At 75.3% G+C, this 112,774-nt stretch carries 115 protein-coding genes, 2 tRNA genes and 1 pseudogene (1 of these 118 running past the window's edge); 67 read left to right on the top strand and 51 right to left on the bottom strand.

The window, feature by feature from the left end; genetic code table 11:
- On the top strand, positions 1-37 hold the end of the coding sequence (locus ACI79H_RS02865) for a monovalent cation/H+ antiporter complex subunit F (protein WP_456552857.1). 305 nt of this gene lie to the left of the window's left edge; the window shows 37 of its 342 coding nt (coding positions 306-342); the start codon falls outside the window, past its left edge; it ends in the stop codon at positions 35-37.
- Positions 34-474, top strand: coding sequence for a monovalent cation/H(+) antiporter subunit G (gene mnhG / locus ACI79H_RS02860; RefSeq protein ID WP_456552856.1), 441 nt, complete (start codon positions 34-36; stop codon positions 472-474). The genes ACI79H_RS02865 and mnhG overlap by 4 nt, the downstream gene beginning before the upstream one ends.
- A 25-nt stretch (positions 475-499) precedes the next feature.
- Here mnhG and leuA read toward each other — a convergent pair whose 3' ends face one another.
- On the bottom strand, positions 500-2,233 hold the full coding sequence (gene leuA / locus ACI79H_RS02855; RefSeq protein ID WP_456552855.1) for a 2-isopropylmalate synthase: 1,734 nt from the start codon (positions 2,231-2,233) through the stop codon (positions 500-502).
- Between the two features lie 217 nt (positions 2,234-2,450).
- Complete coding sequence (locus ACI79H_RS02850) at positions 2,451-4,256, bottom strand: glycoside hydrolase family 15 protein (RefSeq protein WP_456553105.1); 1,806 nt, start codon at positions 4,254-4,256, stop codon at positions 2,451-2,453.
- A gap of 142 nt (positions 4,257-4,398) precedes the next feature.
- Here ACI79H_RS02850 and ACI79H_RS02845 point away from each other — a divergent pair, with 142 nt between their 5' ends.
- Both ACI79H_RS02845 and ACI79H_RS02840 read left to right on the top strand, forming a co-directional pair.
- Complete coding sequence (locus tag ACI79H_RS02845) at positions 4,399-5,628, top strand: PucR family transcriptional regulator (protein WP_456552854.1); 1,230 nt, start codon at positions 4,399-4,401, stop codon at positions 5,626-5,628.
- 156 nt (positions 5,629-5,784) lie between these two features.
- Positions 5,785-6,429 carry a universal stress protein gene (locus ACI79H_RS02840; protein ID WP_456552853.1) on the top strand — a complete coding sequence of 215 codons (645 nt, stop codon included), beginning with the start codon at positions 5,785-5,787 and terminating at the stop codon, positions 6,427-6,429.
- 18 nt (positions 6,430-6,447) lie between these two features.
- Here ACI79H_RS02840 and ACI79H_RS02835 read toward each other — a convergent pair whose 3' ends face one another.
- From ACI79H_RS02835 to ACI79H_RS02805, 7 genes are all read right to left on the bottom strand, one after another.
- Positions 6,448-6,795 carry a cation:proton antiporter gene (locus ACI79H_RS02835; RefSeq protein WP_456552852.1) on the bottom strand — a complete coding sequence of 116 codons (348 nt, stop codon included), beginning with the start codon at positions 6,793-6,795 and terminating at the stop codon, positions 6,448-6,450.
- The gene (locus tag ACI79H_RS02830; RefSeq protein WP_456552851.1) at positions 6,792-7,061 is read right to left on the bottom strand and encodes a monovalent cation/H+ antiporter complex subunit F; all 270 of its coding nucleotides are present in this window, start codon (positions 7,059-7,061) and stop codon (positions 6,792-6,794) included. The genes ACI79H_RS02835 and ACI79H_RS02830 overlap by 4 nt, the downstream gene beginning before the upstream one ends.
- On the bottom strand, positions 7,058-7,441 hold the full coding sequence (locus ACI79H_RS02825; RefSeq protein WP_456552850.1) for a Na+/H+ antiporter subunit E: 384 nt from the start codon (positions 7,439-7,441) through the stop codon (positions 7,058-7,060). Before ACI79H_RS02825 ends, ACI79H_RS02830 begins: the two co-directional genes overlap by 4 nt.
- Positions 7,438-8,916: a proton-conducting transporter transmembrane domain-containing protein gene (locus tag ACI79H_RS02820; protein ID WP_456552849.1), complete on the bottom strand. Its 1,479-nt coding sequence runs from the start codon at positions 8,914-8,916 to the stop codon at positions 7,438-7,440. The genes ACI79H_RS02825 and ACI79H_RS02820 overlap by 4 nt, the downstream gene beginning before the upstream one ends.
- Positions 8,913-9,263 (bottom strand): sodium:proton antiporter, encoded by a 351-nt coding sequence (locus ACI79H_RS02815; RefSeq protein ID WP_456552848.1) that lies wholly within the window; start codon positions 9,261-9,263, stop codon positions 8,913-8,915. The genes ACI79H_RS02820 and ACI79H_RS02815 overlap by 4 nt, the downstream gene beginning before the upstream one ends.
- Positions 9,260-12,001: a hydrogen gas-evolving membrane-bound hydrogenase subunit E gene (mbhE, locus tag ACI79H_RS02810; RefSeq protein ID WP_456552847.1), complete on the bottom strand. Its 2,742-nt coding sequence runs from the start codon at positions 11,999-12,001 to the stop codon at positions 9,260-9,262. The genes ACI79H_RS02815 and mbhE overlap by 4 nt, the downstream gene beginning before the upstream one ends.
- A 163-nt stretch (positions 12,002-12,164) precedes the next feature.
- Positions 12,165-13,760: a phospholipase D family protein gene (locus tag ACI79H_RS02805; RefSeq protein WP_456552846.1), complete on the bottom strand. Its 1,596-nt coding sequence runs from the start codon at positions 13,758-13,760 to the stop codon at positions 12,165-12,167.
- Between the two features lie 74 nt (positions 13,761-13,834).
- On the opposite strand from ACI79H_RS02805, the gene ACI79H_RS02800 reads away from it, so the two are divergent.
- Positions 13,835-15,100, top strand: coding sequence for an aspartate kinase (locus tag ACI79H_RS02800; RefSeq protein WP_456552845.1), 1,266 nt, complete (start codon positions 13,835-13,837; stop codon positions 15,098-15,100).
- Complete coding sequence (locus ACI79H_RS02795) at positions 15,097-16,149, top strand: aspartate-semialdehyde dehydrogenase (protein WP_456552844.1); 1,053 nt, start codon at positions 15,097-15,099, stop codon at positions 16,147-16,149. Before ACI79H_RS02800 ends, ACI79H_RS02795 begins: the two co-directional genes overlap by 4 nt.
- A 48-nt stretch (positions 16,150-16,197) precedes the next feature.
- Here ACI79H_RS02795 and ACI79H_RS02790 read toward each other — a convergent pair whose 3' ends face one another.
- The 5 genes from ACI79H_RS02790 to ACI79H_RS02770 form a co-directional block, all read right to left on the bottom strand.
- Entirely contained in the window at positions 16,198-18,009 is a 1,812-nt protein-coding gene (locus ACI79H_RS02790) for a prolyl oligopeptidase family serine peptidase (RefSeq protein ID WP_456552843.1), read from the bottom strand.
- Positions 18,010-18,013: 4 nt separating this feature from the next.
- On the bottom strand, positions 18,014-19,114 hold the full coding sequence (locus ACI79H_RS02785) for a hemolysin family protein (RefSeq protein WP_456552842.1): 1,101 nt from the start codon (positions 19,112-19,114) through the stop codon (positions 18,014-18,016).
- Positions 19,111-20,448: a hemolysin family protein gene (locus ACI79H_RS02780; RefSeq protein ID WP_456552841.1), complete on the bottom strand. Its 1,338-nt coding sequence runs from the start codon at positions 20,446-20,448 to the stop codon at positions 19,111-19,113. The genes ACI79H_RS02785 and ACI79H_RS02780 overlap by 4 nt, the downstream gene beginning before the upstream one ends.
- A gap of 87 nt (positions 20,449-20,535) precedes the next feature.
- Positions 20,536-20,612, bottom strand: a tRNA-Pro gene (locus tag ACI79H_RS02775).
- A 59-nt stretch (positions 20,613-20,671) separates the two neighbouring features.
- Positions 20,672-21,586 (bottom strand): metallophosphoesterase, encoded by a 915-nt coding sequence (locus ACI79H_RS02770; protein ID WP_456552840.1) that lies wholly within the window; start codon positions 21,584-21,586, stop codon positions 20,672-20,674.
- Between the two features lie 52 nt (positions 21,587-21,638).
- On the opposite strand from ACI79H_RS02770, the gene ACI79H_RS02765 reads away from it, so the two are divergent.
- Positions 21,639-22,091: a GatB/YqeY domain-containing protein gene (locus tag ACI79H_RS02765; RefSeq protein ID WP_456552839.1), complete on the top strand. Its 453-nt coding sequence runs from the start codon at positions 21,639-21,641 to the stop codon at positions 22,089-22,091.
- Positions 22,092-22,105: 14 nt separating this feature from the next.
- Positions 22,106-22,612, top strand: coding sequence for a GNAT family N-acetyltransferase (locus tag ACI79H_RS02760; protein ID WP_456552838.1), 507 nt, complete (start codon positions 22,106-22,108; stop codon positions 22,610-22,612).
- A gap of 16 nt (positions 22,613-22,628) precedes the next feature.
- On the opposite strand, the gene ACI79H_RS02755 is transcribed toward ACI79H_RS02760, so the two are convergent.
- From ACI79H_RS02755 to ACI79H_RS02745, 3 genes are read right to left on the bottom strand one after another with little or no spacing between them, the layout of a single operon-like run.
- Complete coding sequence (locus tag ACI79H_RS02755) at positions 22,629-25,007, bottom strand: transglycosylase domain-containing protein (protein WP_456552837.1); 2,379 nt, start codon at positions 25,005-25,007, stop codon at positions 22,629-22,631.
- A gap of 40 nt (positions 25,008-25,047) precedes the next feature.
- Positions 25,048-26,265: an ArsA family ATPase gene (locus tag ACI79H_RS02750; RefSeq protein WP_456552836.1), complete on the bottom strand. Its 1,218-nt coding sequence runs from the start codon at positions 26,263-26,265 to the stop codon at positions 25,048-25,050.
- On the bottom strand, positions 26,262-27,257 hold the full coding sequence (locus ACI79H_RS02745) for an ArsA-related P-loop ATPase (RefSeq protein ID WP_456552835.1): 996 nt from the start codon (positions 27,255-27,257) through the stop codon (positions 26,262-26,264). The genes ACI79H_RS02750 and ACI79H_RS02745 overlap by 4 nt, the downstream gene beginning before the upstream one ends.
- 82 nt (positions 27,258-27,339) lie before the next feature.
- On the opposite strand from ACI79H_RS02745, the gene ACI79H_RS02740 reads away from it, so the two are divergent.
- Genes ACI79H_RS02740 through ACI79H_RS02730 form a run of 3 tightly spaced genes read left to right on the top strand, consistent with a single transcriptional unit; the run spans position 27,340 to position 28,774 of the window.
- Positions 27,340-27,510 (top strand): hypothetical protein, encoded by a 171-nt coding sequence (locus tag ACI79H_RS02740; protein WP_091767663.1) that lies wholly within the window; start codon positions 27,340-27,342, stop codon positions 27,508-27,510.
- Entirely contained in the window at positions 27,507-27,977 is a 471-nt protein-coding gene (locus tag ACI79H_RS02735; RefSeq protein ID WP_456552834.1) for a RidA family protein, read from the top strand. The genes ACI79H_RS02740 and ACI79H_RS02735 overlap by 4 nt, the downstream gene beginning before the upstream one ends.
- On the top strand, positions 27,974-28,774 hold the full coding sequence (locus tag ACI79H_RS02730; RefSeq protein ID WP_456552833.1) for an NUDIX hydrolase: 801 nt from the start codon (positions 27,974-27,976) through the stop codon (positions 28,772-28,774). Before ACI79H_RS02735 ends, ACI79H_RS02730 begins: the two co-directional genes overlap by 4 nt.
- A 51-nt stretch (positions 28,775-28,825) precedes the next feature.
- On the opposite strand, the gene ACI79H_RS02725 is transcribed toward ACI79H_RS02730, so the two are convergent.
- Together ACI79H_RS02725 and ACI79H_RS02720 are read right to left on the bottom strand one after the other, a co-directional pair.
- On the bottom strand, positions 28,826-29,500 hold the full coding sequence (locus ACI79H_RS02725; protein ID WP_456552832.1) for a Crp/Fnr family transcriptional regulator: 675 nt from the start codon (positions 29,498-29,500) through the stop codon (positions 28,826-28,828).
- A gap of 183 nt (positions 29,501-29,683) precedes the next feature.
- Positions 29,684-29,923 carry a hypothetical protein gene (locus ACI79H_RS02720; protein WP_456552831.1) on the bottom strand — a complete coding sequence of 80 codons (240 nt, stop codon included), beginning with the start codon at positions 29,921-29,923 and terminating at the stop codon, positions 29,684-29,686.
- A 105-nt stretch (positions 29,924-30,028) separates the two neighbouring features.
- On the opposite strand from ACI79H_RS02720, the gene nth reads away from it, so the two are divergent.
- Genes nth through ACI79H_RS02695 form a run of 5 tightly spaced genes read left to right on the top strand, consistent with a single transcriptional unit; the run spans position 30,029 to position 33,768 of the window.
- Positions 30,029-30,829, top strand: a complete 801-nt coding sequence (gene nth / locus ACI79H_RS02715; protein WP_456552830.1) for an endonuclease III — start codon at positions 30,029-30,031, stop codon at positions 30,827-30,829.
- Positions 30,826-31,395, top strand: coding sequence for a TlpA family protein disulfide reductase (locus ACI79H_RS02710; RefSeq protein ID WP_456552829.1), 570 nt, complete (start codon positions 30,826-30,828; stop codon positions 31,393-31,395). The genes nth and ACI79H_RS02710 overlap by 4 nt, the downstream gene beginning before the upstream one ends.
- Positions 31,392-32,150: an NUDIX hydrolase gene (locus tag ACI79H_RS02705; RefSeq protein WP_456552828.1), complete on the top strand. Its 759-nt coding sequence runs from the start codon at positions 31,392-31,394 to the stop codon at positions 32,148-32,150. The genes ACI79H_RS02710 and ACI79H_RS02705 overlap by 4 nt, the downstream gene beginning before the upstream one ends.
- Positions 32,147-32,584 carry a cupredoxin domain-containing protein gene (locus ACI79H_RS02700; RefSeq protein ID WP_456552827.1) on the top strand — a complete coding sequence of 146 codons (438 nt, stop codon included), beginning with the start codon at positions 32,147-32,149 and terminating at the stop codon, positions 32,582-32,584. Before ACI79H_RS02705 ends, ACI79H_RS02700 begins: the two co-directional genes overlap by 4 nt.
- Before the next feature lie 2 nt (positions 32,585-32,586).
- Positions 32,587-33,768 carry a MarP family serine protease gene (locus ACI79H_RS02695; protein WP_456552826.1) on the top strand — a complete coding sequence of 394 codons (1,182 nt, stop codon included), beginning with the start codon at positions 32,587-32,589 and terminating at the stop codon, positions 33,766-33,768.
- Positions 33,769-33,784: 16 nt separating this feature from the next.
- Here the strand turns inward: ACI79H_RS02695 and ACI79H_RS02690 are convergent, their stop codons facing one another.
- The 7 genes from ACI79H_RS02690 to ACI79H_RS02660 all read right to left on the bottom strand — a co-directional run bounded on the left by ACI79H_RS02690 (position 33,785) and on the right by ACI79H_RS02660 (position 40,598).
- A complete protein-coding gene (locus ACI79H_RS02690; protein ID WP_456552825.1) occupies positions 33,785-34,711 on the bottom strand; it encodes an alpha/beta fold hydrolase in 927 nt (308 codons plus the stop codon).
- A 7-nt stretch (positions 34,712-34,718) separates the two neighbouring features.
- Positions 34,719-35,219 carry a phage holin family protein gene (locus ACI79H_RS02685; RefSeq protein WP_456552824.1) on the bottom strand — a complete coding sequence of 167 codons (501 nt, stop codon included), beginning with the start codon at positions 35,217-35,219 and terminating at the stop codon, positions 34,719-34,721.
- A 103-nt stretch (positions 35,220-35,322) separates the two neighbouring features.
- A complete protein-coding gene (gene acs / locus ACI79H_RS02680; RefSeq protein WP_456552823.1) occupies positions 35,323-37,275 on the bottom strand; it encodes an acetate--CoA ligase in 1,953 nt (650 codons plus the stop codon).
- Positions 37,276-37,403: 128 nt separating this feature from the next.
- Complete coding sequence (locus tag ACI79H_RS02675; RefSeq protein ID WP_456552822.1) at positions 37,404-38,567, bottom strand: acyl-CoA dehydrogenase family protein; 1,164 nt, start codon at positions 38,565-38,567, stop codon at positions 37,404-37,406.
- A gap of 32 nt (positions 38,568-38,599) precedes the next feature.
- The gene (locus ACI79H_RS02670) at positions 38,600-38,938 is read right to left on the bottom strand and encodes a DUF202 domain-containing protein (protein WP_456552821.1); all 339 of its coding nucleotides are present in this window, start codon (positions 38,936-38,938) and stop codon (positions 38,600-38,602) included.
- Positions 38,938-39,297 (bottom strand): YidH family protein, encoded by a 360-nt coding sequence (locus tag ACI79H_RS02665; RefSeq protein ID WP_456552820.1) that lies wholly within the window; start codon positions 39,295-39,297, stop codon positions 38,938-38,940. The genes ACI79H_RS02670 and ACI79H_RS02665 overlap by 1 nt, the downstream gene beginning before the upstream one ends.
- Positions 39,297-40,598, bottom strand: coding sequence for an alkyl sulfatase dimerization domain-containing protein (locus tag ACI79H_RS02660; protein ID WP_456552819.1), 1,302 nt, complete (start codon positions 40,596-40,598; stop codon positions 39,297-39,299). The genes ACI79H_RS02665 and ACI79H_RS02660 overlap by 1 nt, the downstream gene beginning before the upstream one ends.
- Positions 40,599-40,672: 74 nt before the next feature.
- Between ACI79H_RS02660 and ACI79H_RS02655 the strand changes: the two genes are divergently transcribed.
- From ACI79H_RS02655 to ACI79H_RS02645, 3 genes are all read left to right on the top strand, one after another.
- Positions 40,673-41,812, top strand: coding sequence for a PucR family transcriptional regulator (locus ACI79H_RS02655; RefSeq protein ID WP_456552818.1), 1,140 nt, complete (start codon positions 40,673-40,675; stop codon positions 41,810-41,812).
- A gap of 146 nt (positions 41,813-41,958) precedes the next feature.
- Positions 41,959-42,906, top strand: a complete 948-nt coding sequence (locus ACI79H_RS02650) for a hypothetical protein (protein ID WP_456552817.1) — start codon at positions 41,959-41,961, stop codon at positions 42,904-42,906.
- On the top strand, positions 42,893-43,519 hold the full coding sequence (locus ACI79H_RS02645; protein WP_456552816.1) for a class F sortase: 627 nt from the start codon (positions 42,893-42,895) through the stop codon (positions 43,517-43,519). Before ACI79H_RS02650 ends, ACI79H_RS02645 begins: the two co-directional genes overlap by 14 nt.
- Position 43,520: 1 nt before the next feature.
- Here the strand turns inward: ACI79H_RS02645 and cobA are convergent, their stop codons facing one another.
- Positions 43,521-44,777, bottom strand: a complete 1,257-nt coding sequence (cobA, locus tag ACI79H_RS02640) for a uroporphyrinogen-III C-methyltransferase (RefSeq protein WP_456552815.1) — start codon at positions 44,775-44,777, stop codon at positions 43,521-43,523.
- Positions 44,777-45,820, bottom strand: coding sequence for a nicotinate-nucleotide--dimethylbenzimidazole phosphoribosyltransferase (cobT, locus tag ACI79H_RS02635; RefSeq protein ID WP_456553104.1), 1,044 nt, complete (start codon positions 45,818-45,820; stop codon positions 44,777-44,779). The genes cobA and cobT overlap by 1 nt, the downstream gene beginning before the upstream one ends.
- A 250-nt stretch (positions 45,821-46,070) precedes the next feature.
- Between cobT and ACI79H_RS02630 the strand changes: the two genes are divergently transcribed.
- Complete coding sequence (locus tag ACI79H_RS02630) at positions 46,071-46,286, top strand: hypothetical protein (RefSeq protein ID WP_456552814.1); 216 nt, start codon at positions 46,071-46,073, stop codon at positions 46,284-46,286.
- Positions 46,287-46,304: 18 nt separating this feature from the next.
- On the opposite strand, the gene ACI79H_RS02625 is transcribed toward ACI79H_RS02630, so the two are convergent.
- Positions 46,305-46,811 carry a type II toxin-antitoxin system PemK/MazF family toxin gene (locus ACI79H_RS02625; RefSeq protein ID WP_456552813.1) on the bottom strand — a complete coding sequence of 169 codons (507 nt, stop codon included), beginning with the start codon at positions 46,809-46,811 and terminating at the stop codon, positions 46,305-46,307.
- A 163-nt stretch (positions 46,812-46,974) separates the two neighbouring features.
- Here ACI79H_RS02625 and ACI79H_RS02620 point away from each other — a divergent pair, with 163 nt between their 5' ends.
- On the top strand, positions 46,975-47,172 hold the full coding sequence (locus ACI79H_RS02620) for a hypothetical protein (protein WP_456552812.1): 198 nt from the start codon (positions 46,975-46,977) through the stop codon (positions 47,170-47,172).
- Between the two features lie 5 nt (positions 47,173-47,177).
- Here the strand turns inward: ACI79H_RS02620 and ACI79H_RS02615 are convergent, their stop codons facing one another.
- Positions 47,178-47,603, bottom strand: coding sequence for a VOC family protein (locus ACI79H_RS02615; RefSeq protein ID WP_456552811.1), 426 nt, complete (start codon positions 47,601-47,603; stop codon positions 47,178-47,180).
- 39 nt (positions 47,604-47,642) lie between these two features.
- Positions 47,643-48,278 (bottom strand): MSMEG_1061 family FMN-dependent PPOX-type flavoprotein, encoded by a 636-nt coding sequence (locus ACI79H_RS02610; protein WP_456552810.1) that lies wholly within the window; start codon positions 48,276-48,278, stop codon positions 47,643-47,645.
- Positions 48,279-48,318: 40 nt separating this feature from the next.
- On the opposite strand from ACI79H_RS02610, the gene ACI79H_RS02605 reads away from it, so the two are divergent.
- Positions 48,319-48,699 (top strand): acyl-CoA thioesterase, encoded by a 381-nt coding sequence (locus ACI79H_RS02605; RefSeq protein WP_456552809.1) that lies wholly within the window; start codon positions 48,319-48,321, stop codon positions 48,697-48,699.
- Between the two features lie 7 nt (positions 48,700-48,706).
- Here ACI79H_RS02605 and ACI79H_RS02600 read toward each other — a convergent pair whose 3' ends face one another.
- Positions 48,707-49,363: a lysophospholipid acyltransferase family protein gene (locus ACI79H_RS02600; protein WP_456552808.1), complete on the bottom strand. Its 657-nt coding sequence runs from the start codon at positions 49,361-49,363 to the stop codon at positions 48,707-48,709.
- A 114-nt stretch (positions 49,364-49,477) separates the two neighbouring features.
- Positions 49,478-49,867 carry an ANTAR domain-containing protein gene (locus ACI79H_RS02595; protein ID WP_456552807.1) on the bottom strand — a complete coding sequence of 130 codons (390 nt, stop codon included), beginning with the start codon at positions 49,865-49,867 and terminating at the stop codon, positions 49,478-49,480.
- A 180-nt stretch (positions 49,868-50,047) separates the two neighbouring features.
- Between ACI79H_RS02595 and def the strand changes: the two genes are divergently transcribed.
- The 4 genes from def (at position 50,048) to ACI79H_RS02575 (ending at position 53,067) form a co-directional block, all read left to right on the top strand.
- Positions 50,048-50,605 carry a peptide deformylase gene (def, locus tag ACI79H_RS02590; protein ID WP_456552806.1) on the top strand — a complete coding sequence of 186 codons (558 nt, stop codon included), beginning with the start codon at positions 50,048-50,050 and terminating at the stop codon, positions 50,603-50,605.
- An 82-nt stretch (positions 50,606-50,687) separates the two neighbouring features.
- On the top strand, positions 50,688-51,188 hold the full coding sequence (locus ACI79H_RS02585; protein WP_456552805.1) for an FBP domain-containing protein: 501 nt from the start codon (positions 50,688-50,690) through the stop codon (positions 51,186-51,188).
- A 38-nt stretch (positions 51,189-51,226) separates the two neighbouring features.
- Positions 51,227-51,844: a flavodoxin family protein gene (locus ACI79H_RS02580; protein ID WP_456552804.1), complete on the top strand. Its 618-nt coding sequence runs from the start codon at positions 51,227-51,229 to the stop codon at positions 51,842-51,844.
- 44 nt (positions 51,845-51,888) lie between these two features.
- Positions 51,889-53,067: a glucose-1-phosphate adenylyltransferase family protein gene (locus ACI79H_RS02575; RefSeq protein WP_456552803.1), complete on the top strand. Its 1,179-nt coding sequence runs from the start codon at positions 51,889-51,891 to the stop codon at positions 53,065-53,067.
- A 9-nt stretch (positions 53,068-53,076) separates the two neighbouring features.
- Here ACI79H_RS02575 and ACI79H_RS02570 read toward each other — a convergent pair whose 3' ends face one another.
- Positions 53,077-53,775, bottom strand: coding sequence for a DUF4383 domain-containing protein (locus ACI79H_RS02570; protein ID WP_456552802.1), 699 nt, complete (start codon positions 53,773-53,775; stop codon positions 53,077-53,079).
- A gap of 123 nt (positions 53,776-53,898) precedes the next feature.
- Here ACI79H_RS02570 and ACI79H_RS02565 point away from each other — a divergent pair, with 123 nt between their 5' ends.
- Positions 53,899-54,228 carry a tetratricopeptide repeat protein gene (locus tag ACI79H_RS02565; RefSeq protein WP_456552801.1) on the top strand — a complete coding sequence of 110 codons (330 nt, stop codon included), beginning with the start codon at positions 53,899-53,901 and terminating at the stop codon, positions 54,226-54,228.
- A gap of 340 nt (positions 54,229-54,568) precedes the next feature.
- Here the strand turns inward: ACI79H_RS02565 and ACI79H_RS02560 are convergent, their stop codons facing one another.
- The gene (locus ACI79H_RS02560; RefSeq protein WP_456552800.1) at positions 54,569-55,330 is read right to left on the bottom strand and encodes an adenosylcobinamide-GDP ribazoletransferase; all 762 of its coding nucleotides are present in this window, start codon (positions 55,328-55,330) and stop codon (positions 54,569-54,571) included.
- A 52-nt stretch (positions 55,331-55,382) separates the two neighbouring features.
- Positions 55,383-55,934 carry a histidine phosphatase family protein gene (locus tag ACI79H_RS02555; RefSeq protein ID WP_456552799.1) on the bottom strand — a complete coding sequence of 184 codons (552 nt, stop codon included), beginning with the start codon at positions 55,932-55,934 and terminating at the stop codon, positions 55,383-55,385.
- Positions 55,935-56,054: 120 nt separating this feature from the next.
- Between ACI79H_RS02555 and ACI79H_RS02550 the strand changes: the two genes are divergently transcribed.
- On the top strand, positions 56,055-56,843 hold the full coding sequence (locus ACI79H_RS02550) for an oxidoreductase (RefSeq protein WP_456552798.1): 789 nt from the start codon (positions 56,055-56,057) through the stop codon (positions 56,841-56,843).
- 29 nt (positions 56,844-56,872) lie between these two features.
- Here ACI79H_RS02550 and ACI79H_RS02545 read toward each other — a convergent pair whose 3' ends face one another.
- Positions 56,873-57,145, bottom strand: coding sequence for a hypothetical protein (locus tag ACI79H_RS02545; protein ID WP_456552797.1), 273 nt, complete (start codon positions 57,143-57,145; stop codon positions 56,873-56,875).
- A 90-nt stretch (positions 57,146-57,235) separates the two neighbouring features.
- Entirely contained in the window at positions 57,236-58,081 is an 846-nt protein-coding gene (locus ACI79H_RS02540) for an HAD family hydrolase (protein ID WP_456552796.1), read from the bottom strand.
- 127 nt (positions 58,082-58,208) lie between these two features.
- Between ACI79H_RS02540 and ssd the strand changes: the two genes are divergently transcribed.
- The 4 genes from ssd (at position 58,209) to ACI79H_RS02520 (ending at position 61,969) form a co-directional block, all read left to right on the top strand.
- Positions 58,209-59,294: a septum site-determining protein Ssd gene (ssd, locus tag ACI79H_RS02535; RefSeq protein WP_456552795.1), complete on the top strand. Its 1,086-nt coding sequence runs from the start codon at positions 58,209-58,211 to the stop codon at positions 59,292-59,294.
- On the top strand, positions 59,291-60,430 hold the full coding sequence (locus ACI79H_RS02530) for a TadA family conjugal transfer-associated ATPase (RefSeq protein WP_456552794.1): 1,140 nt from the start codon (positions 59,291-59,293) through the stop codon (positions 60,428-60,430). Before ssd ends, ACI79H_RS02530 begins: the two co-directional genes overlap by 4 nt.
- On the top strand, positions 60,427-61,209 hold the full coding sequence (locus tag ACI79H_RS02525) for a type II secretion system F family protein (RefSeq protein WP_456552793.1): 783 nt from the start codon (positions 60,427-60,429) through the stop codon (positions 61,207-61,209). Before ACI79H_RS02530 ends, ACI79H_RS02525 begins: the two co-directional genes overlap by 4 nt.
- A 175-nt stretch (positions 61,210-61,384) precedes the next feature.
- Complete coding sequence (locus tag ACI79H_RS02520) at positions 61,385-61,969, top strand: type II secretion system F family protein (RefSeq protein WP_456552792.1); 585 nt, start codon at positions 61,385-61,387, stop codon at positions 61,967-61,969.
- 15 nt (positions 61,970-61,984) lie between these two features.
- Here the strand turns inward: ACI79H_RS02520 and ACI79H_RS02515 are convergent, their stop codons facing one another.
- Positions 61,985-62,413, bottom strand: coding sequence for a cupin domain-containing protein (locus tag ACI79H_RS02515; protein WP_456552791.1), 429 nt, complete (start codon positions 62,411-62,413; stop codon positions 61,985-61,987).
- A gap of 220 nt (positions 62,414-62,633) precedes the next feature.
- Between ACI79H_RS02515 and ACI79H_RS02510 the strand changes: the two genes are divergently transcribed.
- The 3 genes and pseudogenes from ACI79H_RS02510 to ACI79H_RS02500 form a co-directional block, all read left to right on the top strand.
- On the top strand, positions 62,634-62,900 hold the full coding sequence (locus tag ACI79H_RS02510; RefSeq protein WP_456552790.1) for a DUF4244 domain-containing protein: 267 nt from the start codon (positions 62,634-62,636) through the stop codon (positions 62,898-62,900).
- A gap of 61 nt (positions 62,901-62,961) precedes the next feature.
- Positions 62,962-63,294, top strand: coding sequence for a TadE family type IV pilus minor pilin (locus ACI79H_RS02505; RefSeq protein WP_456552789.1), 333 nt, complete (start codon positions 62,962-62,964; stop codon positions 63,292-63,294).
- Positions 63,291-63,623, top strand: a pseudogene (locus ACI79H_RS02500) (Rv3654c family TadE-like protein); the annotation flags it as partial. The gene ACI79H_RS02505 and the pseudogene ACI79H_RS02500, both read left to right, overlap by 4 nt.
- Positions 63,624-63,656: 33 nt before the next feature.
- Here the strand turns inward: ACI79H_RS02500 and ACI79H_RS02495 are convergent.
- Entirely contained in the window at positions 63,657-66,110 is a 2,454-nt protein-coding gene (locus ACI79H_RS02495) for a DEAD/DEAH box helicase (RefSeq protein WP_456552788.1), read from the bottom strand.
- A 298-nt stretch (positions 66,111-66,408) separates the two neighbouring features.
- Between ACI79H_RS02495 and ACI79H_RS02490 the strand changes: the two genes are divergently transcribed.
- The 5 genes from ACI79H_RS02490 to ACI79H_RS02470 all read left to right on the top strand — a co-directional run bounded on the left by ACI79H_RS02490 (position 66,409) and on the right by ACI79H_RS02470 (position 74,495).
- Positions 66,409-68,673 carry a sodium-translocating pyrophosphatase gene (locus tag ACI79H_RS02490; protein WP_456552787.1) on the top strand — a complete coding sequence of 755 codons (2,265 nt, stop codon included), beginning with the start codon at positions 66,409-66,411 and terminating at the stop codon, positions 68,671-68,673.
- A 174-nt stretch (positions 68,674-68,847) separates the two neighbouring features.
- Positions 68,848-69,144, top strand: a complete 297-nt coding sequence (locus tag ACI79H_RS02485) for a hypothetical protein (protein WP_456552786.1) — start codon at positions 68,848-68,850, stop codon at positions 69,142-69,144.
- Positions 69,141-70,643 (top strand): alpha/beta hydrolase, encoded by a 1,503-nt coding sequence (locus ACI79H_RS02480; RefSeq protein ID WP_456552785.1) that lies wholly within the window; start codon positions 69,141-69,143, stop codon positions 70,641-70,643. Before ACI79H_RS02485 ends, ACI79H_RS02480 begins: the two co-directional genes overlap by 4 nt.
- A 241-nt stretch (positions 70,644-70,884) precedes the next feature.
- Positions 70,885-73,725, top strand: a complete 2,841-nt coding sequence (gene topA, locus ACI79H_RS02475) for a type I DNA topoisomerase (RefSeq protein WP_456552784.1) — start codon at positions 70,885-70,887, stop codon at positions 73,723-73,725.
- Between the two features lie 5 nt (positions 73,726-73,730).
- Positions 73,731-74,495 carry a class I SAM-dependent methyltransferase gene (locus ACI79H_RS02470; RefSeq protein WP_456552783.1) on the top strand — a complete coding sequence of 255 codons (765 nt, stop codon included), beginning with the start codon at positions 73,731-73,733 and terminating at the stop codon, positions 74,493-74,495.
- Here ACI79H_RS02470 and ACI79H_RS02465 read toward each other — a convergent pair.
- The gene (locus ACI79H_RS02465) at positions 74,482-75,285 is read right to left on the bottom strand and encodes a trans-aconitate 2-methyltransferase (RefSeq protein WP_456552782.1); all 804 of its coding nucleotides are present in this window, start codon (positions 75,283-75,285) and stop codon (positions 74,482-74,484) included. The two genes, ACI79H_RS02470 and ACI79H_RS02465, sit on opposite strands and share 14 nt — an antisense overlap.
- A 134-nt stretch (positions 75,286-75,419) precedes the next feature.
- Between ACI79H_RS02465 and tmk the strand changes: the two genes are divergently transcribed.
- The 3 genes from tmk to ACI79H_RS02450 all read left to right on the top strand — a co-directional run bounded on the left by tmk (position 75,420) and on the right by ACI79H_RS02450 (position 78,980).
- Positions 75,420-77,672: a dTMP kinase gene (tmk, locus tag ACI79H_RS02460; RefSeq protein WP_456552781.1), complete on the top strand. Its 2,253-nt coding sequence runs from the start codon at positions 75,420-75,422 to the stop codon at positions 77,670-77,672.
- Entirely contained in the window at positions 77,669-78,850 is a 1,182-nt protein-coding gene (locus ACI79H_RS02455; protein WP_456552780.1) for a DNA polymerase III subunit delta', read from the top strand. The genes tmk and ACI79H_RS02455 overlap by 4 nt, the downstream gene beginning before the upstream one ends.
- Positions 78,851-78,907: 57 nt before the next feature.
- Positions 78,908-78,980 (top strand) — tRNA-Thr (locus tag ACI79H_RS02450).
- Between the two features lie 152 nt (positions 78,981-79,132).
- On the opposite strand, the gene ACI79H_RS02445 is transcribed toward ACI79H_RS02450, so the two are convergent.
- Positions 79,133-79,645 carry an inorganic diphosphatase gene (locus ACI79H_RS02445; RefSeq protein ID WP_456552779.1) on the bottom strand — a complete coding sequence of 171 codons (513 nt, stop codon included), beginning with the start codon at positions 79,643-79,645 and terminating at the stop codon, positions 79,133-79,135.
- Positions 79,646-79,683: 38 nt separating this feature from the next.
- On the opposite strand from ACI79H_RS02445, the gene dacB reads away from it, so the two are divergent.
- The 10 genes from dacB to ACI79H_RS02395 all read left to right on the top strand — a co-directional run bounded on the left by dacB (position 79,684) and on the right by ACI79H_RS02395 (position 89,089).
- Entirely contained in the window at positions 79,684-81,108 is a 1,425-nt protein-coding gene (gene dacB / locus ACI79H_RS02440; protein ID WP_456552778.1) for a D-alanyl-D-alanine carboxypeptidase/D-alanyl-D-alanine endopeptidase, read from the top strand.
- Positions 81,109-81,151: 43 nt separating this feature from the next.
- On the top strand, positions 81,152-82,234 hold the full coding sequence (locus tag ACI79H_RS02435; RefSeq protein WP_456552777.1) for a zinc-dependent metalloprotease: 1,083 nt from the start codon (positions 81,152-81,154) through the stop codon (positions 82,232-82,234).
- Positions 82,235-82,236: 2 nt separating this feature from the next.
- Positions 82,237-83,265 (top strand): tRNA lysidine(34) synthetase TilS, encoded by a 1,029-nt coding sequence (gene tilS / locus ACI79H_RS02430; RefSeq protein ID WP_456552776.1) that lies wholly within the window; start codon positions 82,237-82,239, stop codon positions 83,263-83,265.
- A gap of 69 nt (positions 83,266-83,334) precedes the next feature.
- Positions 83,335-83,919 carry a hypoxanthine phosphoribosyltransferase gene (gene hpt, locus ACI79H_RS02425; protein ID WP_456552775.1) on the top strand — a complete coding sequence of 195 codons (585 nt, stop codon included), beginning with the start codon at positions 83,335-83,337 and terminating at the stop codon, positions 83,917-83,919.
- A gap of 377 nt (positions 83,920-84,296) precedes the next feature.
- Positions 84,297-86,273, top strand: a complete 1,977-nt coding sequence (gene ftsH, locus ACI79H_RS02420) for an ATP-dependent zinc metalloprotease FtsH (protein ID WP_456552774.1) — start codon at positions 84,297-84,299, stop codon at positions 86,271-86,273.
- On the top strand, positions 86,270-86,845 hold the full coding sequence (folE, locus tag ACI79H_RS02415) for a GTP cyclohydrolase I FolE (protein ID WP_456552773.1): 576 nt from the start codon (positions 86,270-86,272) through the stop codon (positions 86,843-86,845). Before ftsH ends, folE begins: the two co-directional genes overlap by 4 nt.
- A gap of 7 nt (positions 86,846-86,852) precedes the next feature.
- Positions 86,853-87,704: a dihydropteroate synthase gene (folP, locus tag ACI79H_RS02410; RefSeq protein ID WP_456552772.1), complete on the top strand. Its 852-nt coding sequence runs from the start codon at positions 86,853-86,855 to the stop codon at positions 87,702-87,704.
- Positions 87,697-88,077: a dihydroneopterin aldolase gene (folB, locus tag ACI79H_RS02405; RefSeq protein WP_456552771.1), complete on the top strand. Its 381-nt coding sequence runs from the start codon at positions 87,697-87,699 to the stop codon at positions 88,075-88,077. Before folP ends, folB begins: the two co-directional genes overlap by 8 nt.
- Positions 88,074-88,583: a 2-amino-4-hydroxy-6-hydroxymethyldihydropteridine diphosphokinase gene (folK, locus tag ACI79H_RS02400; protein WP_456552770.1), complete on the top strand. Its 510-nt coding sequence runs from the start codon at positions 88,074-88,076 to the stop codon at positions 88,581-88,583. Before folB ends, folK begins: the two co-directional genes overlap by 4 nt.
- Positions 88,580-89,089, top strand: a complete 510-nt coding sequence (locus ACI79H_RS02395; protein ID WP_456552769.1) for a DUF3180 domain-containing protein — start codon at positions 88,580-88,582, stop codon at positions 89,087-89,089. Before folK ends, ACI79H_RS02395 begins: the two co-directional genes overlap by 4 nt.
- Here the strand turns inward: ACI79H_RS02395 and ACI79H_RS02390 are convergent.
- Positions 89,079-89,621 (bottom strand): TetR/AcrR family transcriptional regulator, encoded by a 543-nt coding sequence (locus tag ACI79H_RS02390; protein WP_456552768.1) that lies wholly within the window; start codon positions 89,619-89,621, stop codon positions 89,079-89,081. The two genes, ACI79H_RS02395 and ACI79H_RS02390, sit on opposite strands and share 11 nt — an antisense overlap.
- Before the next feature lie 66 nt (positions 89,622-89,687).
- Between ACI79H_RS02390 and ACI79H_RS02385 the strand changes: the two genes are divergently transcribed.
- Complete coding sequence (locus tag ACI79H_RS02385) at positions 89,688-90,353, top strand: GAP family protein (protein ID WP_456552767.1); 666 nt, start codon at positions 89,688-89,690, stop codon at positions 90,351-90,353.
- Here the strand turns inward: ACI79H_RS02385 and ACI79H_RS02380 are convergent.
- On the bottom strand, positions 90,343-91,548 hold the full coding sequence (locus tag ACI79H_RS02380; protein WP_456552766.1) for an ABC transporter ATP-binding protein: 1,206 nt from the start codon (positions 91,546-91,548) through the stop codon (positions 90,343-90,345). The two genes, ACI79H_RS02385 and ACI79H_RS02380, sit on opposite strands and share 11 nt — an antisense overlap.
- 26 nt (positions 91,549-91,574) lie before the next feature.
- Here ACI79H_RS02380 and ACI79H_RS02375 point away from each other — a divergent pair, with 26 nt between their 5' ends.
- The 3 genes from ACI79H_RS02375 (at position 91,575) to ACI79H_RS02365 (ending at position 94,124) form a co-directional block, all read left to right on the top strand.
- Positions 91,575-92,273, top strand: coding sequence for an ABC transporter permease (locus ACI79H_RS02375; protein WP_456552765.1), 699 nt, complete (start codon positions 91,575-91,577; stop codon positions 92,271-92,273).
- Positions 92,270-92,998, top strand: coding sequence for an ABC transporter permease (locus ACI79H_RS02370; protein ID WP_456552764.1), 729 nt, complete (start codon positions 92,270-92,272; stop codon positions 92,996-92,998). The genes ACI79H_RS02375 and ACI79H_RS02370 overlap by 4 nt, the downstream gene beginning before the upstream one ends.
- A gap of 127 nt (positions 92,999-93,125) precedes the next feature.
- Positions 93,126-94,124, top strand: coding sequence for a glycine betaine ABC transporter substrate-binding protein (locus tag ACI79H_RS02365; RefSeq protein ID WP_456552763.1), 999 nt, complete (start codon positions 93,126-93,128; stop codon positions 94,122-94,124).
- 13 nt (positions 94,125-94,137) lie between these two features.
- On the opposite strand, the gene ACI79H_RS02360 is transcribed toward ACI79H_RS02365, so the two are convergent.
- A complete protein-coding gene (locus ACI79H_RS02360) occupies positions 94,138-94,746 on the bottom strand; it encodes a DUF1684 domain-containing protein (protein WP_456552762.1) in 609 nt (202 codons plus the stop codon).
- An 89-nt stretch (positions 94,747-94,835) separates the two neighbouring features.
- Between ACI79H_RS02360 and ACI79H_RS02355 the strand changes: the two genes are divergently transcribed.
- A complete protein-coding gene (locus tag ACI79H_RS02355) occupies positions 94,836-96,248 on the top strand; it encodes a DUF6779 domain-containing protein (RefSeq protein WP_456552761.1) in 1,413 nt (470 codons plus the stop codon).
- Positions 96,249-96,264: 16 nt separating this feature from the next.
- Here the strand turns inward: ACI79H_RS02355 and ACI79H_RS02350 are convergent, their stop codons facing one another.
- Positions 96,265-97,014, bottom strand: coding sequence for an SDR family oxidoreductase (locus ACI79H_RS02350; protein ID WP_456552760.1), 750 nt, complete (start codon positions 97,012-97,014; stop codon positions 96,265-96,267).
- Between the two features lie 275 nt (positions 97,015-97,289).
- Here ACI79H_RS02350 and ACI79H_RS02345 point away from each other — a divergent pair, with 275 nt between their 5' ends.
- The 7 genes from ACI79H_RS02345 (at position 97,290) to ACI79H_RS02315 (ending at position 105,234) form a co-directional block, all read left to right on the top strand.
- Positions 97,290-98,234 (top strand): Rossmann-like and DUF2520 domain-containing protein, encoded by a 945-nt coding sequence (locus tag ACI79H_RS02345; RefSeq protein WP_456552759.1) that lies wholly within the window; start codon positions 97,290-97,292, stop codon positions 98,232-98,234.
- Positions 98,231-99,088, top strand: coding sequence for a pantoate--beta-alanine ligase (gene panC / locus ACI79H_RS02340; RefSeq protein WP_456552758.1), 858 nt, complete (start codon positions 98,231-98,233; stop codon positions 99,086-99,088). Before ACI79H_RS02345 ends, panC begins: the two co-directional genes overlap by 4 nt.
- Positions 99,085-99,513 (top strand): aspartate 1-decarboxylase, encoded by a 429-nt coding sequence (gene panD / locus ACI79H_RS02335; RefSeq protein ID WP_456552757.1) that lies wholly within the window; start codon positions 99,085-99,087, stop codon positions 99,511-99,513. Before panC ends, panD begins: the two co-directional genes overlap by 4 nt.
- 4 nt (positions 99,514-99,517) lie before the next feature.
- Positions 99,518-100,303, top strand: coding sequence for a type III pantothenate kinase (locus ACI79H_RS02330; RefSeq protein ID WP_456552756.1), 786 nt, complete (start codon positions 99,518-99,520; stop codon positions 100,301-100,303).
- Between the two features lie 44 nt (positions 100,304-100,347).
- Positions 100,348-101,874: a bifunctional lysylphosphatidylglycerol synthetase/lysine--tRNA ligase LysX gene (gene lysX / locus ACI79H_RS02325; protein ID WP_456552755.1), complete on the top strand. Its 1,527-nt coding sequence runs from the start codon at positions 100,348-100,350 to the stop codon at positions 101,872-101,874.
- 163 nt (positions 101,875-102,037) lie between these two features.
- A complete protein-coding gene (locus ACI79H_RS02320; RefSeq protein WP_456552754.1) occupies positions 102,038-102,388 on the top strand; it encodes a histone-like nucleoid-structuring protein Lsr2 in 351 nt (116 codons plus the stop codon).
- Between the two features lie 308 nt (positions 102,389-102,696).
- Positions 102,697-105,234 carry an ATP-dependent Clp protease ATP-binding subunit gene (locus ACI79H_RS02315; RefSeq protein WP_456552753.1) on the top strand — a complete coding sequence of 846 codons (2,538 nt, stop codon included), beginning with the start codon at positions 102,697-102,699 and terminating at the stop codon, positions 105,232-105,234.
- 75 nt (positions 105,235-105,309) lie between these two features.
- On the opposite strand, the gene ACI79H_RS02310 is transcribed toward ACI79H_RS02315, so the two are convergent.
- On the bottom strand, positions 105,310-106,212 hold the full coding sequence (locus ACI79H_RS02310; protein ID WP_456552752.1) for an A/G-specific adenine glycosylase: 903 nt from the start codon (positions 106,210-106,212) through the stop codon (positions 105,310-105,312).
- A 76-nt stretch (positions 106,213-106,288) separates the two neighbouring features.
- Here ACI79H_RS02310 and ACI79H_RS02305 point away from each other — a divergent pair, with 76 nt between their 5' ends.
- Entirely contained in the window at positions 106,289-106,981 is a 693-nt protein-coding gene (locus tag ACI79H_RS02305) for a MucR family transcriptional regulator (protein ID WP_456552751.1), read from the top strand.
- Positions 106,982-107,003: 22 nt separating this feature from the next.
- Here the strand turns inward: ACI79H_RS02305 and disA are convergent, their stop codons facing one another.
- The 3 genes from disA to ACI79H_RS02290 form a co-directional block, all read right to left on the bottom strand.
- A complete protein-coding gene (gene disA / locus ACI79H_RS02300; RefSeq protein ID WP_456552750.1) occupies positions 107,004-108,089 on the bottom strand; it encodes a DNA integrity scanning diadenylate cyclase DisA in 1,086 nt (361 codons plus the stop codon).
- A 111-nt stretch (positions 108,090-108,200) separates the two neighbouring features.
- Positions 108,201-109,565, bottom strand: coding sequence for a DNA repair protein RadA (gene radA, locus ACI79H_RS02295; protein ID WP_456552749.1), 1,365 nt, complete (start codon positions 109,563-109,565; stop codon positions 108,201-108,203).
- Positions 109,566-109,623: 58 nt separating this feature from the next.
- The gene (locus ACI79H_RS02290) at positions 109,624-110,271 is read right to left on the bottom strand and encodes a copper chaperone PCu(A)C (RefSeq protein WP_456552748.1); all 648 of its coding nucleotides are present in this window, start codon (positions 110,269-110,271) and stop codon (positions 109,624-109,626) included.
- 107 nt (positions 110,272-110,378) lie between these two features.
- Here ACI79H_RS02290 and ACI79H_RS02285 point away from each other — a divergent pair, with 107 nt between their 5' ends.
- A complete protein-coding gene (locus tag ACI79H_RS02285) occupies positions 110,379-111,947 on the top strand; it encodes a cryptochrome/photolyase family protein (protein ID WP_456552747.1) in 1,569 nt (522 codons plus the stop codon).
- On the opposite strand, the gene ACI79H_RS02280 is transcribed toward ACI79H_RS02285, so the two are convergent.
- Positions 111,948-112,709: a UbiA family prenyltransferase gene (locus ACI79H_RS02280; RefSeq protein WP_456552746.1), complete on the bottom strand. Its 762-nt coding sequence runs from the start codon at positions 112,707-112,709 to the stop codon at positions 111,948-111,950.
- Positions 112,710-112,774 lie beyond the last annotated feature (65 nt).

The following is a 112,774-nucleotide window of genomic DNA, read 5'->3' as shown; positions in this document are numbered from 1 at the left end:
GGAGCGGGCCGCCCGCGAACGGGAGGAGAGCCGGTGACCGGCGTGGAGGGCGTCGCGGACGTCGTGGCGGTGGCGCTGCTGCTGCTGGGTGCGTTCCTGTGCCTGACGGCGGGGCTGGGCCTGGTGCGCTTCCCCGACGTGCTGACCCGGATGCACGCAGGGACCAAGCCGCAGGTGCTCGGTGTCCTGCTCATCATGGTCGGCGCGGCGATCCGGCTGCAGGGCTGGTCGGCGACCTGGATGCTGCTCCTCGTCGCGGCCTTCCAGATGCTCACCGCCCCGGTCAGCGCCCACATGATCAGCCGGGTCGCCTACCGGCGACGGCACGTGCGCCGCGACCGGCTGCTGGTCGACGAGCTGCGCTCGGGGCAGCGCCAGGACCACGTGTACCGGGGGGACGAGCCGGCCGACGCGCCGCCGGAGGAGCCCGGGCGGGCACTGGCCGAGAGCCGCCGGGAGGACGGGACGCGCTGATCCGGCGCGCCCCGTCCCCGGGCGCTCAGCGCTGGGCGCGGTTGACCGCGGACACCACCGCGCGCAGCGACGCGGTGACGATGTTGGCGTCGATGCCGACGCCCCACAGGATGCGGTCGCCGACGGCGCACTCGACGTAGGCGGCGGCGCGGGCGTCGCCACCGGCGGAGAGCGCGTGCTCGGCGTAGTCCAGCACCCGGACGTCGACGTCGACGGCGTGCAGGGCGTCGACGAAGGCCGCGATCGGGCCGTTGCCGCGCCCCTCGAGCGTGACGGGGACCCCGGCGTCGACCAGGTCCACGACCATCTCGTCGTGCTGGTCGGCGTTGGCCGTGTGCCGGTGGCCGGCCAGGCCGAAACGGCCCCACGGGGCGTCGGCGTCGGGCAGGTACTCGTCGGAGAACGCGGCCCACATCTGCGCCGCCGTCACCTCGCCGCCCTCGTCGTCGGTGTGCTGCTGGATGACGGCGCTGAACTCGATCTGCAGCCGGCGCGGCAGGTCCAGGTGGTTCTCGGTCTTCATGATGTAGGCGACGCCGCCCTTGCCGGACTGGCTGTTCACCCGGATGACGGCCTCGTAGCTGCGGCCGACGTCCTTCGGGTCGATGGGCAGGTACGGCACGGCCCACGGGATCCGGTCCACGGTGGTACCGGCCGCCGCGGCGTCGGCCTCGAGCGCCTTGAAGCCCTTGTTGATGGCGTCCTGGTGCGAGCCGGAGAAGGCGGTGTAGACCAGGTCGCCGCCGTAGGGGTGCCGCTCGTGCACGCCCAGCTGGTTGCAGTACTCGACGGTGCGGCGGATCTCGTCGATGTCGGAGAAGTCGATCTGCGGGTCGATGCCCTGGCTGAACAGGTTCAGCCCCAGCGTGACCAGGTCGACGTTGCCGGTGCGCTCGCCGTTGCCGAACAGGCAGCCCTCGATGCGGTCGGCGCCCGCGCGGTAGCCCAGCTCGGCGGCGGCGACGGCGGTGCCCCGGTCGTTGTGCGGGTGGAGCGAGAGGACGACGGAGTCGCGCCGGCCCAGGTTGCGGTGCATCCACTCGATCTGGTCGGCGTAGACGGTCGGCTCGGCCATCTCGACGGTCGCCGGCAGGTTGAGGATCGTCGGCCGGTCGGGCGTGGGCTCCCAGACGTCGGTGACGGCGTCGCAGATCTCGACGGCGATGTCGAGCTCGGTGCCGGTGAAGGACTCGGGGGAGTACTCGTAGCGGATGTCGGTGTCGCCCATCTGCTCGGCGAACTTCCGCACCACCCGCGCGCCGTGGACGGCGATGTCGACGATGCCGGCGCGGTCGGAGTCGAACACGACCCGGCGCTGCAGGGTGCTGGTCGAGTTGTACAGGTGGACGATCGCCTGCTTCGCGCCGCGCAGGGACTCGAAGGTCCGCTCGATCAGCTCGTCACGTGCCTGGGTCAGCACCTGGATGGTGACGTCGTCGGGGACCAGGTCGTCCTCGATGAGCTGCCGGACGAAGTCGAAGTCGGTCTGGCTCGCCGCGGGGAAGCCGACCTCGATCTCCTTGTAGCCCATGCCGACCAGCAGCTGGAACATCCGCCGCTTGCGGTCGGGGGTCATCGGGTCGATCAGCGCCTGGTTGCCGTCGCGCAGGTCCACAGCGCACCAGCGGGGGGCCTCGGTGGTGACCCGGTCGGGCCAGGTGCGGTCGGGCAGGACGACCGGGGTGAAGGGCGCGTAGCGGTGGATCGGCATCCGCGAGGGCTGCTGCGGATGGCGTGCGTGCGGGTGCTGCTCGTTCACGGAAGGGCTCCTCTGGCGCGGGCTGGACTCAGCTCCGGTGGGGCGGTCAGCTGGCGCCGGCAACGCGCTCCGTCACAGAGGCAGCGTCACGGCAGGACACCGCGGCGAGGGGGCCGACCTAGGAGAGGGCCTCGCCGCGGCGGGTAAGCAGGAGGCTGCCGCGCACGGGCCCACGGTAGCAGCGCGCGGCCGGTCGACGACGTCCGCGGTGCTGCTGTCAGCGTGCGTCGTCCTCCTCGGCCCGCGCCAGGGACACCCCGCTGGCGATCAGCCCGAGGTGGCTGAACGCCTGCGGGAAGTTGCCGAGGAAGGCCCCGGTACCCGGGTCGACCTCCTCGGAGAGCAGGCCCACCTCGTTCGTGCGCCCGCACAGCGAGGCGTAGAGCTCGTGGGCCTCGTCCAGCCGGCCCTGCCCGGTGAGGTTGTCGACGAGCCAGAAGCTGCACAGCAGGAAGGCGCCTTCCGCACCCGGCAGGCCGTCGTCGGTCTCGTCGTGGCGGTACCGGTAGAGGAGGCCGTCCCCGGCGTCCAGGTGCCGCCGCACCGCGTCCGTGGTCGCCACCATGCGCTCGTCGTCGGCGTCGAGGAGACCCCGCAGCGGCAGCGTGAGGAGGGAGGCGTCCAGCCCACCGCGCCCCTCACCGCGGTCGTCGGCCAGGTGCTCTGTGAAGGACCGGCGCTCGGGGTCCCAGGCGCGGTCCAGCAGCGCCGACCGGATCGCGTCCAGCTCCGCCTCCCACCGCTCCCGGGGGTGGTCGAGGTCGCGGGCCGCGGCGATGCGCAGGGCCCGGTCGACGGCGACGGCGCACATGGCGACGGAGTAGGTGAACGGGCGGCCCTCGGACCGGATCTCCCAGATGCCGTGGTCGGGCGTCCGCCACGCCGAGACAGCCTCGTCTGCCAGGTCGCGCAGGACGGCCCACAGGTGGTCGTCGACCGCTCCGCCGCTGGAGACCCAGCCGTGCGCGACGTCGAGGATCTCCCCGTACACGTCGTGCTGCGTCTGACCGGCCGCGGCGTTGCCCCAGCGCACCGGCCCGGACCCGCGGTAGCCCGACAGGCCGGGGTCCTCGCTCTCCCCGGGGGGCTGGCCGCCGTCGAGGGCGTACATCAACTGCGCGCGACCGTCCCGTTCGACGTTCGTGATGGTCCAGGCGAGGAAGGCGTCCGCCTCACTGGTCATCCCCACGCGGCGCAGCGCGTAGGTGGAGAACGCTGCGTCACGCACCCACGTGTACCGGTAGTCCCAGTTGCGGACACCACCGATCTCCTCGGGGAGCGAGGAGGTGGCGGCGGCCATCAGCGCCCCGCTGGGCACGTGGTCGAGGAGCTTCAGGGTCATCGCGGAACGGCGCACCAGCCCCCGCTGCGGGCCCTCGTAGCGGAGGTGGGACGCCCAGCGGTGCCACGCCTGGGTGGTCCGGTGCACCAGCTGGTCGGGATCGGTGCGGTCGGCAAGCCGTGCCGAGCGGGACCAGCCGAGGCTCGCCGTGAGACGTTGCCCCGCCCGCAGGTCCACGACGGCCTCGATCGAGCCGTCCGGGCCGGGCGCGAGGTCGTGCGAGCAGGCGAGTGACAGAGGCAGCTCCGGGCGTGGTGGCCAGAGCAGGCGCCACGCCCCGCCCTCACGGGTCAGCCGTACCGCGTCGCGGGGTCGCAGCCGCACCTCCAGCTGCACGGTGCCGGTGACGACCCGCGCGACGCGCAGGAGCTCGCTGCGGCCCGCGGGGACCAGTTCGCGCAGGTCGGCGCCGGACCGCAGCGGCATGCAGTCGGTCAGCTCCACCACGCCGTCAGGGCCCTCGAGGATCGTGACCAGCACGGCGGTGTCGTCGAGGTACCGCTGGGAGGAGGCGACCAGGCCCACCGGCCGGATGTCGAAGGACCCGCCGCGTCCGGCGTCGAGCAGCCCCGCGAGGAACGGGGGGTCGTCGAAGTGCGGGAGGCAGAGCCACGGGATGGAGCCGTCCCGGCCGACGAGGGCGCAGGTGCCTCCGTCGCCGATGAGGCCGTGGTCCTCGATGGGCAGGTGTCCGTCGACCAGCTCGAGGCGCCGCAGGGCCCTCGCCTCCTCCGTCCAGCCGTGCAGGGTGCCTGCTGGCGTGCCCCCGGAACGGGTGACGCAATCCCGCCGTCCGCGTCACCGACCGGGCAGAGTGGGCGGGGTGGAGCGTCACGGGGAACCGGCAGGGGGACCCGCCGGCGCGGCGGCGGTGGGGGCCGAGCTCGCCGGGCTGGCGGCGACCGCGGCCGCCCGGGCCGGGGTCCCCCACGCGCTGCTGGAGGGCTTCCTGCCCGCGCTGCTCGCCGTCGCCCGCACCGGCCGCCGGATCAGCGCGGAGGAGGAGGCGGCGAGCCGCCGCACGGGCGCGCGAGCGGTGGCGATGGGCGTGGGACTGCCCGACCTGGTCGACGTGCACATGGGCGCCGCCCGCCGCCTCTGGCCGCGCATCCCCGACCTGGTCGGCGCCCTCCGCGGCCGGCCGGTCCGCTCCTCGGAGCTGATCGGGATCGGCGAGGCCGTCTGGCGGGCCGCCGACACCGCCCTGGCCGCGCTCACCGGCGGGTACCAGGAGGAGCAGCAGCTGGTGGTGCGCCGGGAGGAGGCGGCCCGGCAGGAGTTCGTCGAGGACCTGCTCACCGGGCGGTCCGACGTGGCCACGCTCCTCGACCGCGCCGAGCCCTACGGGTTGCGGCTGGCAGCCGGGCACGTGGTCGTCGTCGTGGAGGCCGAGGGCGACATCGACTCCGTCGTCCGGGTCGCGGGAGCCGTCGAGGACGCGGCGCGGCTCCGCTTCCCCGGGACGGGGCTGCTCGTGGCGGCCAAGGACGGAGGGCTGGTGTGCGTGCTCGGCTGCTCGCCCTCGACCCGCGACGACCGCGGCCACGACCTGGCCGATCTGGCCGGGGCCGTGGTGGCGCGCTCGACACCGGATCGCCATTGGCGCGCCGGCGTGGGCCGCGCACACGCCGGACCGAGGGCCGTGCAGCGGTCCTTCGGCGAGGCGCGGGAGGCGCTGGACCTCGCCCGCCGGCTGGACCTGCCGCAGCAGGTGGTGGAGGCCTCGGAGCTGCTCGTCTACCGGGTGCTGGCCCGTGACGAGACGGCGATCGCCGATCTGGTGCGCGCGGTGCTCGAGCCGTTGACCGTTGCGCGCGGGGGAGCGGAGCCCTTCGTCCGCACGCTGGAGGCCTACTTCGCGGCCGGCGGGAACGCGGCGGCGACCGCGCGGGAGCTGCACCTGAGCGTGCGGGCGGTCACCTACCGGCTGGCCCGGATCGCGGAGCTCTGCGGCTACGACCCGGCGAACCCCGGCCACCACCTGGTGCTGCACGTCGCGGTCACCGGGGCCCGCCTGCTCGACTGGCCGAGACGGGCGCTGGTGCGCGAGTAGCCACCGGCGGTTGCCCGATCCCGGCAACGGCCGGCGGCCGGTTCGTGCAGGGCCGGGCCGGTGGTGCCGGTCGGCGTCCGCGCATGGTCGGGGCATGCGCCGATCCGCTCCGCTCCTGCCCCGCCGTCCGCTGCTCCCGCGCCCCGGAGGTGCCCGGTGACCTGGCGCCTCTGGCTCCCCCTGGTCGTCCTCTGGATCGTGGTGGGTCTCGCCGCGGTCTTCTTCCTGCTGCACCGGCGGGGATTCCGGGAGCCGCTGTGGTACCTCATCGGCGGGGTGCTGGGGCCGCTCTTCGTCCCGATGGCCGTGGAGCGGTCACGGCGCCGCACCGGCGTCGTCGAGCGGCGACCGGCAGCCGACGCCTCGGGGGCCGGTCCCGGCGAGGGCATCACCCTGGTCGTGGGGGTCGACGGATCGCCGGAGGCCGATCGAGCACTCGCCGATGCCGCGCTGCTCGCCGCACCGGTGGCCGCCGCCCGGATCGTCCTCGTCACCGTGATCGGCGTGGACGAGGCGGAGGGGACGGACGGCGAGGCGCGCGAGCGGGCGCGGCGCCTGTTGGCGGACGCCGAGGCCCGGCTGCCCGCCGGCGGGGGTCCGGTCGAGATGCGGGTGCTCAGCGGCCGCCCGGCCTCGGCGCTGGCCGACGCGGCAGCCGGGGAGGCCGCGGCCGTCCTCGTCGTGGGCCGCCGCGGCACGGGGCTGTCCCGGGCGCTGCTCGGGAGCGTCGCCGAGCAGCTGGGCCACGAGTGCTCGGTACCGGTGCTGCTCGCCGGACCGGTGACGGCGCCCCCTCGGTAGCGACCGCGGGGGCCACCGTCAGACCTCCTCGGGTGGCGGCCTCCGCGTGAGCAGGTCCGCGCCGCGGGTGCCCTCCACCACCGGCGCGCGGGACCGCCAGGCCGCCTGGGCGATCTCGTAGCCGGCGATGGGCACGGTGAACAGCTGCAGCGCGATGGCGATCAGCAGGATGGCGACCGCGGTGCCGCTCGGTGCCAGGACGACGACTCCGAGCAGCACCGACACCAGGCCGGCACCGGCCGCCTTGGCCACGGCGTTGGCCCGGTTGTAGACGTCCGGCAGCCGCAGCAGGCCCACGGCGGCCACCGCCATGAGCACCGCACCGAGGACCACGAACACGTCGCCGACGACCTCCTGCACCGTCATGACGACCGCCCCCGTCCCGCGAGGCGGGCGAAGGCGACGGTCGCGAGGAAGCCCACCAGTGTGGCGACCAGCACGAGGTCGAGCATCGCCGGCGCCTCGAGCCGGACGGCGAGCAGCGCGATGCCGGCGATGACGACGGCGAAGCCGAAGTCCACGCCGAGCGCCCGGTCGACGTCGTCGGGACCGGCCGCGACGCGGAAGGCCGCCACGACCAGGCAGATCGCGAGCACGACGAGCGCCGCGTCGAGCAGGAACACGGCGGTCACCTCCCAGGGCTGTCGGGGGCGGGGGACGGTGGGGTGCGGTGCGGCCGGGTGATGGCGAGCAGCCGGCGGTCCAGGTCGAGGAGCTCGTCGCTCAGGACGTCGGGGTCGGCGGCGTGCATCCCGTGCACCAGCAGGCCCTGACCGTCGTCGCTGAGGCCCAGGGCCATGGTGCCCGGGGTGAGGGTGATCAGGCTCATGAGCGAGGCGAGCTCGGCCCGGCCGTGGTCGGCCACCGGGATCTGCACCACCGCGGGGGCGAGCCCGCTGCCCGGGGTGAGGATCTCCCGCGCGACGGTGACATTGGCCCGGGCGAACCGCACGGCGTACCAGCCGGCGAAGCGCACCGCGAGCACCGCGCGCCGCCCCGGTGCCCGGCTCACGGGGACACCGCCCGGACGTAGGCGCCGGTGTCGACCAGCCCGTCCGCCGCCGCGGCGGACGCCGACAGGAGGGGCTCGGCCCAGATGCCGAGCACGAGGGCCGGGACCGCGAGCAGCAGGGCGGGCGCCACCAGCGCCGGTCGCACGCGGGACCGCACCGCCACGTCACCGCCGGCGGGGTCCTCCTCGGCCGGCTGCCAGAACGAGGTGTTCCAGATCTTCAGCATGGACGTCAGCGTCAGGAGGCTGACCGCGACGACCGCCGCGAGGGCGACGTAGCTGCCCTCCTCCGCGGCGGCCGAGGCCAGCCCCAGCTTGGCGACGAAGCCTGACAGCGGCGGGATGCCCACCAGGGCCAGCGCCGAGACGGCGAACGCGACGGCCAGCACGGGTTCCCGCTGCATCAGGCCACGCACGCGGTCCAGGGAGCCGGTCCCGTACCCGACCTCCACGGCCCCGGCGCACATGAGGAGCGCGGCCTTGACGAAGACGTACTGGACCAGGAAGAACACGGCGGCGGCGAGCCCCGCGGCGGTGGACAGGGCCAGGCCCACGAGCACGTACCCCACCTGGCTGACCATGTGGAAGGTCAGCACCGGCCGCATCGCCTTCTCGCCGACCGCCCCCAGGACGCCCACCACCATCGTCGTGACCGCCACGGTCATCAGCACCCAGGCGAACCGCGGGTCCCCGTCGAAGACCACCGACCACAGCCGGACCAGCGCGTAGACGCCGACCTTGGTGAGCAGGCCGGAGAACAGCACGGTCACCGCCGGCCCGGTGGCCGAGTAGCTCGTGGGCAACCAGCTGTGCACGGGGACCACGGCCGCCTTGGCGCCGAGGGCGACCAGCACGACGGCGCCGGCCGCGGCGGCGGCCGGCGAATCGGCCGCCGACCCCGCGAGCTCGCCGAGGTTGACGGTGCCCGTCACGCCGTAGAGCAGACCGACCCCGGCGAGGAAGACGGTGGAGGCCAGCAGGTTCACCGTCACGTAGACGCGGCCGGCGCCCAGCCGCCGCCCGCGGCCGGAGGCCACGAGCAGCACGTAGCTGGGCAGCAGCATGACCTCGACGAAGACGAAGAGGTTGAACAGGTCCGCGGTGAGCACGGCACCGTAGACACCGGCGGACAGCACCAGCGCCAGGGGCAGGAACCAGGGGTCCTCGTCCTCGCCGGTGGCCGCGGCGTAGGCGGTCCCGGCCAGCACGAGCAGCGCCGTCACCAGCAGCATGAGCGCCCCGAGGACGTCGGCGACGAGGGTGACCGCGATGCCGGCCGGCCAACCGCCCAGCCGGAGGACCGGGAGCCCCCCGTCGAGGGCGCCGGCCAGCAGGACGGCGCCCACGACGGCGACGCCCGCGCTCACGCCCCAGGTCAGCGCGCGCGCGAACGGCCGGGCCAGGTCGCGGACGAGCAGCAGCACGGCGGCGGCGGCGAGGGGCGCGACCACGGCCGTCCCGAGCAGGGCGCTCACCGCGCCACCTCCTCGCCGGCGGGCGCCTCGGCGTCGGGGTCGGGCGTCCCGTCCTCGGTCGCGTCGGAACCCGCGCGCACCAAGGCCAGCAGGTAGACCGTCACCGCGAAGGCGATGACGATCGCGGTCAGCACGAAGGCCTGCGGGAGGGGATCGGCCGTGCGCGCCGGCTCGGACCGGCCCACGAGCGGTACCTCCCGGCGGTCCATGCCGCCCGCGGCGAGCATCAGCACGTTGACGGCGTGACCGAGCAGCACGAAGCCGAGCACGACGCGGACCAGGCCGCGCTGCAGCACGAGGTAGGCGCCACCCGCCACGAGGACGCCGACGGCGAGCGCCGCGGTCACCGGGCGACCCCGGTGCCGGAGGGCGCATCCGCGACCGGCGCGCCGAGCCGGTCGAAGGCGGCGACGAGCAGCCCCAGCACCAGCAGCAGCACGCCGAGGTCGAAGACGACCGCGGACCCGATCCCCACCGCCGAGAGCACCGGCACGGAGTACGGGGTGAGGAAGGCGTCGCCCCACAGCACCGGCACGAGCCCGCTGCCCAGCGCGACGACCAGCCCGGATCCCACGAGCGTCACCGGCTGGAGCAGCCGGGGGAGACCCGGGAAGCCGTGCGCCACCTGGTGCACGCCCACGGCGATGCCCGCGACCAGCGCCGCGATGAAGCCCCCGCCCGGCTCGTCGTGGCCGCGCCACAGCAGCCACGCCGACAGCACCGCCATGCCCGGCACCAGCACCCGGGCGGCGACCTGCAGCACCAGGCCGGGATCGGGGCTCCCGGTGCGGACCGACGGGGCGCGCCCGCCGCCCGGGGTGCCCGCACCCAGGAGGGCGAGCAGCCCCAGGGCGGCGGCTCCGAGGACGACCGCCTCGCCGAAGGTGTCGATGGCGCGGAAGTCCACGAGGATCGTGTTGACCACGTTGCTGCCTCCGGTCTCGGGCACGGCGGCCCGGAGGTGGTAGGCGCCGGCGTCGGAGATCTCCCGCCGTCCGGTCAGCGCGTACGTGCCGGCCGCGGCCAGCGCACCCAGCGCCAGGGCCAGCGCGCCGGTGCCCAGCACGCGGGGCCGCGAGCCGCGGGGCAGGTGCAGGGGGACGCGGCGCAGCACGAGGACGGCGACCACCGTCGTCAAGATCTCGACGAGCACGAGGGTGAGGGCCACGTCGGGCGCGCCGGTGAGCAGGAACCACACGGCGACGACCAGGCCGACGAGCCCGATCAACCCCAGGGCGCCCAGCACGGACCGGACGAGCACGGCCGCGAGCACGGTGCCCGCGAGCAGGGCGAGGACCGGCCAGTCCAGCGGCCCCACCGTCGCGCGGGGCGCCGGCAGGCCGTCCACGGTCGCCACCGCCGCGACGCCGAGGACCAGGAGCACGAGCAGCGGCCGGACCAGGTGCGGCGCGGGAGCGCTCGCGCGGTCGGGGCGGCCGATCGCCGACCCGAGGGCGAGCAGGCCGTCGTGGGCCCGGTCGAACCACCGGCCACCGTCGGGCAGCCGGAGCCGCTGCAGGGACCGGTCCACCGGTGCCCGCGCCAGGAACAGCGTCGTCCCCACCGCGATGGTGATCGCCGACATGAGCAGCTCGGGGCTCAGCCCGTGCCAGAAGTAGAAGCGGACGTCGACGACCGGGACGACGTCGGCGGCCGCCCGGGTGACGAGCGGGTCCAGCCAGCGGATGCCGGGCCCGAGCGCCAGGCCGGCGACGGCGCTCACGGCAGCCGGTGCGAGGAAGGCCGGCGACGGCTCGTAGAGGTCCGGCTGGCGGGTCGGGCCCCCGAAGGCGCCGTGGAAGATCCGCAGGCCGTAGGCGAAGGTGAGCGCCGAGGCGACGACTGCGAGCCCGCCGGTCACGGGTCCCGCCCACGGCGCGAAGTCGGCCTGCAGCGCGCCCTGGAAGAGGTACTCCTTGCTGACGAAGCCCAGCAGCGGGGGCACCCCGGCCATCGAGAGCGCGGCCAGACCGGTCACGGCCGCCGTCACGGGCATGACCCGGCGGAGCCCGGAGAGGTCCCGGATGTCCCGGCTTCCGGTCTCCTTGTCGATGATCCCGACCAGCATGAACAGCGTCGCCTTGAACAGCGCGTGCGCGAAGGTGTGCAGCATGGCGGCGGCCAGGGCGGTGGACGTGCCCACGCCGGTGACGGCGATGAGCAGGCCGAGCTGGCTGACCGTCGAGTGGGCGAGGATCGCCTTGAGGTCGTGCTCGCGGAGGGCCATGAACGCCCCGATCACGGCGCTGGCCAGGCCGACGGTGACCAGCAGCGCCGACCACGCGGCCTCCCCGGCGAACAGCGGGGAGGTGCGCATGAGCAGGTAGACGCCCGCCTTGACCATGGTCGCGGCGTGCAGGTAGGCGCTGACGGGGGTCATGGCGACCATCGCCCCGGGCAGCCAGAACTGCAGGGGGAACTGCGCGGACTTGGTGAACGCGGCGGTGGCGACCAGCAGCCCGATGACGGGGGCCAGGGGGGAGGCCAGCACCGCGTCCCGCTCGGCGAGGATCGTGCCCAGGTCGGTGCTGCCGACGATCCCCACCAGCAGCACGACGGCCACCAGCAGCGCCAGCCCCCCGGCGGCCGTGATCAGCAGCGCTCGGCGGGCGGGTCGGATGGCGACCGGTCCGGCGGTGGCGACGAGGAAGAACGAGCAGACGGTGGTGAGCTCCCAGAAGACGTAGAGGACCACGACGTCGTCGGCCAGGACCAGGCCGAGCATGGCTCCCGCGAAGACGGTCAGCAGCCCGTAGACGGTGCCGTTGGCGCTGTCCCGGCCCAGGTACCGGGGGCAGTACGCCATGATCAGCGCGCCCACGCCCAGCACGATGATGCAGAAGAGCCCCGCGAGGCCGTCCAGGCGCAGGGAGAACGCGGCGTCGCCGAGGGAGGGCAGCCAGGGGCGGGAGAAGGTGACGGCGCCTCCGTCGCCCACGGTGGGAGCCGCCGTCGCCAGCAGACCGCCGACGGCGAGGAAGCCCGCGGTGAGGACGTACCCGGTGGCGGGGCCCAGCCGGCGGGCGAGCAGCGGTGCCAGGACGGCCAGCGCGGCCATCGCCCCCAGGGCGACGACGAGGATCACGCGGGCAGGCCGACGGCGACGGTCAGGCGGTCCACGGGCTCCTCGATGCGACGGCGGGCGGTCGTTCGGCCAGGAAGATCTCCCGGCCGGGCCGTCGCGCAACCTGCAGGACCGGGACACGTCGGCGGGTCGGTGCCTGCCGGTGTCCGGCAGCGGCGCGTCATCAGAAACCGCCGCGCAGGCGCAGCCGGAGCGGCCGGCCGTCGGGGTCGACCAGCACCCGGTAGACCGGCGTCGCCCACAGCCGGGTGAGGCGGCCGAGCTTCTCGGGCCGGTGGGGTCGCAGCCGGCCCGGCGGGCGGGGCCCGCGCCTGCCGCCGTCGTGCCAGGCGGCCAGGGCCGCCGCGCGCGCCTCCAGCTCGGCCACGAAGCGGTCGGGGTCGATCACCAGCTCGTCGTCGGTCCCGTCGGCGGCCAGGTCCAGGTGCTCGCGGGCCAGGGCCAGCCGCAGGTCGCGGGCGAAGGTGCGCGCCCCGTCGCCGGCACCTCCCGGGTCGCGGGGCTCCCGGTCGTCGCGCGTCGTGTCGAGGACGGCGGTGGACAGCTCGCTGTCGTGGGTCCACGAGCGGCGGTTGAAGTTGTCGCTCCCGATGCTGGCCCACACGTCGTCGACGACGCACACCTTGGCGTGCACGTAGACCGGCGTGCCCGCGTGGTTCTCGACGTCGAAGACGTGCACCCGCTCCTCGCCCCCGGCCCGCACGCACAGGTCGATCGCCTGCCGGCGGCCGACGTACTGCGGCGTCGCGTTGAACGACCCGCTCTGGTCGGGCAGCCGGGGCACCACGACCACCAGGTGCAGCTCGGGGTTGGCCTCCAGGGCGTCGGCGAACAGCTGCGCGACCTCGGAGGACCAGAGGTACTGGTCCTCGAGGTAGATCACCCGCCGCGCCCGCTTCACGGCCTTCGAGTAGCCGCGGGCGATCGAGCGCTCGCCGTCGGGGGCGAAGTCGTACGGCGGCCGGATCTTCGGGTAGCTGCGCAGCGTCTGCACCAGGTGCGGGCCGCACGGGGGCGGCGGGGGCAGCTCCGGCGGCAGGGGTTCGGCCTCCAGCCGCGCCCGCCGGAACCGGTCGATCAGGTAGGAGATCGGGTTCCCGCTGTCCGGGTTGGTCGGGTCGGCCCAGCGCTGGCGGAACACCGTGTCGAGCACGCCCACGGCCGGTCCGCGGATCTCCGCCTGCACGTCGTGCCAGGGAGGGGTCGGGCCGTAGGCGTCGGACATGGCCACCGCCTGCGGGTCCCCGCCGTGCTCGCCGTCGTCGCGGCGGCTGTGGCACAGGTCGATGCCCCCCGCGAACGCGACGTCGCGGGAGGGGTCGGCCGGGCAGCGGATGACCACGATCTTCTGGTGGTGGCTGCCCGCGCGGCGCACCCGCTGGTCGAGTATGACCTTGCCGCCGTCCTCCTCGATCTCGACGTCCAGCGCCCGGTTCTCCTCCGCGCTGAAGGACATCGCGTCGGTGTGCGAGCGCCAGACGAGGCCGCGCACGTCTACCCCGCGGTGGGAGGCGGCGCTGAACAGCTCGTCCACCGTCGGGCCGTCGAGGCGCAACCGCTCGTCCGGGTCGCCCCGCCAGTCGGTGAACCACACGCGGTCGCCCTCGCCGAGGGCCTCCACCTCCTCGACCAGCCGGTCGAAGTAGGCGACGCCGTGCACCAGCGGCCGGACGAGGTTCCCCTCCGTCCACGCCGGGAGCCCACCTGCGGGGTTGCCGCGCTCCTCCGAGGTCAGCAGCCACTCGCCGGGGTCGTCCACCGGGTGATCCCATCCTGCGGGAAAGCCGGACGCAACCGCCGGGGTCTTGGCCCGCGCCGGTAACCTCATGCCCCGTGGCCCTCGTCGTCCAGAAGTACGGCGGCTCCTCCGTCGCCTCCGCAGAGCACATGAAGCGTGTCGCCGAGCGGATCGTCGCCGCGAAGAAGAACGGCGACGACGTCGTCGTCGTGGTCTCGGCGATGGGCGACAGCACCGACGAGCTGCTCGACCTGGCCGGCCAGATCACCGACGAGCCGCCCGGCCGCGAGCTCGACATGCTGCTCACCGCCGGCGAGCGCATCTCCATGGCCCTGCTGGCGATCGCCATCTCCACGCACGGCTACGAGGCGCGGTCGTTCACCGGCTCGCAGGCCGGCGTCATCACCACCGGCAGCCACGGCAAGGCCCGCATCATCGACGTCACCCCGGGGCGGCTGCGGTCGGCGCTGGACGAGGGCTCGATCGTCATCGTCGCGGGCTTCCAGGGCGTCAGCCAGGACACCAAGGACATCACCACGCTGGGCCGGGGCGGTTCGGACACCACCGCCGTCGCCGTCGCCGCCGCGCTGGACGCCGACGTGTGCGAGATCTACACCGACGTCGACGGCGTCTTCACCGCCGACCCCCGCATCGTCCCGAACGCCAAGCGGCTCGACACCATCACCTACGAGGAGATGCTCGAGCTGGCCGCGTCCGGGGCCAAGGTGCTCATGCTCCGCTGCGTCGAGTACGCCCGCCGCTACGGCATCCCCGTGCACGTCCGCAGCTCCTACTCACAGCTCCCCGGCACGACCGTGGCCGGCTCGATGGAGGACCTCCCGGTGGAACAGGCGATCATCACGGGCGTCGCGCACGACCGCTCCGAGGGCAAGATCACCGTCTTCGGGGTGCCCGACCGGCCGGGCGAGGCCGCCCAGCTGTTCCGCGTCCTGGCCGACGCCGAGATCAACATCGACATGATCGTGCAGAACGTGTCGGCCGAGGCCAGCAAGCTCGCCGACATCTCCTTCACGCTGCCCAAGAGCGACGGCCCGACCGCCCTGGCCGCCCTGGAACGCGTGAAGCACACCGTGGGTTACACCGGCGTGAGCTTCGACCAGCACATCGGCAAGGTGTCGCTGGTCGGCGCCGGCATGCGGTCGCACCCGGGCGTCTCGGCCAAGTTCTTCGGCGCCCTGGCCGATGCCGGCGTGAACCTCGAGCTCATCAGCACCTCGGAGATCCGCATCTCCGTGGTCTGCCGCGACACCGACGTGGACATCGCCGTCCGCGCGGTGCACGACGCGTTCGACCTCGGCTCCGACGTCGAGGCCGTCGTCTACGGAGGGACCGGGCGATGAGCTCGTTCAGCGACAGCGGCCTGCGGGTCGGCATCGTCGGCGCGACCGGCCAGGTGGGCCGGGTCGTGCGCGACATCCTCGCCGAGCGGGAGTTCCCGCTCGCCGAGCTCCGCTTCTTCGCCTCCGCGCGCTCGGCGGGCACCACCCTGCCGTGGGCCGGTGGCGAGATCACCGTCGAGGACGCCGCGACGGCCGACCCGACCGGCCTGGACATCGCCATCTTCTCCGCGGGCGCGACGACCTCCCGCGCCCAGGCGCCGCGGTTCGCCGCCGCCGGCGTGACGGTGATCGACAACAGCTCGGCCTTCCGGCGCGACCCGGAGATCCCGCTGGTCGTCAGCGAGGTCAACCCCGGCGACATCGCCAAGGCCCACGGCCGGATCATCGCCAACCCGAACTGCACCACCATGGCCGCGATGCCGGTGCTCAAGCCGCTGCACGAGGAGGCCGGCCTGGTCCGGATCGTCGCCAGCACCTACCAGGCGGTCTCCGGCAGCGGCGTGGCCGGCGTCGAGGAGCTGCACGGGCAGGCGAAGGCCGTCGTCGACAAGGCCGACGAGCTCACCCACGACGGCTCGGCCGTCCCGTTCCCGGAGCCGCAGAAGTACGTGCGGCCGATCGCCTTCAACGTCGTCCCGCTCGCCGGGTCGATCGTGGACGACGGCACGTTCGAGACCGACGAGGAGCAGAAGCTCCGCAACGAGAGCCGCAAGATCCTCGGCCTGCCCGACCTCAAGGTCTCGGGCACCTGCGTGCGCGTGCCGGTGTTCAGCGGCCACTCGCTGTCGCTGAACGTCGAGTTCGAGCGGCCGATCTCGGTCGAGCGGGCCACCGAGCTGCTGTCGACCGCGCCCGGCGTGGAGCTCTCCGACGTCCCGAACCCGCTCCAGGCCGCCGGCGCCGACCCGAGCTACGTGGGCCGCATCCGGCAGGACCAGAGCGTCGACGGCGGCCGCGGGCTGGTGCTCTTCGTCAGCAACGACAACCTGCGCAAGGGTGCCGCCCTCAACACCGTCCAGATCGCCGAGCTGATCGCCGCCCAGCGCTGATCTGCTTTTCCGCGGTAAGGCGGGACGCCTTACCGCGGAAAAGCAGGGTCAGGGCTCGACGTGGCGGAGGGCAAAGGCGAGGGCGGCCTCGACCTGGCGGATGGTCTCCTCGATGACCAGCGAGCCGTGGCCGGCGTCGAAGCGGTACACCTCGTGCTCCTTGCCGAGCTCCTCGAGCCGGGCCAGGTAGTTGTCGATCTGACGGATCGGGCAGCGCGGGTCGTTCGCGCCGGCCACCACCAGCACGGGTGCGGCCACGGCGTCGACGTAGGTGATCGGCGAGGAGCGCACGTAGACGTCGCGCACCTCGTCCGGTGAGCCGCCGAACAGCGCGCGGTCGTAGGCGCGCAGGCCCTCCATCTCGTCCTCGTAGGCGGCCAGGTAGTCGGCCACCGGCACCTCGGCGATGCCGGCCGCCCAGCGCTCGGGCTGGGTGCCCAGGCCGAGCAGGGTGAGGAAGCCGCCCCACGAGCCGCCGGACAGCAGCGCGCGCTGCGGGTCGACGACGCCCTCGGCGACCAGTGCGTCGTACACCGCGCCGACGTCCTCGAGCTCGGTGAGCCCGGGGCGGCCGGTGAGCGCGTCCCGCCAGGCCGAGCCGTAGCCGGTGGAGCCGCGGTAGTTCACGTGCACGACGGCGTAGCCGGCGTCCACGTAGGCCGCCCGCCGGGCGCGGTAGGAGTCGTCGTCGGCCGCCTCCGGGCCGCCGTGCACCAGGAACGCCGTCGCGTACGGCGCCGAACCGGCGGGGCGGACGAGCAGCGCGTGCACGTCGCCGCCGGGGCCGGGCACCCAGCGGTCCTCGACCGGGTAGGCCGCCGGCGGCTCCTCCTCCGACACCTGCAGGACGACGGGGCCGTCCGCGCGGCGGATCACCGGTGGCTTCTCCGCGTTGGACCAGGCCAGCTCCACGGTGCCGTCGGGGCGGGCGGTGGCCCCGCGGACGACGCCGGTCGGGGTGTCCAGCTTCTCCAGCGCGCCGCTGGCCAGGTCGTAGCGGTACAGCTCGGTGCGGGCGGCGTGGTCGTGCCCGACGAGCAGCGCCGTCCCGTCGGGGTACCAGCCGGCCGAGACGTCGCCGGGCAGGTCCAGCACGATCTCGGTCTCGGTGTCGGCCGCGACGTCCCAGATGAGCAGCTCCTCGCGGCCGCGGCGCTCGTGACCGACGAGCAACCGGGTGTCGCCGGGCAGCGGGGCGAACTCCGAGGCGTGCAGGCCGCGGCCCTCGCCGTCCCACTTCTCCGCGACCACGGCCGGTACCTCTTCGGTGGTGTCGGAGGTGCGCAGCACGCGCAGCGCCGGGTAGCGCGGGTCGCCGTGCTCGGAGTGCGAGACGACCAGCAGGTCGCCGTCGTGCGTGAGGGCGTCGACGGACGCCGGGTCGGCGTGCCGGTAGACCACCCGCGGCGTCCCGCCGCGGGGCGCCAGCCAGAGCTCGCTGCCGTCGTCGGTCGAGCGGCCGATCGCGACGACGTCGTCACCGATCTCGAGCCCGGCGGGGTAGGCGGGACCGACCTCGGGGACGGCGACGGTGTCCCCGCCGCCGCCGAAGGGCTGGGTCATCCAGACGCCGAACTCGTCGCCGTCGGAGTCGGCGAACCACCACACGGTCTCGCCGTCGGGGCTCAGCGTGCCGATGAGCGTGCCGTTGGGGCGGTCGGTGACCTGCCGGTGCGTGCCCGCCTCGCGGTCCCAGGCGTACTGCTCGATGACGCCGCTGACGTCGGAGGCGTAAAGGTTGCGGTGCGGGGCGTCGAACGCCCAGTCCGGCAGCGAGACCCGCGGCGCGCGGAACCGGGCCTGCCAGCGGGCGGTGACCTCGGGGGGAAGGGCGGGGGACGGGGTCTGCTCGGCGGTCACCCCGTCATCTTCCACCGGCGCCGGCTCCCGTCGCCGCGGCACCCTGCTCCGCGCCGTCGACCACGTCGTCGCCGCGCCGGTGCTCGGCGGCGGCGTCCCGGACGTCGCCGATCAGCCGCTCCAGCACGTCCTCGAGCGCCACGAGGCCGGTGGTCCGGCCCTCCTCCACCACCCGGCCCAGGTGGGTGCCGGCGCGCCGCATCGTGGCCAGCACCTCGGGCAGGGCGGCACCGGCACCGAGCTCGACGAACGGGGTGAGGTGCTCGTCGGCGATCGGCCGGTCGCGCGCCCCGGCGTCGAGGACGTCCTTCACGTGCACGAACCCGAGCAGGTGGGCACCCTCCCCGCGCACCGGGTAGCGGCTGTACCCGTGCTCGGCCACCACTGCCTCCAACTGGCGGGGCGTGGTGCTGCGCGGGACGGTGACGACGTCCTCGATCGGCAGCAGGACGGCGTCGATCTCGTGCTGCTCGAAGGTCAGCGCTCCGGCGGCCAGCTCCCCGACCTCGGCGCCCAGCCGCCCCTCACGCCGGGACTGCGTCACCATCGAGGCGATCTGCCCCTGGTCGAAGCTCGCCGCCACCTCGTCGGTCGGCTGCACGCCGAAGAGCCGGACGAAGGCGTTGGCCAGGGTGTTGAAGAACCGGATGAACGGCCGCAGCACCCGGACCAGCGCAGCCAGCGGCGGGCCGAGCACGAGCGCGGCGCGGTCCGGGCCCGCGAGGGTGATGTTCTTGGGCACCATCTCGCCCAGCACCATGTGCAGGACGGTCACCAGGGCCAGGGCGATCGCCAGCGAGACGGGGTGCAGCAGGCCCGCGGGCACGTGCGCGGCCTCCAGCGGCACCTCGATCAGGTGCGCGATCGCCGGTTCCCCGACCGCACCCAGCCCCAGCGAGCACAGGGTGATGCCCAGCTGCGCGCCGGCCATCATCTCGCTGACGTTCCGCATGGCCGCCAGCGTCCTCACCGCCCGCTGCGAGCCGGCCTCGGCGCGGGGCTCGATCTGGTCGGCGCGGGTGGATACCAGCGCGAACTCCGCCGCGACGAAGAACGCGTTGCCCAGCAGCAGGGCGACGAGCACCAGCAGGCTGACGACGGTCATGCCCGGACCTCCTCGCGCAGCAGGTCACCGGCGACGTCGTCGGCCGGCCGCAGGTGCACCCGGACGCGGGCCACCCGGCGGCCCTCGACGGTCTCGACGGTGAGCTCGGCGTCGTCGAGGCCCACCGTGTCGCCGGGCTCGGGCAGCCGCTGCAGGTGCTCGGCCAGGAACCCGGCCACGGTCTCGTAGCGGCCCTCCGGCACCCGCACGCCCGTGCGCTCCTGCACCTCGTCGGGCCGCAGCAGGCCCGACACCACCCAGGTGTCGCCGTCGACCCGGCGCAGCGTCCGCAGCGGTCGGTCGGTCTCGTCGGCGATCTCGCCGACCAGCTCCTCGACGATGTCCTCGAGCGTGACCACGCCGTGGGTGGCGCCCCACTCGTCGACGACGAGCGCGAGCTGGAGGCCCTGGTCGCGCAGCAGGTCCAGCAGCCGTTCCAGGTGCAGCGACGAGGGGACGGCGAGCACGGGGACGGCCAGCTCGCCGGCGGTGCGCGTTCCGCGCTCCTCCTCCGGGACCGAGACGGCGTGCTTGACGTGCACGACGCCGGTCACCTCGTCGAGGTCGGCGCCGTAGACGGGGAAGCGGGAGTTGCCCGACTCGACCGCGGCGGCGATGACCTCGGACGCGGTGGCGCTGGACCGCAGCGTCCACAGCCGGGTGCGGGGGGTCATGACGTCGCTGGCGAGCTTGCCGCCGAGGCCGAGCGAGCGCTGCAGCAGCCGGGCGGCGACGGGGGAGAGGTCGCCCTCCTCGGCGGACCGCCGGGCGACGGACACGAGCTCCTCGGCGCCGCGGGCGGTGTCCAGCTCCTCGCGCGGCTCGAAGCCCAGCCGACGGACGATCCAGTTGGCCAGCCGCTGCAGCGCCCCGACGACCGGGCCCGTGACCCGGGTGAAGGCGCGCATGCCGGGCGCGACGAACCCCGCCACCGCGAGCGGGTCAGCGATCGCCAGGTTCTTGGGGCCGAGCTCGCCGAGCAGCATCTGCAGCGTGGTCGCCACCGCGATGGCCAGGGCCAGCGCGACCCCGGTGGCCGTGGCCTGCGGCAGCCCGAGCGCTTCGAGCGGGTCGTGCAGCAGCTGACCGATCGCGGGCTCGGCCAGGTAGCCGACCACCAGCGTGGTGATCGTGATGCCGAACTGCGCCGCGGACAGCTGGGTGGACAGCGTGCGCAGCGCCCGCACGACCGACCGGCCCCGTGCGTCGCCGTCGGCCGCCGCCTCCTCGGCGCGGCCGCGGTCGACGGTGGTGAGGGAGAACTCGGCTGCGACGAAGAAGCCGGTGAAGGCGGTGAGCACCACCGCCGCGAGGAGGAGCAGCCATTCGGTCATCGGGCACCCCCGTGCCCCCGCGGGAGTGCGCCCAACCGGACGGGCCGGGAAACGACCCAGGGGCCGCCATCGGCGGCCCCTGGGTGCTGGTCGGGGTGACAGGATTTGAACCTGCGGCCTCGTCGTCCCGAACGACGCGCGCTACCAAGCTGCGCCACACCCCGAGGTGCGCTGGACGAGTCTAGCGCTCCCTCCCGCCGGCCCGTCCGCCGGGTCGGCCCGGCTAGGAGGCGTCCCGCGCCGTCAGCGTGAGCAGCGTGGCCTCCGGCGGGCAGGCGAAGCGGACCGGCGCGTACGGGCTGGTGCCCAGGCCCGCGGAGACGTGCAGCCAGGTCCCGTTCGGCCGGCCGTCGGCCGCCCCGGCCCACCGGTGCAGCCAGCGGACCCGCTCCCGGTCGATGCCGCAGTTGGTGACCAGCGCGCCGTAGAACGGCACCCGCAGCTGGCCCCCGTGGGTGTGCCCGCACAGCAGCAGGTCGTAGCCGTCGTGGGCGAAGCGGTCGAGCACCCGCGGCTCGGGGGAGTGGGCCAGGCCCAGGCGCAGGTCGGCCGCGGGGTCGGCCGGCCCGGCCACCACGTCGTACCGGTCGCGCTGCAGGTGCGAGTCGTCGACACCGGCGAGGACGATCCGCCGGCCGGCCACCTCGAGCTCGCCGGCGGCGTTGGTCAGGTCCAGCCAGCCGCGGTCGAGCATCCCGTCGCGCAGGTCCCGCCAGGGCAGCTCGGTGCCGTGCACCCGCTTGTGGCCGGGGAAGAAGTACTTGAGCGGGTTCTTCGGCCGCGGCGCGTAGTAGTCGTTGCTGGCCAGCACGAAGGCTCCGGGCCGGTCCATCAGGGGGGCGAGGGCCTCCAGCGTCCCCGGCACCGCGTCGAAGCCGGCCAGGTTGTCGCCGGTGTTGATGACCAGGTCGGGCTCGAGCGCGGCGAGCGAGGCGACCCACTCCCGCTTCGAGCGCTGGCCGGCCGTCATGTGCAGGTCGGACAGGTGCAGCACGGTCAGCGGGGCCGACCCCGGGGCCAGCACCGGCACGTCGAAGCGGCGCAGCGTCCAGCGGGTGCGCTCGTAGAGGCTCGCGTAGGCGAGCACGCCCGCCCCGGAGGCGACGGCGGCGGTCGGGACGGCGGTGTACCAGCGCACGTCCTGGAGCCTACGGGCGCACGCCCCGGGGACGTCGTGCCAGGCTGGATGCGTGAGCGACCTGAAGAAGCAGCTGCGCGACGACCTGACCACCGCCATGAAGGCCCGGGACGAGCTGCGCACCGCGACGCTGCGCATGGTGCTGACCGCCGTGAGCGCCGAGGAGGTCTCCGGCAAGGAGGCCCGCGAGCTCGGCGACGACGAGGTCCAGGCGGTGCTGCGCCGCGAGGCGAAGAAGCGCAAGGAGGCCGCCGAGGCGTTCGCCGGGGCCGGTCGCGCCGAGCAGGCCGAGCGCGAGCGGGCGGAGGGCGCGGTGCTCGCCGACTACCTGCCGGCCCAGCTCGAGGACGCCGACCTGGCCGCGATCGTCGCCGACGTCATCACCCGCACCGGCGCGAGCGGCATGAAGGACATGGGCAAGGTCATGGGCGCCGCGAACGGCGTCGTCGCCGGGCGGGCGGACGGGGGGCGCGTCGCCGCCGAGGTCCGCCGCCAGCTCGGCTGAGCCGGGCCCGACCGGTGGACCCGGCCCCGGTCACCGTCCGGCGCTTCGAGGCCGGCGACCTGCCGTGGTTGATGGCCGGTGCCGCCCCGGGGGACCGCCGGCACCACGAGGAGAGGTCCGGGATGCAGGAGCGCGGCGAGGCGACCTACCTCGTCGCCTGGCGGGACGGCGTGCCGTGCGGCCGGGTCACCCTGCTCCACCGCTCGAAGTACCCGTCGGTGCGCGCGGTGCTGGGCGACGTGCCGGAGCTGAACGCGCTGAAGGCCACCCCAGTGAGGCTCGGCACCGGTGCGCGGCTCGTCGCGGCGGCCGAGACCCGCGCACGGACGATGGGCGCGGCGCGGGTCGGGCTCGCCGTGGCGCACGCGAACACGGGTGCCCGGCGGCTCTACGTCCGGCTGGGGTACGCCGAGTGGGCGCACGGCGACGTCGTCGACCGGTGGCCCGAGCGGGATGTCGACGGCACGGTCGTCCGTGAGCACGCCGATCCGTGCGGCTACCTGGTCAAGGACCTGACCTAGCGACCGCGGCCCGCGCTCAGTCGTCGTCGTCGTCGAACGGGAAACCCGGCCCGAAGGCGGGTGCGCCCTCCTGCGGTTCCGGCGGCGCCGGGACGCCGGCTGCGGGACCGGGCGCCGGGGCCGGCGCGGGAGCCGGGGCGGGCGCGGGAGCCGGGGCCGGCTGGGGCACGGGCTCGGGCTGCGGGGCGGGCCGGGGACCGCTGCTGACCAGGATGGACACCGGCTCGCTGACGTAGGCCGAGGCGCCGGCGGCCGGGCTGGTGCCCACGAAGCTCCCGCGGGCGGCGCTGCTCTCGACCTGCACCGTGCGGGCCTGCAGGCCGGCCGCCTGGAGCGCCTGCTCGCACTCGGTGACCGATCCGCACGCGGGCACCGGCAGCTGCCGGCCGTTGGCGACCTGCGGGTCGGCGGGCGGGAACGGCACGGCCGGCTGGTTGGTGAGGATCGGCGCCATGGCGTCGTGCCAGATGGTCGCCGGCTTGTTGCCGCCGAAGCCGCCGACGTCCTGGTTCTCCTTGGGGTTGAGCACCATCACGCTGGCCGTGTACTGCGGCGTGTAGCCGACGAAGGCGACCGAGAAGTTGTTCTGCGACGTCCCGGTCTTGCCCGCGATCTCGTGGCCGGGGACGGCCGCCCGCGTGCCGGTGCCCTCGGGGCTGGCGACGTCACCGATGAGGATCTGGTTCAGCGTGGTCGCGACACCGGGCGGGATGGCCTCCGGGGTGCAGGTGGTGCCCTTCCAGACCGGGGCGCCGTCCTTCTCCAACGGTTTGCCGTCGCGGCCCAGCACGCCGCTGATGGGCGTGGGAGCGCACGAGGTGCCGTTCGCCGCCATGGTCCCGTAGGCGCTGGCGAGGTCCAGCGGGCTGGTCGCGTTCGGCCCGAGGACGAACGAGCCCTGGCGGCCCTCGATGATGTCGTCGGCGACCGCGTCGATGGACCGCAGACCCATGGCCTGCGCCATCCGCACCGGCTTCTCGACGCTGCCCAGCTGGTCCAGCAGGGCGAGGAAGTAGGTGTTGGACGACCGCACCAGGGCCCCGCGCATGTCCAGCGTGTTCGGGTAGTTGCCGACGTTCGAGACGTCGTAGGGCGCCCCGCGGGTGCCGCCGTTCTCCTTGAACACCCGGGACACGTAGGTGTTGGGCGTCGTGATGGTGTGGTTGGCGGCGAAGCCCTCCGCCAGCGCGGCGGCGGCGACGAAGGTCTTGTAGGTCGAACCGGCGCCCTGGCTGGCCCGGGCGTTGAGGATGACCGACTCGCACTCGGGGCCCTCGCAGCCGAAGCGGCGGTTCACGCTCATCGCCAGCAGGTTGCCCGTGGTCGGCTCCAGCGCGGTGTACATGCCGGCGAGGGGGTCGCCCATCGGCACCGTGTTGAGCACCGCCTGGTCGCCGGCGACCTGCATGTCGGGCCGCAGCGTGGTCTGGATCGTGAGGCCGCCGTTGCGCAGCTCCGCGTCGGTCAGCCCGAGCTCCCGGACCAGGTACTCGACGGCGTAGGCGCAGAAGAAGCCACCGACGGTCGCGTCGATGCAGCCGTTGGGCGGCGCGATGCCCGGGGCGACCGCCACCGGCGTCGGCGCGATCTCGGTGAGCTGGGCCTCGGTGATGTAGCCCAGGTCGAACATCCGCTGCAGCACCTGGTTGCGCCGCGTCTGGGCGTTCTCCGGGTTGTCGATCGGGTCGTCGTAGAACGGGCTCTGCACCAGGCCGGCGAGCATCGCCGCCTGCGGCAGCGTCAGCTCGGCGGCGTTGACGCTGAAGTACTGCTGGGCGGCGGCCTGGATGCCGTAGGCGCCCTTCCCGAAGTACACGATGTTGAGGTAGCGGGTGAGGATCTCGTCCTTGGAGTAGGTCTCCTCCAGGGCCAGCGCCAGCCGGGCCTCGCGCAGCTTGCGGGCCGGCGTCTGCTCGGTGGCGGCGTCCCGCTCCTCGGGCGAGTTCGCCGTCTGCAGCAGGGTCTGCTTCACCAGCTGCTGGGTGAGGGTGGAGCCGCCCTCCTGCACGGAGCCGGCAGCCAGGTTCTTCACGAGCGCGCGCAGGGTGCCCTGCACGTCGAGGCCGTTGTGCTCGTAGAAGCGCGAGTCCTCGATGGCGACCAGCGCGTCCTTCATGACCTGGGCGATCTGGTCGGACTCCACGGGCGTGCGGTTCTTGTCGTAGAGGTTGGTGATGAGCGATCCGTCGGCGGCCAGCACCTTCGTCATCCCGGCCGGCGTCGCGTCCGTGAGCTCGACCGGCAGCGCGTCCAGCAGGTTGGCGGAGTTGCGGGCCACCAGCCCACCGCCCCCGACCCACGGCAGCAGGAGGCCGGCCAGCAGGACCCCGGCGACGGCGATCGTCAGGGCCAGCTTGGCGAGCACGCGGGAGCGGAGGCGGGCGGTCTCGGACATCGCAGCCAATGTACGGTGCCCGGCCCGGCCGGGGCCGGGGTCAGCCGCGGCGCGCGGGCAGGATGCGGGTGCGCGGGATGCCGGTCGGCGTGTCCGCGTCCGCGCCGGTCAGCTCGGCGGCCATGGTGCGCAGCCCGTCCAGGTCGTGCACGTCGCCCGCGGCCGCCGGCACCGTGCGGACGGCGACCTCCGGGTGGGCGCTGGTGAACCGGTCGGCCAGGTGCTGCTCGCGGGCCGCCAGCGTCATCCGCTCGGCGTGCACGCGCAGCGCCGCGGCCGCGAGCGGGGCGTCCGGCCCGCCGGCCTCGAGCACCTCCTCGGCGGCGGCCTCGGCGCGGGTCGCCGACAGCCCCGCGGTGGCCGGCGGGTGGGTGCGGTTCACGACCAGGCCGGCCAGCGGCATCTGGTCGGCGGAGAGCCGGTCGACGAAGTAGGAGGCCTCGCGCAGCGCGTCGGGCTCCGGGGAGGCGACGACGACGAAGGCGGTCCCCGGACGGCGGAGCAGCTCGTAGGTGGCGGTGGCGCGCTCGCGGAAGCCGCCGAACATCGTGTCCAGCGCGGCGACGAACGCGGAGATGTCGCGCAGCAGCTGGCCGCCGAGGATCTTGGACACGATCCGGCTGAACAGCAGGAACCCGGCGCTGGCGAACTTGAAGCCCGCCCGGCTGGGGGCGGTGAGCAGGCGGATCATCGTGCCGTCGAGGAAGCGGCTCATCCGGTTCGGGGCGTCGAGGAAGTCCAGCGCCGACCGCGACGGCGGGGTGTCGACGACGATCAGGTCCCACTGGTCGCTGGACCGCAGCTGGCCCAGCTTCTCCATCGCCATGTACTCCTGCGTCCCGGAGAACGACGAGCTCAGGGTCTGGTAGAAGGGGTTCTCCAGGATCTGCTGGGCGCGCTCGGGCGTCGAGTGGGCGGACACGACGTCGTCGAACGTCCGCTTCATGTCCAGCATCATCGCGTGCAGCTCGCCGGCCGCCCCGGGTACGTCGACCTGCCGCGGCTCGTTGTCCAGCTCGGTCAGGCCGAGGGACTGGGCCAGCCGCCGGGCCGGGTCGATGGTGAGGACGACGACGCTGCGCCCCGCCTCGGCCGCGGCCAGGGCGAGCGCTGCCGACGTCGTCGTCTTGCCCACGCCGCCGGCGCCGCAGCACACAACGATCCGGGTGGCGGGGTCGGTGATGAGGGCGCCGAGGTCGAGCGCGGGGGCCTGCGGGCGGGAGCGCCCCGCGCCGGACTGCGCGGGTGCGGCGCTCACGCGGCCACCTCGGTCACGCGCAGGTGGTCCTCGAGCCGGCCGGCCAGCTCGAAGAGGGCGCCCAGGTCGACCGGTCCGGTCAGCAGCGGCAGCTCGACGGTCGGCCGCCCCAGCGCCTCGACGTCGTCGCGGAGGGCATCCTGGCCCGTCCACCGGAGGGCGTGCTCGACGGTCTGCGCGGCCAGCGCCTCAGCGATGCCGTCGCCCGCGGGCAGGTGCGCGGCGGTCAGCGCGGGAGCGAGATCGGCGCCGGTGAGCCCGGGCCCGGCCGCCCGGGCCAGCCCGTCGGGCGGGAGCACGGCATCGGTGGCCAGGTTCACGATCACCGAGCCGACCGGCAGGCCGGCCTTCTGCAGCTCGGCGATCGCGTCGGCGGTCTCCTGCACCGGCATGTCCTCGAGGATCGTCACCAGGTGGACCGCGGTCTGCGGCGACTTCAGCACCGCCATGACGCCGTCGCTCTGGGTCTTGATCGGGCCGGAGCGCGCCAGCTGGGACATCTCGCCGGTGACGCCGAGGAAACGGGTGATCCGGCCGGTCGGCGGGGCGTCGACCACGACCGCGTCGTAGACCGGCCGGCCGTCCTTGCGGCGGGTGACCGCCTCCTTGATCTTGCCGGTGATCAGCACGTCGCGGAGACCCGGCGCGATGGCCGTGGCGAAGTCGACGGCGCCCATCTTGCGCAGCGCCCGGCCGGCCCGGCGCAGGTTGTAGAACATGTCGAGGTAGTCCAGCAGGGCCTCCTCGACGTCGATGGCCAGCGCCTTGACCTCACCGCCCCCGCGGGCGACGGCGACCCGCCGCTCCTCGTAGGGCAGCGGCGCGGTGTCGAACAGCTGGGCGATGCCCTGCCGGCCCTCGGTCTCGACCAGCAGCACCGAGCGGCCGTCGGCGGCCAGCGCGAGGGCCAGCGCGGCGGCGACGGTGGTCTTCCCGGTCCCGCCCTTGCCGGTGACGACGTGCAGGCGTGCGGACGACGGATCGGGGCTCACCGTTCAAGAGTATGAGCAGCCCGGCCGCCCGGCCGGGGACGCGACCTCCGGTCGGACCCCCTGCTGCGCTAGCGTCCGACGCATGACCGAATCGGCGCGCCAGCGGTGGGAGTACGCCACCATCCCGCTGCTCATCCACAACACCAAGGCGATCCTCGACTCGTGGGGCGTGGACGGCTGGGAGCTGGTGACCGTCCTGCCCGGCCCCAGCGGCTCGGACCAGCTGGTGGCCTACCTCAAGCGCCCGGCGTGACCACGCCGGCCCCCGGCTGGCACGCGCGGCTGGCCGAGCTCGGCATCCGGCTGCCGCCGGTGGCCGCGCCGGTGGCCGCGTACGTGCCCGCGGTGCGCACCGGGTCGCTGGTGTTCACCTCCGGTCAGCTGCCCTTCGTCGACGGCGGCCTGCGCCGCACCGGCAAGGTCGGCGGCTCGGTCGACGTCGAGGCCGCGGCGGCCGACGCCAAGGTGTGCGCGCTCAACGCGCTGTCCGCGGTCGACGAGCTGGTCGGCCTGGACGAGGTCGCCCGCATCGTCCGCGTGGTCGGGTACGTGGCCAGCGCCGAGGGTTTCACCGGCCAGCCGCGCGTGGTCAACGGCGCCAGCGAGTTCCTCGCCAAGATCTTCGGCGAGGCCGGCCGGCACGCCCGCAGCGCGATCGGCGTCGCCGAGCTGCCCCTGGGGGCGCCGGTCGAGGTCGAGCTGACCGTGGAGCTGCGGTGAGCGAGACCATCCGGCACGCGGCGACCGTCCTGATCGTCCGCGACGGCGCCCCGGGTCTCGAGGTCTACCTGCTCCGGCGCACCAAGGGCATGCCCTTCGCCGGGGGGATGACCGCCTACCCCGGCGGCGGGGTCGACGAGCGCGACGCCGACACCGCGATCGGCTGGGCCGGGCCCTCGCCCGCCGAGTGGGGCGAGGCGTTCGGCTGCGACGAGCGGCTGGCCCGCGAGCTGGTCTGCGCCGCGGTGCGGGAGACCTTCGAGGAGGCCGGCGTCCTGCTGGCCGGCCCGGCGGAGGGCGCGGGGGTGGGCGGGGTGGTGCCATCGGTGTCGGGCGACGACTGGGAGGAGCAGCGCCAGGCGCTGCTGTCCCGCGAGCTGTCGCTGACCGAGCTGCTCGCCGGCCGCGGGCTGGTGCTGCGCTCGGACCTGCTGCGCCCGTTCGCGCACTGGATCACCCCGCCGATGGAGTCCCGGCGCTACGACACCAAGTTCTTCGTCGCCGCGCTGCCGGCCGGCCAGGAGGCGCGCGACGTCTCCGGCGAGGCGGACGAGGCGGCGTGGCTGTCGCCGGCCGCCGCGCTGGCCGAGCACCACGCCGGCGACCGGCCGATGCTGCCGCCGACGTCGCACACGCTGGCCCAGCTGGGCCGGTTCGGCGACGTCGCCGCGGCGCTGGCCGGATCCCCGCCGGACCCGATCCAGGCGGTGCTGCCGGAGTTCGAGCAGACGGAGGCCGGGCGCTTCGCCGTCCTGCCGAACGGTGACCGCGTGCCCTTGGTGGCGCCGAAGCGCTGAACGCGAGAGGCCCAGGACCGGATCGGTCCTGGGCCTCGTGCGTTCAACGGCTCATCGCGCGCGGCGGCGGAGGCGGTCCTCGTCGAGGACGACGACCGACTTGCCCTGCAGCTGGATCCAGCCGCGGTGCACGAAGTCGGCCAGCGCCTTGTTCACCGTCTCGCGGGAGGCCCCGACCAGCTGGGCCAGCTCCTCCTGCGTGAGGTCGTGCTTGACGCGCAGGCCGTCGCTCTCCCGGTTGCCGAAGCGGTCGGCCATCTGCAGCAGCGCCTTGGCCACGCGGCCGGGGACGTCGGTGAAGATCAGGTCGGCGACGGAGTCGTTGGTGCGGCGCAGGCGGCGGGCCAGCACGCGGAGCAGCTGCTCGCCGATCTCCGGGTGCGCCTCGATCCACGGGCGGAGCACCGACTGCGGCATCCGGGCCAGCCGGACGTCGGTCACGGCGGTCGCCGTCGCCGTGCGCGGGCCGGGGTCGAAGACCGAGAGCTCGCCGAACTGGTCGGACGGGCCCATCACGGCGAGCACGTTCTCGCGGCCGTCGGGGGCGCGGCGGGACAGCTTGATCTTGCCCTGCATCACGATGTAGAGGCTGTCGCCGGGCTCGCCCTCGTTGAAGACGACGCGGCCGCGCGGGAGCGTGACGATCTCGAGGCGGCTGAGGACGGGGTCCACCGCGTCTTCCGAGAGTCCTTGGAAGAGCCCCGACTGGGCCAGCACCTCGTCCACTGCACGTCCTTTCCCACTGCTGCTCGACGGGCGCACAGGTCCCGTGTCCGCAGGCGAGTCTAGGGGCCTGTGCCCCGGGTCACCCGTTCGGTGGCCCAGCACGTCCCCCCTGCGAGCGAGACGGCCCCCCTGCAGGGGCCCGCCGTGAGCGTGCGAACGGTGGGGGGCAGGGGGGGTCCTTCTTCAGACCAGCGGCGGGTTGGTGGTCCCGGCCTCGCCGCGACGGCGCCGGCGCCACCGGCTGATCGCCCGCCGGATGCCGGAGCTGGCCAGGGTGTCGACCTCCGCGGCGTTGGCGGTGTCGAGGAACTCGCCGACCTCGCGGGGCGAGGCGGGACGGCGCAGCGGCTCCTCGACGCGCTCCATCACGAGCAGGAAGGCGATGAGCAGCGGCGGGAAGAGGATGACGCTCAGCGCGACCACGCGTCCTCCTCGGGTTCGTGCGGCAACGTCGTCGGCGGCCGGGTGGCCGGGTCCGATGATGGCACGGCCGGGTCGCTGTCAGCAGGTCCGCCTACGCTCGGTCGCGTGTCCGCCCCCGCTCCGTCGCCGGCCTACGCGCGCCCCGCCCCGCCCCGCCGTCCCACGAAGGCCGCCCGCACCGGCGCCTCGCCGTTCGACCCGGCGGAGACCCCGCTGGGGCGCACCCGCCGGGCCCGCCGGATGGCCCGGGAGCTGGCGGTCATCCACCCCGACGCGCACTGCGAGCTGGACTTCACCAACGCCTTCGAGCTGCTGGTCGCCACGGTCCTGTCCGCGCAGACCACGGACAAGATGGTCAACAAGGTCACCCCGCGGTTGTTCGCCCGCTACCCCGACGCCGAGGCGCTGGCCGGGGCCGACCGGGCGGACCTCGAGGAGATCCTCAAGCCCACCGGCTTCTTCCGCGCCAAGGCGAACTCGGCGCTGGGGCTGGCGCAGGCGCTGGTCGAGCGCTTCGACGGCGAGGTGCCCGGCCGGATGGCCGACCTGGTCACGCTGCCCGGGGTGGGGCGCAAGACGGCGAACGTCGTCCTCGGCAACGCCTTCGGCGTCCCCGGACTGACGGTCGACACCCACTTCGGCCGGCTCGTCCGCCGCTTCGGCTGGACCGAGGAGGAGGACCCGGTCAAGGTCGAGGCGCAGGTCGCCGGCCTCGTCCCGAAGAAGGAGTGGACCGACTTCTCCCACCGGGTGATCTTCCACGGCCGCCGGGTGTGCCACGCGAAGAAGGCCGCCTGCGGCGCCTGCGGGCTGGCGAAGTGGTGCCCGTCCTACGGCATCGGCCCGGTCGACCCGGAGACGGCCGCGAAGCTGGTCAAGACCCCCGCCGCCTCGGACACCGAGTGACACGGCGCTGGGTGACCGGCGTCGCGGCGCTCCTGCTCCTGTCCGCCTGCAGCGGGGACGGCGCGGCGGAGGAGCCGCCGAAGGCGGTCGGGGACTACACCGGGCTGAGCGCCTGCCCGGAGCAGCCGGAGCAGCCCGCCGCCGGCGCCGAGCTGCTGCCTCCCCTGGCGTTCGACTGCCTCGGCGGCGGGACGCTCGACCTCGGCCGGGCGCCCGGTGTCCCCACGCTGGTCAACCTCTGGGCGAGCTGGTGCGGGCCGTGCCGCAAGGAGCTGCCGCTCCTCCAGGAGCTGGCGACGGCCGCGGGGGACCGGGTGCGGGTGGTGGGCGTCATCAGCAAGGACGGCTTGCCGCAGTCGGCGTCCTTCGCCGAGGAGGCCGGGAGCACCTTCCCAGGTGCCTTCGACGGGGAGGGCCAGCTCATGGCCGAGCTCGGGCTGAACGGGCTCCCCTACACCTACTTCCTCGACGCCGACGGTGCCGTGGTGCACGTCGAGCGGGGCGAGGTCTCCTCGGCCGACGAGCTGGACGGGCTGGTCGCCCAGCACCTCGGGGTGCAGCTGTGACCGCCCCGGACCGGGACGGGCTGCCGGGGTACCTGCTGCAGCTGCTGGACGGGGCGCACGACCTGCCCCTGGCCCGCCGGATGCCGGAGGCGACGGCCACCGCCCGGCGCTCGGCCGTGCTGATCCTCTTCGGCGAGGGCCCGGCGGGACCGGACCTGCTGTTCATCGAGAAGTCGGCGCACCTGCGCAGCCACGCCGGTCAGCCGGCCTTCCCGGGCGGCGGTGTGGAGGCCGCCGACGACTTCCCGATCGGCACCGCGCTGCGCGAGGCGCACGAGGAGGCCGGGATCGACCCCGAGGGCGTGCGCGTCCTCGCCACCCTGCAGGAGCTCTACCTGCCGCCGTCGAACCGGCTCGTGGTCCCCGTCGTCGGCTGGTGGGACGACCCGCGCGACGTCACCGTCGGCGATCCGCACGAGGTGGCCCGGGTGGCCCGCGTGCCGCTGGCCGACCTCGTCGACCCCGCCAACCGGTACCGGGTGCGCCACCCGGCGGGCTTCATCGGCCCGGCCTTCGCCGTCGCCGGCATGGAGATCTGGGGCTTCACCGCCGGGCTGGTGGACGCCATCCTCGAGGCCGCCGGGCTCGCCCGGCCGTGGGACGACACCGACGTGCGACCGATGGGCGCCCCCCGGCTGAGCCCCTACACGCTGCCCGGGTCCGGCGACGACGACCCGGCCGGCGACGCCGCCGCGCCGACGGTCGCCGATCCCGCTCCCGACGGGCCCCCGACGCGTACGGTTCCGCCCCGATGAGGGAGAGGGTGCGGGCTGCGGCGTTGGGGGCGGCGGTGCTGCTGCTCGCCGGGTGCGGCGGTGCAGATCCCGCCCCGCGGGACGACGAGGGGGCGGCCGGGGGCCTCGGCGAGGTGACCGTCGCCGACGACGGCGTCCAGGAGGTCACGCTGCAGACCCAGGACGACTACGTCTTCACCCCCGACAGCTTCACGGTCGCACCCGGCACGGTGCGGCTGACGCTGGTCAACGCCGCCGACGAGATGACCCACAACCTGCAGTTCGACGAGGGCGCCGGGCCCGAGCCCATCGGGGCCGGGATCGACTTCCTGGGACCCGGGCAGGAGATGACCATCGAGTTCGAGGTCTCGGTCCCCGGGGAGCACCCCTTCACCTGCACGTTCCACACGCAGCAGGGCCAGGTGGGCACGATGACGGTGAGCGCGGGGAGCTGACCGTGTCACTGGTGGACGTCGTCCTGATCGTGCTGGCGCTGGCCTTCGCCCTCTCCGGGTTCCGCCAGGGCCTGCTGGTCTCGGCCACGTCCATCGCCGGCTTCCTCGGCGGCGCGGTGCTCGGGGCCCAGCTGTCCGGCCCGGTCGCCGAGCGGATCGACGGCTCCAGCGTGACCCGGGTGTTCGCCGCGCTCGTCGTCGTCCTCGCGGGCGCCCTGCTCGGCCAGATCCTGGCCGGCGCGATCGGCCGGGCGGTGCGCCGCAAGGTGACGTGGGAGCCGGCCAAGATGCTCGACTCGGTGGCCGGCGCCGTCGTCTCGGCCGCCGCCGTCCTGCTGGTGGCCTGGATGGTCGCCTCGCCGCTGGCCACCTCGCCGTTCCCGCAGGTCGCCGGGCAGGTGCGCCAGTCGGCGCTGGTCCAGGCGGTGGACAGCACCGTCCCGAACAGCGTGCGGTCGGTCTACGACAACCTGCGCCAGGCCATCGACCGGCGCGGGCTGCCGGACGTCCTCGACCCGCTCACCCCGACCCAGGTCCGCGACGTCCCCGCGCCCGACCCGGCGCTGGAGGGCAGCGCCGTCGTCGCGTCGGTGCGCGGCTCGGTGGTCAAGATCAGCGGCGTCGCGCCGTCCTGCTCGCGGCAGATCGACGGCTCGGGGTTCGTCTACGCGCCCGAGCGCGTGATGACCAACGCGCACGTGCTCGCCGGGGTCAGCGAGCCGACGGTCGAGGCGGAGGGCGAGGAGTACGAGGCGACGCCGGTGTTCGTCGACGAGGCGGTGGACGTCGCCGTGCTCGCCGTCCCCGGACTGCCGCAGGTCGCGCTGAACTTCACGCCGGCGCTCGCCGGGGCCGGTGACGACGCGATCATCATGGGCTACCCCGGCGGCGGGGACTTCTTCGTCGGGGCCGCCCGCATCCGCGACCAGGGTGAGATCAGCGGGCCGGACTTCCGGAACAGCACCACCGTCGTCCGCGACGTCTACGCCCTGTTCGGCAGCGTCCGCGCCGGCAACTCCGGCGGGCCGCTGTTCGCCCCCGACGGCAGCGTCCTGGGCGTCGTGTTCGCCTCGGCCATCGACGACCCGAACACCGGGTACGCGCTCACCGGCCCGCAGGTCGCCTCGGCCGCCACGGCCGGCGAGAACGCCCGCACCCCGGTCGGCACCGGCCCCTGCGAATGACGGGAGCCGGCCGGCGTCAGCTCGCCCAGCCGGCGATCGCGGCGGTGACCTCGCCGGGGGCCTCCTCGGGGAGGAAGTGGCCGAGGCCGGGCAGTTCCCGCCACTCGTAGGCGCCGGCCACGTAACGGCCGGAACCGCGGGCGGTGCCGGGCAGCACGCACGGGTCCGCGCCGCCGTGCAGCTGCAGCGTCGGGGCGGAGATCGGGGCGGACATGCGCCGGGCGAAGCGGAGGCCGTCCGGGCGCAGCTGGGACCGCCCGGCCCAGCGGAAGTACTCCATCGAGCCGTAGGCGGCCTGCGGGATCCGGGCGGCGGCGCGGTAGCGGTCGACGGACTCGGCGAAGTCCGCGGTGCGCGTCCACTCCGGCCCCGACCAGCTGCGGAGCAGCTCGGCCACCGGGTCGTCGTCGTCCCGGGTCAGCCGGCGCTCCGGGAGCCGCGGCAGCTGGGCGCCGAGGAAGTAGCGGAACGCCCGCCGCTGCGCGGCGTCGGTCATCCCGGCGCGCAGCTGCCGCGGGTGGGCCATGGACAGGACGACGAGGCGGCGGACGCTGCGGGGGTGCAGCGCGGCCGCCGTCCAGGCGACCAGGGCTCCCCAGTCGTGGCCCACCAGCACCGCGTCGCGCTCGCCGAGGGCGCGGACCAGCGCGGCGACGTCGGCCGCTGCGGTGGGGAGGTCGTAGCCGCGCGGCGGCTTGTCGCTGGCGCCGTAGCCGCGCAGGTCGGGCGCGACGACGCGGAAGCCCGCGTCGGCCAGGCCGGTGAGCTGCGCGCGCCAGGTCCACCAGAACTGCGGGAACCCGTGCAGCAGGATCACCAGCGGGCCCTCGCCGGCCTCGGCGGCGTGCAGCCCGATGCCGTTGGCCGAGAGGTCGCGGTGGGTCCACGGCCCGGGCAGCAGGACGCTCGTGGCGTCCGGCTGCCCGTCCGGGAGGACGGTCACCGCCGGCTCAGACCTTGTACGACTCGTTGCCGCGCAGCGCGACCTTGCCGTTGCTCACCTCGGGGACGGCGCGGTGGCGCTGCCCCGGGGCCTCGCGGTGCAGCACGTCGGGCAGGTCCGACAGCGTCTCGAGGGTGCGCTCCGGCTTCTCGATCTTGGAGATCATCCGCTTGCCGATGAGGGCGCAGATGCCGGCGAGGATCAGCAGGAAGAGCGTGACGATGCCGTAGGACACCCAGCGGGGGAGACCCAGCGCCGTCAGCGCCTCGGCGATGGTGACGAACAGGTAGATGCCGGCGAACGCGGCCAGCACACCGGCCGCGCCGAACAGCCCGACGCTGATGCCCGCCTTCTTCGCCGACCGGCCGACCTCGGCCTTGGCCAGCTCGATCTCGCTGCGGACCAGGGTGGAGATGTCGGCCATCGCGCTCTGCACGAGGGTCCCGACCGAGGGCTCCTCGGCTCCGGACGTCGAGTCCCGGCGGGCCGGCGACACGCTGTGGGCCACGGGGGCTCCTCCTTCGATCGATGCAGCTGGTCAGGGGAATCGTGCCCCACAGCGGACCGGCGCGCGCCCTCACGTCCTCCGACGGGGTACCCCGGAGGCCGGTTCAGTCCTCCGCGGGGGCGGCGGGCAGCTTCTCCTTGATCAGGTTCATGACCGACGAGTCGGTGAGCGTGGTGACGTCGCCGAGCTCGCGGTTCTCGGCGATGTCGCGCAGCAGCCGGCGCATGATCTTGCCCGAGCGGGTCTTCGGCAGCTCCTGGACGACCATGATCTGCCGCGGCTTGGCGATCGGGCCGATGTCGCGGGCGACGTGGTTGCGCAGGGTCTGCACCAGCTCGTCGCCGGAGTCGGTGCCGCTCTCCCGCAGGATGACGAACGCGACGATGCCCTGCCCGGTGGTCGGGTCGCTGGCACCGACGACGGCGGCCTCGGCGACCGTCGGGTGCCCCACCAGCGAGGACTCCACCTCGGTCGTGGAGATGCGGTGCCCGGACACGTTCATGACGTCGTCGACGCGGCCGAGCAGCCAGATGTTGCCGTCGGCGTCCTTCTTCGCGCCGTCGCCGGCGAAGTAGACGTTCTTCCCGAACCGCGACCAGTAGGTGTCGACGTACCGGTCGTCGTCGCCCCAGATGGTGCGCAGCATCGACGGCCACGGCTCGGTGAGGACGAGCAGGCCGGTCGAGTCGTCGGCGAGCTCGTTGCCCTCGTCGTCGACGACCTTCGCGGAGATCCCGGGGAAGGGGACCTGCGCCGAACCGGGCACCAGCGAGGTCACGCCCGGCAGCGGGTTGATCATGTGGCCGCCGGTCTCGGTCTGCCACCAGGTGTCGACGATCGGGCAGCGGCCGCCGCCGATGTTCGAGTGGTACCAGAGCCACGCCTCGGGGTTGATCGGCTCACCGACCGAGCCGAGCACCCGCAGCGTGGAGAGGTCGAAGCCGGCGGGGACGTCCTCGCCCCACTTCATGAAGGTCCGGATGACCGTGGGCGCGGTGTACAGGATCGTGACCCCGTACTTCTGCACGATCTCCCACCAGCGCCCGCGGTGCGGCGTCTCCGGGGTGCCCTCGTACATCACCGACGTCGCCCGGTTGGAGAGCGGCCCGTAGACGATGTAGCTGTGGCCGGTGACCCAGCCGACATCGGCCGCCGTCCAGAAGACGTCCTCGTCGGGCTTGAGGTCGAAGCTCGCCCAGTGCGTGAAGCTGACCTGGGTCAGGTAGCCGCCCGAGGTGTGCAGGATGCCCTTCGGCTTCGCCGTCGTCCCCGACGTGTACATGATGTAGAGCGGGTGCTCGGAGTCGAAGAACTCGCAGGCGTGCTCGGGGGACTGGCGCCCGACGACGTCGTCCCACCACAGGTCGCGGCCCTCGGTCCACGCGACGTCCTCGCCGGTCCGCTTGACGACCAGCACGTTGCGGACGCCGGGGGAGCGGCCGACGGCGTCGTCGACGGCGGGCTTCAGGGCGCTGGGCGCGCCGCGGCGGTAGCCACCGTCGGCGGTGATGACCAGGACGGCGCCGGCGTCGTCGAGCCGGCTGGCCAGGGCGTCGGCGGAGAAGCCGCCGAAGACCACCATGTGGACGGCGCCGATGCGGGCGCAGGCCAGCATCGAGATCACCGCCTCGGGGATCATCGGCAGGTAGATCGCGACCCGGTCGCCGGCCCGCACGCCGAGCTCGGTGAGCGCGTTGGCCGCGCGGCTCACCTCGTTCTTGAGCTGGGCGTACGTGATCGTGCGGGTGTCACCGGGCTCGCCCTCCCAGTGGTAGGCGACCTGTTCTCCGTGCCCGGCCTCGACGTGCCGGTCGACGCAGTTGTAGGCGACGTTGAGCCGGCCGCCGACGAACCACTTCGCGAACGGCGGGTTGCTCCAGTCGAGCACCTCGTCCCACTGCCGGTCCCAGGACAGCCGGCCCGCCTGCTCCGCCCAGAACCCCAGCCGGTCGGCCGCGGCCCGCTCGTAGACGTCCGGGCCCACGTTGGCCCGGGCGGCGATCGCCTCGGGCGGGGGGAAGGTGCGGCCCCCGACCGGTGCCTGGGTGTCGCTCATGCGCCTACCTCCGGTGTCCGGCGCCGCCCTGGCCTGCGGCGCGATGTGCGTCCGGCCTCACCGTAGGGCGGAACCGCGGGCGCTGTCTCCCCGTACCGGCGGGTAGCGGGGGGCCGGCGCCGCCGGGCTCAGGAGGAGTGCCGCACGTCCTGGAAGGGGACGTCCCGGTCGACCTCCGGCTCGCGGGGGAGGCCGAGCAGCCGCTCGCCGATGATGTTCCGCTGGATCTGGTCGGTCCCGCCGCCGATCGAGGTGAAGTACGCGTTCATCGAGGCGAAGTTGGCGTCGTCGCCGTCCGGGTTCTCCGGCCCCTCCAGCAGCGCCTCCGGCCCGACGATCGCCGACTGCACGCGGCCGGTCTCGTGCACGATCCGCGACATCGCCAGCTTGCCGAGCGACGCCAGCGGCGAGGAACCGCCCTGCTCGGCCTGCGCCTGCGCGCGCTGGTTGGTCCAGCGGTTCACCGAGCGCAGGGCGTGCAGCCGGGCCAGGTCCCGGCGCAGCAGCACGTCGCCGTCCCGGCCGTGCCGCCGCGCGAGCTCGACCAGGTCGGTCTCCGCCCGCCCGTTCGCCCGGGTCATCGCCCCCAGGTTGGTCCGGCCGAGCGCGACCCGCTCGTAGGCCAGCGCGGTCAGCAGCACCCGCCACCCCTGGCCCGGTCCGCCGAGCAGGTTCGCCCGCGGCACCCGGGCGCCGGTCAGGAACACCTCGTTGAAGTGCGCCTCGCCGGTGATCTGCCGCAGCGGCCGGACCTGCACGCCGGGCTGGTCCATCGGCAGGAAGAAGAAGCTCAGGCCCCGGTGCTTGGGCAGCGCGGGGTCGGTGCGGGCGAGCAGCATCCCGAAGTCCGCGCCGGCGGCGTTCGACGTCCACACCTTCTGGCCGTCCACCACGTACTCGTCGCCGTCGGGCGCCGCGGTGGTGCGCACCCCGGCGAGGTCGGAGCCGGCTCCGGGCTCGCTGTAGAGCAGGCACATCCGCACCCGGTTCTCCAGCAGCGGGCGCAGCAGCCGCGCGCGCAGCTCCTCGGTGCCGAAGGCGAGCAGCGTGCCGGCCCACAGGTTCGTGCGGTCCTGGCCGGTGCCCGGCGCACCCACGCGGGCGAACTCGGCCTCCACGATGCCGGCCTGCGCGTCGTCGAGGCCGGCACCGAAGGCATCGCGGGGCCAGCGCGGCGCGGCGTACCCGGCGTCCACGACGGCCGCGGCCCACGCCCTGCGGTCGACCGCCGGGTCCCAGTGCGCCGCGAGCCAGGCGCGGACCTCGTCCCGGAGCTCGGCGTCGCTGCTCATCCCGTCGTCCTACCAGGTCGCGCGGCCGCGGGTCAGGACTGCAGCACGACCGTGGCCAGGGCCATGACCCCGACCAGGAAGATCAGCGCGCTCAGCGCGACGAACAGCCGCGCGTCCGGGAGGGCCTCGTCCCGCCGGACCCGGGCGTCCGCCGCCCGGTGCCGACGCGCCGCCTGCACCCCGATCACGGTCACGAGGGCCGTGGCGGCTGCGGCGAGCGCGATGGCCGTCACGGGCGACCGGTCCAGCAGGAGCCGGCCGATGAGGAGTGCGGCGCCGTACCCGGACAGCACGGTCCGGCGCCAGGCCAGTGCGGTGCGCTCGACCTGCAGGCCCGGGTCCCACGGGGCCTGGCGAGGTGGGCGGGCCATCAGACCAGGATGAGGAGCACGAGGCCGACCGCGACGACGGCGATGCCCCCCGTGAGCACCACACCGAGTCCGAGCGCGGGGAGCGGCTCCTGCCGCCGCATCGCCCGCTCGTTGGCCGCCCAGCGGAAGAAGGCGGACCCGCTGGCGAGCAGGCCGAGGACGATCAGGGCGACGGCCAGCGGCCGGTACCCGTCCGCGTCGACGTCGCTCGACTCGGCGAGGACGTCCACCGCCACGCCCGCGACGACCAGGGCCAGTGCGGTGCGCAGCCACGCGAGGAAGGTCCGCTCGTTGGCGAAGGTGAACCGCGGGTCCGGCTCGACCCCCTCGCGGTAGACGCTCGCCGGCCAGCGCCCCACTAGTCGCGCGGCGGAGCGAGCAGCCGCGCCGCAGGGCCCGCCTGGGGCCCGGTCCCCTCGGTGACCTTGCGCGACTCCGCCGCGGCCCAGGTGAAGATGCCCCGCGCCATGAGCGAGTCCTCGACCTTGGACCGTGCGTCGAACACCTCGGCCCGGGCCGCGTGCGCGGTCGCGTCGCCGGGGTCGGCCTGCACGGCCAGCTCGGCGAAGTGCCCCGCCAGGCGCAGCTCCCCGGCGTCGGCGTAGCGCCGGGCGGCGTCGGCCAGGGCGGTCGAGCCGCCGGCCAGCTCGGCCACCGCAGCGGCGAACTGCGCGTCGGGAGCCGGCTTGAGGTTGGCCGGGTTGCCGTCGTACCAGCCGGCGTAGCGCCGCCAGAGGTTGCGGACGATGAACTCCGGCTCGTCGTACCGGGCCCGCAGGTAGGGGCGGTCGGCGAGGTGCGCCGGGGGCTGCACCGCGTGCACCAGCTCGTCCAGGCGCGCCCCGGCGTTCATGCCGTCGAGCGTCTGCTCGACCAGGCTCTCCAGCCACTCGGCCGTCTCGGTCAGCGCCTGGCGGATGCGGTCGGCGCCGAAGATCGGGGCGCCGTGCGAGGGCAGCATGGTCTCCGCACCGAGCGCGGCCATGCGGCGCATCGCGATGGCCCACTCGCGCGGGTAGCGCTGCACCTTCTGCGGGTTGCCGCAGTTCGGCGTGACCCAGATGAACATGTCGCCGGGAAGCAGGATGCGCTGCTCGGGCAGCCAGCCGACGGTGGCGTCGTCGGTCTCGCCCTGCACGTGGAAGAGCTCCATCGTGAGCCCACCGCGGGTCAGCGTCATGCCGTCCCGGTAGGTGACGTCGGGCCGGCGGTACTCGGTGGGCCAGGTGAGGTTGGGCGCCTGGAACTGCCGCTGGTTGATGACGGCGTTGTAGCCGTTGGTGAGGACGTAGCGGTCGAACCGGTCGCCGATGAGCTCCTGGGCGACGACGGTCGGCCGGGGGGAGGCCTCGGCGTCGAACGGCCCCACGCCGAAGACGTGGTCGATGTGGCCGTGCGAGAAGACGACGGTGTTCACCGGGTCCTGGCTCCACTGGCGGACCGCGGCGTGCAGCGCGGGGGCGCCCATCGGGTTGCCGCTGTCGAAGAGGACCAGCTCGCCGCCGGCCTGGAACGTGATGACGTTGCCGAAGCCGGGGTGGAACCCCACCCCCTCGGCGACGTCCAGGACGCCGGTGCCGCCCGAGCCGATCTGGGCGATGTTGTCGTCGGCAGCGCCGTTCCAGACCTCGTCGGCGTAGTCGGTGAGGGAGCGCGTCATGTGCTCCACCGTGGCCGCCCGCCCGGTTCCGGGCAACAGGCCCGGCCCCAGCCATCCGGGGCTATCGTTGTGAGATGTCACAGGCGGTCGACGCGCAGGCCGCCGCGCTGGCCGCCCGGCTCGTCCCGCAGGTGCCCCGGCTGGCCCGGCGCGTGGTCGACCGCATCCGCGCCGAGGTGCCCGGCTTCGACCAGCTGCCCCAGGACGTGCAGGACGTGGAGGTCGCCGGCACCGCGCGGGCGGCGATCCGGGCCTTCCTGCAGCACGCGCAGGGGCTGCCCGGGGGCAGCGGCGGGCTGTCCCGGCAGCGCGCGGTGCAGCGGGCGGAGGAGGGCGTGCCGCTCGCTGCGCTCGTGCAGACCTACGCGCTCGGCGCCGAGGTCGTCGTCGACGCGCTGACCGAGGCGGCCGGCCCGGGCGAGGAGGCAGCGCTGCAGCGGCTGACCCGGGAGCAGATGCGTGCGGTGGGTGCGGCTGTCGCCCAGGTGACGGAGGCCTACGTCGCCGGGGCCGCCGACCAGCACGTCGCCGTCCGCGAGCTCACCTGGGCGCTCGTCCGCGGCGAGCGGCCCGACGAGGTCGCCGCCCGCTACGGCCTGCCGCTGGAGAGCGGCTACCTGGTGCTCCGGGTCCGGGCCGCGCCCGGGGGCGACCCGGGGGCCGGGCGGACGGCGCTGCGCCGGGTGCTGGCCCAGGTGGCCCCGCGTGCCGACGGCCGGGCGCTCAGCCTGCGCGACGACGCCGGCGGCTTCGTCCTGCTGCCCCCGCACGTCGACGTCGGGGACCTCGCGCGGCGGCTGCCCCCCGGCGACGCCGGCCCGGTCGTCGGGGTGGCGTCGGCCGCTGCGCCGGCCGAGGTGCCTGCGGCCGCCAGGCGGGCCGACCGGGTCGCCGCCGTCGCCGGGCGGCCCGGGGTGCACCGGCTCGCCGACGTCCTGCTCGAGTACCACCTCGGTCAGCCGGTCGACAGCGCGGTGGAGGTCGCCGCGGTCCTGGACCCGCTCGCCGGCCGGGTCGAGCTGCTCGGCACGCTGGCCGCCTTCCTGGACGCCGACCTCGACCGGCGGCGCACCGCGCAGGCGCTGGGCGTGCACGCCAACACCGTGGACAACCGCCTGAACCGGGTCGCCGCGCTGACCGGGCTGGACCCACGTACGACCCGGGGCCTCCAGCTGCTGGGCGCGGCCCTGGTGGTTCGGCGGGTGCCGGGCTAGGCGGTGTGGGAACGTTCCGTCTCGTTCCGAGCACGTGGGGTGACGACGCACGCTGGCGACAGGTGGAACCGCAGGTCACAGGTAGCGAGGTGGGGTCGGCGTTCGGACAGTGAGGGCGCTCACTCACTTGTTACCGGGGGTCACACTTGTCTCTGCGCCGTTCCTCGCTCGTCGCTGCCGGCCTGGCCGCCGCCCTGGTCGCCGTGCCCGGCACCGCGGCCGCCGCACCGTCGGACCCGGTCGACCAGATCACCGCCTTCCTGGACGAGCTCGCCGCGGCGGCGCCGTCCGGCGCGGAGGGTGCGGGACTGCCGGCGTTCACGGTGCCCCCGGGGGTCCGGGCGGCGTTCCAGCAGCTGGCCGACGCGGCCATGCTGCCGGAGAACTGCGTGGACGGCGTCGCCGACGCGATCGACCTGGTCCTCGCCGGCCTGGTGGCGCTGCCCCTCGAGCTGGCCGACGCGCTCGCCGAGCTGCTCGAGCTGCTCGGCGGTGGTGAGGGCCTGCCGCTGCCCGACGAGCTGGCGGTGCTGCAGGACCTGCTGGACCAGCTGCTGGGCGGGCTCGCCGGCGCGGCTCCCGCCGCCCCCGCGGCCGCCACCCCCGGGGACGCCGCCGCGGAGACGGCGCCCGAGGAGGAGGCACCGGCCCCCGCGACGCCGCTCGACCCGCTGCTGGGCGCCCTCCCGGCGGAGCTCCCCGGCGCGCCGGAGGGGACTCCGGAGGAGGAGGTCCCCGAGGAGGAGGCCCCGGTCGAGGAGGCGCCCGAGCTGCCCACCTTGGTGCAGGGCCTCGTGGCGCTCGGCGAGGCGCTGCAGGCCTGCGTCCCCACGCCCCCGACCGGCGGCGAGGAGACCCCGCAGCCGACGGCGCCGGTCACCTCGCCCGCCGAGCCGCCGGCCCCCGGGCCCGCCCCGCACACCCCGGCGCCGGTCGCCCAGCCGGTCACCTACCTCGGCTACGCACCGACCGGTGCCGACGCCGCCCGCGCCGACGACTCCTCGGTGCCGCTGACCGCCGTGGCGGGCGGACTCGTCCTGCTGGCCGGTGCCGGCGCCGCCGGGTACGGGATGCGGGGCCGTGCGCGCGGCTGACCTGCGCGCCGCCGCCGCGTTCCTGGTGGTCCTGGCGGCCGGGCTCGGGCTGCTGCTCGTCGTCGCCGGGCGGCCGGACGCGGGCGCCGCGTCCCCGGCGCCCGGGGCGGCGGCCGGGGACCTGCTCGCGACCGGCGCCATCCGGCCCGCCTCGCTCAGCATCCCGGCGATCGACGTCGACACGACCGTGGAGTCGCGCGGCACGGTTCGCTACGAGAACCCGTTCACCGGCCAGGAGGTCGACGGCTACGGCGTCCCTGAGTCGATGGCCACCACGTCCTGGTGGTCCGACGGCCCGCTGCCCGGCTCGGGTCAGATGGCGGTCGTCCTCGGCCACCAGCAGGCCGAGGGCGGCGCGGTGTTCGACCGGCTGCACACGCTGCGCCCCGGCGACGAGGTGAGCCTGCGGGACGCGAACGGGGCCGTGCTGCGGCTGCAGGTCCTCGGCGAGCCGGTCACCGGGCTGGACAAGGCCACCCCCGCGCTGTCGGAGGCGCTCAACGGGCACCCGGCCGGCGCCGACGTCGCGCTGGTGACCTGCGGCGGCGAGTTCGTCGAGGACGCGGGCACCAGCACGGACAACACGGTGGTCTTCGCCGGCGTCGTCGGCTGACCTAGCGGGCGGCGTCCACCCCGGGCGCCTGCGAGACGACGTCGCCGACGACCCAGACCGACGGCGGCCGGACGTCGGCGGTCGCCAGGGCGGCGGGCAGCTCCGCGAGCGTCGTCCGCAGGGTGCGCTGCGTCGGCGTGGACCCGTCGCTCACGACGGCGACCGGCGTGGCCGGGTCGCGGCCGTGCTCCACCAGGGCGGCGGCGATCGCGGGCGCGGTCTCCACCCCCATCAGCACGACCACCGTGCCGCGCAGCCGGCCGATCGCTGCCCAGTCCACCAGCGAGTCCGGGTGCCCCGGCGGCAGGTGGCCGGAGACGACCACGAACTCGTGGGTGAGACCGCGGTGGGTCACCGGGATGCCGGCGAGCGCCGGCACGGCGATCGCGCTCGTCACGCCCGGCACGACCTCGACCGGCACGCCGGCGGCCACGCAGGCCTCGACCTCCTCCATGCCGCGGCCGAAGACGAACGGGTCCCCGCCCTTGAGCCGCACGACCCGCTTCCCGGCCAGCGCACGCTGCACCAGCAGCTCGTTGATCTGCTCCTGCGCCATCGACCGGCCGCGCGGCAGCTTGGAGGCGTCGATCACCTCGACGTCCGCGGGCAGCGAGGCCAGCAGCGCCAGCGGCGCCAGGTGGTCGGCGACGACGACGTCGGCCCGGGCCACGGCCTGCCGCCCGCGCACGGTGATCAGCGCGGGGTCGCCCGGCCCGCCACCGACCAGCACGACCAGCCCCGCGCGACCGGCCGACGACGCCCGCGACGTGCGGTCGGCGATGGTGCCGTCGGTCAGCCCCTCGACGACGGCGTCGCGCACCGCGATCGCCCGCTGCGGATCGCCCCCGCCGTGCACGCCGACGACGAGGTCCCCGTGCCGCGCCGTCGCCGGCGTCCAGACGCTGGAGGCGGCGCGGTCGTCGGCCCGCGCGCAGAAGATGCGGGCGGCCTCGGCCTCGGCGGCGACCGCCGCGTTGACGTCCGCGTCGTCGGTGGCGGCCACGGCGTACCAGGCGCCTGCGAGGTCGCCGGGCTCGTACCGCCGCCGCACCCAGGCGACCGACCCCGGGCCCACCAGCGCCTCGAGCGCCGGCGTGACCTCGGGGCTGACCACGGTCACCTGCGCCCGCGCCTCCAGGAGACCCGCCACGCGGCGGTGCGCGACCTGCCCGCCGCCCACCACGACCACCTGCCGGTCCAGGAGCCGCAGGCCGACGGGGTAGACGACGCCGGTCGCCGGGTCGACGGGGGAGGCCATCAGCCCTTCTCGGTGACGCCGGCGGAGTCGAAGGTGGCGACGTCGCGCAGCGCCCGTGCCGCGCTCGCGACCAGCGGGAGGGCGAGCAGCGCGCCGGTGCCCTCGCCGAGCCGCAGGTCCAGCCCCAGCAGCGGGCGCAGGCCGAGCGCCTCCAGCGCGACGGCGTGGCCCGGCTCCACCGAGGTGTGCCCGGCGAGGGCGAACTCCAGCGCGGTGGGGCACAGCGCCGCGGCGACGAGCGCGGCCGACCCGGCGATGGCGCCGTCCAGCAGCACCGGCACCCGGGCGGCCGCGGCGCCCAGCACGAAGCCGGCCAGGCCCGCGTGCTCCAGCCCGCCGAGCTCGGCGAGCACCGCGAGCGCCGCCTCGGGCGTCGTCGGGCGCGCCGGCACGCGGGACACCGCGCGGCTCACGACCTCGACCTTCCGGGCCAGCGTCGGGTCGTCGATGCCGGTGCCTCGCCCGGTCGCGATGGCCGGGGTGGCGCCGGTGAAGGCGCACACCAGAGCGGCCGAGGCGGTGGTGTTGGCGATGCCCATGTCGCCGGTCACCAGGCAGCCGCTGTCGGCGGCCAGCGTCGTCGCCACCTCGATGCCGGCCTCGATGCCGCGGCGCGCCTCGTCGAGGGTCATGGCCGGACCGACGGCGAGGTCGGCGGTGCCCGGCCGCACCTTGCGGTCCAGCAGCGACGGTGCGGCGTCGAGCGGGACGGCGACGCCGACGTCCACCACGACGACCCGCGCACCCAGCCCGGCCGCGAAGGCGTTCACCACCGCGCCGCCGGCCAGGAAGTTGGCCACCATCTGCGCGGTGACCTCCTGCGGCCACGGCGTGACGCCCTGGGCGTGCACCCCGTGGTCGCCGGCGAAGACCGCGACGGTGGCCGGCTCGGGCAGCGGCGCGGGGCAGACCCCGGCGATGCCGGCGAGCTGTGCGGCGACGTCCTCCAGGACGCCGAGCGAGCCCGGGGGCTTGGTCATCCGGTCCAGGCGCTCGCGGGCGGCGCGCTCGGCGGCCGCGTCCCGCGGGCGGACGGCGGCGATCGTGTCGCCGAGCAGGGTGCCGGCGAACGGGCTGGGGTCGGTGCTCAGCGGAACTCCTCGGGCGCGGGGACGGCGTCCAGGATCGCAGACCCGCCGGGAGCCGATCGGCGGCGCGTGCCCGGCCGGCGGTCGGGCGCACCTGCCCCTAGCCGCGCCGCACGCCTACCCTGGCTGGTCGCGGGACGAGCGAGGGAGCGCTGAACTGTCCGAGGACGTTGCAACCGGGGCCGAGCCGGCCGACGACGACGCGGTGCTGCTGTACGTCGGCGGTCCGCTGGACGGCCGCGTGGAGATCCGCAAGGCCTGCCACGGCGACCCCCTGCCGACGGTCACCCACGTGCACCTGCACGGCGGTCCCAAGGTGGTGCACCGCTACGACCTGCAGACGCTGGCCGGTGGCGCGGGGATCTACACGGTCCGCCCGCGCGCCCAGCAGCCCGTGCCGGACGACGCCGTCCCCGAGTAGGGGCGGGCCGGGCCCGGCTCACCAGCCCTGCACGCGCCGGGCCTCGGCGACGACCCGGTCGAAGCGCGCGCGGTCCAGTGCGGCCCCCTCGCGGCGGACGGCTCCCGGCGGCAGCTGGAGCAGCCGGTCCAGGCGCACCTCGCTGGGCCGGCCGCGCACGTCCCACGCGCCGCTGCCCAGGTCGGTCCACACCCGACCGTGGCGGGCCTCGTCGGCGGCGTCGCGGTCGTGGTCCTGGCTGCTCAGCAGCAGGCCGAGGAGGTCCCCGGCCCGCCGCCCGATGACGAGGACCGGGCGGTCCTTGCCGCGGCCGTCGCCCTCGTCGTAGGGCACCCAGGCCCACACGACCTCGCCGGGGTCGGCGGCGCCGTCGTCCCGCGGCCGGTACTCGACGTCCGGTCCGGCGCCGGCCGTCCCGACCGTCGGGCGCGTCCGCCCGCGCCGGGCGCCCACCGGTCGTGCCGGGCGCCGCAGGAGACCGAGGACCGTCCGGGCCGCTGATCGGAGCCCGCGCTGCGCTGCCATGCCCGGCACGCTACGGCGGGCGGGGTGGGTGTGGCGTGTGTGACACGTGGGAAGCAGCCGCTCACGCAGTGGTTAGGGAACTCGATCGGTGGGAACGACCTGCCGCACGGGGTCGGCCGGAACGCGCGTCCGTCGGTGGAGCCTCGGGAGAGAGGGGTTCCCCATGACGTCGGCAGAGCCGGTCCGCCCCGCCGCCCCCCGGGTCGGTGAGATGCAGGCGAGCGTGCTGGCCGCCTTCCAGCTGGTGGAGGACGCGCGCTACCGGAGCAGCGGCCGCACGCGCCGCCGGCAGCGGAACCGGCTGCTCGCCGAGCGCGCCGTCGCCGACCGCAGGCTGGCCCGGGACCTGCCGACTACCTGAGACCGTCAGGCGACGCAGAACTCGTTGCCCTGCGGGTCGGTGAGCACGGCCCACTGCATCGGCCCCTGGGTGTGCCGCGCCTGCTCGCTCGCGCCCCGGGAGACCAGACGGGCGATCTCCGCCTCGCGCCGCTCCGGCCCCACGCGGACGTCCAGGTGCAGCCGGTTCTTGACCGATTTCTCCTCCGGGACCCGCTGGAACAGGACCCGTGGCCGCCCGGGGTCGGGGGAGGTGATGGCCGCGCCGAGCCGCCAGACCAGCGCGCCGCGGTGGCGCACCGTGTCCTCCTCGCTCGCGGCACCCGACTGCACCATCCGGGTGATGAACGCCTCGTCCTGCGGTTCGACCTGCCAGCCCAGCGTCTCGGCCCACCAGTCGGCGAGCGCGTGCGGCGCGGTGGAGTCGACGACGACCTGGATGTCGAATGCCATGCCCGGGACCGTAGGGCAGGGGTCCGACACGCCCAGGTGTCAGAGCTCCTGGCGCAGGTCCGCCCAGATCGTCGCGTCGTCGGGGAGGTCGGCCTCCAGCGCGCAGTGGTCCTTGATGACCCGGCCGAAGGGCGTCAGCGTCCCCGGCGCCACGCGCTGCTCGGGGTCCCACAGCCCGGAGCGCATGACCGACTTCGGGCACTGGAAGAACGCCTTGCGGACCTGCATCACCAGCACCGACAGCGGCGCGCGGCCGAACTCGGTGAGGTCGACGCCGAGCTCCTCGGGCCGGACCAGCGACGTCGTCCCGTAGACGCGCAGCGTCTGGTCGACCCCCGGCACGAAGAACATCAGCGCCGCCCGCGGGTTCACCGCGAGGTTGCGCAGGCTGTCCACCCGGTTGTTGCCGGGGCGGTCGGGCAGCGCCAGCCGGTGCTCGTCGAGCACGTGCACGAAGCCGCGGTCGCCGCCGCGGGGGGAGATCTCCGGCCAGCCCTCCGGGTCGGCGGTGGCCAGGGTGGCGAAGGGAGAGTGCGCGATGAACTCGCGGCAGTGCGGGTCGAGGTGGTCGATCACCTTGTCCAGGACCAGCCCGCCCGGGGTGCGGTACCCGGCGACGACCGCCCGGTCGGGGTCGGCGGGCGTCACGTCCGGAGCGGCGGCGAGGTCATCCACGCGACGACCGTAACCGGCGGCGCCGATACCGTGCCGCCTCGTGTCCCACGTGTGGAGTGCTCCCGTCCGCTTCGTCGAGTGCGACATGCAGGGCATCGTCTTCAACGCCCACTACCTGGTGTGGGCCGACGAGGCGCTGACGCCGTGGTGGGTGGCGCAGGGCGTCGACTGGAGCGCCTACGCCGGCCACGGGTACGTCGTCGTCGCGAGCACGCTGGAGTGGCGCTCGTCGGCGCGGCACGGCGAGACCGTCGACGTCGCGGCGGAGCTGGAGGAGCTGGGCCGCACGAGCCTGGCGGTGCGCTTCGAGATCCGCGTCGGCGACCGGCTGTGCTGCACCGTGCGGACGACCTACGTCTGCCTCAGCGGCGGCACGCCGGTGGAGTGGCCGGAGGACCTGCGCGCGCGCCTGGCCGCCTGAGGCGGGCTCAGGACGCCGCGCCCCACCCGGCCTTCTCCTGGCCGGAGAGGGCGGCGATCTCCTCCATGATCCGGTCGGTCACCTCGCGGCGGGCGCGGCCCTTGCCGGCCATCCCGCGGTGCTCCGGGAAGGTCAGCGGCTCCCCGAAGGTGACCTGCACGCGGTGCGGCCGCGGCCAGCGGGCGTCGACGGGCTGGACGCGGTCGGTGCCGGCGACGGCGACCGGGACGACGGGGCAGTCCGCGGTGAGCGCGAGCCACGCGACCCCGGTCTTCCCGCGGGCCAGCCGGCCGTCCCGCGACCGCGTGCCCTCCGGGTAGAGGCCGAAGGCGTCGCCGCGCTGCAGCACGCCGAGGGCGGTGTCGAGGGCGGCCTGTGCCGCGCGGTGGGTCTCCCGCTCGACGGGGTGCGCGCCCAGGGCGGTGAAGAGCACCCGGGTGAACCAGCCGGAGATCCCGCTGCCGGTGAAGTACTCGGCCTTCGCCAGCAGGGCGACCCGGCGCGGGGCCACGGTCGGGATGAGGATGCTGTCGATGAAGGACAGGTGGTTGCTGGCCAGGATGACCGGGCCGGTCAGCGGCACGTGCTCCCGGCCGGTCACCCGCGGGCGCAGCAGCACCCACAGCAGCGGGCGGATGACGAGGCGGGCGACGACGTAGACCACCGGGTGCTCCCTCCTCGGCCCGCCCCGCCCGCGGCGGGACCGACGGCGACGTGCGGCGTCCGCATCCTCCCCGACGCCGCCGTCGCCCCCGCGCAGGCTCCCCGCCCCGGGCGGTCAGCCGTGCGGCGCCGGAGGAGGGCAGGCGTCGCGCACGATGGCGCGGATGTCGGGCGGGAGGGGCGTCGCCCCGGAGGCGGAGGCGGTGATCGCCAGCGCGACGTCGCGCACCTTGCGGTGGGTGTGCCCCGAGATGTGGGTGAGCAGGGCGAACGCGACGGGGTCGGTGCAGCCGGTGAGCAGCATGAGGATGCCCTTGGCCTGCTCGATGCAGGCCCGGCTGGCCATGGCCGCCCGCAGCTGGGCCACCTCGACCTCCAGGGCGGCGGCGCGGTCGGCGTCGGCGGTGGATCCGGGGTCGGGGCCGCCCGGCGGCACCGCCGTGGAGACGGGTGGACGGGGCGGCCGCGCGCGGTGGCGGGGCAGGACGGGTGTCGGTGTGGACATGGCTGCTCGCTCCTGGGCGAGAGCGTGCCGGGGGCCCCGGCAGGACCGCGTGGCCGCTGCTTGGACCACCCGGATCCACCGGCCCGCGCAGGGCCGGTCGCGCCGATGCCGAGGACGGTACGTCCGCGCGGTGAACTCCGCAGCACGGACGGCGCGGCGTTCTCCCTAGGATCGGGCGTCATGCGTCTGCCCGGCCGTTACGACGGCGTCGCCCGGCCCATCGTCACCTACGGCTCGAACCCCGTGCTGCACCGCGCGTGCGCCCCGGTGACGGTGTTCGACCGCGACCTGCGGCACCTGGTCCTGGACATGTTCGCCTCGATGGAGGCGGCCGACGGCGTCGGGCTGGCGGCCAACCAGATCGGCGTCGACGCGCGCATCTTCGTCATCGACTGCCCGGACGCGGCGGGTGAGGACGTGGTCGGGTACGTGGTCAACCCGGAGCTGACGATCCTCGACCCGGAGGAGGGGGAGCCCGCCGAGGAGGTCACCGAGGAGGGCTGCCTGTCGGTGCCGGGCCCCTACGCCGAGCTGCCGCGTGCCTTCCGAGCCCGGGTCGACGGCGTCGACGTGCACGGCGACCCGGTGCGCATCGAGGCGACCGGGATGGCCGCCCGCTGCCTGCAGCACGAGGTGGACCACCTCGACGGCACCGTCTACGTCGACCGCCTGCCGCAGGAGCAGCGCGAGCGGCTGCTCGCCGAGGCGGCCGGTCCGGGCGGTGACCTCCCCGCCTGAGCCGGTCCTCGGGAAAAGCGGGTGAGCGGCCGGCCTCCGTCGCGCAGGATGGGCCGGCCGTCCACCAGCGAGGAGACCGATCGTGCACGCCCTCACCGAGCCGCAGGTCCGCCGCTCGTTCGTCAACTGCTCCCAGGGGGAGGCCAGGGCGCTGGCGCTGCCGAAGGACTTCGCCACGCTGGAGTGGCACCGGCTCGAGCTGCTCGGCTGGCGGGACCCCAAGGCGCCGCTGCGGGGTTACCTCGTCGTCGAGGACGCCGACGGCGGGGGCGCACCGGTGGGCATCGCGCTCCGCGCAGCGGAGTCGCGCATGTCGGCCCGCACGACGGCGATGTGCCTGCTCTGCCAGACCGCGCAGGCCGGCGACGCCGTCTCGTTGTTCACGGCCCGGCGCACCGGGGCCGCGGGCCGCAACGGGAACACCGTCGGCACCTACGTGTGCGCCGACCTCGGCTGCGCGCAGCGGGTCAGGACGGAGATCCCGCCGTGGTTGCTCGACCGCGATCCGGCCGAGGTGGTCGTCGAGCGGGCCGCCGAGCTCCGCCGGCGCGCGCTGGGCTTCCTCGGCTCGGTGCGGGGCTGATGTGTGAGCGAGGTCGGTTGCGGGGCATCTGACCGTGCATGACCGATCCCACGCCCCTCCGCGCACTGGCGCTCGTCTGCAGCCTCAAGGCGTCTCCCGCACCGTCCAGCAGCGACCTGATGGCGCGCCAGATCCTCGAGGAGCTGGGCAGGCACGGGGTGACCGGTGATGTCGTGCGCGTCGTGGACCACGACGTGAAGCCCGGCGTCGAGATCGACATGGGCGAGGGCGACGCCTGGCCGGCCATCCGCGAGCAGCTGATGGCCGCCGACATCCTCATCGTGTCGACGCCGACCTGGGTCGGTCACATGAGCAGCGTGGCGCAGCGTGTCCTCGAGCGGCTGGACGGCGAGCTGTCCGAGACCGACGACTCCGGGCGCCCGCTGGTCGCGGGCAAGGTCGCGGTCGCCGCCGTCGTCGGCAACGAGGACGGTGCGCACAAGATCATCGCCGACCTCTTCCAGGGGCTGGACGACATCGGCTTCACGATCCCCTCGCAGGGCGGCACCTACTGGAACGACCAGGCCATGGGCGGCACCGACTACAAGGACCTCGACGAGACGCCGGAGGCGGTCGCCTCGACCACCGCCACCCTCGCCGAGAACGCCGCGCACCTGGCCCGCGCGCTGAAGGCGAACCCGTACCCGGGGCGCTGAGCCGGAGCAGGCGTGGCCCGCGCCGCGGCGGGTAGGGGCCGCCCATGGCGCTTCCCCGCATCCTCGTGCTCGTGCTGGCCGGTGGCGCGGGTGGCCGCCTGGAGCTGCTGACCGACCGGCGGGCCAAGCCGGCCGTCCCCTTCGCCGGGGTCTACCGGTTGATCGACTTCCCGCTCAGCAACTGCCTGCACTCCGGCATCGCGGACGTCTGGGTGAACATCCAGTTCCACCCGACGTCGATCTCGGACCACCTGGCCAACGGCCGCCCGTGGGACCTCGACCGCACCACCGGCGGGCTGCTGACGCTGCCGCCCTTCCAGGGCACCGACCGCGGGGGCTGGCACACCGGCACCGCCGACTCGCTGTGGCGCCAGGCCGAGCTGATCCGCGCGTTCGCCCCTGACGCGCTCGTCGTCGCCAGCTCCGACGCCGTCTACAAGCTGGACTACCGGGAGGTCGCCGACGCCCACCTCGGCTCGGGGGCCGAGGTGACGATGGTGACCACCGAGGTGACCGCCGACGACGCCCCGCGCTACGGCATCGTCGAGGTCGACGGCGGTCGGGTGACCGGGTACGCCTACAAGCCCGACAAGCCGGCGACGACGACGGCGACCAACGAGGTCTTCGTCTTCTCGCCCACCGAGACGCTCGACCGGCTCGAGGCCCTCGCCCGGGACGCGGGGGAGGAGGGGCTCGAGGACCTCGGCACGCAGCTCCTCCCCGCGCAGACCGCCGACGGGCTGGCCCGCGCCTTCCCGCTGGACGGCTACTGGCGCGACGTCGGCACCGTCCCGGCCTACTGGGAGGCGCACCGCGAGTTCATCCAGGAGGAGCCGCCGCTGGACCTCGACGACCCATCCTGGGCGATCCGCACCCGGGGCGGGAGGCACAGCGCCGCGCGGCTCCTGCGCGGCGCCGTGGTGGAGGACAGCCTGGTCTCCGGCGGCACCCGGGTGGCCGGGGAGGTGCGCGGGTCGGTGCTGTCCCCCGGCGTGGTCGTCGAGCGCGGGGCGACGGTCGTGGACTCCGTCCTGCTGCCCGGCGTCCGGGTGCGGGCGGGGGCGACGGTGACCCGGTCGGTGCTCGACGACGGGGTCGAGATCGGCGAGCGGGCCACCGTCGGGGGGGAGGGCGAGATCGCGCTGGTCGGGCACCGCTCGGTCGTGGAGGCGGGTGCCCGGCTCCCGGCCGGTGCCCGCTTCCCCGAGCCCGAGGACGGCTGAGCCGGCGGCTCAGTCGAAGCTCATCCACACCCGGCGCCGCTCGCCACGCGTGTGCACCCGGGCCATGGCCTCCACGCGGCGTCGCTGGTCGTCGGTCGCGACGTGGTTGACCACGGCGATCTCGGCCTCGCGCATGGCTCGCTCGGCGGCGAACTCGGCCGGCGTCGAGGGGACCGATTCCGGTCCGCCGTCGTCGTCGGTCCGGGGCCGGGCGTAGGGGCTGTCGGGCGGGAGGTTGCCGCTGACCCGGCCGTAGGCGCCCAGGAGCAGCAGCACCAGACCGGTCACCTCGGAGAACACCACGTTCTCGATCTCGAAGGCGAGCAGGTTGGCGTCGGTCCGCAGCACCGCCAGGCTGGCCAGGCCGGCGACGAGGAACAGCACCCCGACGACCATCATCAGCGTCGAGGCCGTCCGCGGGCTGCGCAGCGCGGCGAGCACGAGGACGGCGGCGGTGACCACCGAGACCGTCGAGAGCAGACCGTTGGACGACATGCCCAGGATCGGTTCGCCGTCGGTGGAGAAGAAGTCCAGGCCACCGGCGAAGCCGAGCAGGCCGAAGACCAGGATCACCGCGGCGACGGCGAGCGCGCCGACGCGCTGGACGGCGAAGACGCGCGGGTCGTAGCTGCGGCCGTGCTCGTCGATGGCCCGCGCCGGCCGGCCGCCGCCGGTCGTTCCACGGGAGGGGAGGGGGCGAAGCTGCATGGCGGGCTCCTCGGTCGGGAGGCGGATGCACCCTCTTCGCCCGGTCATGGCGGCGCGGATGCGCGGGCGGCGGTCCGGCCCGTCGCGGGGAAGAGGGCGCGGGGGCCCCGCGTTGGTCGGACCGTGAGCCAGCCGTTCGAGATCGACCTGCACTCCGAGTTCCTGCGCGCGGACCTGCACCTGGCGATGGGCCGCCCCGACGAGGCTGCCCGCATCCTCGAGCCGGTCGTCGCGGCCGAGCCCGAGAACGAGGCCGCGCTGGAGGCGCTCGCGCGGGCCTACTTCGGCTCCGCCCAGCTCGCCCGCGCGGAGGGCGCGCTGACCCGCCTGGTCGCGCTGGCGCCGGCGAACGGCTGGGCCCGCCGGGCCCTGGCCCGCACGCTGGAGCGGCAGAGCCGGCACGACGAGGCGGCTCCGCACCACCGGATGGCCGACGCACTGGGTGCCCGCTGAGCCGACCGGTGGTTGGTCCACGCCCCTCGACAGCGCGTGACGCCACGCCGTCGGCCGCCCCCGAGGACGGGTCGGACCGCGGTCGACGGGGCACCCAGCAGCCATGAGCATCCTCGGACGACTGATGGGAACTGCTGAAGGCGCCGCACGCGGCGCGGCCCGGAGCGGACGCGTCGCTCGACCGGCGCGCGGGACGGGCCGGCCGTCGACGCGGTCGGCCGTGGGTGGCCGCCGGATGGGCCGTGGCCGGGCGGCCGCGCCCGCCACCACCGGCGGCCTCGGGTCGCTGGTGGGCGGGCTGCTGCGCCGCCGCTGACCTCGCCCGACCGGGTCGGCCCGGCTACCAGGTGGCGGCGGCGACCAGCAGGGTCGCCGCCGTCGCCACCTCCGCCATGGCGCCCATGACGTCGCCGGTGGTGCCGCCGATCCGCCGAGTGGCCCGGCGGTGCAGGAGCTCCGCCGCGAGCGCGCCGGCGACGAGGGCGGCACCCAGCACCCCGGCGTGACGCGGGTCCACCACGGCGGCCGCCGCACCGGCCGCGAGCAGGAGCACGAGCACCGCGGAACCGGCGAGCCACCCGGCGGAGACGGTTCCCGCCACGGTGCGCCCCAACGAGGAGCCTTCGGCGACCGCCACGTTCGGCAGCCCGGAGCGGGCCATGACCAGCCGCGCGCCGGCGACCGCGGCCCAGAGCGCGAGCCAGCCGCCGTCACGCGGGAGGAGTGCCGCCAGGCAGGCCACCTGCAGCAGCAGGGTGAGCACCAGCGTGACCACGCCGAACGGCCCGACGTCGCTCTGGTGCATGACCTGGAGCGCCCGCTCGCGGCCGCGCAGCGGGCCGAGGCCGTCGGCGGTGTCGGCCAGCCCGTCCAGGTGCAGCCCGCGGGTGAGCAGGGCGAGCGCGGCGACGGCCAGCACCGCACCGGTGAGCGGCGAGACCAGGTGGGTGCCGGTTCCGCCGACGGCGACCGCGATCCCGCCGAGCAGCACGCCCACCAGCGGCGCCCACGGCAGCACCCCGCGCGTGGAGGTCGCCGCCCGTGCCGGGACCGGCAGGGCGGTGAGCAGGGCGACCGACTCCCAGGGGCCGGTGAGCCTCATCGTGTGGAGCGGTGCGCCGGCGTCGCCGGGTCCCCGGCGCGAGCGCGGTGGGTCACGGGTGGAACTCCAGCCGCGTGACGCTGCCGTTGTGCGGCGTGACCGCCGGCATCGCGTCGGCGCCCAGGCCGGCCACGACCGCCTGGATCGCCCGGATGGTGTCCCCGTGGGTGACCAGCGCGATCACCTCGGCAGGTGGCTCGGCGCAGAGGTGCTTGAGGTAGGCCTCGACCCGGCCGTGCAGCTCGGCGAGGCTCTCCCCGCCCTCGGCCGACCACTGCGCGTCGCTCCAGTCCACGACGTCCCACAGCTCGCGCGAGGGGCGGCCCTCGAGCACGCCGTAGCCCTGCTCGCGCAGCGCCGGCGTCGTCTCCACCGGGAGACCGGTCGTGCGGGCGCACGCCTCGGCGGTCTGCACCGCGCGCAGCAGGTCGCTGCTGATGAGCGCGCCGGGGGAGAGGGCGGCCAGCTCAGCGGCGGCCTCCTCGGCCTGGCTGCGCCCGAGCGCGGTCAGCGGCACGTGCGGGGTCTGCCCCTGCAGCAGTCCTGCGGCGTTCCACTCGCTCTGCCCGTGACGGACGAGCAGCAGGGTCAGCGGGGAGGCCATGGTGGGTGGCAGCGTAGCCAGGTGGCCGCCGGCCGGCGGAGCGTGCCTCGTACCGTCGTCGGGGCGGCCCGTCCCAGGCGGATCCGCGCACCAGCACCGCAGCGTGAGCGAGGAGTCAACGTGAGCATCCCGGTCCGTCCCGGAGCCGCCGGTCCCGCAGCCCGGCCGGGCGCACCCGATCCGCTGGCACCGCTGCTCGAGCTGCCCGGGGTGCGCGCCGCCGCCGACGCCGCCCGCACCGGCATCGACCGGCTGCTGGGCCACCGCGTGCTGCGGCGCGAGTCGGCCGGGGTGAGCATCGAGTCCGCGCTGCGGGGCGCCCGCGCCTCGGCCGCGCTCGAGGGTGTGGACGTGCCGCTGGCCGACCTGCGGGCCGGTGCCGTCGACGACCCGGTCGTGCAGGGAGCGCTCCGGCTGTCCGCGGGTCTGGGCAGCATGGTGGAGACCTGGCCCCGGGCGCCGGGCCAGGTGCTGGCCCGCATGCACGTGCTGGCCGCGAGCGACCGGGTCGACCGTGCCGACCTCGGCCGTCCCGCCCCGCACGCCGGCCCGCGGCTCACCGGGCTGTTCTCGCTGATCACCGGTCAGACGGCCGCGCCGGCGGTGCTGGTGGCCGCGCTGGTGCACGGCGAGATCGCCGCGATGGCGCCCTTCGGGGTGGCCGACGGCCTGGTGGCCCGGGCAGCCGGTCGGCTGACCGGCATCACCCGGGGGCTGGACCCGAAGGCGGTCTCGGCCCCGGAGGTCGGCTTCGCCGAGTTCGGCGCCGCCGCCTACGCCGAGGCGCTGGCCGGCTACGCCTCCGGCGAGCCCGCGGGCGTCGCGCGCTGGCTGGTGCACTGCTGCCAGGCCACCGAGCACGGCGCCCTCGAGGGCCTGGCCATCTGCGAGAGCCTGCTCCGCGGCTGAGCGCGGCGGCCGGTGGACCGGCCGGCGGATCAGCGGGGCGCGACCAGCAGCCCCGTCACCGCGACGACGGTCACCGCGACCGCACCGGCGGCCGCAGCCGGGAGCCAGGAACCGGTGCTGGCGGCGTACGCGAAGGCCCCCAGCACCGACAACCAGGGTCCCGACAGCGACAGGAACAGCCCGAACCGCGCGGCCGGCCGGCGGCGCCGGCGACGCGGGGCCGTGCGCACGGACTGCCCGACGAACGAGGCGGCCACGCACACGGACAGGGCCGCGAGCCAGGCGAGGACCGCGGTGAGCACGTCCGCAGGATGGCCGAACCGGTTCCGCCACGGGCGGCGCCCCGCCGGGGCGGTGCCCTGTGCACAGCGGCGCCGGTGCGCCGGGGGCGATCAGGCCCCGCGGCGGCGTCGTCGTCCGGGAAGCGGTCCGGGGGTGTCCGGGAGGACCGAGCGGCTCGTCCGGTGCCGGGCGTACCAGGCCAGGCCCACGACCGCGGCGCCCACGCCCATCGCGGCCGCACCGGTGACGACCGGAGCGCCGGACGCCGAGAAGCGGGACCGCATGCTCACCGGCCGCTCGAAGCGCAGCACCGGCCAGCCGTGCTGCAGCGCAGCCTTGCGCAGGCCGCGGTCGGGGTTCACCGCCGTCGGGTGCCCGACGGCGGTCAGCATGGGCAGGTCGGTGACCGAGTCGCTGTAGGCGAAGCAGTCGGCCAGGTTGTAGCCGCCCTCGGCAGCCACCTCGCGCATCGCGGCGGCCTTGTTCTCCGCGTAGGCGTAGAAGTCGATCTCGCCGGTGTACCGGCCGTCCTCGACGACCATCCGGGTGGCGACGACGCGGTCGGCGCCCAGCATCTCGCCGATCGGCTCGACCATCTCCGCGCCGCTGCTCGAGACGATGACGATCTCCCGCCCGGCGGCCCGGTGCTCCTCGATCAGGTCCGCCGCCTCGGCGTAGACCAGTGGGTCGACGATCTCGTGCAGGGTCTCGCGGACGATCTCGCGGACGGCGGCGGCGTCCCAGCCGGTGACCATCGCGGTCATCTGGGCGCGCAGCCGCTCCATCTGCTGGGCATCCGCCCCGGCGAGGGAGAACACGAACTGGGCGTAGGCGGTCTTGAGGACCGTCCGCCGGTTGATCAGCCCGCCCTGGAAGAGCGGACGGCCGAAGGCCAGGGTGCTGGACTTGGCGATGATCGTCTTGTCCAGGTCGAAGAACGCCGCGGCGCGGGTCACGAGGCATGAGGCTAGTAGGGCCCGACGGGTGTGACGGATCCCGCGCGCCGTCCACACCCGAAGGAGTCATCCACAGTTCGCGGGCCGCTCTGGCACTGTTCGCCCACTGCCGGGTGGGCTGGCAGCCGTGCCCGCCGCCTCCGCACCCCCCGATCCCTCCCGCCGGCCGCTGGTCGTCAGCCGCGACGAGGACCTGCTCGACGACCTGCTGCGCGTGCTCGCCGCCGCCGGCACCGAGCCCGAGGTGGCGGTCGGCGGCCCACCGCTGCGCCGAGCGCACCGGACCGCGCCCCTGGTGCTGCTCGGCGCAGACGTCCTCGGCTCGCCGGCGGTCCGCGCCCTGGGCCGGCGGGCGGGGCTGGTGGTCGTCGCCCGCGCGGAGCTGCCCGCACCGGAGTGGGCGGCGGCGGTGGAGGTGGGCGCCGAGCGGGTGGCGCTGCTGCCCGCCGACGAGGGCTGGCTGCTGTCGCGGGCGGCCGAGGCCGTCCGTGCGCCGGTCGCGCGGGGGTGGCTGACCGCCGTCGGAGGTGGCTGCGGCGGTGCGGGCGCCAGCACCGTGGCCGCGGCGCTCGCGGTGGCCGCTGCGCCGGGGTCGGTCCTGGTGGACGCCGACGGGTGGGGCGCGGGCCTGGACCTGCTGCTGGGCGCCGAGCGCATCGACGGCCTGCGCTGGCCGGACCTCACCGGCCTCCGGGGCCGGGTCTCGGCCGAAGCGCTGCGCGCCTGCCTGCCCGAGGTCGCCGGGGTGCACGTCCTGGCCGCGGCGCGGTCGGGCGGGCTGGAGCTGCCCGAGGCAGCGGTCCGCGCGGTGGTCTCGGCCGCCCGGTCCGAGGGCTCGCCCGTGGTCGTCGACCTGCCGCGGCCGGGGCCCGGTGGCTGCTGCGCCACGACGCACGCCGTCCTCGCCGAGGCCGACCTGGCGCTGCTCGTGGTGCCCGCACGGCTGCGCGCGGCCACGGCCGCCCGGCTCCTGGTCTCCGCGCCGGGGTCGCCGTGGACGGCGGCGCACCTGGTGGTGCGTCCGGTGCCCGGTGGCCTGTCCACCGGCGAGGTGGCCGACGCCGTCGGCCGCCCCGTGCTCGCCGAGCTGCCGCACGACCGCAGCGCGGTACCCCGCGGGGAGCGCGGCGAGGTCCCGGCCGTGGCCGCGCGCACGCCGCTCGGCGGCGTCGTGCGCCGGGCCCTGGCCCGGGTGCGGGAGGCGGCGGCGTGAACGCCGGCCTGCTCGACCGGGTGCGGGCCCGGCTCGCGCTGGAGCCGGGCGTCCCCACGCAGGCCGAGGTCGCCGCGGTCGTCCGGCAGGAGAGCGGCGGGCTGCTGGGCGACGACGACGTGCTCCGGGCGGTGCGTGACGCGGTCGACGAGCTGGCCGGCGCGGGGCCGCTCGAGCCGCTGCTGCGCCGGCCGGACGTCACCGACGTCCTCGTGGCCGCACCCGACCGGGTCTGGGTCGACCGCGGCTGCGGCCTGGAGCTCAGCGGCGTGCGCTTCACCGACGACGACGCCGTGCGGCGGCTGGCCGTGCGGCTGGCGGCGTCGGCGGGGCGCCGGCTGGACGACGCGGCGCCCTGGGTGGACGTGGGTCTCCCCGACGGCACCCGCCTGCACGCGGTGCTCGCACCCGTCGCGGGCAGCACGTGCCTCTCGCTGCGGGTCCTGCGCCGGTGCTCCCGCAGCCTGGCCGACCTGCAGGCGCTCGGTGCCCTGCCCGGCGAGAGCGCGGACCTGCTGCGCGCCCTCGTGCGGCGGCGGCTGGCCTTCCTCGTCACCGGGGGCACCGGCTCGGGCAAGACGACGGTGCTCTCCGCCCTGCTCGGCGAGGTCGGCCCGTCCGAGCGGGTCCTGACCTGCGAGGACGCCGCCGAGCTGGCGCCCGCCCACCCGCACGTCGTCGCCCTGCTCACGCGCCCGCCGAACGTGGAGGGCGTGGGCGAGGTGACCCTGCGCGACCTCGTCCGGCAGGCGCTGCGGATGCGGCCGGACCGGCTGGTGGTGGGGGAGGTGCGCGGCGCCGAGGTGGCCGAGCTGCTGGCCGCGCTGAACACCGGTCACGACGGCGGGTGCGGCACCCTGCACGCCAATCGGCCGGCCGAGGTGCCCGCCCGGCTGGAGGCGCTGGGGGTCGCTGCGGGGCTGGACCGAGAGGCGGTGCACAGCCTGACGGCGGCGGCTCTGCACGTCGTCGTCCACCTGCGCCGCACCGCGTCGGGGCGCCGCGTCGACGAGCTGGGGGTGCTGCGGCGCGACGGGCAGCTGGTGGTGGTCGAGCCCGCGTGGCGGGCCGACGGAGGCCCGTGCCCCGGAGCGGCACGGCTGCGGGCGCTGCTGGCGGGGGAGGCCAACCCGTGACGGCCGTGCTCCTCGCCGGCGCCGCGGCACTGCTCCTCTGGCCCGCCCGGCGGGCGTCGGACCGGCTCGTCGCGGCCGACGACGTGCGGAGCGGGATCGGACGGGGAGTCGCCGGTCGGTCGGGGACGGCGCTGATCGCCCTGGGCGCCGCCGCGGCCGGTGCGGTGGTGAGCACGCCCCTGGTCGCCGCGCTGGCGGGAGCCACGGCGGTCGCCGTCGTGCGCGCCACCGCCACGCGACGGGCGGCCGCCGTGACCGACGCCGCGCTCCGCGGGCTCGCCGACGGCCTGGCCGCCCTCGCGGCCGACCTCCGCAGCGGCCGGTCGCTGGAGGACGCCGCCGCGGCGGCACGGTACGCCTGCGGGGACGCCGGCACGGGGCGGGAGCTGGCCGCGGCGGTGCGGTCGCCCGACCGGCCCGGGTCCCCGGCGGACGGTGAGCTCGGCGAGGCGCTCGCCCGGATCGCGGCAGCGACCCGGCTCAGCGCCCGGACCGGTTGCTCGCTCGCCGCGGTGGCCACGGCGGTCGAGGACGACCTGCGGGCCCGCGTCCGGCACCGCTCGGAGCTGCGGACGGCGACGGCCGGACCGCGGGCCAGCGCCGCGGTGCTCGCCGGGCTGCCCCTGCTCGGGCTGCTCATGGGCAGCGGGGTGGGCGCCGATCCGTGGCGAGTGCTCACCACCACCGCCGTCGGGCAGGTGCTGCTGGTGGCCGGCGTGGCGCTGGAGGCGGCCGGGCTGGCCTGGTCGCACCGGCTGCTCCAGCGGGCGCTGCGGTGACCGGGCCGGGCCGGCGCCCGTGAGCCCCCAGTCGACGGCAGCGCTGCTGCTCCTCGCAGGAGCGCTCGTACTGTGGCCGGCGCCCGGGGCAGGTGCCGCCCGTTGGGCGGCGATGCGGGCGGGCGGCGCGGGGACACCGGCTCCGGACCGGGGCGCCGGCGCGGGAGGGGCGCGCGTGCGGCGGTGGCTCCTCCCGGCCGCCGTCGGCGGGCTCGTCGCCGTGCTCCTCGGCGGGCCGGTGGGCCTCGGCGCGGGCGCTGCGGCAGCGGTCGTGGCCGAGCGCCTCCTGCGCGCCCGGGCACCCGACGGTGGGGCGCCCGATCGCGCGGCGGTGGCACGCGACCTGCCGGCGGCCTGCGACCTCCTCGGCGTGTGCCTCGCCGCCGGCCTGCCCGTCGAGGGCGCCCTCGAGGCGGTCGGGGGAGCGGTGGGCGGCCCGCTGGGCGGGCAGCTGCGCGCGGTGGCCGCGCTGTCCCGCCTGGGCGCCGGTCCGCACCGGGCCTGGGCCGAGGTCCCGCCCGAGCTCGCGCCGCTGGCCCGCGTGCTCGTGCGGGCGGGCGAGTCGGGGGCCGCGGTCGCCGGCGGCCTGCGCACCCTCGCCGCGGAGGGCCGGGCCGCCGCGAGGGCCGCCACCGCCGCAGCGGTGCAGCGCGCCGGGATCTGGGTGCTCGCACCCCTGGGCGCCTGCTTCCTCCCCGCGTTCCTGTGCCTCGGGGTGGTGCCGCTGGTGCTCGGGATCGCCGGGGACGTCTTCGGCTGATCCCGCTCGGTCCGGTCAGGACCGAGGCGCCAGCACGAAGACGTCGGCGAACTCGTCGACCACCGCCAGCACCGCGGCGATGTCCCCCGCCTGGCGCGCGGCGGCCATCTGCAGGTGGAACTCGGCCGTCCGCAGCGCCGGCCTGGTCTCCCAGGTGACGACGGCGCTCGCCGCGCCGGGGTTGCGCATCTGGTGCACGCTCCCGGCCGGGATGTCGATGCTCTCCCCGGCGCGGACGGTGGTCTCGACGCCGTCCACCAGGCACCACATCTTCCCCTGCAGCACGGTGAACCGCTCGTCCTGCTGCGGGTGCAGGTGCGCGGGCGGCAGAGCCGAGTCCGGCCGGTACTCGGCCCGCATCTGGTGCAGCGCTCCGTTGCTGTCCTCCCCGGTGGTCGTGAACTCCAGGCGGAGGTTGCCGTCGTCCAGCACGTCGGTGTCCATGGGCTCGTCCCTGTCGTCGTGGCGTCGTGGGGGTGCAGGTCGAAGGCTGCCGGGCACCCCTTGGGCCGCACTGGTGCCGCACTTGGGGCTCCCGCCGGGCCGCTGCATCCACAGCAGGGGCCGCTCTCCACAGATGCCGGCGCGCTCTGGGCGACCCGGTGCGGCGGCCGGAGGCTCGTTGCACGGCCCGACCCGCGGGCCCCGACGCCAGGAGGCGACCGTGCCCAGCAGCTCAGCGACCGTGCCCGACCACCCGGAGACGGCCGCGCCGGCCGCCCGTCCCCGCTCCCGGGTGCGCGCCGGGCTGCACCGGCGGCTGACCGTGCTGCAGGCGGCGCCGGAGGCCGGCATGAGCACCGCGGAGTACGCGGTCGGGACGGTGGCGGCGTGCGCGTTCGCCGCGGTCCTCTACCGGGTGGTCACCGGTGACTCGGTCGTCGACGGGTTGACCGACCTGGTGGACCGCGCCCTGGCGACGCTGGCCTGACGTGCGGGCTCCCCGTTCCGGTTCGAGACCGCGCCCGCGCCCGGCCCGCACGGAATCCGGCATGGTGACCGCGGAGACCGCCGTCGTCCTGCCGGTCCTCGTGCTCGTCCTGGTCTGCGCGGTCGCGGCGGTGACGGTGGTGGGCGCCCACCTGCGGTGCGTCGACGCGGCCCGGGAGGGCGCGCGGGCCGCCGCGCGCGGGGAGGCCGACGCCGTGGTCGCCGAGCTGGCCGGTCGGGTGGCGCCCGCCGGCGCGGTGACGACCGTGCGGCCCGCCGCGGAACGGGTGCGGGTCACCGTCAGCGCGGAGGTCTCGCCCCTGGGACCGGTCCCGCTGCGCACCCGGGTGCAGGCCTCGGCCGTGGCGCTGCGCGAACCCGGTACCGCGCCGTGAGGGCGTCGGACGAGCGAGGGTCGGCGACCGTCTGGGTGCTGGCGCTGAGCGGGGTGCTCGCGCTCGTCGGGCTCGCCGGCGTCCTCGTGGGTGCGGCCGCGGTCGCCCGGCACCGCGCCGGGAGCGCGGCCGACCTGACCGCGCTCGCCGCCGCGGGACGGGCGGTGCTCGCCGATCCCGCGCCGTGCGCCGTCGCCGCGGCGATCGCCGACGAGAACGGCGCGGAGCTGGACTCCTGCGCCGTGCGTCCCGGCGGGGTCGTGGAGGTCGAGGTCAGCGTCCGGGTGCACCTCGGGCCCGTCGGCGACCGGACGGTGAGCGCCCGGGCCCGTGCCGGCCCGGTGGTCCCGGGCGCGGAGCCCTCAGAAGACGAGATCGGGCTCGGAGGGACCGGCCGGCGGCCCGTCGTCGGAGGGCGGGGGGTCGTCGGCGAGGAGGTCGCCGGCGACGGCGAGCTCGTCCAGCACGACGTCGAGCACCCGCACGGCCCCGGCCTTGTCCAGCGGGTCGTTGCCGTTGCCGCACTTCGGCGACTGGACGCAGGAGGGGCAGCCGCTCTCGCACTCGCAGCTGGCCACGGTGGCGCGGGTGGCCTGCAGCCACTCGCGGAGCACCTCGAAGCCGCGCTCGGCGAAGCCCGCTCCGCCGGGGTGCCCGTCGTAGACGAAGATCGTCGCGGTTCCGGTGTCCGGGTGGAGGGCGGTCGACAGGCCGCCGAGGTCCCACCGGTCGCAGGTCGCCAGCAGCGGCAGGATCCCGATCGCGGCGTGCTCGGCAGCGTGCAGCGAGCCGGGGAGCTCCACCTCCTCGAGCTCGGCGCGCTCCACGGCCCGGTCGCCGAGGGTCAGCCACACCGCGCGGGTGCGCAGCTGGCGGGCCGGCAGGTCGAGCGGGAACTCGGCGAGCACCTCCCCGGTCCCGAGCCGCCGGCGCTGGTAGGCGACCACCTGGTTGGTCACGTCGACGACGCCGGTGTGCGCGGTGACCGTCCCGAGCCGGCGGCTGCGGTCGGGCGAGACGATCGAGAGGTCGGTGACGTCGCGCGCGACGGTGGTCCACTCCGGGCTCTCCGGGTGCACCGCGGCGCAGGCGTCCTCCACGTCGAACTCGTCGACGACGAAGGTCTCGCCCCGGTGCACGTAGAGGGCGCCCTCGTGCACGGTGGCGTGCGCGGCGCCGCCGTCGACGGTGCCCAGCAGCCGGCCGGTGGCGCCCTCGATGATCGACACCGGTTCGTCACCGCTGCCCCGGATGTCGACGTCCGGCCGTCCGCGGCCGGCCCAGTACCAGCCGGTCGGCCGGCGGCGCAGCTGCCCGTCGGCCACCAGCTGCTCGACCGCCACCTCGGCGGCGGGGCCGCCGAAGTCCGGGAGGTCGTCGGGGCGCAGCGGCAGCTCGGCGGCGGCGCAGCACAGCTGCGGGCCGAGCACGTAGGGGTTCGACGGGTCCGTGACGGTGGCCTCGATCGCCCGCCCGAACACCGCCTGCGGGTGGTGGGCGAGGTAGTGGTCCAGCGGGTCGTCCCGGGCCACGAAGACGACCAGCGACTCGCGCTGCGCCCGGCCGGCACGACCGGCCTGCTGCCACAGCGAGGCCAGCGTCCCCGGGTAGCCGGCCAGGACGACCGCGTCCAGCCCGGCGATGTCGATGCCGAGCTCCAGGGCGTTGGTCGTGGCCACGCCCAGGAGATCGCCGGACGAGAGCGCCCGTTCCAGCTCCCGCCGCTCCTCGGGCAGGTAGCCGCCGCGGTAGGAGTCGACCCGGCGCACGAGGTCGTCCCGGCCGCGGTCGTGCAGCAGGCGGCGGGCCTGCTCGGCGACGGACTCGGCGCTGCGCCGCGAGCGCACGAACGCCAGCGTGCGCGCCCCCCGCTCCACCAGGTCGGCGAGCAGCCCGGCGGCGTCCGCGGCGGCCGACCGGCGCAGCGGCGCACCGTGCTCGCCGGTGTGCTCGGTGAGCGGGGGCTCCCACAGGGCGAACGTCGCGCCCGGGCGGGGCGAGCCGTCCTCCGTCACCGCGGCCACCGGCTCGCCGACCAGCCGCGAGGCGGCGCCGGCGGGATCGGCGACGGTGGCCGAGGCGAGCACGAAGACCGGCTCGGCGCCGTACCGCCGGCAGATCCGGCGCAACCGGCGCAGCACGTGGCCGACGTGCGAGCCGAAGACCCCCCGGTAGGCGTGGCACTCGTCGATGACGACGTAGGCCACCCGGCGCAGGGTGGAGGACCACTTCTGGTGGGCCGGCAGGATCCCGCGGTGCAGCATGTCCGGGTTGGTCACGATCCACCGGGAGTGCCGCCGCACCCAGTCGCGCTCCTCGCCCGGGGTGTCCCCGTCGTAGGCCGCCGGGCGCACCGACGGGTCGGCCAGCGCCGCCACCGCGGCGAGCTGGTCCCGTGCCAGCGCCTTGGTCGGGGCGAGGTAGAGCACGCAGGCCCGCGGGTCCTCGGCGAGCCTGCTCAGCGCGGGCAGCTGGTAGGCCAGGGACTTGCCCGACGCCGTCCCCGTGGCGACGACGACGTGCCGCCCGTCGTGCGCGAGCTGCGCGGCCTCCACCTGGTGGGCGTAGGGAGCGGAGACCCCCCGCTCCTCCAGGCGGGTCCTCAGCGGCTCGCTGACCCACTCCGGCCAGGCCAGCGTGCGCCGCTCGCGGACGGGCACCGAGTGCACGTGCGTGACCGGCTGCTCGTCCTCGGCGGTGGTGGCCAGCAGCGAGGCCAGCAGCTCGGCCCCCGGAAGGGGGCCGTCCGGAGCGGCCCCCGGCGCACGGTCGGCCCGGGGGAGCGGTGCCGGACCGGCCGGGTGGAGCGTGGTCACCGGGCCTCCTCGCTGGTGCCCGCCGGGCGCTGCGCCCGGCGCCTGCTGCGCCTCCGCGGAGGGCGTGCGTCGCTCCCCGCACCTCCACTGTCACACCCCGCGGCAACCCGGTCGGGGGAACCGGCCGACCCCGGGCGGAGGACCGGCGAGAACGCAGTGTTCAGGGGGGATGCACATCGTGTGATCTCCCTTACACTTCCGCCCGTTGCAGGCGCCTCACCGGTGCCGCATCGGCACCTCCGCCGCACCGGCGAGCAACGGCGCTCGACGGCGGCGGTCGACGCTGGGAGGAACACGCATGCCCGACGATTCCCTGTCCGGTGGGGACACGGCGCTCGTCGCCGTCATCCTCGTCATCTCGCTGGCCGCTCTGGGCTTCGCCGCCTACCTGGTCAAGGCCGTCATGGCCGCCGACCAGGGCACCACGAAGATGCGCGAGATCGCGCAGGCGGTCCAGGAGGGTGCGGCGGCCTTCCTGCGCAGGCAGTTCCGGACGCTGGGCATCTTCGCCGTCATCGTCTTCCTGCTCCTGCTCGTCCTGCCCGTGGCGGACGGCGGCTGGGGCACCCGCGCCGGTCGCGCGGTCTTCTTCCTCGTCGGCGCGCTGTTCTCCGCGGCCGTCGGCTTCATCGGCATGACGCTGGCCACCCGCGGCAACGTCCGGGTGGCCGCGGCCGCCCGGACGGGTGGCTACCAGCCCTCCTTCCGCATCGCGTACCGCACCGGCGGCGTGGTCGGCATGATCACCATCGGGCTGGGACTGTTCGGTGCCGCCCTGGCCCTGCTGCTGTTCGACGAGACCGCACCGGTGGTGCTCGAGGGCTTCGGCTTCGGCGGCGCCCTGCTCGCCATGTTCATGCGCGTCGGCGGCGGCATCTTCACCAAGGCCGCCGACGTCGGCGCGGACCTGGTCGGCAAGGTCGAGGCGGGCATCCCCGAGGACGACCCCCGCAACGCGGCGACCATCGCCGACAACGTGGGCGACAACGTCGGGGACTGCGCCGGCATGGCCGCGGACCTCTTCGAGTCCTACGCGGTGACCCTCGTCGCCGCCCTCATCCTCGGGCAGGTCTTCTTCGGCAACGTGGGCATGGTCTTCCCGCTGATGATCGCGGCCATCGGCATCATCGCCTCGGTCGTCGGCGTCCTGGCGACGCGACCGGCGGCGGGCGACTCCAGCGGCATGGTGCCGATCAACCGGGGCTTCTTCGCCTCGGCGGCGGTCTCCCTCGTGCTCGTCGCGGCGGCGGCCTTCACCTACCTGCCCAGCATCTCCGACGGCGTGGACATGGAGGTCAGCCCGCAGGTCCTCGGCTTCGTGGCCGTCCTGATCGGCGTGGTGCTCGCCGCCACCATCCAGCAACTCACCGGCTACTTCACCGAGACCAGCCGCAAGCCGGTCAAGGACATCGGCCGCAGCTCGCTGACCGGCCCGGCAACCGTCATCCTCTCGGGCATCTCGCTCGGCCTGGAGTCGGCCGTCTACGCCGCGCTGCTGATCGGCGGCGCGGTCTACGGCGCGTTCCTCATCGGCGGCGGTGCCGCGCTCTATGCCGTCGCCCTCGCCGGCTGCGGCCTGCTCACCACCGCCGGCGTCATCGTCGCCATGGACACCTTCGGTCCGGTGAGCGACAACGCGCAGGGCATCGCGGAGATGTCCGGCGACATCGACGACGACGGCGCCCGCGTGCTCACCGACCTCGACGCCGTCGGCAACACCACGAAGGCGATCACCAAGGGCATCGCGATCGCGACCGCGGTCCTGGCCGCGACCGCGCTCTTCGGCTCCTACAACGCCCAGATCGACGTGGCGCTGGAGGACGCCGGCGACACCCTCGGCGACGCGTTCAGCCTGGTGAACCCGAACAACATCGTGGGCGCCGTCATCGGCGCGGCGGTGGTGTTCTTCTTCTCCGGCCTGGCGATCAGCGCGGTGTCGCGGGCCGCCGGGCGCGTGGTCTTCGAGGTCCGGGAGCAGTTCCGCACCCGGCCCGGGATCATGACCTACGAGGAGCGCCCGAACTACGCAGCCGTCGTCGACATCTGCACCAAGGACTCGCTGCGCGAGCTGGCCACCCCGGGTCTGCTCGCCGTCCTGGCGCCGGTGGCGGTCGGCTTCGGGCTGGGGTTCGGCCCGCTGGCGGCCTACCTGGTGGGGGCGATCGCGGCGGGCACGCTGATGGCGGTCTTCCTGTCCAACTCCGGCGGCGCCTGGGACAACGCGAAGAAGATGGTCGAGGACGGCGCCTACGGCGGCAAGGGCAGCGAGGCCCACGCCGCGACCGTCATCGGTGACACGGTCGGCGACCCGTTCAAGGACACCGCGGGCCCGGCGATCAACCCGCTGATCAAGGTCATGAACCTGGTGGCGCTGATCATCGCGCCGGCCGTCGTCAGCCTCTCGGTGGGCGAGGACGCCAACACCGCGGTGCGGGTGGTCATCGCGCTGGCCGCCACGCTGGTGATCGTCGGCGCCGTCGTCGTGTCCAAGCGGCGGTCGGTCGTCGTCGGCGACGTCCCGGTCGAGCCGGGCGCGGGATCGCTCACCACCACCGCTCCCTGATCCGCGCACGCCGCGACCCTCCCGCCGGGCACCACCCCGGCGGGAGGGTCGCGGCACGTCTGTGGACGCCTCCCGGCGCTGTGGACGACGGCCGGCGCGGCGTCGTCGCAGCTGCCTAGCGTCGCCGCCCTCGTGGTCCGCACCGGGCGGGCGACGACCGGCAGGGAGGCAGGCATGGCCCCGACGATCTCCGTGCGGCCGGAGGTGCTGGCCGCGCTCGCCGACCGGCTGACCGACCTCGCGGTCGAGCTGGCCGACGACGGCGAGCGCTGCCTGGCCGCGGCCGGCACCCTGCGGGCCGCCCTCCGCGGCACGACGGGCGAGACCGCGGGCGCGGTGGCGCTCGCCTGGGGTGCGCTGGCCGGCGGTCTGGCCGAGGGCACCGGGGCGGTCGCGGGCACGTTGCGCGCAGCGGGCGCCTCCTACCGCCGTGCGGACGCCGGGCTCGCCGGCTCGACGGCGGAGCCGTGACCGCGCCGGACGGGCAGGCGCGGCTGCACGCCGTCGCCGGCTGGGACGTGCCGGCCGTCCGCGCGGGGCTGCACGCCCTCGCCGACCTGGACGACGCCCTCCCGTCCTGGCGGTCCCGGCTGGACGCCGCCGCCCGCGCCCTGGCCGACGACGCGGCCTGGACCGGCCCGGCGGCGGCACCGGCGCAGGAGCTCCTGCTCCGCCTGTCCGGCGCCGCCGCGGCGCTGGATGCCGGGTTCGCCGACTCGCGCGCGGCCTGCGGTCGGCTCCTCCGCGCAACCATCACCGCCTCCGACCACGCGTCCACCGCGCTGGCACTGGCAGCGCAGCTCCCCGTGCCGCTGGACGACGCGCTCGCCGATGCGGCGACGCTCGCGGCCTCCGTCGACCGGCTCGTCCTCGGGCCGGAGGTGACCGCGCCCGCCGTGGCCGCGGCGCGCACGGCCCTGGCTGCGGCCGAGGCGGCGGAGGCGGCCGCCGCCCGGGCGCTGGACGCGCTCCCGTCCGCTGGTCCGCCGGGGCTCGCCGGCCTGCTCGACGCCGCGGCCGCCGCCGACCTGCCGCTCGAGGTCCCGCGTGACGGCCGGCCGAGGGGGATCGCGGGGTGGTGGGCGGCGCTGCCCGCGGGCGCGCAGCTGGCCGTGGTGGGGTCCGCGCCGGGGGCCGTCGGGTCCCTGGACGGCGTGCCCGCCTGGGCCCGCGACCGCGCCAACCGGGCGCTGCTGGCGCAGGCGATCGAGGACCCGCGCGGCGACGACGGGTTGCGCGAGACCGCCCGCGTCGTCGCCGCGCTGCTGGCCGCGGAGGAGGCCGCCGGCCGCCCCGCCCAGCTGCACCTGCTCGACCTCGCCGGCGACCGCGTCGCGGTGGCGTTCGGCGACCTCGACTCGGCCGCCGCCGTGGCCGTCGTGGTGCCGGGCATCCACACCTCGCCCCGCGACGACCTGGGTGCGGTGGCCGCCCGGGCGCGGGACCTCGCCGCCGCCGCCCGCGGGGCGGAGCCCGGCCTCGCCGTCGCGGCGGTGGCGTGGCTGGGGTACCGGACGCCGCACACGCCGCGATCGGTGCTCACCCGCTCGGCCGCTGCGCGCGGCGGCGCCGCGCTGGACGACGCCCTCGACGGGCTGGTCGCGGCCCGCGGGGAGGCGGGTGCGCCCCGGTCGCGGACCACGGTCGTGGGGCACAGCTACGGCACGGTGGTGATCGACGAGGCGGCCGACCGGCCGGGCCGGCTGGCCGCCGACGCGGTGGTCCTGCTGGGCAGCCCCGGCATGGAGGGGGACGCCGACGCCCTGGAGGCAGCCGAGGTCCACGACGCCGCCGCGCCGGCCGACCCGGTCTCCTGGGCCGGCTGGTTCGGCACCGAGACCTGGGCGGACCGCTTCGGGTCCGCCGGCCTGCCGGTCGACCCGGGGACCGGCCACTCCGGGTACTTCGACCCCCACCGGCCGACGCTGGGCGCGATGGGGGAGGTGGTGGCCGGCCGGCGGCCCGGCTGACCCCATCGCGGGAGGTCCCTTCCCGTCGCGGGAACAGCCGCGCAGCATGCACGTTCGGTAGGGGAGACGGCACGCCACGGGAGGTCGTCCCCCGCCCGACGGCGTCCGGGTGGCTTACCGTGGCCCGCCGAGAGGGTCGATCGCGGCAGCGCCGTCCGGCGCCGGCCCTCCGGCGCGGAGGCGTGCACCGGCCGCACCCAGCACCACGAGGCACCACCCAGGCACCACCGACAGGAGCACCGTGCCCACGAAGACCACGCAGACCGGGAGCGAGAGCACCGAGCCCACCGCCGGGGGGACGAAGGCCCCGCGGCGGAGCTCGGCCGCGGCCGGCGGCAAGCCGCTGGTCATCGTGGAGTCGCCCACCAAGGCGAACAAGATCGCCGGCTACCTGGGCAGCGGCTACGTCGTCGAGGCGAGCGTCGGGCACATCCGCGACCTGCCGCGCAACGCCGCCGACGTCCCGGCCGAGCACAAGGGTGCGGCCTGGGCGCGCCTCGGCGTCGACGTCGACAACTCCTTCGAGCCGCTCTACGTGGTCAGCCCGGACCGCAAGCAGCAGGTCAGCCGCCTCAAGCAGCTGGTCAAGAACGCCAGCGAGATCTACCTCGCGACGGACGAGGACCGCGAGGGCGAGGCCATCGCGTGGCACCTCATCGACACGCTCAAGCCGCGGGTGCCGGTCCGCCGGATGGTGTTCCACGAGATCACCCCCGAGGCGATCGCCCGCGCCGTGGCGAACCCGCGCGAGCTCGACACCGCGCTGGTCGACGCCCAGGAGACCCGTCGCATCCTCGACCGCCTGTACGGCTACGAGGTCAGCCCGGTCCTCTGGAAGAAGGTGCTGCCCAAGCTCTCGGCCGGCCGCGTGCAGTCGGTCGCCACCCGGATCGTCGTGGAGCGCGAGCGCGAGCGGATGAACTTCCACGCCGCCGACTACTGGTCGCTGGAGGGCACCTTCGCCGTCCCCGGCAAGGCCGCCGGTGCCGACGAGGGCGAGCCCACCACCGTGCGGGCCAAGCTGGTCAGCGTCGACGACAGCCGGGTCGCCACCGGCCGCGACTTCGACGCCGCCACCGGCCGCACCACCGGTGACGTCGTCCACCTGGACGAGGCCGGCGCCCGCGGGCTGGCCGCGCGCCTCGAGGGCCGGCAGGTCTCGGTCAGCCGGGTCGACGAGAAGCCCTACCGCCGCCGCCCGTACGCGCCCTTCACCACCTCCACCCTGCAGATGGAGGCCGGTCGCAAGCTCGGCTGGTCGTCGGCGCAGACCATGCGCGTGGCGCAGCGGCTGTACGAGAACGGCCACATCACCTACATGCGCACCGACTCGACGAACCTGTCGGAGGAGGCGATCAACGCCGCCCGCCAGCAGGCACGCGAGCTCTACGGCGACGCCTACGTCCCGGCCGAGGCGCGGCGGTACAGCAAGAAGTCCAAGGGCGCGCAGGAGGCGCACGAGGCGATCCGCCCCGCCGGGGACAGCTTCCGCACCCCGGGCCAGCTGGCCGCGGACCTGGCCCGGGACGAGTTCCGGCTCTACGAGCTGGTCTGGCAGCGCACCGTCGCCTCGCAGATGGCCGACGCCGTCGGTCAGACGGTGAGCATCCGGCTGGCCGGCCGCAGCGCCACCGACGAGGCGGTCGAGTTCACCGCCAGCGGCCGCACGATCACCTTCCCCGGGTTCCTGCGGGCCTACGTCGAGTCCCGCGACGAGGGCGCCCAGAGCACCGGCGACGACGACCACGGCAGCGACGACGCCGAGCGCCGGCTGCCCCGCCTCGAGCGCGGTCAGCAGCTCGACACCCGGGAGCTCGACGCCAAGGGCCACACCACCAGCCCGCCGTCGCGCTACACCGAGCCGAGCCTGGTGGCCCGGCTCGAGGAGCTCGGCATCGGCCGCCCGTCGACCTTCGCCTCGATCATGCAGACGATCCAGGACCGCGGGTACGTGTGGAAGAAGGGCAATGCGCTGGTGCCCTCCTTCATCGCGTTCGCCGTCGTCAACCTGCTCGAGCAGCACTTCGCGCAGCTCGTGGACTACGACTTCACGGCCTCCCTCGAGGAGGAGCTGGACGAGATCGCCGGCGGCAACCTGCAGCGGGTCGACTGGCTCACCGAGTTCTACTTCGGCGGCGAGGGCCGGCACGCCGGCGCCATCGCGCAGTCCGGGGGCCTCAAGCACGTCATCGGCCAGCGGCTGGAGGAGATCGACGCCCGCGGCGTGAACTCCATCCCGCTGCGCGCCACCAGCCCCGACGGCCAGCCGGTCGTCGCGCGGGTCGGCCGGTACGGGCCCTACCTGCAGGCCGGCGAGGACGGCGGCCGGGTCAGCATCCCCGAGGACCTCGCACCCGACGAGCTCACCGAGGAGAAGGTGCGCGAGCTGCTCGAGGCGCCGTCGGGCGACCGCGAGCTGGGCACCGACCCGGAGTCGGGACTGCCGGTGGTCGTCAAGGCCGGCCGGTACGGCCCCTACGTCACCACCGTGGTCCCCGAGGGCAGCAAGGAGGCCCCGCGGACGGCGAGCCTGTTCGCGTCGATGTCGCCGGAGACGGTGACCATCGAGGACGCGCTCAGGCTGCTCACCCTGCCGCGCACCGTCGGTACGGCGCCGGACGGCGAGGAGATCCAGGCGCTCAACGGCCGGTACGGGCCCTACATCAAGAAGGGCACCGACTCCCGCTCCCTGGACGCCGAGGAGAAGCTCTTCAGCGTCACCCTCGACGAGGCGCTGGCGATCTTCGCCCAGCCCAAGCAGCGGGGGCGCGCGGCGGCCAAGGCGCCGCTCAAGGAGCTCGGCCCCGACCCGGTCACCGAGGGCGTGGTCACCGTGCGCGAGGGCCGCTTCGGGCCCTACGTGACCGACGGCGAGACCAACGCCAGCCTGCGCAAGGGCGACGACGTCGAGACGATCACCATCGAGCGCGCCGCCGAGCTGCTCGCCGACCGGCGCGCCGCCGGTCCGGCCAAGAAGAAGAAGGCCGCGAAGAAGACGACGGCCAAGAAGGCCCCCGCCAAGAAGGCCGCGGCGAAGAAGGCGCCGGCGAAGAAGGCGGCCGACCCGGTCACGGCCGGCTGATCCCCGTGCCCGGCCCCGACGACGACGCCGCGCGCTCGCGCGGGCGCTCGTTCTGGGCGGTCGCGGCCGGCTACGCCGCCCTGCGCCCCGGCTACCCGGCCGATGCGGTCACGCACCTCGTGGGCCGGGGCGGCCGGTCGCGGCGGGTGCTCGACGTGGGGGCCGGCACCGGCCTGCTGACCCGGGCCGTGCGGGACGCCGGCCACGACGTCCTCGCGGTGGACCCCGCGCCGGAGATGCTGGCGCAGCTGACCTCGGGTCTGCCCGGGGTGCCCGTCGCCGCGGGGACCGCGGAGGCGCTGCCCGTGGGCGACGCCACCGTCGACGCGGTGGTCGCCGGGCAGGCCGCCCACTGGTTCGACGTCGCACCGGCGGCCGCCGAGATCCGGCGGGTGCTGCGCCCCGGCGGGGTGCTCGGCCTGGTCTGGAACACCCGGGACGAGGACGTCCCGTGGGTCGCCGCGCTCGGGGCGGCCCTCGCCGGCGAGGCGCGCGGGCACGAGGCCGACCAGGCGGTCGTCGACGGGTTCGCCGCGGCCCTCGGGGCCGACGTGGAGGTGGCCGCGTCCGGCATCGTGCAGCGGCTGACCCCCGAGGAGGTCGTGGGCGGCATCGCCACCCGCAGCTACGTGGCCGTCATGGGCGGCAGCGAGCGCGCCGCCTTCCTCGCCCGCGTCCGGGACGTCCTCGCCACCCACCCCGGCACACGGGGACGGGCGGTCCTCGACCTGCCCTACCGGACGGCGGCCTACCGCCTCACGCCCCGCTGAGAGCCGGTCGGGTGCCGACGGCGAACACCCGCCGGAAGGGCAGCACGGTGCGGCCGTCGGCCCGCCGCGGGTAGGCCGCGCGCAGGGCGGCGACGTACTCCGCGGTGAACGCGGCCGCGTCGTCCTCGTCGAGCCGGGCGAGCACGGGGCGCAGCACGGTGCTGCGCACCCAGCCCAGCACCGGGTCAGCGCCCTCCAGCACGTGCAGGTAGGTGGTCTCCCAGACGTCGGCGACCAGGCCGGCCCCGGTCAGGACGTCGAGGTAGCCCGCCGGTTCCAGCACGGCGTCCGGGGACGGCGCCGCGTCGGCGAGCCGGCCGGCCCAGCGCGGCGACCGGCAGAGCTCGGCCAGCCGCGCGTGCGTCGGCGCCCGCCAGTTGCCGGGCACCTGGACCGCCAGTGCACCGCCGGGGGACAGGTCGCCGGCCCACCGGGCGAGCAGCCGGTCGTGCTCGGGCACCCAGTGCAGCGCGGCGTTGCTGACCAGCACGTCCACCGGGCCGTCGGGCCGCCAATCGCGCAGGTCGCCGAGCCGGAAGTCCAGCCCGGGGCGGGCCGGCGCCGCGGCGAGCATCGAGGCCGAGGAGTCGACGCCGACGACGTGCGCGCTCGGCCAGCGGTCGGCGAGCATCGCGGTGGTCGAGCCCTCGCCGCAGCCGAGGTCGACGACCGCGGCCGGGGCCGGCACGTCCAGCCGGGCCACCAGGTCCACGAAGGGGCGGGCCCGCTCGCCGGCGAACCGCAGGTAGCCCGCGGGGTCCCAGGCGCCCGGGAGGTCGGCTCCGGTCACGCCCGGCAAGCTAGCCCGGACCGCCCGCTGCCGCGACGCCCGGGCGGGGCGGAACGTGTCGGGATCGTCGGAACCGGCCGGTAGCGTGAGGCCGCTGGACCGTGCGACGTCCCGCCACTTCGATCCGGGGAGCCGTGATTCCGTCCGACCCGACGCCTCCGGTGTCGCCGCGCGAGGAGCCGGCGGGGCCGGACCAGCGGACCGCACCGCCGGCCGACGGGCTGCCGCCGGCGGGCACGCCCGCGCCCGCGGGCGGGCGGCCGGAGGGCGCGACGGCCTCCGTCGGGCTCGCCGCGAAGATCCGCGCGGTGCTGCGGGTCCGGGACTTCCGGAAGCTGTGGCTGTCGATGTCGCTGTCCAGCTTCGGCGACTGGCTCGGGCTGCTCGCCATCACCGCCACGGCGACGTCCCTGGTCGACGGGTTCGCCGCGGCCAACTTCGCCCTCGGCGGCGTGCTGCTGTTCCGCCTGCTCCCGGCGATCGTGCTGGGCCCGGTGGCCGGCGCCTTCGCCGACCGCTTCGACCGCCGCAAGACGATGGTCGTCACCGACCTCATGCGGTTCGGGCTGTTCGCCTCCATCCCGCTGGTCGGCAACCTCGTCTGGCTGTTCGTCGCCCAGTTCCTCATCGAGGCGATCAGCCTGTTCTGGATCCCGGCGAAGGACGCCGCCGTCCCGAACATGCTGCGCAAGGACCAGCTGGAGCCGGCCAACCAGCTCTCCCTCGTCACCACCTACGGGCTCACCCCGGTGCTCGCGGCCATCGTGTTCGCGGTGCTCAACTCCACCGACGGGTGGCTGGAGCGATCGCTGCCCGCGGTCGACCAGGTCGACCTCGCGCTCTACCTGAACGCGCTCACGTTCCTCGTCGCCGCGGTCGTCATCTGGAACCTGCCCTCCATCAGCGGGCGGCGGGCGGCGGGTGCGACGGCCCAGCAGGAGAGCTTCCTCGGCTCGCTGCGCCGGGGCTTCTCCTTCGCCGGGCACACCCCGCTGGTCCGTGGCCTGGTCATCGGCATCACCGGGGCCTTCATGGCCGCCGGCGTGATCATCGCGACCGGGCAGGCGTTCGCGAACGCGCTCGGCGGCGGGCAGTCGGCCTACGGCCTGCTCTTCGGCGCGGTCTTCATCGGCCTGGGCCTCGGCATCGCGCTGGGGCCGAGCGTCGCGCACGACCTCGCCCGCGAGCGCATCTTCGGCGTGGCCATCGTCGGGGCGGGCATCACGGTCGTGCTCATGGCCTGGACCTTCACGCTGTGGCTGGCCCTGCTGCTCGTGGTCCTCATGGGCTTCTTCGCCGGCATCGCGTACCTGGCCGGCTTCACCCTCCTGGGCACCGAGGTGCAGGACGAGGTGCGCGGCCGCACCTTCGCGATCGTGCAGTCGCTCGTGCGCGCGGCGCTGATCCTGTCGCTGGCCGTCGTGCCGTTCGGGGTGGGGCTGATCGGCCGGCACCAGGTCGACCTCGGCGTCGTCACCGTGCCCGTCACCGGTGAACGGATCATGCTGCTGGTCGCCGGGCTGCTCGCCGTCGGCGTCGGGGTGCTTGCCTACCGCCAGATGGACGACGGCCGGCCCGTGCCGCTGCTGGCGGACGTCGTCACGGCCCTGCGCCGGGACACCACCGCCCGGCGCCGGCTGGCCGGGGGAGGGGTCCTCATCGCCTTCGAGGGCGGAGAGGGGGCCGGCAAGTCCACCCAGGTCAAGCGGCTGCAGGAGTGGCTCACCAGCGAGGGGCTGGTCGCCCGCGCGACCTTCGAGCCGGGCGCGACGCCGTCGGGTGCGGGCATCCGGTCGATCCTGCTGGACCGCTCGCAGGCCGCCGTCTCCCCGCGGGCGGAGGCGCTGCTGTACGCCGCCGACCGCGCGCAGCACGTGCACGACGTGCTCCGGCCGGCGCTGGACGCGGGCGAGGTCGTGCTCACCGACCGGTTCGTCGACAGCTCGCTGGCCTACCAGGGCGCCGGGCGGACGATCCCGCTGGACGACGTCCGGATGCTGTCCCGGTGGGCGACCGGCGGCCTCCGGCCGGACCTCACCGTGCTGCTGGACCTGCCGCCGGAGACCGGCCTGGCCCGGGCGCGAGGGAGGTCGGTGGCCGACCGGATGGAGTCGGAGTCGCTGGAGTTCCACCAGCGGGTGCGGCAGACCTTCCGGGCGCTCGCGGAGAGCGACCCCGACCGCTACCTCGTGCTCGACGCGAGTCAGGGCCCCGACCACCTGGCCGCCGCCATCCGGGTGCGCGTCGCCGACCTGCTCTCGGGGCTGCCGTTGCAGACGCTGCCGCAGCAGGAGGCTCCGGGGAGCGCCCCGCACGACCCCGGGAGGACTCCGGTGCAGCGCCATCCGCACGCCCAGACGGGCTCGACCCCCCAGTTGCACCCGTGAGCGCCGTGGTCGCCGCGGGCGAGGGCGTGTGGACCCGCGTCATCGGCCAGCCGGCGGTGGTCCAGGAGCTCCGGGCGGCCATCGCCGACCCGGCCGCGATGACCCACGCGTGGCTGTTCACCGGGCCACCCGGCTCGGGCAGGTCGGTGGCCGCGCGGGCCTTCGCGGCCGCCCTGCAGTGCCCCGACGGCGGCGACGGGACCTGCCACGCCTGCCGGACCGTGCTCGCCGGCACCCACGCGGACGTGAACGTGATCGTCCCCGACGGGCTCTCGATCGGCGTCACCGAGGCGCGCGAGCTGGTCCGGGTGGCCGGGCGCTCGCCGTCCCAGGGGCGCTGGCAGATGATCATCGTCGAGGACGCCGACCGGATGAGCGAGTCCGCCGCGAACGCGGTGCTCAAGATGATCGAGGAGCCGCCGCCGCGCACGGTGGTCATGCTCTGCGCGCCGAGCCTGCACCCCGACGACGTCCCGGTGACCATCCGGTCGCGCTGCCGCGTGGTCGCGCTGCGCACCCCGACGGTCGCCGCGATCGCCGACGTGCTCCAGCGCGACGGCGTGGACCCCGCGCTGGCGTCCTGGTCGGCAGCTGCTTCGGGGGGGCACGTGGGCCGGGCCCGCCGGCTGGCGCGGGACGAGGACGCGCGGCTGGCCCGCAAGGCGGTGCTCGACGTCCCGCTGCGGCTGGTGTCCCTCGCGGCCTGCATGGACGCCGCGGACGACCTGGTCGGAGCGGCGAAGGAGGAGACCGAGGCCGCGACCGAGGTGCTCGACGGCGCCGAGACCGACGCGCTGAAGAACAGCCTGGGCGTGGGTGCCCGCGGGCCGGGCGTGGTCGCGGCGAGCCGGGGGAGCGCCGGTCAGCTCAAGGAGCTGGAGCGCCGGCAGAAGTCGCGGGCCACCCGCATCGGCCGCGACTCCCTCGACCGCGCGCTGGTCGACCTCGCGGGCCTGTACCGCGACGCGATGGTGCTGGCGTCGGCGCCCTCGGCGGAGCTGCCGCTGAACCACCCCGACCGCCGCGCGGACGCCGCGGAGCTGGCCCGTCTGCTGGGCCCGGAGGGCGCGCTGCGCCGCATCGACGCGATCCTGGACTGCCGGACGGCCCTGGAGCAGAACGTGAAGCCGCAGATCGCGCTGGAGGCGCTCACCGTGGCGCTCCGGCTGCCCTCCTGAGGGCCCGCCCCTGCGCGGACCGCCGACGCCGGTGCCGTAGTCTGTGCGGGCACGTCCGCCGCCTTAGCTCAGTCGGTAGAGCATCTCACTCGTAATGAGAAGGTCGTCGGTTCGATTCCGACAGGCGGCTCAGCCACCGCAGCGGGTCCGTCCTCCGGGACGGGCCCGCTGCGTCGTTCCCGGCCCCGTGCACGGTGCCCGCGAACGCTGACGGCGGCCCACCCGCGAGGGGTGGGCCGCCGTCGGTGCGCTCGGGGACCCGGAGGGCCTGGCGGGCAGGGGTCAGTGGTGCGGCGCCGCGTTCTTGGCGCGCTCGAGCGAGGCGACGATCTCCGCCTCGGCCGCCTCGCGGCCGACCCACTCGGCGCCCTCGACCGACTTGCCCGGCTCGAGATCCTTGTAGGTCTCGAAGAAGTGCTGGATCTCCAGGCGGTCGAACTCCGACACGTCGGTGATGTCCCGGAGGTGGGACATCCGCGGGTCGGTCGCCGGGACGGTGAGGACCTTGTCGTCCCCGCCCGCCTCGTCGGTCATGCGGAACATGCCGATGGCCCGGCAGGTGATCAGGCACCCGGGGAACGTCGGCTCCTCGAGCAGCACCAGGGCGTCGAGCGGGTCGCCGTCCTGTCCCAGGGTGCTCTCGATGTAGCCGTAGTCCGCCGGGTAGCGGGTGGAGGTGAACAGCATCCGGTCCAAGCGGATGCGTCCGGTGGCATGGTCCAGCTCGTACTTGTTCCGCTGGCCCTTCGGGATTTCTACCGTCACGTCGAACTGCACCCGCTTAGTCTTGCGCATGGTGCCTCCGAGCGATCCCCGGAGGTCACCTTTTGGGGGTGGGCAGCATCGCGTCGAGCGGTTCGACGATCGTCACAGCCAGGACCGGGCGGTTCCGTCGGCGCATCGCGCTGGGCGTCATCGCGCTGGTCCTGGTGCTCGTCGGCGGCGGCATCGCGCTGGCCGGCGGCTTCGGCGGCGGCGGGGGCCCGGCGGCCGACGGCGGGACGGTCACCGTCCCCGACGCCGAGCTCCCCGACCTCGGCCAGGCCACCCCGGTCCTCGCCTCGCTCGACTCCGCCGCGCCCGCGCCGGACCCCGCCGTCCTCGCCGCCCGCATCGGGCCGCTGCTGCAGGACCCGGCCCTGGGGGTCGGCGTCTCGGCCGAGGTCGTCGACGTGGCCAGCGGCGAGGTCCTGCTCGACCGGGACGCCGCCGCGCCGGCCATCCCGGCCTCCACCGCCAAGCTGCTCACCGCGGTCGCCGCGCTCACCACGCTGGACCCCGCCCAGACCCTGCCGACGACGGTCGTCGCCGGCGCCGCCCCCGGGGAGGTCGTCCTCGTCGGCGGTGGCGACCCGACGCTGTCGCGCACCTCGCCGTCGCAGACCTACCCCGGCGCCGCCACGGTCGCCGACCTCGCCACGCAGGTGGTCGCGGCGCTCCCCGCCGGCACCCCGGTCTCACGCGTCGTCGTCGACAGCTCGCTGTTCACCGGCCCGCTGACCGCGCAGGGCTGGGGCGCGGCCGACGCGCCCTCGAGCTACGCGGCCCCGATCACCGCGACCGCCGTCGACGGCGCCCGGGTCAGCCCCGGCTCGCAGGCGCGCAGCGGCCAGCCGGGCATCGACGCCGGCGTCGCGCTGGCCGACGCGCTGGGCGCCCCCGGCGCCACCGTCGTCCTCGGCGAGGCCCCGGAGGGTGCGCGGATCCTGGCCACCGTCGAGTCGGCGCCCATCGGCCGGCTGGTGGAGCAGACGCTGTCGCTGTCGGACAACGTCCTCGCCGAGGCCCTCGCCCGCCAGGTGGCGATCGCCCGCGACCTCCCCGCCTCCTTCGAGGGCTCCGCGGAGGCGGTCATCGCCGCGCTCGCCGAGGCCGGCGTGGACACCAGCGGCATCGCGCTCGCCGACGGCAGCGGCCTCTCCCGGCTGGACCAGGTCCCCGCGGCCGTGCTCACCGAACTGGTCGCGGGCGCCGCGGACGGCTCCCTCGAGGGTGCCTCCGCCGTGCTCTCCGGGCTGCCGGTGTCCGGCTACGACGGCACGCTGTTCGACCGCGGCGACGCCGACACCGCACCCGGCGCCGTGCGGGCCAAGACCGGGACCCTCGAGGGCGTGCACGCGCTCTCCGGGACGGTGGTGACCCTGGACGGCCGGCTGCTCGCCTTCGCCGTCATCGCCGACGAGTCGGGCAGCCAGGCGGGGGCCGAGGCGGCCCTCGACGCCGTGGCCGCCGGGCTCGCGGCCTGCGGCTGCTCCTAGCTCGCGGACGGGTCGCGCCGCTGCCCGCGGGTACGGTGAGGCGATGAGCAGCGCCTCCTCGATGGTCGACTGGGAGCTCGCCGGACGCACCGCCCGCCGGCTCTCCTCTCCCGGTCCGCGGACCACCCGCGACGAGGCCGCCGCGGTCGTCCGCGAGCTGCACGAGGCCGCGGCCACGGCCGTCGCGCACGTGCAGCAGCTGACCGGCATGACGCCCGTCGCCGGTGGGCCGGTGCCCGAGGTGGCCGTCGTCGACCGGCCCGGCTGGGTGGACGCGAACGCCAGCGGGATGGCCGCGCTGCTCGACCCGCTGGTCGACGCCCTCACCGAGCGCACCGGCAGCCGCCCCGGCGCGCTGGCCACGGCCATCGGCTCCCGGGCCACCGGCGTCCAGGCCGGCGGTGTCCTGGCGTTCCTCAGCTCGCGCGTGCTGGGCCAGTACGAGGTGTTCGGCACCGGCGGCCGGCTGCTGCTGGTGGCGCCGAACATCGTCGCCACCGAGCAGAAGCTGGGCGTCGACCCGTCGGACTTCCGCCTGTGGGTCTGCCTCCACGAGGTCACCCACCAGCTGCAGTTCACCGCCGTCCCCTGGCTCAAGCCCTACCTCGAGAGCCAGATCGCCGACTTCGTCGACGCCACCGACCTAACCACCGACGTCCTGCGCGAGCGCCTGCAGGACGTGCTCCGCGGGATCACCGACGCCATCCGCGGTGGCGACGGCGAGTCCGAGGGACTCATGGCGCTGGTCCGCGACCCCCGCCAGCGCGAGGTGCTCGACCGGGTCACCGCCGTCATGAGCCTGGTCGAGGGCCACGCCGAGTACGTGATGGACGGCGTCGGCCCGGACGTGGTGCCCAGCGTGCGCACGCTGCGCAAGCGGTTCGCGCAGCGCCGCAAGGGCCGCGGGCCGGTCGACCGCGTGCTGCGCCGGCTGCTCGGGCTGGAGCAGAAGATGAAGCAGTACGCCGACGGGCGGGTGTTCGTCGGCGGCGTGATCGACCGCGCCGGCATGGAGGGCTTCAACCAGGTCTGGGCCGGCCCCGAGAACCTCCCGCGCATCGACGAGCTCACCGCACCCGAGCGCTGGGTCGAGCGGGTGCTGGGCCGGCCGGCCATCCCCGCCTAGGCGTGGTCGGACCCCCGGCGCCGGTCGCGCGGCTCCGCAGCGCCGTCCGCCCCGGCCTGACCGGGACGGCGCAGCCGGTGCTCGTGGCGTGCAGCGGAGGTGCGGACTCCCTGGCGCTGGCCGCGGCCGTCGCCTTCGAGGCGCCCCGCGCCGGGGTGCCGGCGGGCGCGGTCACCGTCGACCACGGGCTGCAGCCCGGCTCGGCGGACCGCGCCGCGACGACCGCCGCGCTGCTGCGCGACCTGGGCCTGGACCCCGTGCTCGTCGTGCGCGTCGACGTCGGGGGGGACGGCGGGCCCGAGGCGGCCGCCCGCTCCGCCCGGTACGCCGCGCTGGCCGGGGCGGCGGCCGAGCACGGGGCCCGCGTGGCGCTGGGCCACACCCTCGACGACCAGGCCGAGACGGTGCTGCTCGGGCTCGGCCGCGGTTCGGGCCCCCGGTCGGTCGCGGGCATGGTCGAGCGGCGCGACACCGCCGGCACCACCTGGTGGCGCCCGCTGCTCGGCGTCCGCCGGTCGACCACGCGCGCCGCGTGCGCCGCCCAGCAGCTGCCCGTCTGGGACGACCCGTGGAACGACGACCCCGCCTACACCCGGGTCCGGCTGCGCGCGGAGGTGCTGCCGCTGCTCGAGCAGGTGCTCGGTGGTGGCGTCGCGCCCGCCCTGGCCCGCACGGCCGCGCTGCTGCGGGCCGACCTCGACGCGCTCGACGACCTCGCCACGGCGCACCTCGCCGGGCTGGACACGACCGGCGGGCTGCCGGTCAGCGAGGTGGCGGGCCTGGCCGCGGCGCTGCGCACCCGGGTGCTCCGGGGCTGGCTCCGGGCGGCGGGCGTGCCGGACCTGCAGGCGGTGCACCTCGACGCCGTCGACGCGCTCCTCGCGCGGTGGCGGGGGCAGGGCCGGGTGGACCTACCGGGCGGCGCGGGCGTCGTCCGGGCGTCTGGCACCCTGAGCGTGGAGCCCGCGCGCGACGGCGGCGGCCCGCCTTCCGCACCACCCGACCGCGAGGAGCCCGACAACAGTGAGTGAGCTTGCGAGCGAGCCGATGGGCACAGCAGCGCCGGTCACGCGGATGACGAGCGCCAGCGAGGAGGACGCGTGAGCGAGTCTGCGACCAGCACCGGGGCCCTGGGCCCCGACCACGGCTACGGGCCCGACATCGACCACGTCCTGCTGAGCGAGGAGCAGATCCGCGGGAAGATCGCCGAGCTCGCCGCGCAGATCGCCGACGACTACGCGGGCCGGGAGGTGCTGCTGGTCGGCGTCCTCAAGGGCGCGGTGCTGTTCATGAGCGACTTCGCCCGGGCGCTGCAGCTGCCCACGCAGATGGAGTTCATGGCCGTCTCGTCCTACGGCTCGGCGACCAGCTCGTCGGGCGTGGTGCGCATCCTCAAGGACCTCGACCGGGACATCACCGGCAAGCACGTGCTGGTGCTCGAGGACATCATCGACTCCGGGCTGACCCTGTCCTGGCTGCTCAAGAACCTCGGCGGCCGCGCCCCGGCCTCGCTCGAGGTGTGCGCCCTGCTGCGCAAGCCCGACGCGGTCAAGGTCGAGGTGCCGGTCAAGTACATCGGCTTCGACATCCCCAACGAGTTCGTCGTCGGCTACGGCCTCGACTACGCCGAGCGCTACCGCGACCTGCCCTACATCGCGACGCTCAAGCCCGAGGTCTATGCCTGACGTCGCCCTCCGGGCGACACCGCGACCAGGAGCCGTCCCCCTGCTGCGCTGAGCCCTGCCGTCGCACCGCGGGAGGAGCCTCCGGCCCCGTCCCGCGGCACGACCCCCGCGGGGCGGCTCGCGCTGCGGCAGCGACCGGGTGCCGTTCCCGGCCTGCCACGGCCCGGTCCACGCCCGTACTCGCGGGACCCTCCGGGCCCCACTCGTCCAGGCGTAGCGCGGTCCGCGCACAGCGGTTGCACAGGTCGCCCGGTGTACCGTCGGGGCCGACGACGCTGCACGGAGCGCCGGGGGCCCTGCCCGGGTCGCGGCAGTGTCACCGGACGAGCAGGAGGGTCGACGGGCAGACCGGCTCCGCCGGTGCCCGGCATCGGTGTATGGAACGTAAGAAGTTCTACCGCTCCGTCTGGTTCTGGGTCGTCGTCGTCGTCATCCTGGCCCTGACGCTCTCGGCCGCCCTCAGCCGGGGCAGCGAGGCCCAGGAGGTCTCGACGGCCACGGCGCTGACGCAGATCGAGGACGGCAACGTCGAGTCCGCGACGCTCAACACCAAGGAGCAGACCCTCGACCTGACCCTCCGCGACGAGGTCGAGGGCAGCACCGAGGTCACCGCCTCCTACCCGACGGCGGTCGAGGAGCAGCTGGTCGACCTCCTGCGCGAGGGCGACAGCGAGGACTTCGACACCAACGTCACCCAGGACAGCCTGCTGGTCAGCCTCCTGGTGAGCTTCCTGCCCTTCCTCATCCTGCTGCTCCTGCTGTTCTGGCTGTTCAACTCCATGCAGGGCGGCGGCCGCGGCGTGATGGCCTTCGGCAAGTCCAAGGCCAAGCAGGTCACCAAGGACACCCCGAAGACGACGTTCGCCGACGTCGCCGGCGCCGACGAGGCGATCGAGGAACTGCACGAGATCAAGGACTTCCTGCAGAACCCGGTCAAGTTCCAGGCCGTGGGCGCGAAGATCCCCAAGGGCGTGCTGCTGTTCGGCCCGCCCGGGACCGGCAAGACGCTGCTGGCCCGCGCCGTCGCCGGCGAGGCCGGGGTGCCGTTCTTCTCCATCTCCGGCTCGGACTTCGTCGAGATGTTCGTCGGCGTCGGCGCCAGCCGCGTCCGCGACCTGTTCACCCAGGCCAAGGAGAACGCCCCGGCGATCATCTTCGTCGACGAGATCGACGCCGTCGGCCGGCACCGCGGCGCCGGCATGGGCGGCGGCCACGACGAGCGCGAGCAGACCCTCAACCAGATGCTCGTCGAGATGGACGGCTTCGACGTCAAGGGCGGCGTCATCATGATCGCCGCCACGAACCGGCCCGACATCCTCGACCCGGCGCTGCTGCGCCCGGGCCGCTTCGACCGGCAGATCGCCGTCGACCGGCCCGACCTCATGGGCCGCAAGAAGATCCTCGAGGTGCACGCCAAGGGCAAGCCGCTCGCGCCCGACGTCGACCTCGAGACCGTCGCCCGCCGCACGCCCGGCTTCACCGGCGCCGACCTCGCCAACGTGCTCAACGAGGGCGCCCTGCTCACCGCCCGCCAGAACAACTCCCTGGTCACCGACGCGGTGCTCGAGGAGGCGATCGACCGGGTCATCGCCGGCCCGGAGCGCAAGACGCGGGCGATGAGCGAGAAGGAGAAGAAGGTGACCGCCTACCACGAGGGCGGGCACGCTCTCGTGGCGCACGCGCTGCCGAACCTCGACCCGGTGCACAAGGTGACGATCCTGCCGCGCGGCCGCTCGCTCGGGCACACCCTCGTGCTGCCGACCGAGGACAAGTACACCCAGACCCGCTCGGAGATGATCGACACCCTGGCCTACGCCCTGGGCGGCCGGGCGGCGGAGGAGCTCGTCTTCCACGAGCCGACCACCGGTGCGGGCAACGACATCGAGAAGGCCACCTCGATGGCCCGGGCGATGGTCACGCAGTACGGGATGAGCGCGAAGCTGGGCGCGGTCAAGTACGGCAGCACCGACGCCGAGCCGTTCCTCGGCCGCGACATGGGCTCCCGGCCCGACTACTCCGAGGCCGTGGCCGCCGACATCGACGCCGAGATCCGGGCGCTCATCGAGGCCGCGCACGACGAGGCCTGGGAGATCCTGGTCGAGTACCGGCACGTCCTGGACCAGCTCGTCCTCGAGCTGATCGAGAAGGAGACGCTGTCCAAGGAGGACATGGAGCGGATCTGCGCCCCGGTCGCCAAGCGTCCCTCGCTCGCCCCGTACAACGGCTTCGGCAAGCGCACGCCGTCGGACCAGCCCCCCGTCCTCACGCCGTCCGAGCGGGCCGGCCAGAACGGGGTGGGCGCCGGGCACGACCCGGCCCCGGTCGGGGACGTCGGCGCACCGGTCCAGCGGTGAGCGACCGGGTGGACGCCGCCCGCGCGGAGGCGGCGGTGCGCGAGCTGCTGCTGGCCGTGGGGGAGGACCCCGACCGCCCGGGCCTGCAGGACACCCCCGCGCGGGTCGCGCGCGCCTACGCGGAGACCTTCGCCGGGCTCGGGCAGGACCCGTACGAGATCCTGGCGACGACGTTCGACGAGAACCACGACGAGCTCGTGCTGGTCAAGGACATCGCGATGTACTCGACCTGCGAGCACCACCTGGTGCCGTTCCACGGGTCCGCGCACGTGGGGTACATCCCGGGTGCCGACGGCCGGGTGACCGGGCTGTCCAAGGTCGCCCGCCTGGTGGAGGTCTACGCGCGCCGCCCGCAGGTGCAGGAGCGGCTGACCCGCCAGATCGCCGACGCGCTGGACGAGGTCCTCAAGCCGCAGGGCGTCCTGGTGGTCATCGAGGCCGAGCACCTCTGCATGGCGATGCGCGGCATCCGCAAGCCCGGCACCACCACGGTCACCTCGGCGGTCCGGGGGATCTTCCGCGAGAACGCCGCGACCCGCAGCGAGGCGATGAGCCTCGTGCTGGGCAGGTGAGCGGGCGGTGAGCACCGCCCTCCCGCAGCCGGGGCGCTGCGTGGTGATGGGCGTCCTCAACGTCACGCCCGACTCGTTCTCCGACGGCGGCTGCTTCTCCGACGCGGCGACGGCGGTCGCCCACGGGCTGGCCATGCACGCGGCCGGCGCGGACTACGTCGACGTCGGCGGGGAGTCCACCCGGCCCGGGGCCGACCGGGTCGACGCCGCCGAGGAGTGCAGCCGGGTGGTCCCGGTGATCCGCGAGCTGGCGTCCGCCGGGGTGCGCACCAGCGTGGACACCACCCGCGCCGAGGTGGCCGAGGCCGCCCTGGCCGCGGGCGCGGAGCTGGTCAACGACGTCAGCGGCGGCCTGGCCGACAAGGGCATGGCCGACCTCGTCGCCGATGCCCGGGTGCCGTGGGTGCTCATGCACTGGCGCGGCCACAGCCGGGAGATGTACGCCGCCGCGCAGTACGGCGACGTCGTCACCGAGGTCTGCGCCGAGCTGACCGCCCGCGTCGAGGACGTCGTCGCCGCCGGGGTCGCCCCGCAGCAGCTGGTGCTGGATCCCGGACTGGGCTTCGCCAAGCGCGCCGAGCACAACTGGGCGCTGCTCGCCGGGCTGGACCGGCTGACCGCGCTGGGTCTGCCGGTGCTGGTCGGTGCCTCCCGCAAGACGTTCCTGGGCCGGCTGCTCGCCGGGCCCGACGGCGCCCCGCGCCCGGCCGACGAGCGGGACGCCGCCACGCTGGCCACCACCGTGCTCGCCGCGCAGGCCGGCGCCTGGGGCGTGCGGGTGCACGACGCCGCGGCGTCCGTGGACGCGATCCGCACGCTGGACGCCGTCCGCGCGGCGCGGGGGAGCCGGCGTGGCTGAGCCCGGGCGCGTGCCCGACCGGATCACGCTGCGCGGGGTGCGGGCGCACGCCCACCACGGGGTCTACGCGTTCGAGCGCGAGCGCGGGCAGATCTTCAGCGTTGACGCCGTCCTCGAACTGGACACCGCGCCTGCCGCCGCGGCCGACGACCTCGCCCTGACGGTCAACTACGCGGACCTGGCGCAGCGGTTGCGCGCGGTCCTGGCCGGCGAGCCGGTCGACCTGCTGGAGACGCTGTGCCAGCGGCTTGCCGACGTCTGCCTGGCCGACCCGCTGGTCCAGGCCGTGGAGATCACCGTGCACAAGCCGCAGGCCGAGCTCGGGGTCCCCTTCGAGGACGTCACGGTCTCGATCCGCCGCACGCGCCCGTGAGCCGCGCGGTCCTCTCGCTGGGCGCCAACCTCGGCGACCGCGCCGGCACGCTGCGCGCCGCCCTCGACGCGCTGGCGGCCGACGGACCGGTGCGCGCGTCCGGCCTCTTCGAGACCCCGCCCTGGGGTCCGGTGGAGCAGCCGCCGTACCTGAACGCCGTGGCGGTCGTGGACGGCGACCGCGACGCCCGCGGCTGGCTGTCCCGGGCGCACGAGCTGGAGCAGTCGGCCGGCCGGACGCGGGAGGTCCGCTGGGGCGCCCGCACCCTGGACGTCGACGTGGTGGCGGTGGTGGACGACGGGCGGCCGGTCCTCTCCACCGACCCGGAGCTGACCCTGCCGCACCCGCGGGCCCACGAGCGCGCCTTCGTGCTGGTGCCCTGGCTGGCGATCGACGCGGACGCCGAGCTGCCCGGGCACGGCCGGGTGGCCGAGGTGCTCGCCGGCCTCGACCGCGCCGACGTCGACGCCGTCGTCCCGTGGGCCGGAACGGACCCGGCCCGATGACCCCCGTCCGCCGTCGCGACCTGGTCGCCCTCGCCGCCGGGCTGGCCCTGGCCAGCTGGCTGCTGGTGCGGTCGGCGTACGGCTCCCTCCCCGCGCTGGACTGGTGGCTGCCGGTGCCGCTGGCGGTCCTGGCCGCGGCCGAGGCGCTCGGGGCCCGCACGCTGCGGGCGCGGCTGGCCGCCCAGCGGGCGGCGCGGGCCGGGCGGACGCCACAGTCCGGCCGGACCGCGCGCCCGGTCGAGCCGGTCGAGCCGCTCCTGGTCGCCCGGCTCGCGGTGCTGGCGCAGGCCAGCGCCTACGTCGGGGCGGTCGTCGCGGGCGTCTGGGCCGGGGTCCTCGCGCACGTCGGGCCGGCCGCCGACCGGCTGCAGGCGGCCGGCGACGACGTGGTCACCGCCGTCGTCGGCGTCGTCTGCTCGCTCGCCCTGGTCGGGGCCGCGCTCTGGCTGGAGCAGGTCTGCCGGATCCCGCCCGAGGAGGGGCCCGGGTCCGGCGTCAGCGCCTGAGGAACCCCAGCACGGTCGCGGTGAGCAGGTGACCGGTCGCCGCCGGGGCGACCGTCCCGAGCCGCAGCCCGTCGGCGGCACCCACCACCAGCCAGGTGAGGGCGGTCAGCACCCACTCCGCAGGGAGGTCGACCCGGAAGTCGCCCCGCTCCTGCCCCCGGCGCACCAGGCCGGTGAGCCGGTCGTCCACGGTCCGGGCGCGGACGAGCAGGGCCCGCTCGACGTGCTCGTCGAGCGGCTGGAGGACCAGCAGGCCGTGGTCGGGGGCCAGGGTCGCGAGCTCCCCGAGCACCCGCCCCAGCGCCTCGACCGGGGCGTCCTCCTCGGGGCGCGCGCGGTCCACCGCGTCGACGTAGGCGGTCAGCGCCCGCTCCGACAGCGCGGAGACGAGCGCTGCGCGGGAGGGGAAGCGGCGGAAGAGGGTGGCCCGGCTGATGCCCGCGGCCGCAGCGATCTCCTCCATCGAGGCCGCCGGGCGCAGCGCCAGCAGCTGCGCCGCGCCGGCGAGCAGCGCGTCGGGCTCTGTCGGCACGACGACATCCTAGCCACTTGAGACGAGAGCGTCTCAACAGAGATAGCATCGTCTCGTGATCACGACATGAGCGCCGAGCTGCTGGCCGGCATCGCGGGGCTCGCCCTCCTCGACGCGCTCAACCCCGCCACCATCGCCGGTGTCGCGCTCATCCTGCTGGCACCGCTGCGGCGGCCCGTCCTGACCGCGGCCGCGTTCGTCCTCGGGGCCTACGGCGTGGTGGGCGTCGTGGGGATCGCCGTCTACGTCGGTGCCGACGCGGCGGCGCAGGCGCTGTCGGCAGGCCTCGACTGGCTGAGGCGCGGTGCGTTCGGGCTGGCCGCCGTGGCGCTCGCGGTGAGCGGGCTGCGCCGGTTCCGGGACCGCGAACGCGGCGCCGTCACGCTGCCGGGCTGGGTGGGGCCCTGGACCGCGGTGCCGCTGGGCGTCCTGATGACCGGCGCCGACCTGCCCAACGCCTTCCCCTACCTGATCGCCATCGAGCGGCTGGTGGCGGCGGACGCCGGTCACGGTCCGGCGATCGCCGTGCTCCTGGCCTACGGCGTCGTCTACTGCCTGCCCTGCCTGGTGCTGCTCCTCGTCGCCGCGGCCCGGGGCGACCGGGTGCGCCGGCGCCTCGGGCGGGTGTACGAGCGGATCGGCCGGGCCCGCACGGTCCGGCGCAGCATCCCCGCCGCCCTGCTGCTGTCGGCCGCGGCGGTCGGCGTCGCGACCGTCGCGGTCAGCGCGTAGCGCCGGCGATCTCCGGCGTGGTGCCGTCCACGGAGCGCCGCAGCGCCGCGTGCAGCGACTCCGGGGTGAGGACGCCGAGGAAGCGGTCGCCGTCGAGCACCGCCACCCAGCCGGCCTCGTGCTGCAGCATCGTCGAGAACGCGGTCTTCAGCGAGGCGTCGACGGGCACCCAGGCGTCCATCCGCCGGGCCGCGGAGCCGACGGTGCCCGCGCCGGTGGCGCGCTCCAGCGACAGCCACCCGTGCAGGCTCCCGTCGTCGTCCAGGACCACGGCCCAGCGGGCGCCCGCGCGCTCCTGCGCGGCGCGGGCGTCGGCCAGCCCGTCGGCGACGTGCACGACCGGCGGGCTCTCCAGGTCGCGGGGGTCGATGCCGGTGACCGCCAGCCGCTTGAGTCCCCGGTCGGCGCCCACGAAGTCGGCGACGAAGTCGTTCGCCGGCCGGCCGAGCAGCTCGGCCGGGGTGGCGTACTGCTCGACGTGGCCGCCCTGGCTCATGACGGCGATCCGGTCGCCGATCCGGACCGCCTCCTCGATGTCGTGGGTGACGAAGACGATCGTCTTGCGCACTGCCTTCTGCAGGCGCAGGAACTCCGACTGCAGCCGCTCCCGCACGACCGGGTCGACGGCGGAGAACGGCTCGTCGACCAGCAGCACGGGCGGGTCGGCGGCCAGCGCGCGGGCGACCCCGGCCCGCTGCCGCTGCCCGCCCGACAGCTGGGCGGGGTAGCGGTCGCCGTGGACGGCCGGGTCCAGCCCGACGGTGGTCAGCAGCTCGTCGACGCGGGCCCGGGTGCGCGCCTTGTCCCAGCCGAGCAGTCGCGGCACGGTGCCGACGTTCGTCCGCACCGTCTGGTGCGGGAAGAGCCCGATGCTCTGGATGACGTAGCCGATGCGCCGGCGCAGCTGCTCCGGGTCGGCCCGGGTGACGTCCTCGCCGCCGAGCAGGATCCGCCCGGTCGTCGGCTCGATCAGCCGGTTGATCATCTTCATCGTCGTCGTCTTGCCGCACCCGGAGGGGCCGACGAGGACGGTGAGCTCGCCGGCGGCGAAGGTCAGGTCCAGCTCGGCGACGCCGACCGTGCCGTCGGCGTAGACCTTGCTGACCCCTTCCAGCCGGATGTCGACGGCAGAGGGCGTCTCGGCCGAGGGGACGTCGGCTCTCGCGGGCCGGTGGTCCTGCGCAGTAGCGTCCACGACGTGATCTCCCTGGACTGCGCCCGGTGCTGAGCGCGGCGGCGGACCCGGTGCTCGCGGTGGACGAGGCACCGAACCCCTGGTTCGACGGCTCCTACGTGGCCGACAACTGGGACACCATCATGGGCTACCTGGGCGAGCACGTGCGGCTCACCGTCGGTGCCGTCCTCATCGGGACCGCGATCGCCCTGCCGCTGGCGCTCCTCGCGCGGCGCAACCGGCTGCTTGGCGGCGCGGTCCTGGGGCTGTCCACCGTGGTCTACACGATCCCGTCGCTGGCGATGTTCGCGCTGATCTTCCCCTTCACGGGCCTGACCGCGACCACCGTCCTGGTCGGGCTGACCGCCTACTCGCTGGTCATCCTGGTGCGCAACTTCCTCGTCGGGCTCCAGGGCGTGCCCGCCGACGTGCAGGAGGCGGCCCGGGGGATGGGCTACGGCCCGGTGCGGCGGTTCTGGGCGATCGAGCTGCCGCTGGCGCTGCCGGCGTTCATGGCGGGCCTCCGGATCGCCACCGTGTCCACCGTCGCCCTCACCACCGTGGGCGTGCTGGTCGGCCACGGCGGGCTCGGGCAGCTGATCACCGGCGGGTTCAACGCCAACTTCTACCGGGCCGAGATCGTCACCGGCGCGGTCGGCTGCCTGCTGCTGGCCCTCGTCGCGGACGTGCTGCTCGCCGGGGTGGAGCGGCTGCTCACCCCCTGGGCACGGGCGGTGCGGGCGTGACCGGCTTCGGCGACGCGGTCGTCTACCTCAACGACCCGCTGAACTGGACCCGCCGCGGCGGCATCCTGGAGCTGCTCGGCGAGCACCTGGCGATCTCGGCGGTCGCCGTGCTCGCCGCGCTCGTCCTCGCCGTCCCGCTGGGCATCGCGCTGGCCGAGTCGGGCCGAGGGAGCGGCGTCGTCGTCGTGCTCTCCAACGTCAGCCGCGCCGTGCCGACCCTGGCCCTGCTCACGCTGTTCGCCGTCAGCCCGATCGGCTTCGGCAACGAGGCCACCACGATCGCGCTCGCCGTCTTCGCGTTCCCGCCGATCCTGACCAACACCTTCGTCGGGTTCCGCGGCGTGGATGCCGACCTCCGGGAGGCCGCCCGCGGGATGGGCATGACCCGGGGGCAGGTCGTCGGCCGCGTGGCGTTCCCGCTCGCGCTGCCCCTGGTGATGACCGGCCTGCGGACGGCGGCCGTGCAGGTGGTGGCGACGGCAGGGCTGGCCGCGCTCGTGGGGGGCGGCGGCCTGGGCCGGATCGTCAACCTGGGCTTCGGCCAGCAGGACTACGGCCAGATCATCGCCGGGGCGGTCCTCATCGCGGCGTTGGCGCTGCTCACCGAGGCGGCGCTGGTGCTGCTGACCCGGATCGTCACGCCGTCCGTGCGGCACGCGTCACCCCTCCGCGAGCGCACCGTCGAGGGTCGTCCCGAGCCGACCTCCAGCGGTGTCCCCCTCTGATCCGGTGACACGCGCACGGAGGCATTGCGTTGCGCGCAACTCTTCGCTTCCATGAACGTTGCGGGACACCTCCCGCCAGACACGCGTGGCTGCAACAGGGCGGTCACGGGACACAGAAGGCGGGCACATGCGCGCGCGTATCCGGGTCGTTGCTCCTCTCGCGATGGTGGTCGCCCTGACCGCCGCCTGCGGGGAGTCCGGCTCCTCAGGCTCCGACGACGACGGCGGCAGCAGCGGCGGCAGCGCCTCGGGCGAGGCCTGCGCCCCGATCGAAGGGGACCAGCTGGTCGTCCTGGAGGACGACCAGGAGCTGCAGAACGCCGACAACATCATCCCGGCGGTCAACGCGGCGACCGCCTCGGCGAACCCCGCGCTCCTGCCGGCGCTGAACGCGGTCTCGGCCGCCCTCACCACCGACGACCTCATCTCGCTCAACGCCGCGGTCGACGTCGAGCGGCAGAGCGCCGAGGAGGTGGCCGCGGGCTGGGTCGAGGAGTCCGGTGTCACCGACGGGCTCGAGCAGGGCAGCGGCGCGATCGTGGTGGGCGGCGCGAACTTCACCGAGTCCACGGTGCTCGCCACGATCTACGCCGACGTGCTCACCGCCGCGGGCTTCGACGCCTCGGTCCAGGAGGTCGGCAACCGCGAGCTCTACCTGCCCGCCCTGCGGGACGGGCAGATCCAGGTCTTCCCCGAGTACCTCTCGACGGTGACCGAGTTCATCGAGGACGACGAGGCCAGCCAGATCGCCTCCGGGGACGTCGACGCCACGGTCGCCGCGCTCGAGCCGCTCGCGCAGGGGTACGGCCTCGTCTTCGGCGAGCCGTCCGAGGCGGCCGACCAGAACGCGTTCGCCGTCACCCAGGCGTTCGCCGACGAGCTCGGCGTCAGCACCCTCTCGGAGCTGGCCGAGGCCTGCGGCGACGGGTCGCTGGTCCTGGGTGGGCCGGCCGAGTGCCCGGAGCGCCCGTTCTGCCAGCCGGGTCTGGAGGAGACCTACGGCCTGGAGTTCGACAGCTTCCGCGAGCTGGACGCCGGTGGCCCGCTGACCAAGGCCGCCATCCAGCAGGGCGAGATCTCCATCGGCCTGGTCTTCAGCTCCGACGGAGCCCTCGCCCAGGGGTGATCGAGCCCACGGCTCAGTACCAGGCGCCGCCGGGGGGCAGCTGCTCCCCGGCGGCGACCGGGACCCCGACCCGGTTCCCCTCGGGGGCCAGCGGGCAGGTCCACCGCGGGTCGTAGGCGCACGACGGGTGGTAGGCCAGGTTGAGGTCGACGACCAGCCGGCCGTCGCGGCCGCCCAGGTCGGCGCCCTTGACGGTGTCGAGCAGGTAGCGCCCGCCGCCGTAGGTCGTGCGCCCCGCCGTCCCGTCCCGCAGGGGCACGAAGACCCCGCCGCCGTAGACGGCGATCCACCACACGTCCAGCCGGCCCGTGCCCGGCAGCTCCACCGCCCCGATCCGCTCCAGCGGCACGGTGCCGTCGCCCGCGGTGGCGATCTCCAGCCGGGCCGCCGGCGCGGGCTCGAGCGCGGCCTCGAAGCGCAGCGCCGGGTCGTAGGGCGCGAACGGCAGCCCAGCGAACGACTCCCGCGCGGCGGCGTCGAGCGGGGAGTCGGGATGGCCGGCGAACAGCTCGTCGCGGCCGTCGCGCCAGGTGCGCCAGCCCTGCTCCGGGTCGGCCGCCGTGCGGGCGGCGGCGTAGAGCGCGGCGGTGCGCCGGCGCCAGTCCAGCAGCGACAGGGTCACCGGCCCACTGTCCCAGCAGGTGCGCGGAGCGGCAGGACGCCGGTCGTCGGGAGGTGAGCTTTCGGGGGCCGCGCCGCTACGCTAGGTGCATGCCCCGCCGCCCCGACGACGTCGCCCGCGGGGGCGCCGCCGCTGCCGGCACGCGCGGTCTGGTCGTGGCCGGCGGCTTCCTGCTCGCGGCCGGCGCCACGCTCGCGGTGTTCCTCACCGACAACCCGCAGCTGCTGCGGATCGCCGTCGTGGCCGTCGCCTGGGCCTTCGTGCTGGCCACCTTCGCCGCCGGTCGCCGCGGCGGGGACCGCGAGGCCGCCGCCGCGCGCGAGGCCGAGCTGCGGCGGGCCTACGAGCACGAGCTGGACCTCGAGGTCGCCGCCCGGCGCGAGTACGAGCTGGAGCTGGAGAACGAGCTGCGCCGGGAGACCGAGCAGACGATGCGCGAGGAGCTCGACTCCCTCCGGGGCGAGCTGGCCAAGCTGTCGGACCTGCGCGAGCAGGTCGGCGGGGTGGCGGCGCTGCGCTCGGACATCGCCGGGCTGTCCGGCCTGCGCGACGAGGTCGCCCGGGTGGCCGCCATGCGGGAGGACGTCGCCGCCCTGGGGGCACTGCGCGCCGAGCTGGGCCAGCTGCAGGCGCTGCGCGACGACATGGGCCGGCTGCGCGTGGAGCTGACCGAGCAGCTCTCCTCCGAGCTGCTGATCGAGCGCATCGTCATGCGCACCCAGGCCAGCCGGGTCCCGGGGGAGCCCACCCGGACGCTGGACGCGGCCGCCTGGAGCGAGGAAGCGCCGCGTGAGCTCACCGGCGGCTGGCCGGCCGTGCACCTGGACGAGCCGCGGGAGACCCGCCAGTTCGAGCAGCTGCGCGTGGAGCGCTCCGAGGTCCGCCCGGCACCCGCGACGGCGATGTTCACAGGTCCCCAGCCCTCCCGGCTGGGCCCGCCCCCGTCGGCGGGGACGCACGGCGGTCCCGTCCCGGCGTCGCCGCCCTCGGCCCCGGTGCCCCCGGCCCCCCAACCGGCCGCGCCGGCGACGACGTCCTTCCCGCTGCTGCCCCCGGCCCCGGTCGAGGCGGCCGTCCCGCCGCCCCCGCCGGTCGAGCCGCCGCCGTCGCCGCTGGACTGGCTGGTCTCCCGCTCGCTGCTCGACGCCCCCGCTGCTGCCCCGGAGGAGCGGCCCGCGCCGCCCCGCCCGTCGCCGCGCCGCCGGCGCAGCGACGAGGCCGAGGCCCCGGTGGTGCCGGCTGCCGAGGCCCGGACCGCCGAGCGGCCCGCTCCGGCCGCGCCGCAGCGCGTCCGCGTCGAGGACAGGGGCGGGTACCGCGTCGCCCTGCCCGACCCCGCGCCCCCGGCGCCCGGGCCGGCGACGTCCCCGGGCAGCGGCAACCGGCTGGCCGAGATCCTCGCCGAGAACGGCGGCACCGGGCAGGGCCGCCGCCGGCGCCGCTACCGCGAGGACGGCGACGCCGACGACGTGCTCTCCCGGGTGCTGGGGCGCGAGCAGTAGTCGGGGGAGCGGCGGCTCAGCGGCCGCGCGAGCCCGATCCGCCGTCCAGCACCAGCGTCTGCCCGGTCACCCACCCCGCGCCGTCGCCCAGCAGGTAGGCCGCGGCCTCGCCGATGTCCTCGGGCACGCCCAGCCGGCCCACCGGGTAGCCGGCGGCGACCTCCTCCTCGCGGCCCTCGTACAGGGCCTCGGCGAAGCGGGTCTTGACCACGGCGGGCGCCACGGCGTTCACCCGGACCTTCGGTCCCATCTCCACCGCGAGCTGCGTCGTCAGGTTGATCAGGGCCGCCTTGCTCACGCCGTAGCCGCCGATCATGGGCGAGGAGCGCAGGCCGGCCACCGAGGCCACGAAGAGCACCGAGCCGCCGTGCTCGGACATCCAGGCCCGCCAGGCCTGCTGCACCAGGTCCAGCACGGAGACGACGTTGGTGTCGAGGATCTTGCGGAAGGCGCCCAGGTCGAGGTCCATCATCGGCCCGTAGACCGGGTTGATGCCGACGTTGCCCACCAGCACGTCCAGGCTGCCGAAGGTGTCGATCGCGGTGCGGACCGCGGCGGCGCGGTGCTCGGGGTCGCCGGCGTTCCCCGCGACCGCGACGGCGACGTCGGAGCCGCCGAGCGTCTCCACGGCCTCGGCCAGCGCCTCGGGCTTGCGGGCCGTCAGCACCACCTTCGCGCCGCGGTCCACCAGGCTCTGGGCGATGCCCAGGCCGATGCCGCGGCTGCCGCCGGTGACCAGGGCGGTCCGTCCCTCGAAGCTGCTCACGCCGTCTCCTGTTGTCTCGGGGGTGTTGCAGGTCACGGTAGGGGCGGCCGCCCGGTGACCCGCAGCCCCCTCGGGTGAGCCATGCCACACCTCGCGCGCGTTGCACGGCGGACGAGGGAGTTCCACACTCGCCATCGGCGTTCTTCCTGCGCGACACCGCACGGGTTGCAGCAGGACCGCCGGCACGACGCACCACCCGCACCACCCGGCGCCCGCCTGGGCGCCGAGGACCGACGTCCGGTACCCGCCAGGGACTGGAACGAGAGGTTGCACCGATGCCTGCTGCCCGCAGGAACGACCGAGCTGCCGGTCTGCCCGCAGCCGCCGACGCACCCGCGCGACTGCGCGTCGGGATCCTCGGCGCCGGCCGCGTCGGCGCCGTCCTGGGTGCCGCGCTCTCCGCCGCAGGTCACGACGTCGTGGCCGCCTCCGGTCTCTCGGCCGCCTCCGCCGAGCGCGCCGCCCGCCTGCTGCCCGGTGTCCCGCTGCTGCCGGCCGACCAGGTGGTCGCCGCCTCGGACCTCGTCGTGCTCGCCGTCCCCGACGACACCCTCCCGGGCCTGGTCGCCGGACTGGCCGGCACCGGGGCCTGGCGGCCGGGTCAGCTCGCCTTCCACACCTCCGGGGCGCACGGGCTCGCGGTGCTCGAGCCCGCCGAGCGCGCCGGTGTCCTGCCGCTCGCCCTGCACCCGGCCATGACCTTCACCGGCGCTCCCGAGGACGCCGACCGGCTCTCCGGCTCGCCCTTCGGGGTGACCAGCGCACCGGCCTACCGGCCGGTCGCGGAGACCCTGGTGCTCGAGATGGGCGGCGAGCCGTTCTTCGTGGCCGAGGCCGACCGCACCCTGTACCACGCCGCCCTGGTCACCGGTGCCAACCACCTGGTCACGCTCGTCGCCGAGGCGGCGGACCTGCTGCGCACCGCCGGCGTCGGCGAGCCCTCCCGCATCCTCGCCCCGTTGCTGACCGCCGCCCTGGACAACGGCCTGCGGCGCGGCGACCGGGGGCTGACCGGGCCGGTGAGCCGGGGCGACGTCGGCACCGTCGGCCGGCACGTCGAGGCGCTCGCCGACCGCGCGCCGGCCGCGGTCGCGGCCTACGTCGCGATGGCCCGCCGCACCACCGAGCGCGCCCTGGACGCCGGCCGGCTGAAGCGGCACGAGGGCGCCCCGCTCCTGGACCTGCTCGACGACAGCCGCGACGGGGCGGGCTCCCGGTGACCGCCGTGGTGACGCCGGCCGTCGCGGAGACCGCCGCGGACCTCCGGGCGATCCTCGCCGACCTGCCCGGCCCCGTCGCGCTCGTCCCCACCATGGGCGCGCTGCACGAGGGCCACCGGATGCTCGTCCGGGCCGCCCGCGAGCACGCCGCCACCGTCGTCGTCTCGGTGTTCGTCAACCCCACCCAGTTCGGCCCCGGTGAGGACTTCGACCGCTACCCCCGCACCTGGGACGCCGATCTCGCCGCGCTGGCCGAGGAGGGCGCCGACGTCGTCCTCCACCCGCCGGTCGAGGAGGTCTACCCGCCGCGCGCCGTGGGCGTGACCGTCGACCCCGGCCCGCTGGGCTCGGTGCTGGAGGGCGCGGTGCGGCCGGGTCACTTCGCCGGCGTCCTGACCGTCGTCGCCAAGCTCTTCGGTCTCGTGCGCCCCGACGTCGCGCTGTTCGGCGAGAAGGACTACCAGCAGCTGACGCTGATCCGCGCCATGGCGCGGGAGCTGGCGCTGCCGGTCGAGGTGGTCGGCGTCCCGACCGTGCGGGAGGACGACGGCCTGGCGCTGTCCAGCCGCAACCGCTACCTGGACCCGGAGCAGCGCGCCGCGGCCGCCACGATCTCGGCCGCGCTGCGCGCCGGGGCCGCCGCCGGCCCGCGGGGCGCCGCTGCGGTGCTCGCCGCCGCCCGCGCCGTCCTCGCGCAGCGGCCCGACCTGCTCCAGGACTACCTCGAACTCACCGATACCGACCTGGGGCCGGCGCCCGCCGCCGGACCCGCCCGCCTGCTGGTCGCCGTCCGCGCCGGCAGCACACGACTCCTCGACAACACGCAGATCCAGCTGGGAGAGACCGACCGATGATGCGCACGATGCTCAAGTCCAAGATCCACCGTGCGACGGTCACCCAGGCCGACCTGCACTACGTCGGCTCGGTCACGGTCGACGAGGACCTCCTCGACGCCGCGGACCTGCTGCCCGGCGAGCAGGTCGCGATCGTCGACATCACCAACGGCGCACGCCTGGAGACCTACGTCATCCCCGGCGAGCGCGGTACCGGCGTCATCGGGATCAACGGCGCCGCCGCGCACCTGGTGCACCCCGGCGACATGGTCATCCTCATCAGCTACGGCCTGATGGACGAGACCGAGGCCAAGAGCTACCTCCCCACGGTCGTGCACGTGGACGCGGACAACCGGATCGTCGAGCTGGGCGCGGACCCCTCCGCCCCCGTCCCCGGCGCCACCGACCAGCGGCGGAGCGACCACGGCGTCCCGGTCGTCCGGTGACCCGGTGCTGCTGACCGTCGACGTCGGCAACAGCCAGACCGTCCTCGCCACCTTCGACGGCGCCCGGCGGGTCGGCTGCTGGCGCGTCACCACCTCGCCGCGGGCCACGGCCGACGAGCTGCTCATGGCCTGGCGCGGGCTGCTCCGCGACACCACCGTGACGGGCGTGGCGGCCTGCTCGGCGGTGCCGGCGCTGCTGCCGGCCCTCCGCCAGCTGATGGACGGCCTCGACGTGCCGGTCGTGCTCATCGGCCCGGGGGTGCGCACCGGCGTCCCGCTGCACGTGGACAACCCGCGCGAGGTGGGCGCCGACAGGGTCGTCACCGCGCTGGCCGCGCACGAGCTGCACGGCCGCCGCTCCGACGGCAGCGGCCGGCCGGTGGTCGTGGTCGACTTCGGCACCTCCACCAACGTCGACGCCGTCGGCCCCGACGGGCAGTTCCTCGGTGGCGCGCTCGCCCCGGGGGTGGAGGTGAGCCTGGACGCGCTGGCCTCCCGCGCCGCCCAGCTGCGCTCGGTGGAGCTGACCGCCCCGCCGCACGCCATCGGCAAGAACACCGTGGCAGCGCTGCAGTCCGGCCTGGTGCTCGGCTTCGCCGGCCTGGTCGACGGGCTGGTCGGGCGGATCGCGGCGGAGCTGGTCGCCCAGTTCGGTGCGCCGCCGGTCGTCGTCGCCACGGGGGGCCTGGCACCGCTGATCGCCGACAACTGCCGCACGATCACCGAGCGGGAGCCCGACCTGACCGTGCACGGCCTGCGGCTGGCCTTCGAGCGGCACCAGTCCCGGTAGTTCCCCGGTCACCGGCGGGAGCGGCCCCCGTAGGCTCGGCCCCCGTGAACGACGGACCGAACGGCTCTCCCGCGGACGACGACGCCGGCACCGACGAGCTGCCGGAGCAGATGCGGGTCCGCCGCGCCAAGCTCGACCGGCTCCGGGACTCGGGCGTCGACCCCTACCCGGTGACCGTCCCCCGGACCACGACGCTGGCCACCGTCCGCGCCGCCCACCCGGACCCGGAGCCGGACACCATGACCGGCGCGCAGGTCGGCGTCACCGGCCGGGTGATCTTCTTCCGCAACACCGGCAAGCTGTGCTTCGCGACGCTGCGCGAGGGCGACGCCGAGCTGCAGGTCATGCTCTCCCGCGACCGCGTCGGCGAGGAGTCCCTGGCGGCCTGGAAGGCCGACGTCGACCTCGGTGACCACGTGCTGGTCACGGGAGAGGTCGGGACGTCGCGCCGGGGCGAGCTCTCCGTCTTCGCCGACTCCTGGCAGCTCACCGCCAAGGCGCTGCGGCCGCTGCCGGTCGCCCACAAGCCGATGAGCGAGGAGCTGCGGGTCCGCCGCCGCTACGTGGACCTCATCGTGCGCGACGAGGCCCGCCGCACCGTCCGCCAGCGGGCCACGGTGATGTCCTCGCTCCGGGCCGGGCTCACCGAGCGCGGCTACCTCGAGGTCGAGACCCCGATGCTGCAGACCGTGCATGGAGGTGCTGCCGCCCGGCCGTTCCGCACCCACATGAACGCGTTCGACCTCGACCTGTACCTGCGCATCGCACCGGAGCTGTTCCTCAAGCGGTGCATCGTCGGCGGGCTCGACCGGGTCTTCGAGATCAACCGGAACTTCCGCAACGAGGGCGCCGACAGCTCGCACTCCCCGGAGTTCGCGATGCTCGAGGCCTACCAGGCGTACGCGGACTACCAGGAGATGGCCACGGTCACCCGGGAGCTCATCCAGGACGCCTCGGTGGCCCTGTTCGGCGACCACACCGCGCGGCACCACGACGGCACCGAGGTGGACCTCTCGGGGGAGTGGCCGCAGGTCCCGCTCTACACCGCGGTCTCCGAGGCGGTGGGGGAGGAGATCACCCCGGAGACGCCGATCGCGACGCTGCGGGCGGTCGCCGAGCGGCACGACGTCGGCGTCGACCCGAACTGGCTGCCGGGCAAGGTGGTCGAGGAGATCTTCGAGGCGCTCGTCCAGGACACGCTGCAGTCCCCGACGTTCGTCGTCGACTACCCGGTGGACACCTCGCCGCTGACCCGCGCGCACCGCAGCACGCCGGGGCTGGCGGAGAAGTGGGACCTCTACATCGGGGGCATCGAGCGGGCGACGGCCTACTCCGAGCTGGTCGACCCCGTCGTGCAGCGCGAGCGGTTCACCGCGCAGGCGGTGCTCGCCGCCGCCGGCGACCCGGAGGCCATGGCGCTGGACGAGGACTTCCTGGAGGCGCTCGAGTACGGAATGCCGCCCACCGGCGGTATGGGCATGGGCATGGACCGGCTGATGATGACGCTCACCGGGCTCGGTATTCGCGAGACCATCTTGTTCCCGCTGGTCAGGCCAATTACTTCTCAGTAGAACGCGTCAGGGCCGATTCACCACAAAGGATCGCGTCCAGGGATAGTGGTGCAATTGCATCCCGGTATGGTGCAATGATGTCGTTGGCTCCCCTTCGGGGGTAATTCCAACGGCCCCTCGGCCTGCAGTGCTCTACCGTTTGAACTGAATGTGAGGAACGCGAATGGCGCGCAAGGTCCAGGTCATCCTGAGTGACGACCTCGACGAGAACCTTCCCGCCGACGAGACGGTGAGCTTCTCGCTCGACGGCACGTCGTACGAGATCGACCTCGCGGAGAAGAACGCCAAGGAGCTGCGGGACACCTTCTCCCGGTACGTCTCGGCCGCGCGCAAGGTCGGCCGCGGCAGCCGCGGCGGGGCCTCCGGCGGCGGGCGCTCCCGTGCCACCGGCGGTCGCATGGACCGCGAGCAGGCCGGCGCGATCCGCGACTGGGCCCGCAAGAACGGCCACCAGGTCAGCGACCGCGGCCGGATCCCGGCCGGCGTCGTCGAGGCCTACGAAGCCGCCCACTGAGCGAGGGCCCCGACGAGGGGCTCCCAGCACGTCGCGAGGCCCGGTTCCCCGGTGGGGGACCGGGCCTCCGTCGTCCCCGGGGCGGCGCGCCGCCGTCCGCTGACGGCGTAACCGCGGCGGAACAGCGGTCCACCGGTATCAGTTGGACCGGACAGCCATCCACCGCGCCCGCCGCACAGCGACGGGGCGGCGTGGTTCGCGACTACAGTGGAATGACCGGTGCCCCCAGCGCCGACGGATGTCGGGTGCTCCTTCCCCAGACCAGGGAGGGACAGTGCCGGACCAGCCGGTCGAAGGAGAAGCAGCAGATGTTCGAACGGTTCACCGACCGAGCCCGCCGTGTCGTCGTCCTGGCCCAGGAAGAGGCCCGGATGCTCAACCACAACTACATCGGCACCGAGCACATCCTCCTGGGCCTGATCCACGAGGGTGAGGGCGTCGCCGCCAAGGCCCTGGAGTCCCTGGGCATCTCGCTCGAAGGTGTCCGCCAGCAGGTCGAGGAGATCATCGGGCAGGGCCAGCAGGCGCCGTCCGGCCACATCCCCTTCACCCCCCGGGCCAAGAAGGTGCTCGAGCTCTCGCTGCGCGAGGCGCTCCAGCTCGGCCACAACTACATCGGCACCGAGCACATCCTGCTCGGCCTGATCCGCGAGGGCGAGGGCGTGGCCGCCCAGGTCCTCGTCAAGCTCGGCGCCGACCTCAACCGCGTCCGCCAGCAGGTCATCCAGCTGCTCTCCGGCTACCAGGGCAAGGAGCCGGCCGCGGCCGGCGGCCCCGCCGAGGGCACGCCGTCGACCTCGCTGGTCCTGGACCAGTTCGGCCGCAACCTGACCCAGGCCGCGCGCGACTCCAAGCTCGACCCGGTCATCGGGCGGGCCAAGGAGATCGAGCGGGTCATGCAGGTCCTGTCCCGCCGGACCAAGAACAACCCCGTCCTCATCGGCGAGCCCGGCGTCGGCAAGACCGCCGTCGTCGAGGGCCTGGCGCAGGCCATCGTCAAGGGCGAGGTGCCCGAGACGCTGAAGGACAAGCAGCTCTACACGCTGGACCTCGGCGCGCTCGTCGCCGGTTCCCGCTACCGCGGTGACTTCGAGGAGCGCCTCAAGAAGGTGCTCAAGGAGATCCGCACCCGCGGCGACATCATCCTGTTCATCGACGAGATCCACACCCTCGTCGGTGCGGGTGCCGCCGAGGGCGCGATCGACGCCGCCAGCATCCTCAAGCCGATGCTGGCCCGCGGTGAGCTGCAGACCATCGGCGCCACCACGCTCGACGAGTACCGCAAGCACCTGGAGAAGGACGCCGCCCTCGAGCGCCGCTTCCAGCCGATCCAGGTGGGCGAGCCGACGCTCACCCACACGATCGAGATCCTCAAGGGGCTGCGCGACCGGTACGAGGCGCACCACCGGATCAGCATCACCGACGGCGCGCTCGTGGCCGCCGCGACGCTGGCCGACCGGTACATCTCCGACCGCTTCCTCCCGGACAAGGCGATCGACCTGATCGACGAGGCCGGCGCCCGCATGCGGATCAAGCGGATGACCGCCCCGCCGGACCTGCGCGAGTTCGACGACAAGATCGCCGGCATCCGCCGCGAGAAGGAGTCGGCGATCGACGCGCAGGACTTCGAGAAGGCCGCGGCGCTGCGCGACACGGAGAAGACGCTCCTGGGCGAGAAGGCCGAGCGCGAGAAGCAGTGGAAGGCCGGCGACATGGACGTCGTCGCCGAGGTCGACGACGAGCAGATCGCCGAGGTGCTGGCCAACTGGACCGGCATCCCCGTCTTCAAGCTGACCGAGGAGGAGACCTCGCGGCTGCTCCGCATGGAGGACGAGCTCCACAAGCGGATCATCGGCCAGGAAGAGGCCATCAAGAGCGTCAGCCAGGCGATCCGGCGCACGCGGGCGGGCCTCAAGGACCCTCGTCGTCCCGGTGGCTCGTTCATCTTCGCCGGCCCCTCGGGTGTCGGTAAGACCGAGCTGGCCAAGGCGCTCGCGAACTTCCTCTTCGGCGAGGACGACGCGCTCATCCAGATCGACATGAGCGAGTTCCACGACCGCTTCACCGTGTCCCGCCTGGTCGGTGCACCTCCCGGTTACGTCGGTTACGACGAGGGGGGCCAGCTGACCGAGAAGGTGCGGCGCAAGCCGTTCTCGGTGGTCCTCTTCGACGAGATCGAGAAGGCGCACGCGGACGTGTTCAACACGCTGCTGCAGGTGCTGGAGGACGGTCGGCTCACCGACGGTCAGGGCCGGATCGTGGACTTCAAGAACACGATCCTGATCCTCACGACCAACCTCGGTACGCGCGACATCTCCAAGGCCGTCGGGCTCGGTTTCCAGGCCGGCAACGACGACCAGTCGAACTACGAGCGCATGAAGCTCAAGGTGAACGAGGAGCTCAAGCAGCACTTCCGGCCGGAGTTCCTCAACCGCATCGACGACATCGTCGTGTTCCACCAGCTGACCGAGAACGAGATCATCCACATCGTCGACCTGATGGTCGCCCGCGTGGAGAGCCAGCTGGCGAACAAGGACATGGCGCTGGAGATCACGCCGGCTGCGAAGAAGCTGCTCGCCGCCCGTGGCTTCGACCCCGTCCTGGGTGCCCGGCCGCTGCGCCGGACCATCCAGCGCGAGATCGAGGACGCGCTGAGCGAGAAGATCCTGTACGGCGAGCTCAGCGCCGGGCAGATCATCGTGGTCGACGTCGACGACGCGGAGGGCGTGCTGCAGAAGTTCACCTTCCGCGGCGAGGCCAAGCCGATCGACCTCCCCGACACCCCGCCGGTCGCCCTCTCGGGCGCCGAGGGCGACGAGGACGGTTCCTCGGCGGCCGCCGAGTAACGACCAGCACGGCACGACGGGGGCCGTCCCCACCGAGAGGTGGGGGCGGCCCCCGTCGCATGTCCCGGCCGGTCGTCAGCGGGGGAGGGTGAAGAGGCCGTCCTCGGTCTGCTCCACCAGGCCGTCGGTGAGCAGCGAGTCCAGGCAGCGCGAGCGCTGGAGAGCGTCGTCCCACGCGCGGTCGAGCGCGGCGGCGTCCACCGGCTCGGTCGCCGCCCGCAGGACGTCGAGCAGCCGGCCGCGCACCTGGCGGTCGGTGCCGGCGAACTTCTGCACCTTCCGGGGCGGCCCCTCGTGGGCCGGCGACCCGGCCAGCCGCCAGGCGCACTGCTCGCGCACCGGGCAGACGCCGCAGCGCGGGGTGCCGGCGACGCAGACCAGCGCGCCCAGCTCCATCACCGCCACGGAGAACCGCACCGCCCGGTCCTCGTCCTCGGGCGCCAGTGCGGCCACGTCGGCCAGGTCGGCGGCCCGTGCGTTGCCCGCCTCGGCGCGGCCGTGCACCAGCCGGGCGACCACGCGCCGGACGTTGGTGTCGACGACGGGCTGCCGCTGGCCGTAGCCGAAGCAGGCGACCGCGCGGGCGGTGTAGGTCCCGATGCCCGGCAGCGCCTCCAGCTCGGCCACCGACGACGGGACGACGTCGCCGTGCCGCTCGGCGATGGCGGCCGCCGCCTCGCGCAGCCGCAGCGCCCGGCGCGGGTAACCCAGCTTGCCCCAGGCACGGATGACCTCCGCGGGGCTCGCGGCGGCCAGGGCGGAGGGACGGGGCCACCGGTCGAGCCACTCCCGCCAGACCGGCTCGACGCGGGCCACCGGGGTCTGCTGCAGCATCACCTCGCTGACCAGCACCGCCCAGGCGTCCACCCCGGGGCGGCGCCACGGCAGGTCGCGGGCGGCGGTCGCGAACCAGTCGACGATCACGTCGCCGGGGCCCGGGGCCGGGCGCTGCCCGGGACGGGTGGGAAGGCTGGTCACGGGGGTCCAGTGTGCCGCCTCGGCGGAGCGGCGTGCCGGGTCCGGCGGTGCACGGGGCCGGGCTAGCGTTCTCGCCGTGCTGCACCCGGTCGGACCGCTCCCGGCGCGCGTCTACTGGCGCCGCCGGCTGGTCGTGCTGGGCGCGCTCCTCGCGGTGCTGGGCGCGGGCGTGTGGGGCGTCGTGCTGCTGACCGGGCGCTCGGCCGCCGAGGGGAGCACGACCACTGCAGCGGGTGCGTCGGACGTGCCCACGCCGGCGCTGGAGCAGGTCGTCCCGTCGCTCACCGCCGTCCGCACGCCGGAGCCGCCGGTGCCCGTTCCCGCGGCCGCCGAGGAGCCGGTCGCCGTCGAGGAACCGGTCGCCGCGGCGCCGGAGGCGGGCGGGCCCTGCACGGACGACGTGCTGACCGTCGAGGTCCGCACCCCCGGCACCGCCGCGGTGGGCGCCAAGCCGGTCTTCGAGCTCGTGGTGGTCAACACCGCGGCCGTGCCCTGCGTCCGCGACCTGGACAAGGGGCTCCAGGAACTGATCCTGCTCGACAGCTCGGGCGCCCGGGTCTGGGGCAGCAACGACTGCTTCCCCGAGTCCGGTGCCGACGTGCGCACGCTGGCGCCCGGTGAGGCGGTCGCCTTCCCGGTGGTCTGGGGCGGGCGCACCAGCACGCCGGACTGCGCCGGGGAGCGGACGCCGCCGCCCGCCGGCAGCTACGCCGTCCGCGGCCGGCTGGACACCGTGGGCTCCGCGGACGCCGCGTTCACGCTCACCTGATGCCCCCGCAGCCGGGCGGGGCTCAGCTGTAGCGGTCGAGGATCGAGGTCTCGGCGAGGCGGGAGAGCCCCTCGCGGATGCCGCGGGCGCGGGCCTCGCCGACGCCCTCGACGGCGAGCAGGTCCTCGATGGTGGCCGCGAGCAGCTTCTGCAGCCCGCCGAAGTGGTCGACCAGCCGGTCGATGATGCCCGAGGGCAGCCGCGGCACCCGGTTGAGCAGCCGGTACCCGCGCGGGCTGACGGGGGAGTCCAGCGCGTCGGGCGAGGTGGGCAGCCCGTAGCAGCGGGCGACCGCCGAGAGGTCGAGCAGCTCGGTGGCCGACAGCGCCCGCAGGTCGGTGAGCACCTGGTCGATCGTCCGCACGCGGCGGCCGCCGTCGGGCAGGTAGTCGCGCACGAGCAGCCCGCGGTCCTCCTCGACCCCGGCCAGCATCTCGTCCAGCTGCAACGCGAGCAGGCGCCCGTCGGTGCCCAGCTCGACGACGAAGCCCTCGATCTCGTCGGCGATGCGGCGGACCATCTCCAGCCGCTGGCTGACGCTCATCGCGTCGCGCACGGTGACGAGGTCCTCGATCTCGAGGGCGGACAGCGTGCTGGCCACCTCGTCCAGCCGCAGCTTGTACCGCTCGAGGGCGGCGAGGGCCTGGTTGGCGCGGGCCAGGATCGTGGTGGGGTGCTCGAGGGTGTAGCGGCGCCCGGCCACGTACACGCTGATGATGTGCATCGACTGGCTCACCGAGATGACGGGGAAGCCGGTCTGGATGGCCACCCGCTCGGCGGTGCGGTGCCGGGTGCCCGACTCCTCGGTGGGGACGGTCGGGTCGGGCATCAGGTGGACGCCGGCGCGCACGATCCGCGAGCCGTCGTAGGAGACGATCACCGCGCCGTCCATCTTGGCCAGCTCGCGGAGCCGGGTGGCCGACAGCGCCACGTCCAGCGCGAAACCGCCGGTGCACAGGCCCTCGACCACGCGGTCGTAGCCCAGCACGATCAGCGCCCCGGTGCGACCGGCCAGGATGCGCTCGAGACCGTCGCGCAGCGCGGTACCCGGAGCGATCCGGCCGAGGAGGTCGCGCAAGGCGACATCGGGGTCCTCAGCGGCGGACACGAGCGCTCCTGACGGTCGACTGCTACGGATGCCGAGTCTACGTGCCCGGCCGACGGGCGACCGGCCTGCGGTCCCCGCAGCTCACCCTGCCAGATGCGAGACCTGCGCGGATCAGAAGAAGCGGGCGAAGGCCGACCCGAGGTCGGGCACCTCGACCAGCCGCATGCCGGGCGGCGGCGGGCCGGCGTCCTCCGGGACCAGCGCCACCGTGTAGCCCTGCCGGGCCGCCTCGGCCAGCCGGCGACCGGTGCCGCCGACCCGCCGGATCTCCCCGGACAGCCCCACCTCGCCGAGGGCGATCATCCCGGCCGGCAGCGCCCGGTCGCGGGCCGCCGAGGCGATGGCCAGCGCGAGGGCGAGGTCGGCGGCGGGCTCCGCGATGCGCACGCCGCCCACGGAGGCCGCGAACACGTCGGCGTCGGCCAGCTTCACCCCGCCGCGCCGCTCGACGACGGCGTTCACCATCGCGACCCGCTGCGCGTCGAGGCCGCTCACCGCCCGGCGCGGCGAGCCGCCCCCCGAGGAGCTCGCGACCAGGGCCTGCACCTCGGCCAGCAGCGGCCGGCTGCCCTCCATCGTGACGGTGACGCAGCTGCCGGGAACGGGCGCGGCCCGGCGGGAGACGAACAGCGCCGAGGGGTCGGGGACGCCGACCACCCCGGCGTCGCCGATCTCGAAGCAGCCGATCTCGTCGGCCGGGCCGAAGCGGTTCTTGGTGGCGCGCACCAGGCGCAGCGTGGAGTGCCGCTCGCCGTCGAAGGAGACCACCACGTCGACCAGGTGCTCGAGGGTCCGCGGTCCGGCGATCGCGCCGTCCTTGGTCACGTGGCCCACCAGGATGGTGGTCATCCCGCGGCTCTTGGCGACGGCGGTCAGCGCGCCGGCCACGGCGCGGACCTGCGTCGCCCCGCCGTCGGTGCCGTCGCCCGGGGAGCGCACGGTCTGGACGCTGTCGAGCACCAGCAGGGTCGGGTTCACCTGCTCGACGTGGGAGAGCACCGCCGACAGCTCGGTCTCGGCGGCCAGGTAGAGCCGCTCGTGCAGGGCGCCGATCCGCTCGGCGCGCAGCCGGACCTGGCCGGCGGACTCCTCGCCCGAGACCACCAGGGCCGGGCCGTTGCCGGCGGCGACCCGGTGGGCCACCTCGAGCAGCAGCGTGGACTTGCCGACCCCGGGCTCCCCGGCGACGAGCAGCACCGCGCCGGGGACCAGGCCGCCACCGAGCACCCGGTCGAACTCGCCGATGCCGGTGGGCACGGCGCGCGCGCCGGCCAGCTCGACCTCGGCGATGGGGCGGGCCGGGGCCGTCACCGGGCCGGCCGCCACCGCGCGCAGCGAGGGCCCGGCGGTCCCGGCCTCCTCGATCGTGCCCCACGCCTGGCACTCGGGGCAGCGCCCGACCCACTTGGCGGAGGCGTAGCCGCACTCGGTGCAGCGGTGGGCGGGGCGGGCGGTCTTCACTCCTGCGGGCGGCACGCCGCGACGCTAACCCCGGCCTATGACAATCCGGTGGGACGCGCGGAGCGGCGGCAGTTCAGTCGCCGACGTCGGACTCGCGGTCGCGGGCGATGTCCTCGGAGCCCCCGCCGGGGGCCTCCTCCTCGTCCTCCGAGTGGTGGAAGTCGAAGGGCTCGCCGCGCTCCAGCTCCTCGTCGGGGGTGGCCACGGTGGCGGTCACGCTGATCTCACCGGCGTTGGCGAAGGTGAAGGTGAGCGGCACCTGCTGCGCGACGGTGAGCGCCTCGTCCAGGTCGGTGAGCGTGATCGTCAGGTCGCCGGTGCCCACGAAGACCGTGGTGTCGGGCAGCAGCTCGATCTCGCCGTCGCCGGCGACGTCGACGGTGCCCGCCGGGGCGCCCGCGGCGTTCACGTCCGGCGAGGTGCCGGAGATCTCGACGCCGCCGAAGCCCTCGCCCTCGACCGAGAGCAGCGTGTCGGTCTCCTCGCCGGTGTTGACGATGGCCATCGTGAGCTCGGCGTCGTCCCCGGCGTCGTAGCTGCCGCTGCGCGGGTAGGCGAGCTGCACCTGGCGCAGCGTGATGTCGTCGACCTGGGCCATGGCGCCGACCTTGTCGCGCTCCTGGGTGGCCGTCTGCGTGACCTGACCCGCGCTGCACGCGGAGAGGGCGACGGGGGAGAACAGAGCAACGCCCACGAGAGTGGCGCGCAGTGCGCGGTTCACGGCCGTCGACCTCCACACAGGTTCGGGGTGAGCGGTCTCCGGGGCCGGGGACCGAGTCGCGCCCAGACTATCGGTCGCCCCACGATGTTCGCCGGGAGGTGAGGCGGATGGCGTCGAGCGCAGCGCAGGGCGGGCAGGTCCGGGCGGTCGACCCCGCCCTGGCCGACTTCCCCGCGGAGTCCCCGGGCACCCGGAGGTGGTGCTTCGCCGACCAGCTGGGCCCGCACTTCCTCGACCGGCCGGACCAGCCGGTGCTGCTGATCGAGTCCCGCCGGGTGTTCGCCCGCCGCCGCTTCCACCGGCAGAAGGCGCACCTGGTCCTGTCCGCGCTGCGGCACCGCGCCGCCGAGCTCGGCGACCAGGCCGACTTCCACCAGGGGGGCACCTACGCCGAGGCGCTGGACCGGGTCCGTGAGCCGCTCAGCGTCTGCGCACCGACGTCGTGGGGGAGCCGGGACCACGTGCTGCGCCGGCCCGGCCTGGAGGTCCTCGCCGCCCGGGGTTTCGTGACCACGCAGCCCGAGTTCGCCGCCTGGGCGGAGGGCCGGGGGAGACGCCGCCTGCTGATGGAGGACTTCTACCGCGACTCGCGCCGCCGCCACGACGTCCTCATGGCCGGGACGGAGCCGGTGGGCGGCCGGTGGAACCTCGACGAGGAGAACCGCGAACCCCCGCCGACCGACGGTCGGATCGGCGTCCCGGACCCGTGGTGGCCGGAGGAGGACGAGATCGACGCCGAGGTGCGCGCCGACCTCGACCGGTGGGAGGCCGAGGGGCTGGTGTCCTTCGTCGGCGACGACGGGCCGCGGCTGTTCCCGGTCACGCGGGCCGAGGCGCTGCACCGGCTGGAGGACTTCCTCGAGCACCGGCTGGGGGCCTTCGGCCCGCACGAGGACGCGATGCTGGCCGGCGACCGGTGGCTGGCCCACTCGCTGCTGTCGCCGGCGATGAACCTGGGCCTGCTCGACCCGCTCGAGGTGGTCGTCACGACCGAGCAGCACGCCCGCGACCGGGCCGCCGCCGGCGACCTGCTGCCGCTCAACAGCGTCGAGGGCTTCGTCCGCCAGGTCATGGGCTGGCGCGACTACATCTGGCACATGTACTGGCACCTGGGTCGCGACTTCCGCCGACGCAACCACCTCGCCGCCCACGAGCAGGTGCCCGGCTGGCTGGCCGACCTCGACGACGCCGCGGTCGGCGCCGCCTGCCTCTCCGACGTGCTGGCCGACCTGCGTCGCGACGGCTGGGTGCACCACATCCCGCGGCTGATGGTGCTCGGCAACTACGCGCTGCAGCGCGGCATCGACCCCTCGGCGATGACCGACTGGTTCCACGAGAGCTTCGTCGACGGCTACGAGTGGGTGATGGTCGCCAACGTCGTCGGCATGAGCCAGCACGCCGACGGCGGGGTGCTGGCCACCAAGCCCTACGCCTCCGGCGGGGCCTACATCGACCGGATGAGCGACTACTGCGGGGGCTGCCGGTACGACCCGCGCACGCGGCTCGGGGACGACGCCTGCCCGTTCACCGCGGGCTACTGGAGCTTCCTCGACCGCACCCGCGACCGGCTGGCCGGCAACCTGCGCATGCGCCGGCCGCTGCAGGGCCTCGACCGGCTGAAGGACCTGCCCGCCGTCGTCGAGCAGGAGCAGCTGCGCGGCACCGAGGCCCCGTGACTAGGTGACCGTCGCGCCGCCGGTGAGCAGCAGGACGACGTCCACCACCACGAGCAGCATGACGGCGGGGAAGGCCAGCCGGCGGGCGCGCGGGCTGCCGGCCAGCGCGGCGACGGCGGCCGCCGGGACGGCGACCACCAGCACCGCCCACCCCGTGGCGGTCGGCGCCCCCTCCGGTGCTGCGACGAGCACCACGGAGGCCGCGAGGAGCAGCACCGCGCAGACCACCGCCGAGGCGACCGCGCCCAGCCGGTGCGGCAGCCCCCGCACACCGGTGGCCAGGTCGTCCTCCAGGTCGGGCGCGACGTTGGCCAGGTGCGCGGCGGCGCCCAGCGCGCCGCCGGCCGCGACCAGCCACCACGGGGCCGTGGGCGTGCCCGGTGCCGCGGCGACCACGCCGGCGGGCAGCGCCCCGAACCCGGTGACGTACGGGATCGCGGAGACCGCCGTCCTCTTCAACCCCGCGTTGTAGGCCCAGCCGCTGGCCACGAGCACCAGCAGCAGGAGCCCCGGCACGACACCCAGCAGGAGGGAGAGCACGACGGCGACGGCGAGCGAGGACAGGGCCAGCGTCCGCAGCAGGCGGGGGGAGACGGCGCCCTGCACGACGGGCTTGTCCGGGCGCGCGACGGCGCGGTCGCGGTCCGCGTCGAGCCAGTCGTTGCTCCAGCCGATGGACGCCTGACCTGCGAGAACGGCCGCGCAGACCAGCGCGGTGCGGCCGGGTCCGGCGCCGGCGGCGACGGCGAGCAGCGTGGCCACGGTGGTCACCGCGACCGCCGGACCGGGGTGCGTAGCGCGCGTCAGGGCCGCGAGCAGCGCGGGTC

The sequence above is a fragment of the Blastococcus sp. SYSU D01042 genome, assembly GCF_054050515.1.
This window is presented reverse-complemented; position numbering and strand designations above follow the sequence as displayed.

Coding starts and splice junctions, on each gene's coding strand:
- ACI79H_RS02785 (WP_456552842.1), bottom strand. CDS start 19,114: ATGACCGTCGTCAGCCTGCTGGTGCTCGTCGCCCTGCTGCTGGGCAAC.
- ACI79H_RS02580 (WP_456552804.1), top strand. CDS start 51,227: ATGACCGATCCCACGCCCCTCCGCGCACTGGCGCTCGTCTGCAGCCTC.
- ACI79H_RS02285 (WP_456552747.1), top strand. CDS start 110,379: ATGGCGTCGAGCGCAGCGCAGGGCGGGCAGGTCCGGGCGGTCGACCCC.
- ACI79H_RS02490 (WP_456552787.1), top strand. CDS start 66,409: ATGCCCGACGATTCCCTGTCCGGTGGGGACACGGCGCTCGTCGCCGTC.
- ACI79H_RS02835 (WP_456552852.1), bottom strand. CDS start 6,795: ATGACGGTGCAGGAGGTCGTCGGCGACGTGTTCGTGGTCCTCGGTGCG.
- ACI79H_RS02395 (WP_456552769.1), top strand. CDS start 88,580: ATGACCCCCGTCCGCCGTCGCGACCTGGTCGCCCTCGCCGCCGGGCTG.
- ACI79H_RS02515 (WP_456552791.1), bottom strand. CDS start 62,413: ATGGACACCGACGTGCTGGACGACGGCAACCTCCGCCTGGAGTTCACG.
- acs (WP_456552823.1), bottom strand. CDS start 37,275: ATGAGCGACACCCAGGCACCGGTCGGGGGCCGCACCTTCCCCCCGCCC.
- ACI79H_RS02755 (WP_456552837.1), bottom strand. CDS start 25,007: ATGTCCGAGACCGCCCGCCTCCGCTCCCGCGTGCTCGCCAAGCTGGCC.
- ACI79H_RS02700 (WP_456552827.1), top strand. CDS start 32,147: ATGAGGGAGAGGGTGCGGGCTGCGGCGTTGGGGGCGGCGGTGCTGCTG.
- ACI79H_RS02385 (WP_456552767.1), top strand. CDS start 89,688: ATGAGCGCCGAGCTGCTGGCCGGCATCGCGGGGCTCGCCCTCCTCGAC.
- ACI79H_RS02320 (WP_456552754.1), top strand. CDS start 102,038: ATGGCGCGCAAGGTCCAGGTCATCCTGAGTGACGACCTCGACGAGAAC.
- ACI79H_RS02655 (WP_456552818.1), top strand. CDS start 40,673: ATGTCACAGGCGGTCGACGCGCAGGCCGCCGCGCTGGCCGCCCGGCTC.
- ACI79H_RS02740 (WP_091767663.1), top strand. CDS start 27,340: ATGACCGAATCGGCGCGCCAGCGGTGGGAGTACGCCACCATCCCGCTG.
- ACI79H_RS02485 (WP_456552786.1), top strand. CDS start 68,848: ATGGCCCCGACGATCTCCGTGCGGCCGGAGGTGCTGGCCGCGCTCGCC.
- ACI79H_RS02660 (WP_456552819.1), bottom strand. CDS start 40,598: ATGACGCGCTCCCTCACCGACTACGCCGACGAGGTCTGGAACGGCGCT.
- ftsH (WP_456552774.1), top strand. CDS start 84,297: ATGGAACGTAAGAAGTTCTACCGCTCCGTCTGGTTCTGGGTCGTCGTC.
- ACI79H_RS02575 (WP_456552803.1), top strand. CDS start 51,889: ATGGCGCTTCCCCGCATCCTCGTGCTCGTGCTGGCCGGTGGCGCGGGT.
- ACI79H_RS02620 (WP_456552812.1), top strand. CDS start 46,975: ATGACGTCGGCAGAGCCGGTCCGCCCCGCCGCCCCCCGGGTCGGTGAG.
- cobA (WP_456552815.1), bottom strand. CDS start 44,777: ATGGCCTCCCCCGTCGACCCGGCGACCGGCGTCGTCTACCCCGTCGGC.
- ACI79H_RS02555 (WP_456552799.1), bottom strand. CDS start 55,934: ATGGCCTCCCCGCTGACCCTGCTGCTCGTCCGTCACGGGCAGAGCGAG.
- ACI79H_RS02365 (WP_456552763.1), top strand. CDS start 93,126: ATGCGCGCGCGTATCCGGGTCGTTGCTCCTCTCGCGATGGTGGTCGCC.
- ACI79H_RS02595 (WP_456552807.1), bottom strand. CDS start 49,867: ATGTCCACACCGACACCCGTCCTGCCCCGCCACCGCGCGCGGCCGCCC.
- ACI79H_RS02625 (WP_456552813.1), bottom strand. CDS start 46,811: ATGGCAGCGCAGCGCGGGCTCCGATCAGCGGCCCGGACGGTCCTCGGT.
- def (WP_456552806.1), top strand. CDS start 50,048: ATGCGTCTGCCCGGCCGTTACGACGGCGTCGCCCGGCCCATCGTCACC.
- ACI79H_RS02445 (WP_456552779.1), bottom strand. CDS start 79,645: ATGCGCAAGACTAAGCGGGTGCAGTTCGACGTGACGGTAGAAATCCCG.
- ACI79H_RS02315 (WP_456552753.1), top strand. CDS start 102,697: ATGTTCGAACGGTTCACCGACCGAGCCCGCCGTGTCGTCGTCCTGGCC.
- ACI79H_RS02670 (WP_456552821.1), bottom strand. CDS start 38,938: ATGGCCCGCCCACCTCGCCAGGCCCCGTGGGACCCGGGCCTGCAGGTC.
- ACI79H_RS02675 (WP_456552822.1), bottom strand. CDS start 38,567: ATGAGCAGCGACGCCGAGCTCCGGGACGAGGTCCGCGCCTGGCTCGCG.
- ACI79H_RS02795 (WP_456552844.1), top strand. CDS start 15,097: ATGAGCTCGTTCAGCGACAGCGGCCTGCGGGTCGGCATCGTCGGCGCG.
- ACI79H_RS02345 (WP_456552759.1), top strand. CDS start 97,290: ATGCCTGCTGCCCGCAGGAACGACCGAGCTGCCGGTCTGCCCGCAGCC.
- ACI79H_RS02560 (WP_456552800.1), bottom strand. CDS start 55,330: ATGAGGCTCACCGGCCCCTGGGAGTCGGTCGCCCTGCTCACCGCCCTG.
- ACI79H_RS02780 (WP_456552841.1), bottom strand. CDS start 20,448: ATGACCGAATGGCTGCTCCTCCTCGCGGCGGTGGTGCTCACCGCCTTC.
- ACI79H_RS02355 (WP_456552761.1), top strand. CDS start 94,836: ATGCCCCGCCGCCCCGACGACGTCGCCCGCGGGGGCGCCGCCGCTGCC.
- ACI79H_RS02505 (WP_456552789.1), top strand. CDS start 62,962: ATGGTGACCGCGGAGACCGCCGTCGTCCTGCCGGTCCTCGTGCTCGTC.
- ACI79H_RS02615 (WP_456552811.1), bottom strand. CDS start 47,603: ATGGCATTCGACATCCAGGTCGTCGTCGACTCCACCGCGCCGCACGCG.
- panD (WP_456552757.1), top strand. CDS start 99,085: ATGATGCGCACGATGCTCAAGTCCAAGATCCACCGTGCGACGGTCACC.
- ACI79H_RS02435 (WP_456552777.1), top strand. CDS start 81,152: ATGAGCAGCGCCTCCTCGATGGTCGACTGGGAGCTCGCCGGACGCACC.
- ACI79H_RS02570 (WP_456552802.1), bottom strand. CDS start 53,775: ATGCAGCTTCGCCCCCTCCCCTCCCGTGGAACGACCGGCGGCGGCCGG.